Below are 115,343 nucleotides of genomic sequence, written 5' to 3' on the forward strand. Positions count from 1 at the left end.
GCCGATACGGCCAAATTCGATCGACGGCACCGGTTCTTCGATGTACTCGTCGAGTTGGATCTCGGGCTTCTGCTCACGTGCTTCGAACAGCAGAATTTCCTGATCCGGTTCCTGCAAACCGGCTTCGTCCGGCACCACTTTCCAGCGGCGAAACGTTTCGTGCTCGCCGCTTTCACGGTCGATATGGACGCGGATATCCGCATCTTCTTCGAAGAGTTTCTTGGAGGCCGAAGCGAGAGCCGCTTCGAGCGCGGCAAATACCACGTCTTTGTCGACATTCTTCTCGCGTGCCAGCGCATCCACCAGCATCAACACTTCGCGACTCATTGTTTGCGGCTCCTAAAGTCAACTTTCGGAACGAGGCGTGCTTTGTCCATGTCCGCGAGCGTGAAATCGAGCATCGCGGCGCCTTCCTTCCCTTCAAATTCCAGACCGATCGTTTCGCCTTGCGGAGCATGCAGGATGCCCCGGTACGATTTCCGTCCGTCCAATGGCTTTTTCAATGTGATAACCACTTCGCTGCCTGCGAAGCGTTCGAAATCCGCCAGTTTTTTCAGCGGGCGGTCGAGACCCGGCGACGATACTTCAAGCCGCTCGTAATCGATATTTTCGACCGTCAGAACGTGCTGGAGCTGACGCGTGACTTTCTCGCAGTCTTCGATCGCGATGCCGGCCGGCTGGTCGATATAGATGCACATCATGCCGCGCCCGGTGCGCTCGAGATCGACGAGCTCGTACCCGAGTCCCACGACCGTGGTTTCAATCAGTTCCGTCAGTTGCACAGTGCCCTCTTAGATGTTCGCGCAGCGAGCCTGCCGCTTGTTTTGCAAACAATCAATGCGGGCCGTGCGCCAAGCCGGCGCACGTTCGTGCGAACCCGAGATGCCGAACCACGATGAACTGAGCGGCAAAAAAAAATGGGCTAAACGCCCATCATCTTATTACCGGTGGTCGCACCTGAGCCGCACATGAAAAGCCGCACGCCCAGCGACTTCGCGATTGTAGCCATTTTTCGGGACAAACGCAAACCGCAGAACGCCGTACGAAGCGCATTTCCGCTTGATTTCATGGGAATCTTTCGACCTCGCGGCGGCCTCGCGGGCCTTTTGCAAAGCGGCTGCTGCCGCCTTGCCCCAGGCCGGGCAAGCGGGGCGGTCAAACCCCGCCCCATTTTCCGCCGCATCGCGGTTTCATGCGTGGCATGAAACCGTGGCATTCATCGATCGATTCCGACGGCGGCCGCGAAAATCGTTAAGGAACGATACGCCGCCGGTCGTCATACGCGGCCAATCCGGCCGCTCAACGACCGCGCGAACGGCCGCGCGGCGCGCCGCCGCCACGATTGGCGCCGCCCGCGTTGGCATTGCCGCCGCCCGCGCGGTTGGCGTTGCCGCCACGGTTGCCGGCCGGGCCGCGATTGCCGCCGCCCGGATTGGCAGTGTTGCCGCCGGCACGCTTGCCGCCGCCAGCACGATTACCGCTGCCCGACGGCGCGCGATTGCCGTCGACCTCACGACCGCCACGCGGGCCGGCCGCACCGCCGCCCAGCGCGCTGCCGAAACCACCGGCACCACGGCCGGCGCCACGGTTGCCGTACCCGGTGCTCGCGCCGCCGCCGAAGCCGCCGCCCGCCGCACCGCGACGGCCCTGACCCGGACCACGCGGCTGCTGTTCGAAACGGCTATGCGACATCAGCACGGGTTCGCGATTGATGAAGCCCATCGAGGTTTGCATCGGATCCGGCTGCTTGCGCTCCGGCGCCGAGCTACGGCCGCCGCGCTCTTCCGTCGGCGCCTTCAGTCCGACCGAGGCCATCAGCGCGCGCACCTGGTTGTCTTCGAGTTCTTCCCAACGGCCGCGCTTCAGACCCTTCGGCAGCGAGATCGGGCCGTGACGCGTACGGATCAGGCGGCTCACCATCAGGCCGGCCGCCTCGAACATACGGCGCACTTCGCGGTTACGCCCTTCGGCAAGCGCGACGTGATACCAGTGATTGGTGCCCTCGCCGCCGCCGTCGCGAATGCGCAGGAAGTTGGCCGGACCGTCATCCAGTTCGACGCCGTGCAGCAGCTTTTGACGCATGCCTTCGGCCAGCTCGCCGACCACCCGCACCGCATATTCACGCTCGACGCTGTAACGCGGGTGCATGAAGCGGTTCGCCAGATCGCCCGACGTGGTCAGCATCAGCAGACCTTCGGTGTTGAAGTCGAGGCGGCCGACCGCGAGCCACTTGGCGGTCTTCATCGGCGGCAGTTTATCGAACACCGACGGACGTCCTTCCGGGTCGGCATGGCTGACGATTTCGCCGGTCGGTTTGTGATACAGCAGCACGCGCGGCGGCTTGTTGGCCAGCTTGCGCTTGACCGGCTTGCCGTTGATGCGAACCTGATCGGTCGGCATGATGCGCTGGCCGATGTGAGCCGGCTCGCCGTTCACCGACACGCGGCCGGCCACGATCAGCTCTTCCATGTCGCGGCGCGACCCCATTCCGGCTTCGGCCAGCACCTTGTGCAGCTTCGGCGCGTCGTCGTCCGCGGCGAGCACGCGCTTGGGCGCAGCCGGTTTGCCATGACGCAGCATCGGGGCGCGCACGCTGCCGGTCGCGCTGTTATCCGCGTCGAACGCGGGGGATGTCACGTACGAGAACAGATCGTCCTGACCGGCTTCCGTGGCCGCCGCTGCCGGCGCCTCACCGCCGCGGCGGTTCTGACGCTGCCCGCCTTCACGCGGCTGACGCTCGCGCTGACCTTCACGAGGTGCGCCTTCGCGCTGACCACCCTCGCGCTTCGCGCCGCCCGCCTGGGCGTTGCGCCGCGAGCCCTGACCCTTGGCGCCTGCATCCTTGCGGGGCATGCGCACTTGCGCGACCACTTCGCCGTCCGGCGGCGCCTCGGTGACGACCGGCGCCCCTTGCGCGGGCGCGCCTTCGGCGCCCTTCGTCTTCGCCCCGGCGCGGCGCCGCGCGATCAGGCTGCGCGGTCCGCGACGCAGGCCGCGGCGCGGACGGTCTTCACCGTCTGCTTCCGCGCTCTGCGCCGGGCGCTCGCCCTCGCCTGCCGACGCTTGCGTGGTGCGCGTTTCGTCGGCCCGTGCCGACGGCACGGCGCGCTCGGATTCGGACGAATCGGTGTCGTGGGTATGTGTCAAAACAACCTCAAAATGTCAGGTCGCGCACGCCCGTTGCGGGTGTGGCAAAAAAGTTCGGTTACGTCAGGCGCTGCGCGACTCGGGTTCGTCGTCGGTCAGAATGCCTGCGTCCTGTGCGGCATCGCGACGATCTTCAGGATCGTCGTGCGCCGCCGTGGTCGGGTTCGGCTCGGCGGCGCGCTCCGTATTGCGGAGTACGCCCGAGTCGTGCGCGGGTGTTGCCGGATCGGCCTGGGAGACCGGATCGTCATGCTGTGCTGACCCGGCGATGCCGGTCTGCGGTGCTGCGTCTGCCGTTTCGGCATGTTCTTGTGCGCCCGGCGCGTCGATCGTGTCCGGATGCGCCTCAGGCGCCGGCGTGACGTCTGCGACAGTCCCGGCCGCTTCGGCTTCGTACGCTACGGTTTCGGCACCCTCTGCCCCCGTCGCCTCGGCCGGCCGCGACAACTCAGGGTGCTCCGCGGCTTCGCCTTCCGCGTCCGCCGCCAGATTCTGCGCGGTCTCGAGGTCGGCGAACTCGATCGCATGCTGCCCGAGCAGATCCGCGTTCAATTGCGCCGACGGATCCGCGAGCGGCGGCAATTCGTCGAGCGCGGTCAGCCCGAGGTCGTCGAGGAACTGCCGCGTGGTTGCGTACAGCGCCGGACGGCCCGGCACGTCACGATGGCCGATCACCTCGATCCAGCCGCGATCCTCGAGCTGCTTGACGACTTGCGTATTCACGGTGACACCGCGAATTTCTTCGATATCGCCCCGCGTGACCGGCTGCCGGTAGGCAATGATCGCGAGCGTCTCGAGCACCGCGCGTGAATATTTCGGCGGTTTTTCCGGATGCAAACGATCCAGGTACGAGCGCATCGCGGGCTTGCTTTGAAACCGCCAGCCCGATGCCAGCCCGACCAGCTCCACACCGCGCCCAGACCAGTCCTGCTTGAGGTCTTCGAGCAAGTTCCGAACGGTGTCTGCCGACACGCCGTCGGCAAAGAGCTTGCGCAATTCGCCGAGCTTTAACGGCTCCTGCGCGCAGATCAAGGCAGTCTCGAGGACGATCTTCGCCTCTTGGGTATTCATGCAGCTAGGTCAGACCCTGTGGTCAAAGAACCGGATCAAACAGACGATGTGGAACTGAAGACGCGCTCGCCCGATTCTGATCGGTCATATTGATGGGAGCACGCACCGGGGGGAGGCGAAACAGACTATCGAGCCAAACCCAGCCGGACGGAGCAGCGATATTCCTGGAAGGAATCGCGTGACTGAGCGCCATATTACGCAAAAACAATCGGTGCGTAAAGACGAAACCCGCCGCGCATTTTCCGGCTGCGCTCCCGCGGGTGTGCCTAAACGGAAAAGCGCAGGTAACCCGACAGAAACTCCGCCTTTTTCATTAGGCTTTTTCAGCCGGGCGGTCGGGCTTATTCTCCAAACGCCCACTAAACTGCGTCAGACCGCGCCAGAAACTGCTTCAGACGCTCGACGCCCGCGTCCAGGCGCGCCGTATCGCACGCATAGCACCAGCGCACGAAACCCTCACCCTGCGGCCCGAACGCGCTGCCGGGTGCCACACCAAGCCCGACTTCGCGCACGAGCGCCTTACATAGTTCGAGGCTGTGCGCCGCGCCCGGCATCGAGAAAAACAGATACATCGCGCCAGGCGGCACCTTGACATTGACGCCCGGCACTGCCGACAGCGCGCGCACAAGATGATCGCGCGAAGCTTTCAGGTCGAGCACCAATTCCCGCGTGAACCGCTCGCCCTGCTGGACGGCTGCGATGCCAGCCTGCTGGACGAACGACGGCGCGCATGACGTGTTGTACTCGACCAGCTTGGCCAGATCGTCCATCAATGCGGTCGGCGCGACGATCCAGCCGAGCCGCCAGCCGGTCATCAGCCACGCCTTCGAGAACGAGTTCACGCAGATCACGCGTTCGTCGCGGCCGGCCAGATCGAGGAACGACGGCGCGGTGCGCGCAGGCGCGCCGCTCGCGGCAGCGTCGGCGTCGGCGTCGGCGTAGTAGAGACGCTCGTAGACTTCGTCCGCGACAATCCAGATGCCGTGCCGCCGGCAATGGTCGAGCACGGTGCGCTGATCGTCGCGGCTCATCACCCAGCCGGTCGGATTGTTCGGCGAGTTGATCATCAGCATTCTGGTGTCGGGCGTCAGCGCCGCCAGCAATTGCTCGACGTCGAGCTGCCAGCCGCGTTCGCCGTAGCCCAGCGCAACCGTTTCGACGTGCGCACCCAGAATTTTCGGAATTTCGACCAGATTCGGCCACAGCGGGGTCACCGCAACGACGCGATCACCGGCGCCCACAACCAGTTGCGCGGCGAGCATCAGCGCGTTGACACCGGCGCTCGTCACCGCGATATGGTCCGGCGAGGTCGCGCCGTGCAGTTCGCTGACGTAGCTCGCGAGCGCCGCGCGCAACGGCGCGATGCCCAAATTATGCGTATAGAACGTAGCGCCGGCAGCCAGCGCGCTGCTGGCGGCGTCGCGGATGAAAGCGGGCGTGACCCGGTCGGACTCGCCGAACCAGAACGGCAGAACGTCTTCAACGCCAAAGCCGGCATTGGCGACTTCACGGATCTGCGAAGAACGCAGCGCGCGCACGGCATCGCGCGCATTCGGGATGGAGGGCACAGGCAGGTCCAAATCGCTCATCGAGACTTCCAGACAGGGTGAAAGGTAAAGGCTGACGGGCAGGGAAGGCGCCAGTTTAGCGCGGCGCCTGCTTTGGCAGCGGCGAACTCGGCCGCTGGCGCAGTGTGGGCGGGGGACGGTCGCGGCAGGCGTCGGTGCTCATGCCGCTGCGCGGAACCGCTGCCGTTCGGTTTCGGCCGCGCGGGGCGACCGTCGTGAATCCGCCGACCAGGCTCATCGCGCCGCCCGGACTAACTCAAATCCTCCGCCCGCCCCGGCAATTGGCGGATCAAATCCCACACCGCCTCCGCTGCCGGCGACAACGAGCGGTCGCGCCGGCGCACCAGTTCGACCCGGCGCTCCGCGCGCGGCACGAGCGGCCGTGCGACCAGCGACGCGCCCGCCGGCAACGGCAAAGCCAGCCACGGCAGCACGCTGACGCCGACGCCCGCTTCGACCAGCCCGAACACGGTCGCGGAATGCCCCAACTCCTGCACCACCGTAGCGCTCACGCCGTGCTCCTGCATCACGGCGTCGATGATCGGCCGGCTGCCCGACGCGTAATCGAGCATCACGAGTTGCTGACCGTCGAGGTCGGTCCACGCAACCTGCTCGTGGGCGGCCAGCGGGTGGTCGTCGCGGGTGACCACGCAGAACGAATCGGTCATCAGCGCTTCGCTGAGCAGATCGTCGGCGGTGAACGGGCCGATGATCACGCCGAAATCGACTTCGCCTGACTTGACCTTGCGCATCACGTCGCTCTGCACGTCGTCGCGCAAGCCCAGCGTGATATAGGGAAACTGCCGCCCGCACGACGCTACCACGCCCGGCATCAGCCGGCAGGCCACGGTCGGGCTGGCGGCCACCACCACGCGTCCGCGCCGCTGCTCGCCGATTTCACGGATCTCGCGCAGCGCGTCGTCGAGATCCGTCAGCAAACGTGACACGCTCGATACCAGATTGCCGCCGACGTCGGTGAGCTGAACCTCGCGCGTCGTGCGATCGATCAGCTTGAGGCCGATCTCGCCTTCGAGTTCGCGCACGCAGCGACTCACCGCCGACTGCGTCAGGCCGATTTCATCACCGGCCCGGCTGAAACTCTGCAGGCGCGCGACCTCGATGAAAACCCTTAGCTGACGCAGCGTTACATTCATTTACCAACCTCATCAATAACTTCATTTAATGCGCATTGTAAGGGCCAAAAGCATGCCCCACCGTGGAATGAGCCCTCTCGCTGCAATGCAGCAATACGGCGCGAACGCACGCTGGCCGGGCCTGATTGCACAAGATTGGTGATTGTCCCGATTTGCGAGATGGGTTTTTTGGATTCTTATACGCCCCTAGCTGGCGCCTGCGCTGGCCCGCCGTCACTGGGCTTTGAGGCGATCGGAATCAACTTGGCACACTTCCTGCATTTGCACGGACACAGGATCGGTGCCACGACTTCTGACTGCATGGCAGCCGTGGCAGCCCGACCCCCTTGGCACTCGCCTATCGAGTGCATGGAGAGTGCGCGGCGCGGGGCAGCGCACCGGAGTTAGCTTCGCTGAGGTGAAACATGATGCTGTTCGACGATTTGAGAGACAACGAGTGGGCGCTGGTCGAGGCTTTGTTCTGCGCGGAACCGGCACGGAGCGAGCGCCGTGGTCGGCCGCGCGTGGAAGCGCGAGCGGTGGTCAACGCCGTGCTTTGGGTGCTGTCGACGGGCGAAGGCTGGTCCAAACTGCCGGGCCGCTATCCGTCGCCGCCGACTTGCCGCCGTCGCTTCGACGAATGGCAAGCCGATGGTACGCTCGCCGAAATAGTTAAGCGACTCGGCACGAGCGGCCGTGAAATTTCGCTGCGCGGCCGCATCGGCGCGACTGCAGCGAAACCGCCGGCACCGCCGAGCCGCGACCGCCTGCGTGGCGCGTTCTGGACCAACCCGGAATCGTGGCGCGCGCCGGTCAAGATGGCCTGACGCGCACTGTTTCACCTCCGGGCGCCCGTGGGCGCCCGGCGTCTATCCGGTTCGCCGCGCGTGTCTCCAACGACGCCGGCGCCATCGCGGGCACCGCCGTCTGGCGCGCCCCGTTCAGTCGTCCCTTTCCGCTATGCCACCGCTTGCGCGACTGTCGCGCGCTGTAAGCGCACGTTCAAAGCGGCCCCAACGGCTGCAGGTGAAACATCCATTTACTATTAATTACAACGTGCTTTCGCCTCCCGGCATACCTTATATGTATGCAAACAGGCCTTGAGTCGATCGGCTTGACGGGAGCTCAGCATGAAACCAATGTCACTGCTTCTGTGCGGCATTGTGATTTCATCAATGACCGCACCGGCGCTCACTCAGGAGCGCCCACAGGCATGGAACTGGCGGCCGGATCGTTCGGCTACGCTTGAAGCGTGGCAGCAAAGCCAGACGCGCAGCCGGGACTTCACGCCGCCGGCGCCACGCGGTGATTTGCGTGGCGACATCGCCAGCAACGTGCGTGCGCGTCCGGATACGCCGCGTGAAGAGCCGACGCGGCATCGGTAGTCCCTGAGTCGTCAGCGGCTCTTTGCGAGCCTACCGGCTCGTCGTGATGGGGAGGGATTGCTTGCAGTGTCGCCAACGCGAATGATTGGCGCCTCAGGCGCAACGAAAATAATCGGGGAACCACCGTCCGCTGTGCCAGTCTGATTCAACGCCATTAGCACAGCGTGGCAGTAGTAATTCCGGTACGCCCGTATCCTCGCGATACGGGCTTTTTTTCGCGTGAACGACGATCCGCGACGCTCGAGGCGCCGCGCCATTCCTGAATGACGGAAGCAAAAACCCGCCGCCAGCCGCGCGATGCGACCGGGATGATGGTGTCGTTACCCGCTCGACCCAAAACAGATTTGCGCTCAGAGAGCAGCGGTGGACCGCGCTTCCGCTGTGGAGACGGCGTATTCATTCATTCGCTGTGCGCTCCAGCTGAGCAGCCGCTCGTCATGCGCGAGCCGCGCGAACTCGGCTCTGCCGCGTTCCGTGAGCACGGCGATGTCGACAGGTGCATGAAAGCCCGGAGCCGGTGCGACCGTGCGCTGCCGAACCGTGTCCATCAGACCCAGTGCGCGAAGATATTGAAAAACGCCCGGCCTTCTGGCCCAGGGAACCTGACGATATTGCGCTCGCCGCAGCGCTTCAAGTACTGCTTCGTTGGAATACGTGGTCATCTCACTTCTTTCTTAAAGTGCAGCTATGACACATCTATGCCCAACACGTCACCGCGCCACCAGTGACGCGCATAGCACCCGCCCTTGGCTGGAAGCCGGCCGCCTTTCGGACAGTGGCCAATCCGCCAGGTGCTGCCTGGTCTCGTTTTCGGAACCCCCGTCTGAACGGCGTGTTAGCGTTCTGTCTACGAACCGACGATGCGACCGCTGCGGCGCGATAGCAAGCTCGTAGATTTGTCCCGAAAGACATACGTTACCCCATTTAAATTGATTCTATTCACTTTATTAGCGCTTTTTTTTGCAGCAATCGTGCTATGGAAGCGCGCCCGGCGTCCTCTGGCGCTATGTCTGGTCGTCCTGTTCTGGCTGCTCGCCGCTGGCTGGCTGACCGAGCCGTTGCTCGCGCTCGCGCAGCGGCCTCCGCCGAACGCCACGACCGCCAACTTTGCGCCGCGCACGGCGATCATCCTGCTGGGCGGCGGCACGATTTACAACGACGAAGACGTACTCGTGCCGCCGCGCGACGTGCTCCGCCGCATCGCGGTCAGCGCGGAGAACTATGCGGCGTGCAAACGGACGGCAGTCACCTGCCAGGTGATCGTCAGCGGCGGCAATCCGCAGGGGCATGACGCGACCGAAGCCGATACCTATCTGCCCTACCTGTTGCGCGAGCGGGTTCCGCGCGCGGACATCGTGCTCGAAAACAGCAGCCTCACCACGTATGAAAACGCACGCAACGTCTCGGCCATACTCGGGCAATCGCGTTACGACGCGGTGATACTCGTCACTTCCGCGTATCAGATGCCGCGCGCCCTGCTCGACTTTCATCGCTTCGGGCTCACGCCGCAGCCGCTGATCTCGAGTGCAAGGCACGCCCATCTGGGTGTACTGCCTCGCTATGACAACCTCGTGAATGCGGAGATCGCGTTGCATGAACTGATCGGGATAGCGCAATTTCACGTCTATCGCGCAATCGGGTGGTTCTGAACGCGCTGCATGCGTAGCATGCCGCGCTCAACTGCTTCGGGCGCTTATGCGTTTTAGTTAGCGACGCGAATTCTTTCAGATTGAGCAGAACGCATCCTTCTCCGATCGCGCTTAGCGCTCAAATGGCCCATCCGCCAATTCGCCCGCGCGCCGCCAATGACGAGATGTAACAAATAGTTAGTCCGGTTACAAGCGGGCCGCTGGAGCGAAGATTGCTGACTAGAATGCATTGTCTCTCCAACCGGACAGGCAATACTTGGGTCCACATCCATCTGCGGAGGTAACGATGAAAAAAATGTCCCTGGCGATCCTGGTTTCCCTCGGTGCGGTAACGGGCGCAGCGTATGCGCAGGACAACGGCATCATGACGAGCACCGATCCCGCCAAGGCCGCCGACATCGAGCAGCGCGCGCAAGATTTGCAAAACCGTCAGCAGGCGATGCAAAGTGCCCCCGCCACGCCCGAAAAGCATCACAAGATGTCGCCGCATCATCACAAGAAGGCCGACGCTTCCAGTTCGTAAGCGCAGTCGCACGGCGCACCCCGCGGCGTCACCGCGAAGGGGAAAAGCCGAAGCCGGCACCGCCGGTTTCGGCTTTTTTGTTGTCTAATGGATCGGCAAAGGACTCGCGAGCAGGGCTGGCGACACGCGGCAAAGGTCTCGCGGCCACTCGCGCGGTTGTGCCAGCACGCCCCCCCGGCGGGCCGCGCCGAGCCGTCGGCGCCCGGCTTTCGGTATGCTAAAGTCGCGCACCGACCGGCACCCAGCCGGAATCCCCTAACCCGTGCGCACCTTGGTGCGGAGGACAGCATGAGCAACATCCAGCTAGATATCGAATGGACCGAAGCAGCATCACGCAAAATTGAAAAACTGATGCCGCGCGGCGGTCAGGAAGCGTTTCTCGCGCTGCCGCCCGTCGAATGCCTGCCGATGGAAGGCGACGTGCTGTTTCTCGGCCCGGACGGCAAGCAGCAACCGTTCATCGTCGCGGAACGCCAGTATCACCACGACGGCGACGCCGACTGGACCATCATCCTGATCCTCGACGTCCCGCAAGCCACGCACTAAAAGACAAACGGCGAGCGCCGCGTGGGCCCGATCCGGCCTCATGGCTCGCTCGCCGTCATCCCATTGCTTCGCCCGAGCGCCCGGGCAAAGCCTGCGCAACGCTTACGCGATCTTCGACACCACGCGAATTTCCGCGTGTTCGACCCAATCCGCCACGGCCTTTCTGTACGCGTCGATGTGTGCCGATTTCGCATGCACCGCGAGCGCCTCCGCGCTTTCCCAACGCTCGACGAACACAAATCGGCGCGGCTCCTGCACGTCGCGGTGCAAATCGTACTGAAGCACGCCCGCTTCCTTGCGCGTCGGCCCGACAATACCTTCGAGCGCCTGACGCAGCTGTTCTTCATAGCCCGGCTTCGCCACCGAGATTGCGACCACCGCGATTTCCGACATGCCTGTCCCCTTTTCACGAAAAGCAGCAGCATACCCGCCACGCGCCAAACCTGCTGGCGAGGGCGGCAAGACGCTCACGCCAGGTGACGACACCCGTGCGGGCCGATAAACAGCGCGAAAGCGCATAAAACGTCTGAGCACCGCCCTCGCCTGGAGTTTGGCGGGCGGCCGCTTGCCGCCCTGCTACGCTCGCTCCATGCAGGCTGTCCATTGCGATTGAGAATCGGTCTCGCGCGAGGCAAGCGCGTGCGAAACCCTCGCGCACGATACCTGCAACGCCGTGCCGGCTGCCCCTGAGGAGCCGGTCCGCGTAGCAATTTCCGGGGTCCGGCGTCTGTGATTACCCGCACATTCATGCGAATTGCAAACTGCTAGACTCGATTTGACTAATTCCGCCGGAGTCCTGCATGGCTGGCATCGCTCTACGCGTTCCTGAGCTCGACCGGTCCCGCCCTGCCTACGCCGGAGCCGTGCATCCGTTGCGCGCCGCCTGGATTTGCGCGCTCTGTCACCCGCATGCCGCGACGTCTCCATGTCCACTCCCCTGCCCGCCTTTATGCCAACTGTCAGCGAAGTGACCCTGAGCGGCCTGCTCCCGCACCTGGTGCGCGGCGAGTCCGGCTGGACCGCGACGTGGCGCGCGCTGACTTTGCACAGCGTGTTCCAGCCGGTGGTATCCGTCACGCATCAATGCGTGGTCGGCTACGAGGGGTTGCTGCGCGCTTTCGACCCGGTCGGCCTGCCCGTCTCGCCCGAAGTGCTCTTTTCCGGCACCCGCTCGGCCGCGGACGCGCGCGAACTCGATCGCATCGCGCGTTGTTTGCATGTCGCGAATTTCATGGAGCAAGGCATCACCACCGGCTGGCTGTTTCTGAACACACGCCCACAGGTGTTCGAGACCGGCTGGCCGCAGCGCGCCTTCATCGACGAGTTATCCGCGCATTTCGGGCTGCCGCAGGAGCGCATCGTGATCGAAGTGCTCGAGCAACCCGCCGACGACGAATCAGCCGTCGCAAGCATGCTCGCCGCCTCGCAGCCGCGCGACTTCCTGATTGCCATCGACGACTTCGGCACCGGTTTTTCGAACTTCGACCGCGTGTGGCGCTTCCGCCCCGACATCGTCAAGCTCGATCGTTCGCTGGTGGCGCGGGCAGGCAAAGGTGAAGGCGACGATTCGATGATCAGCCATCTGATCGCGATGCTTCATCAGTCCGGCACCCTGGTGCTGGCCGAAGGCGTGGAGACCGACAAGGAACTGATGATCCTGATGCAGGCCGACGTCGATTTCGTACAGGGTTTCTGGTTCGGCCAGCCCAAGAGTTCGGTGCAGGCGGCCTGCGCGAAGGTGCCGACGCTGGTCGAGTCGATCTGGAGGAAGTTCGCCGATTACGAACGCGAGCACGCCGGCCATCCGCGGCTCGGCTTCGAGGGGTTCGCGGAAGCGGTGCTGGCCGCCGCCGAAACGTTCAAGGCAACCGGTGATCTTCGTCAGGCGGCACAAAAAGTGTGGCATCTGCGCGAGGCACGCCGGGTGTTCATCACCGATGGACAGGGCGAGCAGACGCAGTCGTCGGTCACGGCCACGTCGGTGCCGCCGCCTCCGTTGCGGCTCGCTCCGCTCTACTCGGAGACGCGTAGCAACTGGTCGCGGCGCGCCTATTTCAAACATGCGCTCGCCGCACCGGGACGCGTCGCGATGATGGGGCCGCACTATTCGCTGGCGGATGGTCAGGACTGCTACACCGCTGCGATTGCGTTCGAGCACGATGGCACGCATGTGCTGTGCGTCGACTTCGTGCCGAGCGCGTTGAATGCGGACGGGCATTCAACGGGGCGTGGGGGCAAGCGGTAATCGCTAGTCGTCGACCCGGCTGCGGCCGGCTTTGGTCTCGCCGCGTTTTGCCTTGCTGTCGAGACGGCGCCGATTCGACGCGCGCGTCGGCCGGGTGGCGACACGCGGCTTGCGCGTCACACTGACGCTTTCGATCAGTTCGTCGAGCCGTGCCAGCGCCGCCGCGCGATTCATCTCCTGAGTCCGATGCTCCTGCGCCTTGATGATCACCACGCCGTCACGCGTGAGCCGATGATCGGACAGTGCAAGCAAACGCATCTTCAATACCTCCGGCAGCGACGACGCCTGCACGTCGAAACGCAGATGAATCGCGCTCGACACCTTGTTGACGTTCTGCCCGCCCGCTCCTTGCGCACGCACTGCGGTCAATTCGATTTCGTTCGGCGGGATCGGATAGCGGGATGTCATGAGCATGGTTTGAGGTGGGAAACGTAAGTGTACACAGCGTGTGCGGGGACCGCGCGCAGTCGCTCGAACGCCATGCGCTCCCGCCTATCGGACGCATCGGCCGATGGGAAAATCTATTTGCACCGCCTTCGCGTGTTCATCGATACTGCGCTCTCCATTTACAGCGCAAATTCACATGAAGCTCCGACCTGGTTTCGTGGTCGAACTGGCCGTCAATTTTCTGCTGCCGTGGCTCGCCTACCGCTTTTCGCTGCCGCACCTCGGCGAGACCGGCGCACTGATCGCGTCCGCCGTGCCGCCGATCGTTTGGAGCCTGGTTGAATTGGCGCGCTTTCGGCGCGTCGACGCGCTCAGCGTGATGGTCCTTGCAGGCATCGTGCTGTCGATCGCGGCCATGGCGTTCGGCGGCAGTCCCCGTGTGCTGCTGTTGCGCGAGTCACTGGTGTCGGGCGCGGTCGGCGTGGTGTTCCTGCTGTCGCTGCCGTTGCGCCGTCCGCTGATCTTCTATCTCGCGCGCGCCACCGTCGCCCGCGAAATGGAGGGCGGCGCCGCGCACTTCGAAGCGCTATGGCGTGAGCGGCCGGGCCTCGCTTCGTCGATGCGGCTGATGACGCTCGTCTGGGGCGTCGGCCTCACATGCGAAACCGCGCTACGTGCGTGGATGGCGCTCACGTGGCCGATCGAGCGCTTTCTGGTCGTGTCGCCGTTCATCGGCTACGGCATCTATGGCGGGCTCGCGCTGTGGACGTTGTGGTATCGCAAGACGATGCGCAGCCGCGTCGATGGGCGTGTGCAGCCGGATGGGATGGCGGGGTGAGCCGGCCGCCCTGGCGTGGTCCAATGCCGCGTGAACAACGCGCGACGACGACATCACGCCCACCTCACTTACCCTTCCACACCTCCGCAATCCGCGTCGCCAAACCCGAATCACGCTGCGTCGGCGTCGCGATCGCCTGCGCCAGCACCGCGCGCGAGCCGACCACCTCAACACGCTCGCGCGCGCGCGTAATCGCCGTGTACACCAGCTCACGCGACAACACCCTGCTGAACACCGACGGCAACATCAGCACCGCGTGCTCGAACTCCGAGCCTTGCGACTTGTGAACCGTCAGTGCGAAAGCGGTATCGTGCGGCGGCAGCGCCGCGGGCGACACCGCACGCAGACCACCGTCGCCGGTACGGAAATACACCCGCAGCGCACCACCCGCGCCCGGTAACGCAATGCCGATGTCGCCGTTGAAAAGACCCAGCGCGTAGTCGTTGCGCGTGACCATCACCGGACGCCCCGCGAACCACTGCGCACCCACCGCCAGCGTCACACCCGCGGCGCGCCGCACCTGGGCGGCCATCGCGGCATTCACCTGATCGACGCCCCGCGGCCCTGAACGGGTCGCGCACAGAATGCGGAAGCGATTCAACGCGTCGAACAGCGGCACCGGGTCCGGCGTGCCGGCGGCGAGTGCTGAAGCGAGCGCATCGGCATACGGGGCGAAGCCGGCGGCAAGCCGTGCGAAGGTGCGCTCGGCCAGCGCCGGGTGCGTGTCTTCGTGCAGCGCAGCGGGGCAGGTTTCAGCGGGGTCGATCAGTAGAACGTCGAGCGCCGCACTCGCCGAGCCGCTGCGAATCGCGAGCGACAAACGGCCGATCGGCGACTCGAGCCCGAATCGATAGTTGCGCTCGAGCCAGACGACGCAATCGGCCAACGGACTGCGAGCGATGGCTGCTGACGCCGTCGGGAAAGACCGCGGCGAAGACGCTGGCAACGCGCGCGGGTCTTCGACCGGAGCGTCCCTATCGCTGTCGAACAGATCGCCCGTGGGCTGCCGATCGAACGTGGCCGGCTCCACGCTGTATGCGAACAGATCATCAGGGGGCGCGTCGAGATCGTCCGGCGCGTCGAACGAGGCGAAGAAATCGTCGGGCGCTGTATCGACGTCCCGCGACACTTCCGGCAACGCCCGTTCGAGCCGCGCCGCCTCGATGCCGAGCGCCGCCGCGATCCGCTGCAGCCCGCCTGCCGTGAAGGCCGGCCGTGCGCTGAGTTCGGCGAACACCGCGCCGGCTTCGACGGCCGCCAGCTGGTCCTTGTCACCGAGCATCACGAGGCGCGTTTGCGGGGCAATCGCGTCGAGCAGATGCGCGGCCATCGCGACGTCGATCATCGACGCCTCATCGATTACGACGACGTCGTATGGCAGCGGATTGTCGCGATGATGGCGGAAGCGTCCTCCCGGCCCGGAGCCGAGCAAGCGATGCAAGGTGTAAGACGTCTGCGGCAACCGCGCGGCGAGTTCGGGCGGCAAATCACCGGCGCGGGCGAGCAGGGCTTCCTGCATCCGCTGCGCCGCTTTACCGGTGGGCGCGGCGAGCGCGATCCGTAAGTCGGCGCGGGCATCGAGCAGGCACGCCAGCACGCCGACCACCGTCGTGGTCTTGCCGGTGCCCGGTCCGCCGCTGACGATCGTGAGCCGCCCCGACAGCGCCATGACCGCCGCGACGCGTTGCCAGTCGACTTCGTCGTCTCTCGGCGGACCGAAGTAGCGCAGCAGACGCGCGTGCAGAGTCCGGGCGTCTGCTGCTGCGGCATCAGGATCGGCACCGGCGTCGAGACCGGTTCCCGCCACCACCGCATCACGCTCACGCCCGTCGCCCCCACCCGCATGCATCACCAGCGACCGCGCAAGACGCCGCTCATAGTCGTAGTACCGAGCCAGATACAAGCGCCCTTGCCCGTCGATCACCAGCGGCCGCAACGCCGCGGCGCTTTGCGACCCATCGCTCACCATGCCGCTCGCGAACAACGCCGCGCGCACTTCGGCGCGCGACGCCTCGAAGCGTCGCGCGAGCATCGCAAGCGGCACGCATACATGGCCTTCGGCGGTCGCACGGCTCGCGGCGAACGCGCCCCGAGCCGCCCACTTCACTGCATCGGCCGATGCACCGCCGCGCCGCGCCAGCGTACCGATGCGGCGCGCGAAACCCTCGGCGAGCGCGATGCTGAAATCGGCCGGCGCGGGCAAATTCACGCCGATGTCGTCGAGCTCCAGCGGTGTCGACGCGCGCTGTTCGAACGTGCTCATGCGACACCTCCGATCATCGCCGCATCGAGCAGCGCCACCAGTTCGAACGCGGGCCGCCGCGTATGCACGCCGGCGGCACCGTCGGCGTCGCGCCATGGCGGACGCACGCCGCGCACGAACAGATACAGATACCCGCCGATGTGTGTGTCGTACGAATAATCACGCACCCGCGTTTTCAGATAGCGATGCAGCGCAACCGTATAAAGCAGCGCCTGCAAGTGATACGCATGGCTCGCCATCGCCGCTTCGAGCGGCGCGGCGGCGTAGTCTGCGGCGGTATCGCCCAGATGATTCGACTTCCAGTCGACGATCCAGAAGCGTCCATCGTACTCGACGATCATGTCGATAAATCCTTTCACGAAGCCGCGCAACACCCCCGGCTCCAGCGCGACATCGGGATAGCCGTGTTCGATCAGCAGTTCGCGCAGCGCGGGAAAATCGAGCGACGGCGCGGCAAACAGAAACTCGAGCTCATTCAGACGCCGACGCGGATCGAGCTTCGCCAGCGCCATACCGGGCACGAGTTCAGTGGCGACCACGTCGGCCAGCAGGTTGTGCATCATCGCGGGCAGCCGCACGGCGAGTTCGGGCACGGCGGGCGCGGGCCGCTCGCGCAGCGCGCCGCGAATGGCATCCGGCCAGGTGGAAGGATCGGTGAAATCCGCGAGCTCGAACATCCGATGCAGACAGTCGCCCGCCGCCGCTCCGCGCGGGAACCCGAGGATGTCGTCCTCCGCGTACGACGGTGCTTGCGCAACAGGCGCGGACACGGGCATGGCCACGAGTGCATCGGCGATCTCATCATGATCGGGCCGCACCTCTTCCACCGGCGTATGCGCCGCCTCGGCCTTACCGCCCGCCGCGATCAGCCCGCTGAAGCTCGCCATGCGCCACTGATCGCGCAACGGCCGGCGATTGGCGCGCGCCTGCATCTGCGCGCCGTGATCCTGAAGACTTTCCAACGGCGTGCGGCGCGCCACTTGCGGCAGCGGCTGCAGCGTAATCGGCCCGCCCGCCAGCGTCTGCCAGCATGCGGATAACGTGGCTTCGTCGGGTGGCTCAGAGAGCCAGTCGTCGAAGCTATGACCACTGCCGCCCACCAGCCAGTTCAGTACGCTGCGACGCGACTCTTTGGTCGAACGCGACGACAGATACGTACCCGCAACCAGATAACAGCGATACACCGCGCGAGTCAGCGCCACATAGACGAGCCGCGCCCGCTCCGCCGCCTGCTCGCGCATCGCGTAACGCGACGCGCGCTCGGCCTCCTCGTCGTCGCAGCCGTAGTGAAGCACCGCCTCGCCCGCTTCGTCGTGGTACTCGCGCGCGTCGGGCAAGCCGGAGGACGGCGGCTCGCGCAACGCACCATCGTTCAGAAACGGGCAGAACACCACCGCATACTCGAGCCCTTTCGACTTGTGCACGGTGACGATCTGCACGAGATTGCGGTCCGACTCGAGCCGCAACTGCGCGTCCTCGCCGCCGCCCTGCGCGCGCTGCGCGGCGAGCCAGCGCAAGGTCGGCGCGATGCCGGGCTGCGTCGCGGCCCGCGCCTGCACGAGTTCGGCGAGATGGTTCACGTTCGTCAAGCGGCGCTCGCCATCCGCTCCCGCAACCAGCCGTTGCGCGACTCGCAGCTCGCGCATCAGCGTACGCCACATCACCGCGAAGCCGCGCTCGTGCCACAGCGTGCGATAGCGCGAAAAACGTTCGACCCAGCCCATCGCGTCGGCGGCATGCGCGGGGTCGTCGGCGACCGCTGGCGCGTCGGCGACCTGTTCGAGACGCCAGAGCGCGGCGGCGTCGAGGCCCAGCCAGTCGGTGGCGAGCGCGGCGCGCAACCGGCGCAGATCGCCGGGCGTGTCGACGGCGGCCAGCACGCGCTCGATCTGTTCGGCGTCGAGCGTCGCAAACACCGACGCCTGCGCGAGTTCCACGCTGCCGACGCCCCAGGCCGCCAGCACGCGCTTGATCAAACTGCCCTGCTTGTGCGTTTGCACCAGCACCGCGATGTTGCCCGGCGCGAGCGGCGCATCGCCGATCGTCACCGTGCCTTCGCGCGCGCCGCGCAACAGCCGCACGATTTCGGCGGCGCACGCTTCGCTCGCTTCGCGCTGCGCATCGCGTTTGGTCAACGCGGCATCGCCTTGCGGCAAGGTCCAGATGCGGAAGTCGCCGGCGCTCGCGTCAGGATCAGCGAACGGCGGCCTGCGCCGCTCGCCCGCGCGCACCGGTTGATAGTCGAGGCCGTCGAGCACGAACGCCTGCGGATTCGCTTCGAAGAGCCGATTGCAAGCGTCGACGATCGGCGCGGTCGAGCGCTGATTGACGGCCAGCGTGTAGCACGCGGAGGCCGCCTCGCGCGCCGCCAGATAGGTGTGCAGATCCGCCGCGCGGAAACTGTAGATCGCCTGCTTCGGATCGCCGACCAGAAACAGCGGCCCGGCCGGCGCGAAGATGCGGCTGAAAATCGCGAACTGCAGCGGATCGGTATCCTGGAACTCGTCGATCAGCGCAGCGGGATAACGCGTGCGCAGCGCATCGGCAAGCCATGGATGAGCGGCCAGCGCGCGATACAGGTTCGACAACAGATCGTCGAACGACACCACCCGGCGTGTACGCTTGCGCGCGACGAGTTCGGCGGGCGCGTAGTCGAGCCACGTCTGCACGAGTTCGAGCCAGCGTGCGCGCTGCGCGGCTTCGGCCGCGACCACGGCGGCCGCGAGCGCCTCGGCGTGTTCGAAGAACGGATGCCCGGGCGGCTCGAACTTGACCTTGGTGGCCTTCTTCAACGCCGACACGGTCAGCTTCAACGCGGCCTTCGGCGGCGGCGCATGGCAATCGCCCTGCGCGAAGTAGTCGTTCCACGCGGCCACCGCGGCGCTCACGTGATCGGGCTTGTGCGTGGTCTTGCTGAGCCGTTCCTGCGCCTGCGCAAGCAGACCGACAATCGCGTCGCGCTCCGCCTGCCAGAGCGCGCAGGCGGCATCGAAACCCGCTTGCGGATCGGCGCTGCCGCCGCTTGCGTCGACGCTGCCCCAACGCAATTGCGCCAACGGCTTTTTCAGACGCCGCGCGAGTTGCTCGTCGAGTGAAGCGGGACCGGCGCGTTTAGCCACCAGCCACGCGGCGAAGGCGGGATGCGCATGGGCCGTCGGCTCGACCTGCTCGCGCCAGAAATCGGCGGCCATTTCGAAGCGCAAGGCGGCGTCGTCGGCCTCCATCTCGAACGCGAACGGCATGGCAGCGGCGAACGGCGCTTCCTGCAACGCACGCTGACAGAACGCGTGAATCGTGTGAATCGCCGCTTGATCGAAGGTGCGCAAGGCGCGGCGCACCACCTTCAACGCGACGTCGCGTTCGATGCCGCGCTCCGGCGCGAGCGTCGTTTCAAAGAGACGCCGGATGAACGGATCACCGCCGTCGTCGTCCATCTCGATCGCGCGATGCAGTTCCGCGAGACGCCCCCGAATGCGCTCGTGCAGTTCCGCGGTCGCCGCCTTCGTGAACGTGACGACGAGGATCTGATCCGCGTTCAGGTTCTTTTCGAGCAACAGCCGCACGTACAGCGCGCAAATGTTCCATGTCTTGCCGGTGCCCGCCGACGCCTCGATCTGGTTGACGCCGTCGAGCGAACAGGCGAAGACGTCGAGTTCTTCGGCGACCAGCACATAACTCTGCACGGCGCCGCTCATGATGCGCTCCGCAGATGCTGGATCAGCGGCTTGAAAACGATCGACGCGAGGCTGCCGAACGGTTCGTCGAGCGTGAGCGGCGTGCCGCGCAACGCGATGCGCAACGCGGGGTCGTCGGATTCGCCGCGCACGCGGTCGTTGATCCACACGCCCTGCGCCGCCGACTCGCTTTCGCTGACCCGCGTCCATGCGCTCTTCGGGAAAAAGCGCAGCGGCAGCATGCGCCCCGCTCTGAACAACGCGGCGAGCGGCGCGAGCTGGTCGAGCGGCGCGGCCACCGGCGTGAGCTCGAAGCTCTCGCCGCTGCCATGCCATACGGTGCGGCGCGGGCCGTCCGGGCGCGCCGCGCAATAGACCAGATGCGCGAGCCACGCGGACAGGTAGTCGCGCGCGGTGGCCTTGGCATAACGAAAAATCACTTGTCCCGTTCCGGTCAGCAGGTTCAATGTGCCGTGCAGTTGCAGCGGCGCTTTGGCGGCCTCACGAAGCGCCGCGTCGTGCGGGCCGAACAACGCGCCGGCAAGCTCAGCGCTGTCGGGCCAGCGCGGCGCAACGTCGAGTACGAACGGCAAACGTTCGACACCCTCCGCCAGCTCGCGACGCACGCTGGCGGCAAGCTGGTGCAACGCGCCGAGTTCGCGCGCGCGCCACACCGCGCCGGTTGCGCCGCCCGGCAATTCGGGACTGGCCGCGGCGACGCGGCGCACGCGCTCGAACATCACGGCGTCGTCTTCGGTGTCCGCATCGAGCAGCACGGGCAACAGACGATCGGCCAATGCATCACGCCCCGCGTAGTCCAGATCGAACGGCTCGGTGTCGAGCAATTCGCCCTGCGCATCCGACAGCACGATACCGAGGCGATCGCGCAACAACGCCCGCGCCGGATGGCGCCAGAAACGCACGAATTCGTCGAACGCAACGGGCGCCGCGTCTTCCGACGGCAGTGGGCGGTCGAAGAACGGCGCGGCGGCGGGATGCTGTGGCGCGGCCAGCAGTGTCGCCAGTTCGGCGCGATCCGCGTTATAGGTGAACAGCTCGGGCTGCGCCGCGAAATAGTCCGACGCGAACGCCTGCAACGGATGATCGACGATGAACGCATGGCGCGCGCGCTCCACGTCGGCGGGACTCGCATCCTCGCCCGCCGACGTCTGCGCGAGATAGTCGAGCAGTTCGTCGACCAGCGCGGCCGGCGGCAACGGCGCGTTATCGCGAATGCTGCGGCCCGTGTACGCGATGAAGAGCCGCTCGCGCGCAGCCAGCAGCAGATCGAGGAACAGATTGCGCTCGTCGTCGCGGCGCTGGCGGTCGCCGGCTTTGCCGAACGCGGCCATCAGGTCGAACTCGTCGGCGCGCGCGAGGCTCGGCAGCACGCCGTCGTCCATGCCGAGCAGGCAGACGACCCGGAACGGTAAGCCGCGCAAGCTCGTTAGCGACGAAAACGTCACGCTGCCCCAGGGCACGCCGCCGCGCGCGGGGTCGTCGAGCGCTTCGGTGAGCGCGCCGCGCACCACGGCGGCGGGCAGCGTCACGTGCTCGGCGCCCGCTTGCATCGCATCGCTCATCCTGTCGAGCGCGTCGCGCACGGCGGCAAGCGCGTCGGCAAACTCGATGCCGCCGTCGAAACACTGGGCCAGCGTGTCGAGCAGCAGTTGCGACCACTCGCTGGGCGTGCGTTCGATCGCGCAGTGCGCCGCGAAGCTGTCGATGTCGTCGACGAAACGCGACAGGCGGCCGAGCAATTCGGCGCCCGAGCCGTCGGCGCCTTCGACCGGCAGCCATGCGTCGACCGGTTCGCCGCCGTCGGGCATTGCATAGCCAAGATAGAGACGCGTGAGCGCGTCCGCGAACGTATGACGGGCGATCGGCACGTGTTCGCCGGTCGGTTCGAGCGGCGCGAGCCCGCGCCGCGCACCGGCTGCGGCGAGCCATTCCTGCGCGGCTTCGAGCGAGTTCGCATCGATGCCATAGCGCACCGCGACCGCATCGACCCGCAGCCATTCGATCAGGTCCGGCGCCCCCACGCTGCGCTCGGGCAACGCGAGCCAGTCGAGCAACAGGCGCGCGACAGGATTGGCTTGTGACGGCGGCAAACCGGTGATCCGATACGGGATGCGGCGCGTGTCGCCGAGCGGCGTGGTGCCGAACACCGCGTCGATCAAGGGCCCGGCCGCAGCGAGATCGGAGACCGCAACCAGCACATCGGACGGCTGCAGATCGTCGAACTCGTCGAACCAGCCGAGCAGGCGATCGTGCAGCACTTCGAGCTGCCGCGACAGGCTATGGCAAACGTGGACCTCGATGCCACGCTCGATCGGCAACTCGTGCGCGTCGGTTTCCACGCGCAGATCGAGCATGCCGTTCTGCACGGCGGCGAGCCAGCTCGGCTCCAGGTTCTCGGTGAAATCGCCGGTCTCGCTGGACGCGGCGCTCTCGGTCAACTCATGCAGCATGTGCAACTGCGCCTGAGTCTGGCGGCCCCACTCGGCAAGCAGCGGATGGCCGACTTCCTGATAGTCGAGCTGGCCGGCGGCGTCGAGCGCCTGCACGCGTCCTTCGCTGACGACATCGAACCAGAACTCGCGGCACGGGTTCATCACATACAGACGCACGTCGACCCAGCGCGACAGCGCGCGCAGCAAGGCAACATGCAACGGCGGCATGGTGGGCAGCGCGAACACGCTGACCGCTTCGGGCCATCCAGCCTGGGAGATCGCCTCGAGATCGAGCCGGTCGATTTCTTCCAGGAAACGATAGGCGGGCGGCAACGCGGCGGCAGGCGTCTGCGCATTTCCCGCGAGTTCGGCCACTTCCGCGAGCACCGCGCGCCACAGTGCCGCCTGCCAGCGCTCGTCCTCACGCGCCGCTTCGCTCGCGCCGGTAAGGCGCGGACCACTGTCGTCCGCCGCGCCGCTCGCGAAAATCGAACCGCCCTTCTGCCATTGCAGCAGCCATTCGGGGCGATAGGTCAGATAGTGGTCGAGCACGGTCGCCACGCGCCGCGCGAGTTCATAGCGCATCGACGCGTCCGCGGCGTCGAGATAGGTACGCAGACGCGGCGACGCATTCCACGGCAATGCTTCGTCGGCTTCACCGAGCAGACGGTAGCAGCGCCACACGAGCCGGTCCGGCGCGAACGGCGAATGCCTCGGCACTTCGATCACGCCGCCGATCTGCGCCCACAGCCATTGCGCGAGATAACCAAAATTGACGTTTGCGCAGATGCCCTGGCGGTTCGCGATATCGAGCTCGAGCCGCCGCCGCACGGCGGCGCTCGGGACGATCACGGGCTGCGCGGTCCAGGGGTCGGACGGCGCTTGCGCGAGGTCGTCGAGCAGCGCGCCGACAAGCGTTTCGTAGCGGTTCGAGTAGAAGAGCTGGAGCATGGATTCCGGGTGAGACGGGCGGCGAAAGCGCGACACGCGGGCCGCGTCGGGCATTGAAGCGACAGCATAACAAACGCGCTCCCAGGGCAGAACCTGGCCAGTCGGATGAGGTCGAATCCCGCGCAAAATAAGTTAGACTCGACGGCAGTTCAGGTCCGCCCCTTCAACCGTGTTTGCTCCGTGAATGGAATCCAGGTAGTCGATGCGCTATTCGGTTGAGTTAAGAAAATTCCTTTATAGCCAGTACTTTTATGGCGGCCTGCGCATCGCAATCGGTGTGTCGTTACCGGCCATCCTGTGCCTGATCGTGTTTCACGATCGCGAACTGGGCTTCACGATCGCCACCGGTGCGCTCGGCGCGTGCGTCGTCGATATGCCGGGCCCGCTCAAATACAAGCACAACGAGATGCTGGCGTGCACGGTGATCGGCTTTCTATCCGCGCTCGCCACCGGCCTCGCCACGGTCAATCCGGTCGCGCTGTGGTGCACGGTCGTGCCGCTTACGTTCCTGTTGTCACTGATCGTCGTGTACGGCAACCGCTGGCCGCAGATCAGCTTCGCCACGCTGTTCATGATGATCATGACGCTGGAGGAACACTTCACGCCGATGCAGGCGCTCGTCAACGCGTCGTGGATTCTGTTGGGCGGCCTCTGGTACACGTACTGGTCGACCTTCGTGAGCCGCTGGATGCTGCATCGTATCGAGCAGCAGGCGCTCGCCGAAAGCGTGTTCGCCTGCGCCGACTATCTGCTTGCGCGCGCCGCGTTCTACGACATCGACAACGATCTGGACGAGTGCTACCGGATTCTCGTCGACAAGCAGATCGCCGCGGTGGAACGTCAGGACGCCGCGCGCGACATCGTGCTGCGCAATCTGCCCAGGCTCAAACGCGGCAAGCTCGATCCGCGCCGCGCGATGCTGTTCAATCTGTTCATCAACACCGTCGACCTTCACGAACTGTTCGTTGGTGCGCACACCGATTATTCGCTGGTTCGCAGCACGTTCGGCGGCTCCGATCTGCTGGTGTTCTACCGCGACCTGATTCGCAAGGCCGCCGAAGATCTCGAGGAAATCGGCCTCGCGGTATTGCAGAACCAGGCGCCGCGCGCGCGGGTGAACGTCAAGGCGGAATTGCGCGCGATCGAGTTCGAAATCGAACTGTTGCGCAAGCAGGACCTGCCGGCCAAAAACCCCGAAGGCTATTCGGCGGTGTCGTCCAGCTTCCGGCGCATCTGGAGCGCCACGCGGCTGATCGACAAGATGCGCAAGAGCCTGTCCAGCGAGCCGAGCGCGACCGAAACCGAGTTGCGCATCGACCAGGCGTTGAGCCGTTTCGTGTCGAGCCGCCGCGTGCCGTTCGGACAGATTTTTTCGAACCTGACGATGGCCTCGCCGAGCTTCCGTCACGCGCTGCGCGTGACGATCGCGGTGGCCGTGGGCTTCTGGCTCGGCCGTCTGCTGCCGCTCACCAATGCGTACTGGATCGTGATGACCACCGTCATCATTCTGAAGCCCGGCTATTCGCTCACCAAGCAGCGCAATGGGCAGCGGATCGTCGGCACGCTGATCGGCTGCGCGGCGAGCATCGCGCTGATCATCTTCGTGAAGGAACCGCACATCGTCATGGTGGCGATGTTCGCGTCGATGGTGATGAGCTACAGCCTGCTGCTGTTCAATTACACGGCGAGCGTGGTGTTCACGTCGTCGTATGTGCTGCTCCTGTTCCATCTGCTTGCGCCGGGCAGCATGCGCATCATCGGCGAACGCGCAATCGACACGGTGGTCGGCTGCGCGATCGCGATCGCGGCGAGCCATCTGTTCCCGTACTGGGAATACCGGCTGATGGGCAAGCTCGTCAACACCATGATCAGTGCGACGCGCCACTACCTGGAAGCGAGCTGGTGGTGGAGCGGCAAGCCGGCCGCCGCGGTGGCGGCCGTCGTGACCGAAGCCGGCGCGCGCGCGCCCGCTGCGGCGATGGCCGATCCGGCGATCGGCTTCGCTGGACCCGCGCTGGCAACGGCGGGCGCCGACGCGGCGAGAGGCGCCGGCACCGCCACGCAACCGGTCGCGGACGCCAGCGCCAACGCAGGCACGGCCACCGTCAGCAACGCAACCGCCCGGCCGGCGGCCGGCGCCTCCGCTGCCGCTGCGGCGGCGGCCACCGCGCTCGATCGCGACTACAACTACCGGCTCGCGCGCAAGAACGTCCACGTGGCCTTCGCCAATCTCGGCCAGGCGTTTCAGCGGATGATGCTCGAGCCGAAGTCCGCGCAGATGTTCGTGCCGGAGTTGAATGGGCTGCTGGTGCGCAGCCACGTGCTCGCGTCGCAGATCACGGCGGCCGCGCCGCTGTTGCGCACTTCCGCGCAGCAACAGCAGCAAGTCGAAAACGTCTCGCTACAACCGCTGCAGCGCGCGCTGAGCGTCGTGCGCGACAATCTCACCGAAGCGGAAGCCGGCAACCCATTGCCTGCCGAACAGGCCGAGCAGATCAAACTGCTGAGCCGCGATCTCGATGCGATGGTGGTCGAAACGGAGAAGTCGCCGGACTATTCGACGGAGGCCGTGCATGACATGAAGTTGCTCGCTCATCAGTGCAAGCAGATGCTGGCGGCGGCGGCGCTGATCCGCAAGGACGCCAGCGTGATTCGCCTGCCGGAAGAGTGAAACGGCAAGCAGGCCGGAACGCGCGCGGCGCGCGTCGTCGTGTTTACTGCGCTGCGCCGCTGGCCGGCTTGAGGGCGGTCGCCGCGGCCGCCGCTTCCGAGGAAATCGATGGCACCGCCGCGTTCTGGCTGTCGAACTCGTGCTTTTCGCGGATGGCGTTATAGAAGATCGTGGCGATCACCACCAGTATCGCAATCACGATGAAGACGGCTACGCCAAAGGTCGGGTTCTTCTTGCGCGGCGGTTTGTTCATGAGGCAGGCTCGGTTCGCGAAGCGGTTGAGGATGGTTTTGACGAACGCGGCATTCTACGCGCACTGAGCTTGCACATGGCTTGCAACGGGGCGGCAAGTGACGCTTTGGCCGAGGGGCTTGCCGATGGTTGACTCGTGAGTTGGCGAATCATTGCAACACCGGCTTGCCATTCGACCCAGCAAGTGCCGCACCCGACGGAAGGCTAACGAGGCGCTGACCTACGTCACGGCCGAAGCGCGCACCGGCAACGCCGTCGAATACTTGATCTGCTCCATCGCAAAGCTCGAACTCACGTCGTACAGCGGCACGGCGGCAATCAACAGTTTGTAGATGCGGTCGTAATCGTCGATATCGGACACCACCACGCGCAGCAGATAATCGGTTTCCCCGCTCATCCGGTACACCTCGACCACTTCCGGAATCTCCTCCACGGCGCGCGTGAAGGTTTGCGCCCACTCCTCGGTATGCTGGTTGGTGCGCACGGCGACGAACACCGTCGTCCCCACGCCAAGCTTGCGCGCATCGCAGAGCGCCACCTGCGCGCGAATCACGCCCGCTTCTTTCAAACGCTGCAGCCGCTTCCAGCAAGGCGTTTGCGACAGGTTCACGCGCTGCGCCAGTTCGGCGATCGGCATGGTCGCATCTTCCTGCAGCAGTTCAAGCAGCTTCCGATCGATGATATCCATTCCCATTTCAACACCCCCATAGGAAATTATTCTACTTTTAAGACCACATGGGGAATTATATGGAAACTCTTTCTCCGGTCAAACAGGTATAAATATCGCTATCCCAAAGAACCGGCAAGCAGCCCTGCCGCTGCGTCACGACCATGAGCCACAACGCCCGCGCAACCTCGTTCGATCGCTTTCACGACTCCCGCTCGCTCCTCGCGCAAGCGGCTCGAACGACGCCCTCCGACCTGCCAACGGATACGTCATCGCACGCTCTTCAGCGGGCGCCGCTCACGCGCCTGTGCGATGCGCTCGACGCGATGTTCGAGGCCTGCGCGAAATTCCCCGAGCCTTCGGACTCGACGTTCTTCGCGCGCAGCATGCGTCTCGCGCTTGCCGAAGCGGCCGCGGACCCGGCGTTGCTCACACCGGCGCAACGTGAGGGCTCGGCGGAGAGTTACCGGCGTCACCTGCTAGCCGCCGGTCCGCGTGGCCGTTATGCGATCGCCGCGCTGGTGTGGCAGCCGCGCCAGATGAGCCCCGTGCATGCGCATCACACGTGGTGCGGTTACGCGGTGCTGGAAGGCACATTGAGCGAGACGATCTTCGATTGGGACGGCGCGCAGCATTGCGCAAGCGCCACCCGCGTGCAGGCGCGCAAACCGGGCGCGGTGTCGTTCGTGCGTGGCGGCCGCGGCGAGATTCATCGGCTGGGCAATGACGGCGAGGCGCCCGCCGTCTCGTTGCATATTTACGGCGTGTCGGGCGCCCAGATCGCGACCCATGTGAACGACGTCGTGCGCGCGGACGACTCACCGATGCTGGTCTGACAGACATTCGTCGCCGCTCCGCCCGCACTTCCGATCAACTCTTCCCGCCCCCTTCTCCCGCAGTGGGAATCTGCGGTGGAATCGGCGCCGTGCCGGTCGGCGGCGGCGCCGGACGCGGCTCGTGGGACACATCACGCGCCACGGCCAGTGGCGCATGCATGGCATGCGTCGACACGCCGCCGCCCGCCTCGACAGGCTGATGCGCATGGCCGGCAAACCCGGCCATCTCGTCATCCTGCAAAGGCTGCCCCTCGCTATCCTTCGACGACGTATAGACCCGCATCTGCGGCACCGGAATCTCGATCCCCGCTTCGTCCATCTTGCGCTTGAGCCGCAGGTTGAACGCGCGCGCCACGCTCCATTGTTGCAGCGGCCGCGTCTTGATCTGCCCTTTCACGACCATCCAGTTCGGATCGAAACGGTCGAGACCCCACACTTCGATCGGCCCGAGCATCTCGCGACGGTAACGGAAGTCGGCCATCAGATCCGCGCCGACCTCACGAATCAGTTGCGTGATCAGATCGACATCGGTGGAAAACGCCATTCGCACTTCGAACACCGCATAAGCAAAGTCGCGCGACAGGTTCTTGACGATCTTGATCTGCGAAAACGGAATCGCGTGAATCGCGCCCTGGCCGTCGCGCAGACGCACCGTGCGGATCGACAGATGCTCGACCGTGCCCGCATGGCCGCCGTCCACGTCGATCCAGTCGCCCACCGAAATCGTATCTTCGATGATGATGAACAGGCCCGTGATCAGGTCGGTCACGAGCGACTGCGCGCCAAAACCGATCGCGAGACCGATCACACCGGCGCCCGCCAGCAGCGGCGTCACATTGATGCCGAGGTTCGCCGCCGTGACGATGCCCGCAATCGTCATGATCGTCACGAGCAGGACGTTGCGCACGAGCGGCAGCATCGTGCGCGCGCGCATGCTCGGACTGCGCGACTTGGTGCGCGGGCCGGCCGGATTGAGCGCTTCGGTGATCGCGGTGTCGACCAGAATCCACAGCAGCCATGCAATGAACACGGTCGCGACGATCGCCGTCACCGCATGCGCGATACCGCGCGCCGCGACGTTCTGCTCGACCATCGCGGCAAGCGACACGCCCCACAGGCGCGCCGCGAGTTCGAAGAAGAACAGCCAGATGAAAAGCGTGAGCAGCGTACCGAAAAAGCGCAACAGCCGCGTCAGATACGGCGAGCGGCGACGGGCGCGCGCGCTGCGCGGGCGTGTCATGCGCAGGACGATGGCCGACAGGAAAAACGCCAGCACCAGCAACAGCGCGGTCACCACCGAAATCTGCAGCACGTTTTCGCTGGAACCCGAACCACCGAGCGTCGCGACCACCGACGCCGTCGCCAGTACCAGCACGGGCACGTGCCAGAGCGCGGCGAGCACGTCGAACGCGTCGGTCGCGGCCTTGTGATGGTTACGCTGCTCGTAGGGTCGGTTGCGGATCAGATGCGCGACCGGACGGCGAAATGCGACCGCGAAATAGCCGGTCAGCACGGCGGCCGTCATGTTGGCCGCGGTCGAAATCAAGGCGGCGAGATTCGAGCCGAGCTGGTGCGCGACGTCGTAATTGACGGCCGCATCGCCGAGCGCGCCACACACGCCGACCGCGAACAGCAGACGCCGCGCATGATCGATCAGCAGACGCACCGCGATGCGCCGATGCCCCGAACCGGACAGCGAGAACATGATCAGGCAGATCGCCGAAAACACCGCGCCCGCGACGATCGCATAGGCGACCACCATGCCGAGCGTGCGGCCGAGCGCATCGGGCATCGCGCGCACGAACAGCAGCGCCGCCACGAAGGCGATGATCCACGGACCGACGCGGCGCAACGCGAAGATCAGCAGCTCGCGCGTGGTCGGATTCGGATTCAGCTGCATGACGATGCCAAAGCGCCGGTACAGCCGGTGTTGCAGATAGATCAGCGCGCCGGCGCAGGCGCCCCAGCCGGCCAGCATCGCCAGCATCGAGAACAGCACGCGGCCGAAGCTCTCGCGCCCCTGGCTGGTGATGATCGTGAAGAGCTCGTTGCCGGCCGCATTGAAGCGTCCGCCCCAGTAGCGCACGGGCGTGCGGCCCTGATGCACGTCGGCTTCGAACGACGCGATGCCCGACGCGATCGCGCCGAGCAGGCCGGGGCTCGGTTGCGCGGGTGCGGGCGCGGCTGGCGCGACATTCTGCGAGACGTCGCGCAGCTTCTTGAGCTGGGTGACGAGCGCGGTGCGCTGGCGGTCGTTATCGAGCGTGGCGATCACGCTGTCGAGCGAGCGGGTCAATTCCGCCTGGCTCGCGGGCGACGGTGCGGACGCCGCGTCGGCAGCCGACGCGGCCGACGCGACTGGCGTGGGCGTCGCCGTCGCGCTGTTGATCAGGCTCTGCAAGGCCGGGATGAGGGGCGTGCTGCTGGGCGCACTGGCCGGTGCGCTGGTGGGTGCACTGGTGGGTGCACTGGTGGGTGCGCCGGCAGCCAGCGCCGACACGGGCACCGCGCCGGCGCACAGGATCAACGCGGCGCCGAGTACGGCCATCCATGCGCCGAACCATGCCGCGACGCGCGCGCGTCCAGTCGGGCGCGTGCCGGAGCCGGGCTGGTCTGAGAAAAGATGAGGGACGGCGCGGGTCGCCGGCTGCCCGCCGTTGGACGGCGTAGCCTCGGACTCACGCCGCGACGGGCATGACTGCATGGCAATCCGTAGGAAAAACGGGAGTCGCCAGTGTAGCCGCAGTTTTGCCCGGCGCGCCCGAACATGCGTAACCGAATGTTAGGGCGCTTGCGCGGGCTTCGAAAGCACAGCAGGGCGAGCTCGCCCGTCCTCGCGGGGCGCTTTACGCTATCGGCGCCGCTGCGGCGCACCGGGTGTGACGCGGCGGTGTGGCGGCGCCGCTTTCCCGACTTGCCGCTGCCATCGCGAACCTGATCGACTGCGCTCCCCCACGGTTGCAGTGAAACACCGCATGCTCGCGCCGCCTGACTTCGTCAGAGTCAGTAAGCGACCGTCGCGATCTGACGAACGAAGCGCCCCTGCTCCAGTTCATCGACGAACGCAATTGCGTAGTCTTCCGCGGAAATGCGGCTGTTGCCTTCGGCGTCGGCCAACAGCGTGTTCGCGCCCGTGCGGAACTGGCCGGTGCGCTCGCCGGGCGCGATCAGCGCGGCCGGCGCGAAGAAAGTCCAGTCGAGGTCAGTGATGCCCCGGTAGTAGTCGAATGCGTCGCGATGGGCGAGTGCGATCGCCTTGTACGCGTCGGGAAAACCGTCCGTATCGACCAGTTGCTTGCCCGGCGCGACTTCCAGCGAACCCGCTCCGCCCACCACCACGACGCGCTTCAAGCCCGCCGCGCGCACGCCTTCGACGAGCGCATGGGTCGCCTTCGTGAGCGTCGCGAGATCGTCCTGCGGCGGTGCGTAAGCGCTGGCCACGACATCGTGGCCGCGCACTGCGGCGCCGACGCTCGCAGCGTCGAGCAGATCGGCTTGCGCCGCCTTCAGATTCGCCACGTCGGTCGGCACACGCGCCGGATTGCGCGCCAGCGCCGTCACCTGATGCCCACGACGGGCCGCTTCAGCGGCGATCCGCGAACCGATCATGCCGGTCGCACCGAACAACGCGATCTTCAGTTGCTTGCTCATTTTCCAACTCCTGATTGATTTATATGTAACTACATTGATTACATATATCGTGGGAAAAAGAGGGGCTCGAGCCCCCGTCCGTTTTTCAGACGCATGTGCCGCATACGCCGCACATGCGCCCTTCGATACTGCTTCGTTACCGCCTCATCCGTGCACACGCCGCTTGCGCTCGCGCTGCTTCTCAGCGCGCACGACGTCGGCTGTGGCGTCGGCCAGCGTGCGTGCGCCAAGCGACGCCTCCAGCGCCTCCTGCGCTTCGTCGATGATGCCGCGCAGCACACCCTGAATATTGCGCCCCACCATGCACGCCGGATTCGGCTCCTCGCGATGCAGGGCGAACAATTGCGCGTCGTCTACCGCACGGTACACGTCGAGCAACGTGATCTGCCCGGGCGCACGGGCGAGCAGCGCGCCGCCGCCCGAGCCGAGCTGGGACGTGGTGAGACCCGCCTCGGCCAGCATGGTCAACAGCCGCCGGATCAGCGCGGGATTCGTGTTCACGCTGCCCGCGATCATCTCCGACGAAAGCGGCACGCCCTCCTGCAGCGACAACAGCGCAAGCACGTGCACCGCAAATGCAAACCGGCTACTCGTATTCACAACAAACCCGCCCAGCGACCACAATGTGTAACCATAGTAATTACATTTAACCCAGCCGTCAAATGACTGATCGGTCCGGCCGGCATGTCACTTGTCCATCTGCTTTTGCGCATCGGCCGAATCGCCCGTTGACGAAGCCGCCGCGTGCGCCGACGAGGCCGTATTCTGCGCCGACCACTCCTGCAGCTTGCGCCCCGCCGTTTCGAGGCTCTGGCCGGTGAGCGATGCGGCCTTGCCGAGCTGCGCGTGAGTTGCGCTCGCCGCGCTTTGCAGATTGGCCTGCGCGCTCGAAGCAAGGGCGTTCGGGTCGATGTTGATCGACGGCGCGGACGCGGATTCGAGGTTCTGCTGCGCGGCGGATCTGGTCGCATCGACCTGCTGGCCGACGTAGCTCGCCGCCTGGTCGAGCTTCTGGCCCGCGAGCTGGGCGGCGTCGTTGAGCTTGCCGGCAACCTGTCCGGCCGACGCATCGTTCTTCTGGCATGCGGCCAATGCACCGAATACGACGACCACGACCGCCGCGCGGCGCAACAACGGGTAATAGAGAGATGAAGTCATGTTTGAATTGAGCCGCATCGAGCGGCTTCCGCGTGCGAAAACGCGCTCATGATACGCCGTTGCGCCGCACTGACTCACTGGGGAGCGCGAGCCGCCATGTTGGGCGCGGCACGGTGCGCCGTGCAAGGACGCTCGCTCACGCAATCCGTCGCGGTTCTGTCAAACGCGATGGAGTAGACTGCGTGAGCATCGATGAATGTCGAAATGGTTTCGCTGTTTTCATTGATCAACTGGAGGCATACGATGGCGGCAAAGAAGATTCTGTTTCTGACCGGCGACTTCGCCGAGGATTACGAAACAATGGTGCCGTTTCAGGCGCTGCAGGCGGTCGGCCATATCGTCGACGCGGTCTGTCCGAACAAGAAAGCGGGCGAGCGCATCAAGACCGCGATCCACGATTTCGAAGGCGACCAGACCTACACCGAAAAGCCCGGGCATCAGTTCACGCTCAACGCGTCGTTCGACGACGCCGATCCGCGCCAGTACGACGCGTTGGCGATCGCCGGCGGCCGCGCGCCGGAATATCTGCGGCTCAATCCCAAAGTGATCGAGGTAGTGCGGCAATTCGCCGAAGCGGGCAAGCCGATCGCCGCCGTCTGTCACGGCGCGCAACTGCTGGCTGCCGCCGACGTGATTCGCGGCAAGCGCATTTCCGCATACCCGGCCTGCGCGCCCGAAGTGAAACTCGCGGGCGGCGAATACGCCGACATTCCGGTCGACGCCGCGATCACCGACGCCAACTTCGTCACCGCGCCCGCATGGCCCGCGCATCCCGAATGGCTGCGCCAGTTCCTCGTGCTGCTCGGCACGCGCATCGAACTCTAAGCTGGCGCGAAATTCGACAGCGAGCGCCCTGCCCGCGCGGCACCAGGCGTTCGCCGGAATACGGCACACCATTTTGCATTTGAGATTCGTCCGATAGTTCGCACCGCAAAACCTTTCTAAAGTCTAGGGCTGACTTGGGAGTGTTTTTTCGATGGAACTTGTCGACTGGATCGTCATCCTCGCCATCACGTTGATGGCCATTGCTTTCTTCTGCGCGCACACACCGGCCAACTGGTCGCGCGACAACCGCGCGCGGCGCGTAACCGGTACGCGCATGCTGGCACAAGCCGCGTGTTCGATCTGGGCGGCACTGCTGATCGTCGCGCGCGGCCTCTTCACGATCGGCGGCCTGCCCGGTCTGCGTCCCGCACCGGTCGAGGCATTGACAGGCGTCGCCGTTCTGCTCGCTTGCGGCTTTTACTGGTCGATTCGCGGCAGCAAGCTGCTCAAACCACGGCGCATTTTCGCCGCGCACTGAACCGCACAGCCGGCATGCTCATCGGCACGCGCCGATCAGCGCGTGCCGATACCGGGCGCGGTGTCGACGGAATGCACAGTCCGGTTGTCACCTGCTCTCGCGCCTTCACGACCTTCGAGGTCCGCGCGCCAACCGTGCCCATCCCGTTTCTGCGGAAAACCGGCCGCCTCAGCAGCCGCTTCCTCGGAACGCATCCCGGCTTCGGGCAGCGACAGATAAAACGTCGTGCCCTGCCCCTCCTGCGATTCCGCCCACACGCGTCCGCCGTGCCGCTCCACCATTCGGCGCACGAGCGCGAGGCCGATGCCCTCGCCGGCGCTCGCATTGCCGTGGAGTCGCTGAAACGCGTTGAAAAGCCGCGGCAAAGCGACCGCCGGTATCCCCTGGCCGTTGTCGCGCACATAGAAAATGCGTAACGAATGCACGCCCAGCGGCGCCGGCGTCGTTCCGATTTCGATCTTGCCCTCGCGCGCCGGGTCCAGGTAATTCACCGCATTGCCGACCAGGTTCGCGAACACCTGCTCGAGCGCGGTTGGATCGCCCCACACCGCAGGCAACTCGCCGACGCTCACACGAGCGCGCCGCGTCCGGATCGAGCCCTGCATCGCATCGATCACGCGCTGCACGATGTCCTGCACGTCCACCTTCTGCCGGCGATACTCGACGCGACCGACCCGTGACAACCGCAATAGCGCGTCGATGATGTGCGACGCGCGCAACACGGCCGTCTGCAAATAGTGCAGCGCTTCGCCGATATCCTCGTCGACTACCCGCTCGATCCGCTGCCGCGACTGCTCGGCGAGCGACGACTCGCGCACCGTCGCACGCAGCTCGTCACAGGCGCGGATCAGTTCTTTCGAGAAGCCCTGCAGATTCACCAGCGGCGCACGCAGGTCGTGCGACACGCCGTAGATGAACATCTCGTTTTCCTGGGTCTGCTGCCGCAATGTTTCGTTGATCTGCGCCAGTTCGCCGGTGCGGCGCGTGAGGTCCGCCTGGAAGCGCGCCTGGATGCGCTCGGCTTCGAGCAGACGCCGGCTCGTGTCATGCAAGGTCAGATCGAGGCGGGCGATTTCATCGCGACCGGTGTCGAGCGGCGCCAGCGGCTCGTTGCCCGCGAGGCGCCCGGCGTTGTCGGACAGGAGAGCGAGCCGCCCGCGCACACCGCGCGTGAACCACCAGATCGCCAGCGCCACGAACAGCAGCGAGCCGAACGCCGCCGTGGCGATCAAAGTCTGCTGCTGTTCGCGCGCGACGCCGGCGGCGCTCGAGCGCAACGCGTCGATGCGCCGCTCCTCCGCCTGGAACGCGACCATCTGCTGGCGCAAGCGATCGAGCGCATCGCTTTTCGCCGGATCGCGCAAGCGTTCGAGAACGTCATGCCGCAACCCTGAGCGCAGCAGATCCTGAATCCGGTCCGACCATTGGCGATACGCCTGCACGGCCTGCCGCACCTGCACCACACGCTCGACCTGAGCCGGGTTGTCGGCGACCAGTTCAGCCAGTTGGTCGATGCGGCGGTCGACATCCACCCATACCGCGACCGGCGTGGCGAAGTGCGTGTCGTTGGCAAGCACCGCGCCGCGCAGCGCCACGGATTCGCTCAGCACCGGATCGAGAATCGCGGCGCTCTGACGCAGCACGTCTTCACTATGAATGGCCCAACGCTCCGCCAGCGCCGCGTCGGACTGGGCCTTGACCAGTCCGGACAGCAGCGCCAGTTCGAAGACAGCCGGAATGGCGATCAGCAACAGGCCTTTAGTCGTCAGTCTCATGCGTGCGCATTGAAGGTCGTTGGCCGTAGATCATTGGGGGGGTCGGCACATTATGTCGACGTTTGCCCAGGAAGACAAAGACGGTCGGTCACCGTGGACCGCGCGTTTCGCCGGGCCGCCCGAACATCTCGCAAAGGGACGCCAACGCGTCAGGATCTTGAATGCAATGTAATTAAAATCGAATATTTCGCCCTCATCTGGATCATTCCGGGTGTACGCGAATTTTCATGCACTACCATTGTGCTTTTGATGTCTTTCCCGGTGCAATTGGAGGAACGCCTCAAGGGCGTCATGCATGTGACCAATCCCATGCCGGTGCTGAATTGCACCGCATCGACGCTTCCCGGCACAAGTTTGGCCCACTTCTTGCATTCATTGCCCGCTTTTTTGGAATACGCGGGACACATCGATGGAAAGTTTGAAAACCGGCACCGACACCCTGTTTCTTCTGCTCGGCGCGGCGATGGTGCTGGCCATGCATGCGGGATTTGCGTTTCTCGAACTCGGCACGGTCCGAAAAAAGAATCAGGTCAATGCGCTGGTCAAGATTCTCGTGGACTTCTCCGTCTCGACGATTGCGTATTTCTTCATCGGCTACACGATCGCCTACGGTGTGCAGTTTTTCGGCAGCGCGGAGTCGCTGGCCGCGCACAACGGCTATGCGCTGGTGCGCTTCTTCTTCCTGCTGACCTTCGCCGCCGCCATTCCGGCGATCGTGTCGGGCGGCATCGCGGAGCGCTCGAAATTCAATCCGCAACTGTTCGCGACCTTCGTGCTGGTGGGCTTCGTCTATCCGTTCTTCGAGGGAATCGCATGGAACGGCCGCCTTGGCATCCAGGACTGGCTCGCCCATGTGTTCGGCGCGCCGTTTCACGATTTCGCCGGCTCGGTGGTGGTGCACGCGTTCGGAGGTTGGGTCGCGCTGCCGGCGGTGCTGCTGCTGGGCGCGCGGCACGGGCGCTACCATCGGGACGGCGGCATCGCCGCGCATCCGCCGTCGAACATTCCGTTTCTTGCGCTCGGCGCATGGGTGCTGACGGTCGGCTGGTTCGGCTTCAACGTGATGAGCGCACAGACAGTCGACAAGATCAGCGGCCTCGTCGCCGTCAATTCGCTGATGGCGATGGTCGGCGGCACGCTGAGCGCGTGGTTCGCCGGCCGCAACGATCCGGGCTTCACCTACAACGGTCCGCTCGCAGGTCTGGTGGCGGTCTGCGCGGGCTCCGACGTGATGCATCCGCTCGGCGCGCTCGTGACGGGCGGCATCGCGGGCGCGCTGTTCGTCTATATGTTCACCTGCGTGCAGAACCGCTGGCGCATCGACGACGTTCTCGGCGTGTGGCCGTTGCACGGGCTGTGCGGCGCGTGGGGCGGCATCGCGGCGGGGATTTTCGGTCTGCACGCGCTCGGCGGCATGGGCGGGGTGTCATTCGGCTCGCAGCTGATCGGCACGCTGGGCGGAATCGCGGTGGCGTCGCTCGGCGGCTCGCTCGTGTACGGCGCGATCCGTTTGACGGTGGGTCTGCGGCTCGACCAGGAAGACGAATACAACGGTGCGGATCTGTCGATTCACAAGATTTCGGCGACGCCGGAGTAACAGGGACAAGGTAAGGCCTGGTCCGTGCGGGCGCAGCGGGCGGCGCTTTGCGCGCGCGAGCGCGGCGTTGACGCGCTCCCCCTGCGAGCGCACGGGCTACGCCGGGGGCCCCAGCGCTCACCTCGCACCGCTGCGCCGCGAGGCGCGACGATCCGAGCGCCGGCGCGGACGGAAAACCGGCGCGCCACACTCTCGACGTGGCCTGGACCTGTCCCCACATGCCCCGCCGATGTTAGACTTCGGCCTTGGAGATGGCATTCTCCATTAACCGCCCTCGTGGCTGATGATGCCTGCTTCGCCCGGATGACTGCGGACGTGGGCATCGCCTCGCCCACGCTCAGCCCGGTTTGTCGACACTTCGGTCTGGTCAGGTCTTCCTCCATGTATTGGTCCTTTCTCGCTGTCGCCATTGGCGGCGCGCTCGGCTCGCTGTTTCGCTGGTTTCTCGGCATCCGCCTGAACGGTATTTTTAGCGGCATGCCGCTTGGCACGTTCGCCGCCAACGTGATTGCGGGCTACATCATCGGCGTCGCGGTCGCGGGATTTGCGCGGGTGCCGCAGATCGCGCCCGAATGGCGGCTCTTCGTCATTACCGGCCTGATGGGCGGCCTTTCCACCTTCTCGACGTTCTCCGCGGAAGTCGTGCAACGTTTGCAGGACGGTCGGCTCGGCTGGGCCGCGGGCGAGATCGTCATTCACGTGAGCGCGTCGCTGGCAATGACCGTCCTCGGTATTGCAACCGTTTCGCTGTTATCGCGCTGAAAATGCAGCGCTTGCCGGTTTTCGGGAATCGCCAATGCGCCGTCTGTTGTTTTTCAAAAACATGAATGAATAACAAGGCGAGGAAATGCGGCCGTATGGATCGCCAGCGGCGCGATGCGTTTGCCGCGCTGGGTGCGCGTCTGGAGCGGGAAGTCGACGGTGCGATCGGGCTCGTCGCTCCGCACAGCGTCGTTGCGAAGCTCGCCGATGCGCGGACCATGATGCCGACCACCGCGTCCACCAACTGGTTACAGTCGAGAGAGTCGGAGTCGGCGTTGCGGTGATATCCAAACCGTAGTCCCCGCCCGCATGGGCCAACTGACCCCGTCGAGCCCGTTGGCCACTGAAGCCCGTCGCACCAGAAGAAACCCATTTCGGCGGCAAGCATCGCCTCACCGTCGAAAGCACGCGTGCCTCGTCCAGCGAGGGGCGCGATGGCAACCGGCGAGATCAGTCCGTGCCGGATTTCGGCGATCTCGGACCGTACAGCAGCCCATTCGGTGGGCCCGCGTGCAGCAGCCGGTAACTCGTCACACCAGCAATATCGTGACCTTTGTCCGTCAGCGAATTTGCAATCTGTTTGACCGCCGCCGTCACGAGCATGCCGATCAGGCCGCCTCCGCCGTAGTTGCTCCCCTCGTTGCTGTTGGCACTTGCGCTTCCCTGCCAAAGCACATCACCGGTCTTCAGGTCCACCAGCTTTGCCGACGTGGTGACGACAGTCGCGCTATCGACGATGTGGTACACGGTGCCGTATTGGGTGATCTTCGAATACAGCGCCGCGTCCGCACCAAAAATCTCGCGAAGCTTCGCGGGGGACGTTGCCTGAATATCGGCCGGGACGGTCAGGCCGTTCTGGCGAAAGGTTTCATCCATCACCGCCACTGGCACAACGTAATAACCCGATTCGGCGAGTGGCATCGTCATCTGCGAAAGCATGCTGTTCGTCGCCTGCACATCGGTCGTCTCGTTTTCGGGCGGCAAAACGAGAATTGAATGCGGCCGGCTGTTCCTGAAAGCGGTGTAGTCGGCATGCTTGACGGGCTGCGCGCACGCAGCCAGCAACGTGAACGTCGAGAGGGCAAACCAAAGTCTGAAAGAAAGGAATCTGCGCATGACGGCTCGCTTAGGGCTGTTTCGATTTATGTTTCATCAGGAAATCCATGTAGGTCGAGGATTCCGGAAACAGGTCTTTCTCGACCCCGAACTGTTCCATGGCCGGCCCGTCCTTGCCAACGCTCGCGTACAGCAGCCCGAGTTGCGCATGAAAACCCGGCGGGGGCGTGGCGCCCTTCGCGCGGATTTCCTGCAGCGCTTTTTCAAGTGCGTCGATCTGCTGCTGCGGGTTCTTGTCCCTCTTGAGGTAGTCATAGACCGCTGGCTGATAGCCGCTCCACTGGTAAAGCGGCGGCGGGCTGTTTGCCGCACATCCCGTGAGGAGCGCCGCAACTGTCATTGCCGGCAGCCTCATTCCCCATATCGTGCCCGTATGTTTCATCTTGAATTCCGTCAGGTGATGGTGTGTCGCACGAAAAGCTGTGCGACGTCGCTGGGTCGTGCGCCTATCGTGATAGCTTGAGCACGCCCTCATCGACCTGCGCAGCCAGATGGTTGACGGCTTCCTGGATCGCGAGGTCAAGCACCTTGCCATTCAGGGTCGAGTCGTAGCTGGCGGTGCCCCCAAAGCCGATGATTTCGCGATTCGAGAGGCTGTATTCCCCCGCCCCCTGACTCGACGCCACCACTTCCGAGGTCGTGGTATTCACCACGTTCAGACTTACCTTTGCATAAGCCACCTGGTTCTTGCCACTGCCGAGAATGCCAAAGAGCTGGCGATCACCCACTTCCTTGCGGCCAAACTCGGTGACGTCGCCAGTGATGACAAAGTTAGCGCCCTTGATCGCCTGCCCCTTCTTCATGAAGCCAGCTTCCTGACGGATTTCGTCGAGGTTGTCCCGATCCAGCACATTAAAGCGCCCGCTCTGCTGCAGCGCGGTGATCAGAATGGTCTTGGCCTGCCCGCCAAGGCGATCGGCTCCGTCGGAGAAAATTCCTCGCATATAGCTGGACCGGTTGTCGAACTTGCCGACGGCCATCTCGACGCGCTCGCCTGCGTACGGAGTCTGGGAAACGCTCACGGGCTGGACCGGGAGCGAATGTGAGGACTCCGTTGCACATCCGCCCAACGTAAGGGCGGCGGCGAGCACTGAAACTCCATAGATCTTTGACATATTCATCCTTCTCCTTTTGATAAAAACTTGATGATCAACGCGATCGTCAGAATTGCGCCGTTACCTGAAAGCCGAGCGCTACCCTTGCCGTCGGAAAACCCGAGGGCTTATAGAGAGGGGTGCCGGCAAACAGGTCATAGGCGAGCGCACCGGCCTTCGCCAATGCGCTGCCCCTGATACCGACCACGGCGCCCGCCAGTTGCGTACCGACGAGGTAGACGGCACTCGGACCGAATACATGGCCGTAGTCAATGCCTGCATAGAGTGACTGCCCTGTCGAGCCGATCGGCAACTGCAATTCGTTGCGCCAGAAAAAACCGCGCTCGGCCGCGAGCATCGTTTCGCCGTCGAAGCCGCGCACCGTGTAGCGGCTGCCGATCGTCAGGTCGTCGATGTAGTTCAGCGTGTTGTTGGTCAACTGGCCGCGAACGCTTGTCACGTAGCGAAGTGGCTGCGTTGCGATCGGGAACGGCACGGACAGGTTCGCGTCGAGTACGGCCATGTGGAAGCGGTACGTGGGGCCATTCACGTAGTAGTCCGGGGTTGCGCCGAGTGCACCCACACCCTGACGGTATGCGAGACTGCCGTCGAATTGCGACGCGCCGAAGTAATGACGGTTCGTCAGACCGGCTTCGATGAAAGTGTTGTTGCGGTGCTGCTGCCGGATATCGGTATCTTCGATGAAGCTCTCGCCAAAACGCTTCGTCAGCCGGAACTGCGCGCCAAGTACGTTGTTCTGGCTGCGCATGAGAACGCGCTGGAGTTTGAAGTCCACCGTCTGCGAGTTGCCGCTCGACACGAACGTCGCGTTGGCGCCCGCGATCTGCTGATAGTACGAGTTCGTATAGGCCGACAGCGTACCGGTCCAGTAGCCCCACGGAATCGGGTAGGAACCGTTCCATCCGTGTGAGCCAAGGCCTTTGTCGTCGAATTCGAGGTCCTGGCTTACGCCCACGTTGAAGATGTCGTTCAGGCCGAGCGGGTTGTCGACGCCGAGACTCAGGTTGCCTTGCAGCCTTCCCGTTGCGCGCTGGCCCGAATTGTCCACCGACGCGACCACGGTCCACGGCTTGGTACGCTTCACATCGAGTACCACGTCGCTTTTGCCGGGAATGTCGGTCGGCACGATCCGCATGGACACGTCCTGACTGCTGACGCGCTTCATCTGTTCAAGTCCCTGTTCGAGGTCACGTAGATTCAGCACGTTGCCGTCGCGGGTCGGGAATGCGGACTTCCATGTGCCGCGCGTTGCAGGATCGGTAAAGCGAACCTTGCCGATGACGCCCGGCACCAGTGCGAATTTGAGCGTCCCGGTTGAGGGGTCCTGTTCGGGCAGCAGTACTCGGGTGGTGATATAGCCGCGGCTCAGGATCGTCTATTGCATTCCTTTGGTGAGCGTGTCGAGCGGTGTACAGCATCGGGAACAATGAAATGCGTCCCGCTGAGCGGCGACCGCTGGTCTTATCCGAATCTGCTTCGCCCGTTCCGTTCGCTGTTTCTGCAACAGCTATGAGCATGCCCCGAATTCGGCTGAGCACCAGCCTGAGAATATTCCTGTTCATTTCTTGAACGCACAGCTTTCTTGAATGCGCAGCTTATTTCGTCGCGGAGAAAATTAACTCACTCGCGACAAGGCGTTGGTCAACAATTGTTAGATTCGACGCGATTCGCTACGCTTCAGTGAAATCGAACTCGTCTGATTGTGCGAATCCGAGTGTCTTGCGCCATATTGGCTATGGGTCATGCGTCATCGCGTCGAACAAGTTGCTTTTCCGACAGCCTTTCGCCATGCATGACGTTAGTCATGCTTGGCAAACAGATAAGAATAAAAAGAAAGATCAATCGTTCAAGGAGATCACCTCAACCCCTCGGGAAGAGTGTTCTGGCTGTGAAGCGTGAAAACTGGAATGTATCGAGCTACGTGTACGTTTTGGGAACGCGTGTCGAGCCGACAGAGCGCATGCGAATTGAGCGGGTTCAGCCCGCCGAAGCCTGCCCGGCAAACCGGGGAAACACTCCCCGGTAGCACCACGAAACGCAGGCGAATCCGCACTCGAATGCTGCGCCAGAAGCACGCCCTTTCCCCGCGCAGAGCCAAGGCAAGCTCGCATGGCACGGGGCGAATTGCGGTCTCTGCCTTTCCACTGCCGGCACATACGATCACGCAAGCGGTTTCAGCGGAGCGCCGACGATCTGGTTCTGTTCATTTGAAAGAACTGCCATCGCTCGGCACCCTTACCGCAAGCGTGTCCGACTGCCCCGAGAATGTAACCCGGCACTTTGAATGGCTCACCACTCGCGATCCTTAAGGCCAGCGGCTGACTGAAACGCGCTTCTGGATGTTGCTTTGGCCGCGTTCGAACATGCCGCAAATAAAATCTTCGCACTCTTAGTGTTATCTGGCTCGGCAGCAACTTATTTGCGGAATGCTTGAGCAATCCGCAGAGCGAGATCCGATAATGCCCATAACATGGCCTCTCGATTTTCTGCATAAAGCGCGAGATCGTATTCCGGAGTCTTAACACCGTGAAAGACTTGGACGTACGCGTCGCTGCGTTTTTGATGTGGACGCGTCGTCGGCCGGGAAAGGTTCTCCGAGGACTGCTGGCACGAGGGCTGTTGCCATGCCTGGTCGACCCTGCCGTTGATGCATGGCTACTAGGAATTGCTGCACCGTGCAATAAAGTTATCAAATGCCGCAGACTTTGTTGTATGCCGATAGACGAAAAAAAAGGCGTCACGTTGCCGTGACGCCTTAAAAAGTTCTAGCCATTCCGAGGGCCGTGCTAGAACCTGAGAGACGGTATTCGAAAGATGAGGCGCTGCTGCGAAACCCAAAGCGGACTGATGACCATGGACTGCGAGAATCGACCGCTAAGGTGTCGACAGCTACTGCGCGAACCTGGGTGAATTCAGAATGTGGGAATACAGAGTCTGAAATCGTCTTTCGAAATGAGGTTCCATTTTTTATGGTTATGCTGACTAAGTCAAGCAAAATCTAAAGAGGCTTCGTTCGCATCGGAAAAATATTCCGATACAATGAATCTTCTAATTAAAGATCCATTGAATGCCCTATTTCGGGGCTTCCCAAGGTTCAGTGCGGCACGGTCGCTAGCAAGCTGCCAACGCAGAAATTGAAATTTAGTTCCAAAAATTTACATGACCCGACCCACGTCCTCCAGTGCGACAGCCGACCCGGTCAAAGACAAAGACGGTCCGGGCGATGAGGTCACCGCGCTCGCACGCGGCCTGACCGTGCTGCGCTCGATCGCCGCCGCCGACGCGCCGCTCAGCAATCGCGAACTCACCGAGCTGACCGGCATTCCCAAGCCGACCGTCTCACGCATCACCGCCACGCTGGTCGGCACCGGCTTCCTGTTCCGGCTGCCCGACAGCGAGCGCTTCGTGCTGACCTCGTCGGTGCTGGAACTGAGCAACGGCTTTCTGCGCAACTTCGACATCCGGGCGCGCGCGCGGCCGTTCCTGATCGAACTTGCCGAACGCACCGCGCTGTCCGTGCATCTGGCCGTGCGCGACCGGCTCGAGATGGTGGTGATCGACGCGATCCGGCCGCGCTCGGCGGTGCTGGTGTCGCGTCTCGAGATCGGCTCGCGGATGAATCTGAGCCGCACCGCGGTGGGCCGCGCCTACCTCGCGGCGCTCGCCCAGCCGGAGCGCGACACGCTGCTCGCCGGCCTGCAGGTGGCCGAGGGCGATGACTGGGGCTACATCGGCAGCCGGCTCGAAAGCGCATTGCAAGACACCGTCGAGCGTGGCTTCGCGATCGCCACCGGCGAGTGGTACAACGGCCTGAACGCGATCGCGCTCGGTTTCGTCGGACCATCGGGCGAGCGCTATGCGGTCAATTGCGGCGGCTCGGCGGACCAGTGTCCGCGCGATTGGCTGATCTCGCGCGCCGCGCCGGCGCTGCTCGAATGCATCGGCAAGATCGTGCTCGAGATCGGCGGCACGCCGGGGCGTCGGCTCGACACCTGAGCCGGAACGCGAGGATTCGCCGGCTCGCGCTCGCGGCGGCCGCCCGTCCTCCTGTAACCTTCGTAATCAAAAGAAAAATAGTCGGGTGGACTGTTACAGACCGCGCAACGTAGGATCATGCATTCCTGTCGCGGGGCGCTCGCCCGGCGAGCCCTTCCCGGCATCGAGAACGGCTCGGCAAACCTGTGATGATGCCGCATTGCGTTAACATCTCTGTCCCGCGCCTCGGGTAGCATCGCGCAGAACCAGCGCCGCGCACCCGCTGTCGAAACTGCCTGTCATGCCGCCCCGCGTGCCAATTCGCCGAACTCCCGTAGCGGCGCAAGCGCGCGAACGGCTCACATCAAAGCCAGCCACCTGACCGAACCGATGGACGAACAACAAAAGCATCCGGAATCCCAACGCCCTGCCGCTCCGGCTTCCCAACCGTCGTCCGGCGGCGCCCCGACTGACGCGCCCGGCGTGGTGAAACGTCATCGCGGCCGCAACATCGCACTGACCGTTGCGGCGCTGGTCATTCTCGGCGTCGTGCTGTGGCGCTGGCATCCGTGGGGCGGGCCTGGTGGCGCGAGCGGCGCCGGCGCAGCCAGCGGCGCGTCGGGCGCCCGCGCGCCGGGTGGCCGGGGCGGGCGCGGCGCGGTGGCCAACATGCCGCAGCCGGTCCACGTGGCGACCGCGAGCCAGGGCGAGATGCCGGTGGTGCTGACCGCGCTCGGCACGGTCACGCCGCTCGCCACCGTCACCGTGCTGCCGCAGTTGAGCGGCGTGCTGCAGGACGTGTATTTCAAGGAAGGCCAGATGGTCAAGAAGGGCGATCTGCTCGCCCAGATCGACCCGCGCCCCTATCAGATCTCGCTGGAAAACGCGCAAGGCGTCCTGGTGCGCGACGAGGCGCTGCTGCAAACCGCCCGACTCGACCTGAAACGTTATCAGACACTGCTCGCGCAGGACTCGATCGCGAGCCAGCAGGTCGACACGCAGGCGTCGCTCGTGCGGCAATACGAAGGCACGGTGAAATCCGACAAGGCGAACATCGACAGCTTCAAGCTCGACCTCATCTATACGCGCATCACCGCGCCGGTGTCGGGGCGCGTCGGCTTGCGCCAGGTCGATCCGGGCAATTACGTGACGTCGAGCCTCTCCACGGGCATCGTCGTGATTACGCAATTGCAGCCGATCAGCGTGATCTTCACCACCTCCGAAGACAATCTGCAGCAAATCATCCAGCACACGCTCAACGGCGAGCAGCTGTCGGCCACCGCGTATGACCGCAGCAACACGGTGCCGCTCGAAACCGGCTCGCTGAAGACCATGGACAACCAGATCGACACGACCACCGGCACGGTCCGGCTGCGTGCGATCTTCCAGAACGAGAACACGCGCCTGTTCCCGAATCAGTTCGTCAACACGCGCCTTCTCGTCGATACGATCAAGGACGCGGTGATCGTGCCGACCACCGCCGTGCTCAACGGCTCGATGGGCCAGTTCGTGTATGTCGTGAAGGCGGACAACACGGTGACGGTGCGCCCAGTCAAGATCGGCCCCGTCGACGGCGAACGCACCAGCATCAAATCCGGCCTGCAGGTCGGCGAGCGCGTCGTGATCGACGGTTCGGACCGGCTGCGCGAAGGCTCGAAGATCACGATTCCGGCGGAGCGGCCGCGCGCCGCCTCCGGCGCGCATGGTGCGAGCGGCGCGGCTGCGGCATCGGGCGCATCGGGCGCTCACGCGCGTCACGGCCGACACGCATCGCAAGCTTCGTCATAAAGGCACGGCACTTACCGCATGAATCCATCCCGCGCTTTTATTCTGCGTCCCGTCGGCACCGCGCTGCTGATGGCGGCGATCATGCTGGTCGGCCTCGTCGCGCTGCGCTTTTTGCCGCTGTCCGCGCTGCCCGAGGTCGACTATCCGACGATCCAGGTGCAGACTTTCTATCCGGGCGCGAGCCCGGAGGTGATGACGTCGTCGGTGACCGCGCCGCTTGAGCGGCAGTTCGGGCAGATGCCGTCGTTGAACCAGATGTCGTCGCAAAGCTCGGCCGGCTCGTCGATCATCACGCTGCAATTCAGCCTCGATCTGCCGCTCGACATCGCCGAGCAGGAAGTCCAGGCCGCCATCAACGCGGCGGGCAACCTGCTGCCGTCGGACCTGCCCGCGCCGCCGATCTACGCGAAGGTCAACCCGGCCGACGCGCCGATCCTCACGCTCGCAATCACGTCGAAGACGCTGCCGATGACCCAGGTGCAGGACATGGCCGACACGCGTCTCGCGCAGAAAATTTCGCAGGTCGCGGGCGTGGGTCTCGTGAGCCTGTCGGGCGGCCAGCGCCCAGCCGTGCGGATTCAGGCGAACCCGCGCGCGCTCGCCGCGTACGGTCTGAATCTCGACGACCTGCGCACCACCATCTCGAACCTGAACGTCAACACGCCGAAGGGCAACTTCGACGGTCCGACGCGCAACTACACGATCAACTCGAACGACCAGCTGACCGACGCCGAGCAGTACAAGAGCGCCGTGATCGCGTACAAGGACGGCCGCCCGGTGATGCTGACCGACGTCGCGAACATCGTGCAGGGCGCGGAGAATACCAAGCTCGGCGCGTGGGTGGACAACACGCCCGCGATCATTCTGAACGTGCAGCGCCAGCCGGGCGCGAACGTGATTCAGGTGGTGGACAGCATCAAGAAGCTGCTGCCGCAATTGCAGCAGTCGCTGCCCGCCGCGCTCGACGTGCAGATCGTCACCGACCGTACCACCACGATCCGCGCCTCGGTGCGCGACGTGCAGTTCGAACTGGCGATGTCGGTCGTGCTGGTCGTGCTGGTGATGTACCTGTTCCTCGCCAACGTCTACGCGACCATCATCCCGAGTCTGTCGGTGCCGCTGTCGCTGATCGGCACGCTCGCGGTGATGTACCTGTGCGGTTTTTCACTCGATAACCTCTCGCTGATGGCGCTGACCATCGCAACCGGTTTCGTGGTCGACGACGCGATCGTGATGATCGAGAACATCGCGCGCTACGTCGAGGACGGCGAAGCGCCGCTCGAAGCCGCGCTGAAGGGCTCCAAACAGATCGGCTTCACGATCATTTCGCTGACGGTGTCGCTGATCGCCGTGCTGATCCCGCTGCTCTTCATGGGCGACGTGGTGGGCCGGCTGTTCCACGAATTCGCGATCACGCTCGCCGTGACCATCGTGATCTCGGCCATCGTGTCGCTCACGCTGGTGCCGATGATGTGCGCGAAGCTGCTGCGCCACACGCCGCCGCATGAGAGCCAGCGCTTCGAGGCGAAGGCGCACCGTTTCATCGACTGGGTGATCGCCCGCTACGCGGTCGCGCTCACGTGGGTGTTGAACCGCCAGCGCTCCACGCTGGTCGTCGCGGTGCTCACGCTGGTGCTGACCGCCCTGCTGTACGTGTACATTCCGAAGGGCTTCTTCCCGGTGCAGGACACCGGCGTGATCCAGGCGATCACGCAGGCGCCGCAGTCGGTCTCGTTTGCGTCGATGGCCGAGCGTCAGCAGGAGCTCGCCGCGCAGATCCTGAAGAATCCAGACGTGGACAGCCTCACGTCGTTCATCGGCGTGGACGGCAGCAACATCACGCTGAACAGCGGCCGCATGCTGATCAACCTGAAACCGCGCGACGACCGCAGCCACACCGCGAGCGAAGTGATCCGCCAGTTGCAGAAGGACGTCGCGCATATCGCCGGCGCGACGCTGTTCATGCAGCCGGTGCAGGACCTGACGATCGACTCGACCGTGAGCCCGACGCAGTACCAGTTCATGCTGACCGATCCGAACATCAGCGAATTCACGACCTGGGTGCCGAAGCTCGTCGACCGCCTGAAGCAGGCGCCCGAACTCGCGGACGTGGCGACCGATCTGCAGGACAACGGCCGCTCGGTGTTCATCGAAATCGACCGCGCCACCGCGTCGCGTTTCGGCATCACGCCCGCCACGATCGACAGCGCGCTGTACGACGCGTTCGGCCAGCGCATCATTTCCACCATCTTCACGCAGTCGAATCAGTACCGCGTGATTCTCGAAGCGCAGCCGGAGATGCAGCACTACGTCGAGTCCCTGAACTCGATCTACCTGCCCTCCTCCACTTCCTCGGGCGGCCAGGTGCCGCTCTCCTCCATCGCGAAGTTCATCGAGAAGCCCGCGCCGCTGCTGGTCACGCATCTGAGCCAGTTCCCGGCCACCACGGTGTCGTTCAACCTCGCGCCGGGCTCGTCGCTCGGCGCGGCGGTGAAGGCTATCACCCAGGCCGAGCAGGACGTCGGCCTGCCGGCATCGTTCCAGACGCGCTATCAGGGCGCGGCGCTCGCATTCCAGGCGTCGCTCACGAACGAGCTGTTCCTGATTCTCGCGGCCATCGTCACGATGTACATCGTGCTCGGCGTGCTGTACGAGAGCTTCATCCATCCGATCACGATTCTCTCCACGCTGCCCTCGGCCGGGGTCGGCGCGCTGCTCGCGTTGCTGATCACCGGGCACGATCTGGACATCATCGGCATCATCGGCATCGTGCTGCTGATCGGTATCGTGAAGAAGAACGCGATCATGATGATCGACTTCGCGCTGTATGCGGAGCGCGAGGAAGGCAAGCCGCCGCGCGAAGCGATCTACCAGGCGTGTCTGCTGCGCTTCCGGCCGATCCTGATGACCACGCTCGCCGCGCTGCTCGGCGCGCTGCCGCTGATGCTCGGCACCGGCGCCGGTTCGGAGCTGCGCCGCCCGCTCGGTATCGCGATTGCGGGCGGGTTGATCGTGAGTCAGTTGCTGACGCTGTTCACCACGCCGGTGATCTACCTCGCGTTCGATTCGCTCGCCCGCCGCGCGCGTGAGCGCTTCAATCGCGGTGGGCCGTCCAGCGGCACGACGCCGCCCGCCACCGATGCAGGGAACTGAGCGATGAATCTGTCGCGTCCGTTTATCTCCCGCCCGGTCGCCACCACGCTGCTGGCGATCGGCATCGCGCTGGCCGGTGTGTTCGCGTTCACGAAGCTGCCGGTCGCGCCCCTGCCGCAGGTCGATTTCCCGACCATTTCGATTCAGGCGTCGTTGCCAGGCGCGAGCCCGGAGACCGTGGCCACCAGCGTCGCGAGTCCGCTCGAACGGCATCTCGGCTCGATCGCCGACGTCACCGAAATGACCTCGATGAGTTCGGTGGGCTCGACGCGCATCACGATGCAGTTCGGCCTGAACCGCGACATCGACGGCGCCGCGCGCGACGTGCAGGCCGCCATCAACGCCGCGCGCGCCGATCTGCCGACCAGCCTGCGCAGCAATCCGACGTATCACAAGGTCAACCCCGCCGACGCGCCGATCCTGATTCTGGCGCTCACCTCGAATACGCTGACCGCCGGCCAGTTGTACGACTCGGCGGCCACCGTGCTGCAACAGTCGCTGTCGCAGGTGGAAGGCATCGGCGAAGTGGACGTGAGCGGCTCGGCCAATCCGGCGGTGCGGGTCGAACTGGAGCCGCACGCGCTCGCACATTACGGCATCGGCCTCGAAGACGTGCGCGCGGCGCTCGCCGCGGCCAACGCGAACAGCCCGAAAGGCTCGATCGAGTTCGGCCAGAACCGCGTGCAGATCTACACCAACGACCAGGCCACCAAGGCGGCGCAATACAAGGACCTCGTCATCGCTTATCGCAATGGCGCGGCGGTGAAACTCTCGGACATGGGCGAGGTGGTCGACTCGGTCGAAGACCTGCGCAATCTCGGACTCTTCAACGGCAAGCGCGCGGTGCTGGTGATCCTGTACCGTCAGCCGGGCGCGAACATCATCGAGACCATCGACCGCGTGAAGGCGATGCTGCCGCAACTGCACGCGTCGCTGCCCGCCGACGTCGACATCTCGCCCACCGCCGACCGCTCTCCCACGATCCGCGCGTCGCTGCGCGACACCGAGCGCACGCTGGTGATCGCGGTCGCGCTGGTGGTGATGGTGGTGTTCCTGTTCCTGCGCAACTGGCGCGCCACGCTGATTCCGAGCGTGGCCGTGCCGATCTCGATCATCGGCACGTTCGGCGCGATGTACCTGCTGGGCTTTTCGATCGACAACCTGTCGCTGATGGCGTTGACGATCGCGACCGGCTTCGTGGTCGACGACGCGATCGTGGTGCTGGAGAACATCTCACGGCATATCGAGAACGGCGTGCCGCGCATGAAGGCCGCGTTTCTCGGCGCGCGCGAAGTCGGCTTCACGGTGCTGTCGATCAGCATCTCGCTGGTCGCCGTGTTTCTGCCGATCCTGCTGATGGGCGGCATCGTCGGCCGGCTGTTCCGCGAATTCGCGTTGACGTTGTCGCTCGCGATTGCGATGTCGCTGATCGTCTCGCTCACGCTCACGCCGATGATGTGCTCGCGCCTGCTGCGCGAGAAGCACGAGCAGAAGGAAGAAGGACGCGTCGGGCGCTGGCTCGAACGCGGCTTCATGTCGATGCAGCGCGGCTACGAGCGCACGCTCGGCTGGGCGCTGCTGCATCCGCGCCTGATCGTGACGATCCTGCTGCTGACCATCGGCCTGAACATCTGGCTCTACATCATCGTGCCGAAGGGTTTCTTCCCGCAACAGGACACCGGGCGCATGATCGGCGGCATCCAGGCCGATCAGAGCACGTCGTTCCAGGCGATGAAAGGCAAGTTCTCGCAGATGATGGACATCGTCAGCAAGAACCCGGCGGTGGAAAGCGTGGTCGGTTTCACCGGCGGCCGGCAAACCAACGCGGGCTTCATGTTCGTCTCGCTGAAATCGAAAAGCGAACGCAGCCTGTCCGCCGATCAGGTGATCCAGCAACTGCGCGGCCCGCTCGGCGACGTGGCCGGCGCACGCACCTTCCTGCAGCCGGTGCAGGACATTCGCGTCGGCGGGCGGCAGTCGAACGCGCAGTACCAGTTCACGCTGCTGGCGGACTCCACGCCGGACCTGTACCTGTGGGGGCCGAAGCTCACCGAGGCATTGCAGGCGCGCAAGGAACTCGCCGACGTGAACTCCGATCAGCAGCAGGGTGGCCTCGAAGCGATGGTGACGATCGACCGCGCGACGGCGGCGCGTGTCGGCATCAAGCCGGCGCAGATCGACAACACCTTGTATGACGCGTTCGGCCAGCGCCAGGTGTCGACCATCTACAACCCGCTGAACCAGTATCACGTCGTGATGGAAGTCGCGCCGAGGTACTGGCAGAGCCCGGAGATGCTCAAGCAGATCTACATCAGCACGTCGGGCGGCAGTGCGAGCGGTGCGCAGACCACCAATGCGCCGGCGGGCACGGTCACCTCGGCGGCGGCGGCGGCCGCGGCCACGAGCACGACCACCAGCGCGACGACCGGCGGCACGGCGGGCACGACCGCATCGAGCACCGCGAGCATCGCCGCCGACTCGGCACGCAATCAGGCGATCAACTCGATCGCGGCAAGCGGCAAGTCGAGCGCGTCGTCGGGCGCGGCGGTGTCGACGTCGAAGGAAACCATGGTGCCGTTGTCAGCGATCGCGAGCTTCGGGCCGGGCACCACGCCGCTGTCGGTGAATCACCAGAGCCAGTTCGTGGCTTCGACGATTTCGTTCAATCTGCCGCCGGGCGTGTCGCTCTCGACGGCGACTCAGGTGATCTACGACACGATGGCGGAGATCGGCATGCCGGCGACGATCCACGGCAGCTTCCAGGGCACCGCACAGGCGTTCCAGCAGTCGATGTCCGACCAGCCGATCCTGATTCTGGCCGCGCTCGCGGCGGTGTATATCGTGCTCGGGATGCTGTACGAGAGCTACATCCACCCGCTGACGATTCTATCGACGCTGCCGTCCGCAGGCGTCGGCGCATTGCTCGCGTTGCTGCTGTTCGGTACGGAGTTCAGCATCATCGCGCTGATCGGCGTGATTCTGCTGATCGGCATCGTGAAGAAGAACGCGATCATGATGGTGGACTTCGCGATCGAAGCGTCGCGGCAAGGCATGTCGTCGCGCGACGCGATTTTCCAGGCGTGTCTCCTGCGCTTCCGGCCGATCATGATGACCACCTTCGCGGCGCTGCTCGGCGCGTTGCCGCTCGCGTTCGGCCATGGCGAAGGGGCCGAGCTGCGTGCGCCGCTGGGGATCGCGATCGTCGGCGGCCTGATCGTCAGTCAGATGCTCACGCTCTACACCACGCCGGTCGTGTATCTGTATATGGACCGGTTGCGCGTGCGGTGGGAAGCGAGAAAGGCGCGCAGAACGGGCGTGGCGCCGTCGTCGTCATAATTGAATTGAGCTGCTGCGCCGTGGGTCGTGCCTTCATGCGCACGACCCACGGTGGGCTGCACGATAAAACTCAGAGCTTCTGCTCCACTGCCAGCGAAAAAATCCGCTGCCATTGCCTTGCCTGCTTCTCACCCGACATCGGCACGAGCCATTCGCCGCGCTTCGGGTCCTTGACCTTCACAGCCACCTGCGCTTGCCCTTCGCGGCCCCGCACTTCGGCTCCCAGCAGATCGGCGAAGATGTACGCCCCCCGCTCGTCGCCGACCTGAATCTCGCAGAACCGCTTGGCCGCAGCAAGCCGCACCGAACCCCAGCTTCCTCTGAGCTCGTGCGTCCAGTCGCCATCGCGAACATTCGCAGCGACTTCCTGGCGGCGGCGCCACCAATACACGGCGGCGGCAATCAGCAGCAGCGCGACCAGCACGGCCACACCGACCGCCACGGCGAGCCCGAAGGCCGCCTGCAACGCATAAAACGCCCGCACTGCCCCGTACACCAGCGCGATCAGCGCTATCAACGCAACCACAATCGGCATCGCAAACTCACCCGGCAAAAAAATCCAGCCTAGCACAAGCGATGCGGGTTTCTCAGCGCAAAGCACCGTTGCGAATAACGCGCCTCCCGCGAGCAAACCGGCGCAGAGGGCGGCTGACCGGCTGGCGGATCGACTGCCGGATTGCCCACCGACTGGCGCCGATCGCCCCTTATTGCTTATGCGCCTGCGCCCAGTCCTTCACCGCCTTCAGCGTATTCTCGACGTGCTTCTCCGGCGACAGGCTCGTGTACTCATAGATGATCTTGCCGTCGGGCGCGATCACATACGACACGCGATTGGCCATCGAGCTATGCATCGGCATGCCGGCGTCATAGGCGCCGATCACTTTCGAATCGGCGTCCGCCGCAACCGGGAATTTGCTGCGGCATTCGCTCACCGAAAACTTCGTCAACGTGTCGATGTTGTCGTGCGACACGCCGATCACCGTCGCGCCGTATTTCTTGTACTCGTCGACGGCGTCGGCGAACTCGTGCGCCTCGATGGTGCAGCCCTTGGTAAAGGCAGCCGGGTAGAAGTACAGCACCACCGGCCCTTTCTTCAACTCGTCGGCAAGCGAATAAGTGTAGGTCTTGCCGCCCAGCGACGCCTCCGTGGTGAACGGCGGCGCCGTGTCGCCAGGCTTGAGCGTCGCCGAGGCGCTCAACGAATACATGGCGAACCCGGCCGACATGACGGCGGCCAGCGCCATCGATACGAATGTCCTCTTCATCTGCTCCTCCAGGCGTGACTGCACGCGTCGTTCAATGAGTCGAAATGAGTCTGATGAGCCGGGGCCGCGTTTTCGACGCAACCCCACCCCCTTCGCACTCCATTGGAACACGTACGCATGGAGTCCGTCATGCCGCGCGACAGACACACGCGCGGCGCACCGCGCCCGGCCGTCTCAGGTGGACCCTTCCGCGACGTGCGCGCCGAACCACGCCGCCGCCGACAGATTCAACTCCGACAGCACGTCGGGCGTCAGCGTCGCGAAACCGGCCGGCGCATCGGGCGCGGCCGCAATCGACGCGGCATCGCCGCCCTCGCCCGCCACTTCGGCGATCCGCAGCAACACGCCGAGCTCGCCGGCGCCCGACACGATCGCTTCGCGAATTTGCGGCGCGAGACCGAGTTTCTCCAGCACCGTGCGCGGCGAGCTGCCGACCACCACGTGGACCAGAGAAAAAATACCGGTCATGAACGCGGCATCGGCAAAATCGTCGTCGGATGGACGCAGCCAGTTCGCGGCCAGCTCCATGAAACGCGAGCGGGTACCGGCCAGTTGCACCAGCGGATCGGCGCGCCAGGACAGATCGCCGCTGTCCGCGTACAGCAGCAGTTGGGCCCAGCGCGCAATCTGCCGCGTACCGGTGGCGATGATCGCCTCGCGCAGCGACGCAATGTTGCGCCCCAGCCCGAACGCGCTCGAATTGACGAGCCGCAGCAGTTGCATCACCACGCTCGGATTCAGCTTGAGTTCGGCCTCGAGTTCGAAGATGCCGGCATCGCACGAGAGCAGCGCGAGCAGCCGCAACAGGCCGGGGCGCAGCGAGCGGCTGCGCGGCGCGGCCAGCACCTGCGGCCGCGCGAAGAAGTAGCCCTGGAACAGATCGAAGCCGAGCTCGCGCGCAAGCGCGAAGTCCTCGCGCGTCTCGACCTTCTCCGCGAGCAGCGTCTTGCCGTGGCCGCGCACGGCGGCGGCCAGCTCGGGGAGCACGGCGCGCCGGGTCTCGAGAAAGTCGATCTTGACGATGTCGGTGTACGGCAACACGCCGATCAGCTCGTCCGACAGCTCGCTGACGTCGTCGAGCGCCACCTGAAAGCCGGCGCGGCGCAACTCGCTGAGCCGGCGCGTCAGCGGCGCGTCGAACGTGACGGTTTCGAGGATCTCGAGCACGAAGCGCTCGGGCGGCATCAGATGGACGATGTCGTTGAACAGCAGCGTACGGTCGATGTTGACGAAGCCGCGGTGCGGCCCGAGCACCGCCGGCACGCCGATCCCGCCGAGCGTGTGCGCGACCACCTGGGCGGTGGCCTGCGCGTCGTCGCCGACTTCGGCGTAGTTGTGTGCGCCGCTGCGAAACAGCAGCTCGTACGCGTTGAGCGCACCGGCGCGATCGAGGATCGGCTGGCGGCCCAGGTAGACAAACTGCACGGCGCGGCCTGGCTGCGTCGCGTCGGCGAATGCGTCACGCACCTCGATGCGCCGGACAGGCGTCGCAGCAGTATGACGTTCGGACATGGATCATCGGTGCAAGTATTCGGAAAGGCTAGGCAGCAGCGACGTCACGGCCGGTACTGCACAACGGGGGTTTGTTCTGTTAACGGACGGCAAGCGGCGCCACTTTAACCGAATCGGGGCAAGACCGTCGCCAGTGCGTCCGCGCGCACTCTTACCAGATGTTTTTTGCGTCAGCCGCTAAAGATTCTCCGGAGCGGGTCGTTATCTCGTTCTGATGGGGCGGCCTGATACCTCTCGACCGCCCGAAACCGCGGAACAACGCGCCGCCCCGCCTGCCAGACGAACACAGGTTGCCAGCGACAAACATGGAAGCGAACAGGATCATCGCGCCCCGCCGGGGCTCCTTGCGCACGGTCATCGACCGGCTTCGCGCGTTCGGCCGCCGCGCGGACGGCGCGCCGAAGCGCGGCGCGAGCCGCGCCGCGCAACTGGAACAGGTGGTCGGCGCCGTCGATCTGCTCGCGCACGTCGACGATGCGCAGCGCTTCCTCTACGTATCCGACGCCAGCCTGCGCTTCATCGGCTATCACCGCGAATATCTGGAAACCATCACGCTGCACGAACTCGTCGCACCGGCGGACGTGCCGCGCCTCGACGCGCTGCTGACGCGCGCCGCGACCTCCGGCAACGTCGAGAAAGCGACCCTGAGCCTGATCAAATCGCTGACCTATCCGATCACCGTCGAACTGCGCGTGGTGCGCAGCAGCCACGACGGCATCGACGGCTACGCAATCGCCGGCTTCGACGTGTCGGCCTGGCGCGCCACCGAGGAACGTCTGACCCAGGCGCTGCATCTGGACCGCCTGACCAATCTGGCCAACCAGTCGGCGCTGCTGCCCGCGCTGCTCGACGCGCAACATGAGGCCGACGCGCACGGCACGCCGGTCGCGCTGCTGCTGCTCGACATCGACGACTATCAGCGCGTGAACCGCGCGCTCGGCTACGACGCCGGCGACGAGATGCTGCGCGACACGTCGCGGCGTCTCATGAACATGACGAGCCCGAGCGAGACCGTGGCGCGCGTCGCGAGCGACGAGTTCGCGATTCTCGTGAAGCCCGCCGCCAGCCGCACCGACGCGGCCGCCGCCGCCGAGGCGCTGGCGCGGCGCCTGTTGACCGCGATCCAGCAGCCCTATGTGTTCAAGGGCCAGCAGGTGCATCTGTCGGCGAGCATCGGCATTGCACTCTATCCCGACGTGCGCCACGCCAACGACACCGCCGCCCACGACACCCACCTGCTGCGCTGGGCCGACCACGCGCTGCTGCAAGCCAAGGCGGCCGGCGGCAACACGCTCGCGTTCTACGTGCCCGACGACAACCCCGCCGACGCCGAACGCCTGAAACTCGAAGCCGATCTCTACGACGGCGTGCGCAACGGCGAGTTCTCGCTGCACTTCCAGCCGATCACGAGCAGCCGCACGCACGGTGTGGTTGGCGTCGAGGCGCTGATCCGCTGGTCGCATCCGGTGCATGGCCTCGTGCCGCCGTCGATGTTCATTCCGCTCGCGGAGTCGATCGGGCTCATCAACTTCCTCGGCAACTGGGTGCTGAAGGTCGCGTGCATGCAACTGATCCAGTGGGACGCCCAAGGCATCTCGCTGCAATACGTGGCCGTGAACGTGTCGCCGACGCAGTTCCGCGACCCGCGCTTCAAGGATTCCGTGCGCGAGGCGATCGAGCTGACCGGCATCGATCCGCGCCGCGTCGTGTTCGAGATTACCGAGAGCCTGCTGATGCACGACCCGGCCCACGCGACGGGTCTGCTCGAAGAACTGACGGCGATGGGCATCCGCTTCGCCGTCGACGATTTCGGCACCGGCTATTCGAGTCTCGCGTATCTGCAACGGTTTCCGCTCGCCAAACTCAAGATCGACCGGAGTTTTGTCGAGAATCTGCTAACCTCGCGAAACGATCAGGCAATCGTTAGCGCGGTCGTCGGGCTGGCCCAGACGCTCGATCTCGAACTGGTTGCCGAAGGCGTCGAAACGGAAGCGCAACGCACGCTGCTCACGGAGATGGGCTGCGATCACATTCAGGGCTGGCTCGTCTGCAAGGCGTTGCCCTCCGACGAACTCGCGCAGCGTTTCGAAATGCGCACGCTTCACCTGCACACCGCCTAGCCATGCAGGCGCGGCGCATACGCGGTGGAACAAGCCGGCCCGAGGCCGGCGTGGCACTCATTGGAACATGTATGGTTTTTGCGGGACTCACATGGTAAAGGCGACGGTGCTCGACCGGCTCTGGACGCGAATGAGCGAGCGCGGCGATTTCCCCATGCTGTCGCAGTCGCTGCGTACCACCATGGCGGCAATGAACAACGACGACCTCGATTTCACGGGTCTCGTGCAGGTGGTGCTGTCGGATTTCGCGTTGACGCAAAAGGTGCTGCGCCTGGCCAACTCGGCGATGTACATGGCGTTCGGCGGCAACATCACGACCGTGTCGCGCGCGCTGATGGTGCTCGGCATGGACGCGGTCGGCCATCTCGTCGTGGGCTTGAAGATCGTCGATCACTTTCATCACAGCGCGCCGCGCCGCATCGACGCGAAGCTCGAATTGAACCGCACGCTGCTGTCGGGCTGCGTCGCGCGCAAGCTGACCGAGCGCGGCGACCTGCGCGCCGGCGAGGAAGCCGTGGTCTGCACGCTGATGCGGCAAATCGGCAAGCTGCTGGTGGTGTTCTATCTGGACGCCGAGTGGGATCAGATTCGCCGTCATATCGACGACGGCACGCTCGAAGCCGATGCGTGCGTGCTGGTGCTCGGCGTGACCTTCGACGAGATCGGCGCGGAAGCCGCGGTGCGCTGGCGCCTGCCCGACATGATCCGCTCGGGCATGGGCGAGTTCGATCCGCAGGACGTCGAGCAGCCGCGCCAGGTGCAGTGGCTGCGCGCCATCACCAACTATTCGACCGCGGTCGCCGACGTGCTCACCCAGCAGAACATGCCGGACTGGGAGCGCGAGGCGCGCATCGCCGAACTGGCGCAGGAATATAGCGGCGCGCTGAATACGGACCCCGACGTGCTGCTCCAGATGAGCGTCGCGCTCGCCCGCGAAGAAGGCGGCGACGGCGTGATGGCCGAGATCGTCGAGCTGCGCGCCAACGCGGATGCGATCGCGCGCGAGGCGCTCAGCCCCGAGGCGCGCATCGCGGTGGGCGTCAAGGATCTGCGCGAGCTGCCCGCCGGCAGCCCGCTCGGGCCGGCCCTCGCGATGGCGTCGGAAACCGTGCTGGCCGGCCTCGGTTTCGCGCGCACGGTGGTGTTCGTCAAGCACAGCAACGGCACCTTCAAGGCGCGCCTCGGCCTCGGTCCGAAGATCGACGCGGCGCTGCCGAAGCTGACCTTCAACACCGCGTTCGAGCCCGACGTGTTTCATCTCGCGATTGCGAACTCGGTCGGTATCTTCATCGAGAATGCGCGCGATCCGAAAATGGTCGCGCGATTACCGGAATGGTTCCGCCGATCGTTCGACGACACCCGCGCCTTCGTGCTGCTGCCGGTCGTCGACGAAAGCGATCAGACGGTGGCGCTGTTGTACGGCGACTGGTCGCATACGCAGGAGCCGCGCCGCATCTCGCAGAAGGAGATGAGCGTGTTGAACGAGCTGGCAAAGGAGTTAGGCCGTTTTTTCGGCCTGGGGCAGATGCGGGAAATGGAGATGATGTGAAGACGTGGCGCGATCGTTGATCGCGGCGTTTCACTCTCGACGGTTCTGTATTTGCCCTGCCTCAATGTTGTTCGTGCGAAACCGATTCGCGGCTTGCCAAGGCCTGCGCGGGCGCCAGTTACGCGTAACGTGCACTGCACGCGGCGGCTTCGATCCTGGTCTCGACCCGAGACTTACCGCTGCACCGGCTTCGCCCTCAATCCTCGATCCTTTCCAACCCTTGCGCGCTGCGATCCGCGACGCCGGCCCACGCGCCGGCCGCGAGTCCCATCTGCGCGGCCTCCTCCACCGTCAGCGGCGGCAAGTGTTCGCACAGCGCGGCCGCCCGCTCCCACTCGCCGCGCTCCAGCGCCTCGACGGTGCTTAGCAAGCCACCCAGCACGCCCTCGCGACGCAGTATCGCCGCCTGGATCGGACGCGACAGCGTCAGCACGTTCAACGTGCTTTCGAGCGAGCCGCCGAATACCGCGTCGACGAATGAGAACACGCCGGTCAGAAACGCCGCGTCGGCTTCGTCGCGCCCGGCTTCGGGCAGGCGCTCGATCGCCAGTTCCATGAAGCGCGCGCGGGTCGCCGCGAGTTGCAGCAGCGGATCGTCCTCGAGCGCGACCTTGCGGCCGTCGGCATAGAGCAGCAACTGCGTCCAGCGAGCGATGCGGTCGGTGCCGGTCGCGTTGATCGCATCGCGCAGCGTCGTCACCTTGTGACCGACGGCGAGCCCGCTCGAATTCGCCAGCTTCATCAGGTGCATCACCAGCACAGGATTGAGCTTCAGTTCGGCTTCGAGTTGCGCGACGGTCGGGTCGCCCGCCAGCAATTGCAGCAGATTCAGCAGCGCATGGCGCGGCGCACTGACGCGCCGCGTCGCCGAGCTTTGCCCACGTGCGAAGAAATAGCCCTGAAAGCGGTCGAAGCCAAGCCCATGCATCGCTTCGAAGTCGGCCTGGGCGTCGATCCCGCAAGCGAGCAGCAGCTTGCCCGCCGACTTCAGCACGCTCGCGAGCTTGGGCAGCAGCGCACGCGGCGCGCGCGCGACGTCGATCTTGACCACGTCGACGTAAGGCAGCAGTTTGGCGAAGGTCTCGTTGGGCTGCATCACCTCGTCGAGCACGAAGCGATAGCGCCGCGTATGCAATTGCACGAGCCTTGCGATCAGCGCGTCGTCCACCGCGAGCGCGGGCGACAGTTCGAGCATGAAGCGCTCGGCGGGCAGCCGCAGAATGGAATCGTCGAGCAGCATCTCGCGGCTGACGTCGACATAGGCCGGATGTCCAGTGAGCGCACCGCGCACGTCGCTCTGCAGCAGACCGTGGACGACGGCGCGCGCCACGCGTTGCGCCGGCGTCGGCGGGCGGCCCGGCAACGCATCGGGGTTGGCTTCGTGGCTGGCTTGCGCCTCAGGCGCTTCGTCCACCGGCAACGTCGGCGCCCGCACCTTGATCTCGTAGCCGCACAGCATGCCGTCCCGCGTGAGAATCGGCTGGCGGGCGAAGCTGGCAAGCAGAGGCGCTTCGTCGGTCGCGCCGGTCTGGCTCAGAGTCTCGATGGCGATGGTGGTCATGGCGGTCCCCGCACAGCGCCTTCGGCGCTTCCCGTTGTATTTTGGTTTTAGCCGCGCCGTAGCGCGTGTTCGTCGAGCCGCTCGAAAGCCGTGGCGCCGACGATGTCCGGCCGATTTTAGCGCAGGCCGTCAGCCCCCGACATGTCAACGACGCAATATCTCGAAATAATTGACGAACGGTCGGCGGGGATGCCGGTCAAGGAATCGACGATACTCCGGTGCAGTGCAAAAGCGTTCCAACCGCCTTTAACCAGCAAGGAAAAACATGGACGTCAAAAGCGTGCTGTCAAATGCCTTCGCGATGCCGATTACGAGCCCGGCATTCCCGATGGGTCCGTACCGGTTCATCGACCGCGAATTCCTTATCATCACTTACCGCACCGACCCCGACAAACTGCGCGCCGTGGTGCCGGAGCCGCTCGAGATCGGCGAACCGCTGGTGCATTACGAGTTCATCCGCATGCCGGACTCGACCGGTTTCGGCGATTACACGGAAAGCGGCCAGGTGATTCCGGTGTCGCTCAACGGCGTCGCGGGCGGCTACACGCTGGCGATGTATCTGGACGATCACCCGCCCATCGCCGGCGGCCGCGAATTGTGGGGCTTTCCGAAGAAGCTCGCGAACCCGGTGCTGGCGGTCCACACCGACACCCTGGTCGGAACGCTCGATTACGGTCCGGTGCGCATCGCCACCGGCACGATGGGCTACAAGCACCGGCAGCTCGATCTCGCGCAGCAGAAGAAACGCCTCGAAGCGCCGAACTTCCTGCTCAAGGTGATTCCGCACGTGGACGGCACGCCGCGCATCTGCGAGCTGGTGCGCTACTACCTGCAGGATATCGATCTGAAAGGCGCCTGGACCGGGCCGGCCGCGCTCGAACTGGCGCCGCATGCGCTCGCGCCGGTCGCCGAGTTGCCGGTGCTCGAAATCGTCGAGGCACGCCATCTGGTCGCCGATCTGACGCTCGGGCTCGGCGAAGTGGTGTTCGACTATCTCGATCAGCCTGAGGCGAACGTGCGCTGAACGGCGGTGGCGGCAGGCATGGGCTGATACGGGTGCCTTCGTTTGCCGCAGGCCAAATGCAAACGGCCGCGATAGCGGCCGTTTGCATCGACGGTTTCGTCGCGCCAGGCGCCAGGTGCGAGGCACGAGGCGCGACGCATCACTCGCCGCGTGTTACCGCAGCACAACCTTGACGTCGAAGTACTTCGCGGCGAGGCGGTCGATCGTACCGTCCGCTTTCAGGTCCTTCAGCGCCTGGTTCAGTGCATCCTTGAGCGCGGTGTCACCCTTGCGGATGCCGTAGCCCACACCCGCGCCGAGCAGCTTCTCGTCGGTGACGGCCGGACCCGCGAATTCGAAGCCCGCGCCTTGCGGCTTCTTCAGAAAGCCCTTCGAGGCCGCTTCCGCGTCCTGGAACGACGCATCGAGACGGCCCGATGCGAGGTCGGCGTAGATCTGGTCCTGCGTCTGATACGGTACGACGTCGACGCCCGCCGGCGCCCAGCGTGCCTTCGCGTAGGTTTCCTGGATCGTGCCCTGCAGCACGCCGACGTGCTTGCCCTTCAGCGATGCCGGCGTCGGCAGCAGGCCGCTGCCTTTCTTCGCGATCATCTGGTTCGGGATCGTGTAGATCGGGTCGGTGAACTCGACCGCCTGACGGCGCTGCTCGGTGATCGTCATGTCCGAGTTGATCGCGTTGAACTTGCGCGCCTGCAGGGCCGGGATCAGGCCGTCGAACGAATTCTCGACCCACACGCATTTAGCTTTCAGCTTCGCGCACACGGCATTGCCGACGTCGATGTCGAACCCTTGCAACTCGCCCGACGGCGACTTCGATTCGAACGGCGCATACGACGCCTCGACGCCGAAACGCACTTCCTTGATCTCCGCGGCCGAGGCGGCGCCTGCCGTTACCGTCGCCGTCGCGAACAGCGCGAGCGCAGCCATGTTTCGCCAATTCATCTTCATTACGGGGTGTTCCTCTACGGTATTGAATAAAACGGAGTCAGATCAGGACGGCGAGGCTTGCTGCGCCGAAATGGCGATCCAGACTCGTGCGGCCGGCGTGGTGCAGTGCACCAGCCGCGACGCCGGGATTGTACAGGGTTCCGGGACGACCTACCCCGCCTGTCTAGACAAGTTGCGCCAGCGTCTGCTCCGTTGTCTCGACCACGAGCAGACCCGCGCGCAAGCCGGGCTTGACCGTCGCGTTCGGAAACACGATGCGCTCTTCGTCGTGGCGCACGGTATAGCGATAGTCGCCGTCGCGCGCGAGCAAGGTGTCTTTCGCGAACGGCGTGAAATTCGCGACGTCCGCCGCGAACAGCAATTCGAACGCTTCGCTTTGCTTGGTGAGCTGATCGATTACGGTGAACACGCGCGGCAGCGCGGCGTCGGCCCCGCCCTCGCCCTCGCCCTCGCCCTGCGTGCCGGCCAGCAGACGACGCAACGCGAGATCGGCGCCCGCGAAGCGCGTCAGATCGTTCTCGCCGAACGGGCGCACCTTGCCCAGTTCCAGCGTGCAGGCATCGGCGGCGCAAGCGTGCGCCGTGAAGTGCGAATACGTGGTGCCCCTGGTCGTGTGCAACAGCACCGCGCTGATGCGCGCCTGCCCGAGCCACTCGAACATCGCGCGCGAAAACGGCTTGCCGGTATGCGGCAACAGCGCGAACTGTTCGAACGCGGACGCGCGGATCGCCGTGTGCATGTCGATATGCCAGCGTGCGCCGGGCGCATCCGGCGCCGCCGCGAAGAACTGCACCGCCGCCTGTTCCAGCGCCGCGGCGCGCGGCGCTTCGTGGCTTTCCGGCACCTGCAGATGACGGCCGCTGAAGAGGCGGTTCAGATCGTCGTCGCGATAGCGAACGGCGTCGCGCATCGCGTCGACGTTGCCGAGAATCACCATCAGGCGGCACGTCAGCGCGGCGCTGCCGTGCGCGATATCGCGCACGAGAAACGCCAGCAATTCGATCGGCGCGGTTTCGTCGCCGTGTACGCCGGCCGAGACCAGCACGCTGCGCATGCCGGGACGAAGCGCGGCGGGCTCCAGCACGAGCACGCCGTCGTCGAGCCACGACCAGCGCACGCCGTTTGCGCACACGCCCTGCGTTTCGTTTGCGGCAGGACGTGTGTTCGCCAGCGTATAGGCGAGGAAATCGTCGAGCATCAACGGACCCGGCATGGCGTGCTCAGCGCTGGAAGTCATACAGCGAACCGAGGCCGAGAATCTGCGTCAGTTCGTCGAGCGCGGTGCGCGACTCGCGCAGCAGTTGCGGATCGCTCAGATCGGCCGGCGCGAGACGGTCGCGATAATGCTTTTCGATCCACGTATCCAGACGGCCGAACAGCTTGTCGTCGATCCACACGCCCGGCGCGACCGCGGCGCGTTCGGCGTCGTCGAGCACCACGCGCAGACGCAGACACGCGGGGCCGCCGCCGTTCTTCATGCTCTCGCGCAGATCGAACACCAGCACGTCGTCGATCGGACCCGCATGCGAACCCAGTTCGTCGAGGTAGGCCGCGACGCGCGGATTTTCGCGGCATTCCTGCGGCACCACCAGCACCTGCCTGCCGTCCGGGCGCGTCAGCAACTGGCTGTTGAACAGATACGACGTGACGGCGTCGGCCACGCTCACCTGCGCATCCGGCACTTCGATCACGTCAAAGCCCGCGTTCATCCCCGCGAGTTTGGTGCGCAGTTCGTCGTACACGGCGTTCTGTTCGACGAACGCGAGTTGATGGCAGAACAGCGTGTTGCGATTGCCGACTGCGATCACGTCGTTGTGGAACACGCCCGCGTCGATCACGTCGGGGTTCTGCTGCGCGAACACCGTGGCCGCATCCGCCAGCCCATGACGATGCGCGACCGCGCGGCTCGCCTCGAAGGTCTGACGCGCGGGAAAGCGTTTCGGCTCCGGCCCGCGACGATATTCGCTGCGGCCATACACGAAGAACTCGACGCCGCGTGCCGCATAGTCCGCGCAAAAACGCGTGTGATTCGCCGCGCCTTCGTCGCCGAGCGCGGGCGTGCCGGGCAGCGCCTCGTGCACCACGAAGCGATCGTTATCGGCGAATATCGCGCTCAAGGTGCGGCGCGTCGAGGCATGCTCGATCGCGCGATGCAGTTTGCTGCACAGATTGGCCGGCGTGAAATGCACGCGGCCGTCGTGGGTGTCGGCGGACGGGCTCACGGTGGCCGCGTTGGCCGTCCACATCGCCGAGGCCGAACTCGCGGCGGCGAGCAACTCTGGCGCGTCTTTCGCGACGCGCGCGATCACCGTCGCTTCGTCGCCGGAGAAGCCGAGTTCGCGCAACAGACGCATCGACGGACGTTCCTGCGGCGGCAGCACGCCCTGGTGAAAGCCGAGGTCGGCCAGCTGCTTCATCTTGCGCAGACCCTGGCGCGCGGCCGCCTTCGGATTCGCGATCGACTTCTCGTTGTTCTGCGACGCGACGTTGCCGAACGAGAGCCCCGCGTAGTTGTGGGTCGGGCCGACCAGGCCGTCGAAATTGGCTTCAGTGGCTTGCATCGTCGATCCTTAGAATTGAAGGCCCGGCGAGACGCTCGCGGGCATTTGCAGTTGCGCGCTTTCGACGGACGCCATCGGGTACGCGCAGTAGTCGGCGGCATAGAACGCACTCGGCCGGTGATTGCCCGAGCGGCCCGGGCCGCCGAACGGTGCACCCGACGACGCGCCATTGGTCGGCCGGTTCCAGTTGACGATGCCCGCGCGGATGGTGCGCTGGAAATGCGTCCACAGCGCTTCGTCGTCGGCGAGCAGGCCCGCGGAGAGGCCGAACTCGGTGTCGTTGGCTTTGTCCAGCGCTTCGTCGAAACCGCTGTAGCGGACGATCTGCGCGAGCGGGCCGAAGTGCTCCTCGTCGGGCAGATCCTTCACGTTCGTCACGTCGAGAATCGCCGGCGTGACGAAGCCGAGTTGCGGATCGCGCTGCGCCATTTTCAGCAGCGCTTGAGCGCCATCGGCGAGCAGTCGCTCCTGCGCCGCCACGAGCCGCGACGCCGCGCGCGCCGAGATCACCGCGCCCATGAACGGCTGCGGATCGGCGTTATATTCACCGACGCTGATGCGCGAGGTGACATCCACGAGGCGTTCGACGAAGCGCTCGCCGAACGCGTCGTCCGGCACGAAGATACGGCGCGCGCACGTGCAGCGCTGCCCCGCCGACAGAAACGCCGATTGAATCGTGTGATGCACGGCGGCGTCGAGATCGGCCACCGGGCCGATCACGAGCGGATTGTTGCCGCCCATCTCCAGCGCCAGCACGATCTCCGGCCGGCCGCCGAACTGTTTGTGCAGCAATGTTCCGGTGTCCGAACTACCGGTGAAGAAGAGCCCGTCGATCTGCCGGTGATTCGCGAGCGCAATGCCGGTGTCCTTCTCGCCCTGCACGAGATTCAGCACGCCGGCGGGCAAGCCCGCGTCGCGCCAGGTCTGCACGGTGAGCGCGGCCACGCCGGGCGCGAGTTCGGACGGCTTGAACACGACCGCGTTGCCCGCGATCAGCGCCGGCACGATATGCCCGTTCGGCAGGTGGCCCGGAAAGTTATACGGCCCGAACACGGCCACCACGCCATGCGGGCGATGCCGCAACACGGCCGTGCCGTCGGCCATCGCCGAGCGCTTCTCGCCGGTACGCTCGCTGTACGACTGAATCGAGATCTCGACCTTCGCGGCCATCGACGCCGCTTCGGTGCGCGCTTCCCACAGCGGCTTGCCGGTTTCGCGGCCGATCGCTTCGGCAAGCGCTTCCTTGCGTTCGGTCACGAGCGCGGCGAAGCGGCGCACCACGCCGCAACGTTCGTCGAGGCTCAACGCCGACCACGCCGCGAAGCCGCGGCGCGCGCTGCGCACGCCCCGATCGACGTCGTCCGCCGATGCGCTGTTGCCTTCCCACACCGTCGCGCCCGTACCCGGGTTGCGCGACGCGAATGCGGGTCCAGTGCCGGCGGCCCATTCGCCGTCGATGAAAAGCTCGCTCATGATCATCCTTGTTTGTGTTTCTGCGGCAGCACCCGCACCAGGTCGCCGGCCTTGACGTCGAGCGCGGCGGCCTCTGTCGCGCTCAGTCGGAACACGCCGTCCTGCGGCACGCCCGCCACCACGCCGACACGAAAATCGCCCAGCGAGGTATTCGACACCATCGATTTCGGCCCATCCTGCGGCGCGTGCGCGGGCGCATCGGCGATCTCGGCCGGCACCAGCACGCTCTCGCGCACCGTGCGCAAGTCGGCGATGTGGCATTCGAGCACCGGACCCGCGTCGAAGATATCGACGTGATTCTCGTAACGCAGGCCTTCCGCTTCGAGCATGCGTCGCGCGGGAATCGTGTCGCTATGCGTGAGGCCGACGCATTGCTGCGCCTCCTGCGGCAACAGTTCGACATACACCGGATAGCGCGGCATCAGCTCGGCGAGAAACGCCTTGCGGCCATGCGAGCTCAGATAATCCGCCGCGTTGAAATCGATCTGATAGAAATGCGAGCCGACCGCGCGCCAGAACGGCGAGGTGCCTTCCGCGTCGAAGTGGCCGCGCAGTTCCGCGCACAGACGCTGCGGAAAACGCTCGCGAAACTGCGCGAGAAACATGAAGCGCGAGCGCGACAGCAGGCCGCCCACCCCGCTCGTGCGATAGCGCGGACTCAGGAACAGCGAACATACCTCCGCATAACCGGTCAGGTCGTGCGAGATGTTCAGCGCGCTCATGCGCGTCCAGATGCCGAGGTCCTGGCTCGCGTGCACCACCGTGCTCACGCGATAGTTGTAGAACGGCTGCTGCAGGCCGACCGCCGTTTCGATACCGCAGACACCCGCCACGTCGCCGGTGTCCGTATCTTCCATCACGAAGAAGTAGCCGGCCTCGTGCGGCTCGGCCTTGTCTTCCATCGTGCGGCGTGCACGTTCGACACGCGCCGCCAGCGCATCGCGGTCGGGCTTGAACGTGGTGAGGCCGGGGCCGGTTTCCTGCGCGAGCCGCATCAGCGCGTCCACATCGCCTCGTTGCACAACGCGAACGACGATCATTGCGCCTCTCCCGAATGTTCATCCTGATGCGGCGCATGCAGTGGCACGCAACGCACCGCATCGCCCTCCTGCACGCCGAGCGCCGCGCGCGCCGCATGCGACAACGGCGCACCCGCGTCCTTGCCCGCGGCCAGTTCGCCGAGCACGCAGCGGAATTCGCCGTCGGCGCCGTTATGCGCGATCAAATACGTCGCAGCGTTCGGCGCGGCGGCAGCCGACTCGTGGACCACCCGCGTCTCATTGCGCGTCACGCTGACGCTGCGATCCACCTGCGCCGTCAACACCGGCCCCGCGTCGAAAATGTCGATGAAGCGGTCCGTCTCGAAGCCCTCTTCCTGGTGAATCTCATACGCGAGCAAGGCCTTCGAATCCGGCTCGCCGAGCACGCGCTGCGCCGCTGCCGGCAGCAGGGGCACGTACACGGGATAAGTCGGCATCACTTCGGCGATAAAAGTGCGGCTGCGGCCACCCGATTCAATTTCGATGTCGGCGAAATCGCGGCCGAAGAACTTGCGCCCCACCGCTTCCCAGAACGGCGACACGCCGTTCTCGTCGGTGACGCCGAGCAGCAGCGAGAACACCTCGGGCGTGAAGCGCCGGCGATTGGCCGCGATGTACATCATCCGCGCGCGCGACATCAGATGCGCGGCGGGCTCGCCGCGCAGCGACGGGTCGATGTAATAGCCCGCGAGCCGGCTCTTGCCGGTCAGTTCATGCGACATGGTCAGCGCGTGAATCTTGCGGTTCACGTGCAGCTCGCGCGACGCATGAATCAGCGCGTCGTTGCGAAACGCGTAGAACGGGTCCGAATAACCGGCCGCGGCCACGATGCTCGCAGTGCCCATCAGCTTGCCGCTTTCGCTGTCTTCGAGCACGAACAGATAGAACTCCTCGCCCGGAAAATCGACATCCGCGCGAAACGAGTCTTCCGACAAGGCGACGCGCGCTTCGAGCGCGCGCCGGTCGTGCGGCAACGAATGCAGCACCGGTTGCGCGGTGCGCGCCATATGTTCGAGCGCGTCGAGATCGGCCAGGCGGCCTGGACGTACGAAGAGCATCATCGATCCTGTTGAATGTGACGCATGGTGCGGTGCTTGAGCCGGATCATCAGCGCGCTGGCGTGAATCAACGCGCCGCCGCTTGCGCGTTCGCGCCGACGATTTCGCCGAAGGCCTTCGTCAGGCGTTCGAAGCCTTCGCTCATGTCCTCGAGCGGCATGATCAGCGACGGCACGAAACGCAGCACGTCGGGACCGGCCATCAGCATGATCACGCCGTGCTGGCCGGCTGCGGTGACGAAGTCTTTCGCGCGGCCCTTGAACGCGTCGGTCAGTTCCGCGCCGATCAGCAGGCCCTTGCCGCGCACTTCCGTGAAGAGGCCAAAGCGCTCGTGCATTTTCGCGAGGTGGCCCTTCAGCGCTTCGCCGCGCGCACGCACGCCTTCGAGCAGCTTCGGATCGCTGACCAGCTCGACCACTTTCTCGGCGATCGCCGAGCCGAGCGGATTGCCGCCGTAGGTCGTGCCGTGCACGCCGACCTTGAAATGCGCGGCCAGTTCGGCGGTGGTCAGCATCGCGCCGATCGGGAAACCGTTGCCGAGCGCCTTGGCGGTGGTCAGGATGTCCGGCGTGACGCCGGTGTCCTGATACGCGTAGAAGTAGCCGCTGCGGCCCACGCCCGTTTGCACCTCGTCGAAAATCAGCAGCGCGCCGTGCTGATCGCAGGCTTCGCGCAGCGCCTTGAGGAAGGCCGGATCGGCGGGAATCACGCCGCCCTCGCCCTGGATCGGCTCGACGATCACCGCGCAGGTCTGCGCGCCGATCGCTTTCTTCGCGGCTTCGATGTCGTTGTAAGGCAAGTGGGTGATGCCGGCCGGCACCGGGCCGAAGCCTTCCGAGTACTTCGGCTGCCCGCCCACGCTCACCGTGAAGAACGTGCGGCCATGAAACGACTGCGTGAACGAAATGATCTCGGCCTTCTTTGCGCCGTAACGGTCGAACGCGACGCGGCGCGCGAGCTTCAGCGCCGCCTCGTTCGCTTCCGCGCCCGAATTGGCGAAGAACGCGCGGTCCGCGAAGGTCAGGTCTTCGAGACGTTTGGCCAGACGCAGCACGGGCTCGTTGGTATAGCCATTGCCGATATGCCACAGCTTGCCGCCCTGCTCGTGCAATACCTTGAGCAACTCCGGATGCGCATGACCGAGCGCGGTGACGGCGATCCCGCCGGCGAAGTCGATATAGTCGCGGCCTTGCGTATCCCAAACGCGTGAGCCGAGACCACGATCCGGCACGAAGGCGGCGGGCGAAAACACCGGCACCATGACTTCGTCGAAGGTCTTGCGTGTCACTGTCAGGTCGTTCATGGCAAATCCTCGTTACAGGTGAGAGGTAATACAGGTAGTGTAGGAAACCGCACGCGATACGTCTTGCGCATACGCGACGTTTTCTATGACGTTCCGCGCGCCCGGCGAGCTTCGATGCGCTCCGCCGTCCGGCCCGCTGCGCTTCAATCCGCCAGATCCGGCCGCTCGATCAGCGCGGCCGGCCGCGGTTCGCTGGCCGCGGCGCCGCTCGCGCCGGTCTGTTTGTCGATCCAGTTGCGACGATCCTCCCGCGGTGTGACACCAAAGCGTTCGCGATACGCATTGGAAAAATGCGCCGCCGACGAAAACCCGCACGCGAGACTGATCTGCACCACCGACTTGCTGGTGCGCTGCAATTGCGTGCGCGCTTTGGACAGGCGCAGCCCCAGGTAGTATTTGGACGGCATCGAGCCGAGATACTGGCGAAACAGCCGCTCCAGCTGCCGCCGCGAGACGCCCACGAGAGCGGCGATTTCATCGGTGGTGAGCGGGTCTTCGATATTCGCTTCCATCAGCAGCAGTGCATCGTTCAGACGTGGATGACGCTCGCCCGGCGCGGTCACGAACGGAATGCGCTGACGCTCTTCGCCCGCGCGCAACACGCCCACGCCAAGCGCGTCGGCGATCCGGTCGGCGAGTTCGGGGCCGTGCTCACGGCCGATCATCGCCAGCATGAAATCGACGGTCGCCTGACCGCCCGCGCAGGTGGCGCGATCGCGGTCGATTTCGAAGATCTGCTGGGTGACGATCGAGCGTTCAAACTGCTCGGAGAACTGCTGATAGGTTTCCCAATTCACGCTCACGCGATAGCCGGACAACTGCCCGGCCATCGCGAGCCACCACACGCCGTGGTGAATGCCGGTGACGAGCGGCGTGCGCTGGCCGACGCGCGAGAGGCTCGCGAGAAAGAGCCGATAGTCGGCGAATTGCTGAAACCGTTCGCTGACGATGATCAGCCAGTCGCACGCGATCGCGTCGCCGAACGCGGCATCGGCCGGCCATTGCGCACCGCCCGCGAGCGACACCGCGCGGCCGTCCCACGAACACACCTGCACGCGGTACAGCGCACGGCCGTCGATTTCATTGGCAAGGTTGAGCGCGTCGACGATCGGCCCGACACCCGACATCGACACGGGCGGTAAGGCGACGATCGCGACCTGCGTGGTGCGAGCCGGGCTGGACGATCGAGCCATCGCTAATCAGTAAAACGCGAGCGCGGGCCGCGCGTTACTTCAGGCTGCCGGACAGGAACTGCTTGAGCCGTTCGCTGCGCGGCGCGGTGAGCACCTCGGCGGGCAGCCCCTCTTCTTCGGTGCGGCCCTGGTGCAGGAACATCACGTGATTCGACACATTGCGCGCGAAACCCATCTCATGCGTGACGACAATCATCGTGCGGCCTTCCTCGGCGAGCTTCTGCATGACCTTCAACACTTCGCCGACCAGTTCGGGGTCGAGTGCGGAGGTGGGCTCGTCGAACAGCATCACGTCGGGGTTCATCGCCAGTGCGCGCGCAATCGCCACGCGCTGCTGCTGGCCGCCCGACAGATGCGACGGATACTGTTTTTCCAGACGCGGCGCGAGACCGACCTTCTCGAGATATTCGCGCGCGCGCTCTTCCGCTTCGCGACGCGACATGCCGAGCACGTGAATCGGCGCTTCGACGATGTTCTCGATCACGTTCATGTGCGCCCACAAATTGAAGTGCTGGAACACCATCGCGAGCTTCGTGCGGATACGCTGCAGCTGCTTGTGATCGGCGACTTCGAGATTGCCGGCGCGGTCGGTTCTGGTCTTGACCGCTTCGCCGTCGACGACGATCTGCCCTGCGTTGGGCCGTTCGAGAAAATTGATGCAGCGCAGAAAGGTGCTCTTGCCCGACCCGCTCGCGCCGATGATGCTGATCACGTCACCCTTGTTCGCGTTGAGCGACACGCCCTTGAGCACTTCGTTGTCGCCGTAGCGCTTGTGGATGTCCTGTACGGCGAGCTTGCAAGCTTCGGTCTGCGTGGTGTGGAGCAAGATGCTCTCCCTGTGAATATACGGATCGATCTGTGACGGCGCCAATGATCGGCGCCGCCGGTGCCAACTGCGCGCGCTCAGTGCGTGCGCACCGCCAGGTAAGCCAGCCAGTGACGCTCGGCGCGGCGAAACAGCGCCACCAGCGCAAACGACACGATCAGGTACAGCAGCGCCGCGAGGCCGAATGCGTTGAACGACTGGTAGGTGGCCGAGTTCGCATCGCGCGCCACCTTCAGGATGTCCGGCACGGTGGCCGTGAACGCGACCGTGGTGGCGTGCAGCATCAGGATCACTTCGTTACTGTACAACGGTAGCGCCCGGCGCAGCGCGGACGGTATCACAATGCGCCGGTACATCGTGAACCAGCTCATGCCGTACGCGCGAGCCGCTTCCACTTCGCCATGCGAGGTCGAACGGATCGCACCGGCGAAAATCTCCGTCGTGTACGCGCAGGTGTTCAACGCGAACGCGAGAATCGCGCAGTGAAAACCGCTGCGGAAGAACGCGTCGAGCAGGCTGTGCGAGCGCACGAACGCGAGGCTATAGATGCCGGTGTAGATCAGCAGCAACTGCACGTAGAGCGGCGTGCCGCGAAACACGTAGGTGTAGAGGCGAACCGGCGTCGAGAGCCAGCGCTTTTTCGACACGCGCGCGACCGCGAGCGGAATCGACACGACGAAGCCGATGCCGATCGACGCCACCAGCAGCCACAGCGTGACCGCGAGACCCGAGATGCGCTGGCCGTCCCAGAACAGGAACGCGCGCCAGAATTGATTGATGATGTCGATCATGTCGCTCAGAGCTCCGCGTGGCGCACGCCGATCGAATAGCGCCGGCCCAGCCAGATCAGCACGAGATTCGATACGGTGGTGATCGCCAGATAGATCAGCGCGGCGATCAGGATGAAGAAGAACATGTTGAAGGTGCTCTTGCCCGCGTCCTGCGCGGCCTTGACCACGTCGGCGAGACCGATGATCGACACCAGCGCCGTCGCCTTGACCAGCACCTGCCAGTTGTTGCCGATGCCGGGCAGCGCGAAGCGCATCATCTGCGGGAACAGGATGCGCGTGAACACCCGTACGCCGCTCATGCCGTACGCGCTGCCGGCTTCGAGCTGGCCGCGCGGCACCGCCAGAAACGCGCCGCGGAAGGTCTCGGTGAAATACGCGCCGTAGATGAAGCCGAGCGTCAGCACGCCGGCCACGAACGGGTCGATGTCGAACTGCTGCAGATTGAGCGCATCCGTGAGATCGTTGACCGCGATCTGGATGCTGTAGAACAGCAGCAGCATCAGCACGAGATCGGGCACCGAGCGGATCAGCGTCGTATAGCCGGTCGCCAGCGCCCGCAGCGGGCGATTGAACGAGAGTTTCGCCGCCGCACCCGCGAGGCCGAGCAGCACGGCGGCCGCCAGCGACAGGACGGACAGCTCGATCGTCTGGACCGTGCCGGCCAGCAACACCGGACCAAAGCCGTATAGGAACACGCGTGTCTCCATCCAGGTTTATTGAGGTTGTCGCGGACGGCGTCGGCCTCGCGGCCTGCCCGACTCATCCGGCATGGCGCGGAGTCTCGCAAGCGAAAATCAATTTCTCAAATAGAGGGTGCGCATCTTGCTGCAACGCAACAAAACGCGTCTGGGCGCGGCGAAATGCCGGTAGCGCTTGGTTTTGCAGGAGATATGCGTTTGTAATGTGCGGCGCGGGCGGCGGGCGCCGCCGCGATTTAGCAAGTTTCGGGTCGCTTTTTCGATAGACCGCGCGCGGGCGTGGCAATCGGTGAAATTCTGGCGGCTGACAGATGAATGACTCATATATGAATCATAAGAGCACTTCGTGATTCATATATGAGTTATCGATTGATTTTTCGAAGCCGCGTGCCATAATGACTCACAAACGAGTCACGAAGGCCCTTCGTGATTCATATACGAGTCAATTAGCCCATTCATGCCCCTCCGCGCCACTCGTCCCGCCTCGCGCTACAGCCTCGAGGCCGCACGCCTGCTAGGCCAACTAATCCGTCGCACGCGGCTTGAACGAAAGATCACCGTGGCGCAGTTGGCCGAGCGCGCCGGTCTGTCCCGCAGTCTCGTACAGCGAATCGAAAAAGGCGATCTATCGTGTTCGATCGGCGCGGTGTTCGAAGCCGCGGCAGTCGTCGGCGTACGCCTGTTCGACGCAGATTCGTCGACGCTGGCAGCCGCCCTCCAGGCCAACGCGGAGATACTGACGCTGCTGCCGCGGGCCGTGCGCGCACCTCGCATCGAAACGAAAGATGACTTCTGACTCCGCCTATAAAGAAGCCTTTGTCTGGGTCTGGTTGCCCGGTGCGACCGAGCCCGTAGTCGCTGGCCGGCTCGCTGCCGCGGGCGATCAGATTCTGTTCAACTACGGCCAGAGCTACCTGGCGCGCGAAACCGCGATCCCGCTCTATGCGCCCGAGCTACCGCTGCAGCGCGGCGCGCTGCCGCTGGCCAACGGCCTGTCGATGCCGGGCAGCATCCGCGACGCGGCGCCGGACGCGTGGGGCCGGCGCGTAATCATCAATCGCAAGCTCGGCGCACGTGGGACCGAGATCGACACTGGCGAGCTCGACGAAATGACCTATCTGCTGGAGTCCGGCTCGGATCGCATCGGCGCGCTCGACTTCCAGTTGTCGCCGACGGAATACGTGCCACGCGAGACGGCCACCGCGTCCTTCAGCGATCTGTTGAATGCCGTCGCGAGCGTCGAGCGCGGGGTGCCGCTGAGTCCCGATCTGGAGCGCGCGCTATTTCACGGCAGCTCGATTGGCGGTGCGCGCCCCAAAGCGATGATCACCACGCACAACCGCAAATTCATCGCGAAGTTTTCTTCCCAGAGCGACGTCTACAGCGTCGTAAAGGCCGAATACATTGCGATGCGCCTCGCGTCCGGAGTCGGCATCCACGCCGCGCCGGTGACGCTCAAGCAGGTCGGCGGCAAGGACGTGCTGCTCATAGAACGGTTCGACCGCGTGCGCGCCACGCAAGGCTGGCAGCGCCGCGCGATGGTCTCGGCGCTGACGCTGTTCGCACTCGACGAAATGATGGCGCGCTATGCGAGCTACGAAGACTTCGCCACGCTGATCCGCCATCGTTTCAGCGATCCACGAGCCACGCTCAAGGAGCTTTTCGCCCGCATGCTGTTCAACGTGCTGTGCGGCAACACCGACGACCATGCACGCAATCATGCGGCCTACTGGAACGGTCACGAGCTGGCGCTGACACCGGCCTACGACATCTGTCCGCAAGCGCGGGCGGGTAACGAGGCCACCCAGGCCATGCTTATCGTCGGCAATGAGCGGCTCAGCCGGATCGATACATGTTTGAAAGCGGCGCCGCTATTCCTGCTGTCCAACGACGATGCGATGGCGCTGGCCCAGCATCAGATCGAAATAATCCGCGATAACTGGCACCCTATCTGCGCCGAGGCGCAACTCGGTGACGTCGACCGGAATCTGATGTGGCGGCGCCAGTTTCTTAATCCGTTTGCCTTCGAAGGCGCGCCGCCGGAACTGGCAGCGCTGGTTCAGTAGCATCGAGGCGAACCCGCGCCGGCCCGCAAGCCGCCCCCCCTTAATCCATCCCCAGCCGTGCCCGAATCGCCGGCAGCATGTATTCGACCGCCGCGCGCCCTTCCTCGATCGCCGGCGCCGCGCGGTGAAAATCGAAAATGCCCATTCCGCCCAGCCGCGGCTGAATCAGGATGTCCGCCGGTTCGCCGGCAAGGCGGCTGCGCGAAATCCGCACCTGCATGATGTCGATGCTTTGCGCAATCGAACTCAGCATCGACGGCACGCGCGCGCTCGGCGCGGGCGCCACGCGCACGTCGTCGGTGGCGCTGGCGTCGGCGGGCGCCAGCCAGCGCGGCCAGGGCTTGCCGTTGCGGCGCAGCGCGCCGGGCGCCGGCGCGTCCGGATCGAGCGAAGGCGTTTCGACCACCGCGCCGCCGAAGTCGCGGCCGTTCAGAATGTCGTTGTTCAGGTCGACCGCAATCACACAGTCCGCGCGCATGCCGCGCGCCACCGAGACCGGCACCGGATTGCTCAGGCCGCCGTCCACCAGCCACACGCCGTTGTGCCGCACCGGCGTGAAGATGCCGGGAATCGCAATCGACGCGCGCACCGAATCGATCGTGCTGCCCTCCTGCAGCCAGATTTCCCGCCCCGTATCGAGCTCCGTGGCAACCGCGGCGAACGGCAGGTTCAACTCCCCGATCGAACGGCCGTTGAATTTGTCCGCGAATAGCTGGATCACCTTGCGCCCGCCGAGCAGACCGCCCGAGATGCGCAAATCGAGCAGACGCACCACGGTCTGCCACGTGAGCCGCGCGACCCACTCTTCGAGCCAGTCGAGGTCGCCGTTCGCGTACACGGCGCCCACCAGCGCGCCGATCGACGTGCCGCACACCACGTCGGGCTTGATGCCCGCGTCATGCAACGCGCGGATCGCCCCGATATGCGCCCAGCCGCGCGCGGCACCACCTCCCAACACCAGCCCGATCCGGCTGTATCGACGTCGACGTATCATTGTTCTCACCCCGCTTCATTTCTTCTATCGCCCTCGTATCACGTCCGAGCGCGAGGTCGTGTACACCTTCAGATTCCGGTCGAAGTGCACGTTGAAAATCCCTTCCTGGGTCACGCCGCCCTCGCGCCACTTCCAGCTCCACACGGTCTCCGGCTTCAGCGGAAATACCGCGACCTCGCCGGGCTTGCCGAGCAATCGGCGTACTTCGTCCTCGCTCATGCCCATGCGGATCTTCGCGAAGCTGGCCGCCGTCAGCACCTGCGTAATGGCCTGCAGCTTGCCGTCACGGTCGATGTCGACCATGTACGTGTTCAGTCCTTGCGGGCCGCGCGGATATTCGAAGCGCTTCGAGCCATCGGTAAAGGTGCGCTCGGTTTCCGGCTTGCCCATCTGGTCGCGGATCTGCGCTTCGGTCGTGACACCCGGCGTCATGTTCCTGAGCAGCAACGCATCGGGTTTGACGGCATTGAAGAAATCTTTGAGTTTTTGCACGGCGTAGTCGCTCTGTCGATCGTCGCAGCCGGTGAGTGCGACGCACGTGGCCAACATCGCGACGGTAAGCAGTTTCAGGCTCACGGCGAATTCCCTGTACGGATGCGCTGTCAAGACGCGCGTTCCGGTATGTAGTGCCTCCCAAGGGGACTTCCTTCGGAGCGAGCTACAGGATAACCGCACCCGGCGCAAACCGCGAGCGAGGTCGACACGGCGGCACGTGGCCGTCGTGCATGCAAAGTCGATTGAATACCGGGAATTCGCGCGAGTCTGCGCGGCGCATCGCAAAAGCGCGACGAAAGCGCGGCACGGGGGTGGCACGGAAGCGGCGGCTGCCGTGGCGAACTGAAAGCAGTAGTGCGCGTCTCATCGCGGACAAGCACGACACCGCGTCGCCACAAGCAAAAAGGCGACGCCAGAAAAGCGTCGCCAGGTCGGTCGAGACAGTCAACCGGAAGTGAAAGCGGCCACTGGCCGCCAGATACGAGGCACCGCGGACGACGCGCAGCGGTCCGGTTCCGTCGAAGCGGTGGGCAACCTTGGCTGCACACCTTGCGCCATCGCCGGAATGGCAAACCGCTGCTTGTTTGGCCGCCCTGGTCCCTCGATAAGCCTTCCAAGTGCAGATAATCTAATCGCATTGGACGGTTTAGACGAGAGCGCGTTTACACCGAATCGGCAGATGATTTACGCGCCGCCGGCGAGTGGCGCAGGACACGGCGTCATCGCCCGCCCGACGTTCATGCTCACACTCCCGCCGGCCGCATCAAGGCAAGGGGAAGCTGCGGTCGAAACTCGTGCGCACGTCCAGATGCGCACGAATCACGTTGGCGGCTTCGTAGGTATCGGCGGTGCGTTGCTGCGCGCTGACGACGCTGTCGTCGATCGTCACGGGATGCACCTGGCCGCGCTGATAGACCGTCTTCAGCACGTCGACCGGCAGGCCGGTCACGCGCGACTGCATCGCCGCGACTTCGTCGGGATGCGACAGCGCCCAGCGCTGGCCGAGCGCCACGCGCCGCAGGAAGTCGGCGAGTTGCGCGCGCTTGTCGGCGATCGCGCGATCCGTCGCGACCTGGTAGCTGAGCCCTTCCGACAGACCGACGCCATTCGCGATGATGCGGTCGTGATCGCGCGCTTCGCCCAATGCCGTGTACGGATCCCACACCGACCACGCGTCGACGCTGCCCGACGCGAGCGCTGCCTTGGCGTCGGCGGGTGCGAGAAATACGAAGGTGACCTCGCTCACGGGCACGTTGGCCTTCTTCAACGCGGCAAGCGCGAGATAGTGGCCGATCGAGCCGCGTGTCGTCGCGATACGCTTGCCCTTCAAACTCGCCGCGTCGTTGAGCGGCGAATTCGCACCGACGACGATCGCGAGATCCAGCGGCGTCGAGCGCGTCGCAGCCACGGCCCGCACCCGGGCTCCCGCTGCCAGCGCGAACACGAGCGGCGCATCGCCGAGCCCGCCGACATCGACCGCGCCCGCGTTCAACGCTTCACCGAGCGGTTGCGCAGCCGGAAAGTTGAACCATTCGATCCTGTACGGCAGGTCTTTCAACTGGCCCGACGCTTCGAGAATGCCGCGCGTTTGCAAGGACTGGTCGCCGACTTTCAGCACCGGCAGATCGGCCGCGTGAGCGGGCGTGGCGCACAGCAGCGCTGCCATCGTCAGCGTGACGGCGCCAAGCGGTGCGGACCACGCACGCTTCGAAACAGAGAGGATGTCGAACGAAAAACGCAGAGTCGTCATGGCGATGCTTGCCCGATGGCATGAAGTGATTTTCCATCGACGATAAGGGACGCTTCTGTATAAGACAAACGCATTATTCTTCTAAGCAAATATGCGAATTTTCTTCGGCACCGATGCGTGCGAACGCGGTGCGGCGGGTATCATCGATCGCATTCTTTTTGCGCTCTCGTCCCGGCACCGTTCATCATGAAGATCGACGAAATCGACGCCTACGTCACCGTCATTCGCTGCCAGTCGCTGCAACAGGCGGCGCTCGCGCTCGGCCTCACTCAACCGGCGATCACGCGACGTCTGCAGAATTTCGAAGAGGCGCTCGGCGTCGAACTGCTCGATCGCAATACGCGGCCGCTCAAGGCGACGGCCACCGGCCGTATCGTCTATGAGCAGTGCCGCGTGATCCAGCGCGAGCTCGACGTGCTGCGCGGCCTCGTCGCCACCGGCACGCCGCCCGCCGGCACCTTGCGCGTGGGCGTCGCGCAAACCATCGCCGATGTCGCGCTGAGCGACGCGATCCGCGATCTGAAGGCGGCCTACCCCGATCTGCAGGCGCGCGCATCCACCGGCTGGGGCAGCCGGTTGCTGCAACGGCTCGAACAGGGCGAGCTCGACGCCGCCGCGATCCTGCTGCCCGCCAACAAGACCTTCGACGACACCGTATCCGCACGCTCGCTCGGCCGCATCAAACTCGCCGTGGTCGCACAGAAAGGCATGCTGAAAAAGTGCCCGCATACGCTCGCCGGCTGTCAATCGATCGGCTGGGTGTTGAATCCCGATGGCTGCGGCTTTCGCGACGGACTGCAACGCGCGCTGACAGGCCTGGGCCTCACGCTCAGGCTCAATCTGGAAACGCCCGGCACCGAGTTGCAACTGCAACTGGTGGCGGGCGGCATCGGGCTCGGCCTCGTACCGCTACCGCTGCTGCACGCGAGCGCGCACGCCGACGCACTCGACATCGTCTCGCTCAGCGACTTCAAGCCGCTGATCGACATCTGGCTCGTGCAGCCGCGCGTACTCGGCAAGCTGCAACAGCCGGTCGAGCAATTCGGCGCGCTCATCGAGCGAGCGTTCAAGGAGACGCGCAAGCAGCGCGCGGCGTGAACCGTACGCTGCCCCGCCCCGCATCCGTCGGACTCAAATCAGATCCGAGTCAAAGCACGCGAAACCCATGCGTGCCATCGCGTCCCAACTGCGCGACGAGTCCATACTCCCACTCCAGATACGCGTTCATCGCTTCGTGGGCGTTATCGGTGCCTTCATACGGGCGCCGGTAACGATCGATGCGCGGCGACGCCATGCGCGTCTCGCCGCTTTCGAGTGGAAAGCCCGCTTCGATCCACGCCGCCGTGCCGCCGCTGAGCACCTGCACCGGACGGCCCGTCAGCGCCGCCAGTTCGGGCGCGGCAAAGCGTGCAAGCTGGCTGCTGCCGCAGGTCACAACATAGCGTTGCGCATCCGGCAATTTGCGCACCGCCGTATCGAGCATGCCGCGAATCGCGAAGCACGCGCCTGGAATGTGGCGCTTCACATAGTTCGCGCTGGTCGTGAAATCGAGTACGACCGTGCCCGGCGACTGCAGCAGCGCGCGCAGCTCGGCTGGCGTGATTTCATCCGCCTCGGGCGGTGTGGGAGCGAGACGCGCGGGCGGCGCCGCGCCCTTCTCGGCAAAGTCGGCAGCGCTCAGACCGTCGACCACGTATACCTCGACGTTCATCTGCGCGAGCCACGACGCGCTCATATTCGCGCGCACGCCGTCGTTATCCGCGAGAATCACGCGCGCGCCGCGCACCGGCGCGAACATGTCGGTTTCCTGCACCAGCTGGCCGCCCGGCGCGCTGCGAAAGCCGGGCACGTGGCCCGCTTCGTATTCCTCCGGCGTGCGCACGTCGAAGCGATACACGCTGCGCACCGCCTCGTCGGCCCAGCGGCGCGCTTCGTCGCGCGAGGTGCGGCCCACCTTCGCGCGATCCGCGACCGCGCGCGCGGCATCAGCGGCGGCCAGACGCACCGCGTCTTCGACGATCGGCTCGAAGCGGCGCGAACTGCCGTGCGCGAGCGCCTGCCCCGCCAGCGTCCAGCCGATCGTGCCATTGCGCAGCGCCGCGACCGGATTCGGCACGCCCGCATTGATCAACGACTGCGCGCCGATGATGCTGCGTGTGCGCCCCGCGCAATTGACGATGATCCGCGTGGCCGGGTTCGGTGCGAGTTGCCGTGCGCGCAGCACCAGTTCGGCACCCGGCACGCTGATGCTGCCGGGGATGTTCATGGTCTGATATTCGTCGAAGCGGCGTGCGTCGAGCACCACCACGTCGGCTTCATGATCGAGCAGTGCCTGCACCTGCGGCGCGGGCAGCGACGGCGTGTGGCGCACGCTTTCCACCAGTTCGCCGAACGCCTTGCTCGGCGCGTTGACGTCCTGGAACAATTCGCCGCCGGCTTCGCGCCAGCCTTGCAGACCGCCTTCGAGCAAGGCGACGTCGGTATAGCCGAGTTCGGTCAGGCGCCGCGCGGCGCGTTCGGCGAGGCCTTCGCCCGCATCGAACACGACGATCGGCACCGCCACGCGCGGCAGCCGCGCCGGCGCGTCCAGTTCGAGCCGCGACAGCGGCAGGTTGGCGGCAAACAACGGATGACTGCGTGCGTGCGGATCTTCCTCACGCACGTCGACAAGTGCAATTTCTTCACGGGCGATGAGCGCGCCGCGCACGTCTTCAAATGATCGGGTACGGAATTCGTTGATGACACTCATGGGGTAAGAAACTCCTTCGAGACATTCCAGATATTCGGCAACACGTCGTTCGAGTAACCTGAGATGAAAGTCTTACGGCCCGCGTCGCCGGTGTAGACCGAGCGCGTCACCGCGCCAATGTTTCCACCGTACACGTGAATGCTGATCGACGCACGGTCGCCAAAAGCATTGCTCACGCGATGAATGTCGCCGATACGCGGCGACACCGCGTCCACGGCACCCTGTTCGAGGCGCTGCGGCGCACCGTGTTCGGTCAGCGCGCCGTCCTCGCGGACACGATAAGCCTGAGCAATTTCCGCGCCCCGTAGCACGCCGATCAAACCCCAGACGGTGTGATCGTGCACGGGCGTCGCCTGCCCGGGTCCCCACACAAAACTGACGATTGAGAAACGCTGTTGCGAGTCCGCGTGCAACAGGAATTGCTGGTATCGCTCGGCATGGGGCTGCGCGAATGCATCCGGCAGCCAGTCGTCGTGCGCGATCAGTTCGCGCAATGCGGCGGCGCCGGCTTCGAGCAGATGCGCTTCCTTACGGGCGTCGTTTTGTAACGCGTCGCGAGCTTCGTGGTTCGCGTCGTCATGCGCGGCTTCGTCGACAAGCGACGCGATCCGGCCGACGAACGCGCGCAGCCGGTCCGGCCTCAACATCTGGGTCATGGATGGGTTGGAAAAAAGATAGGTACGAATCAGGCGCTCATGCAATCCGCGCGAGCGCCGCGACGCAGACGCCGGTTCATCGCTGCACGCCGTTCGCGCAGCGCGGCGTGCGCGAAGCGAGCGGCGCCCGCCGATCCGCGTGCGATCCGCGTGCGATCCGCGTGCGATCGGCGCCGCGAGCCGCAAGCGTGCGCCGTCGTTGAAAAAGCGCTCAGGTGAGGACGTCAGGCTCCGCTTCCACGAGCCCTTCCAGCAGGCTCTGGAATGCAAACAGCGCACCGCCCGGGCGGCCCACCTGCTCGTGCGTGAGCGCGGCGACGTCGTGCGCAATCGCTTGCGGGGCGCCCGCGGCTTCGGCGAGCAGTTGCGCATGGCACGCGTTGTCGAGCGCGATATACCACCAGGCCGCCGCTTCGACGCTCGGGCCCGCCGTGAGGATGCCGTGGTTCTTCAGGATCACCGCCTTGCGCTCGCCGAGCGCTGCCGCGATCCGCGCACCCTCCTGCGTGTCGAGCACGACGCCGCGAAAATCGTCGAACAGCGCATGGTCCTGATAGAACGCGCACGAATCCTGAGTCAGCGGATCGAGCGTGCGGCCGAGCGTCGACCACGCCTTGCCGTACAGCGAATGCGTGTGCGCCGCCGCCACCACGTCGGGACGCGCCTCGTGGATCGCCGCGTGAATCGCGAAGGCCGCCTGATTCAACGGGCCTTCTCCGACCACGATCTCGCCCTCGGCATTCACCAGCAGCAGGTCGGATACGCGGATACGGCTGAAATGCTTGCCGAACGGATTGACCCAGAAGTGGTCGGGCCACTCCGGGTCGCGCGCGGTGATATGGCCGGCGAGCCCCTGATCGAAGCCATAGCGCGCAAACAGGCGAAACGCGACGGCCAGCCGTTCCTGCCGATGACGGCGTTCGGCCGCGACGCTCTCGCGCGGCGGCACGTCGTCGAACCAGAACTTGCGCAGCGGCGCGTGACGCACGAGCGTCGGCGGCTCGGCTGCGCGCGGGGAGTCGAATGCGGCGGGAGAGAGATCGGTCACGCGCGCCTCCGTTCAGGCCGCCGCGCGCTCGACGCGCGCGATGCGTTCACGGGTCGCGGGAATCAGCGCGCGGCCGTACTCGACCGCGTCTTCCAACGGATCGAAGCCGCGCACGAGGAACGTCGACACACCGAGCGCGTGATACTCGGCGAGCGTATCGGCGACCTGTTCCGCCGTGCCGACCAGCGCGGTCGAATTCGAGCGTCCGCCGATTTCGCGCGCGATGCCGGTCCACAAGCGCTCGTCGGCACGATCCGACTCGCCCGATGCCGCGAGCAGACGCCGCGCGCCTTCGCTTTGCGCCGGACCGCCGACGCCGAGCCCCTGCGCCGCGCGCAGCCGCCGCGTTTCGGCGAGGATGTGCTCCGCGCGCTCCCACGCGGCGGCTTCCGTGGCCGCGAGAATCGGCCGGAACGATACCGAGAAGCGCACGCTGCGCCCGTGCTTCGCGGCCTGCTCGCGCACGCGGGCCACCTGCTCGCGCACCTGGGCTTTCGACTCGCCCCACAGCGCGTAGACATCCGCGTGACGGCCGGCGATTTCGAGCGCGGGCGCCGACGCCCCGCCGAAGTACACCGGAATATGCGGCTGCTGCACGGGCTTCACCTCGGAGAAGCCCTGTTCGAAGCGATAGTACTTGCCCGCGTGATCGAAGGGCTTCGTCTCGGTCCAGATGCGGCGCAGGATATGCAGGTATTCGTCGGTGCGCGCGTAGCGTTCGTCGTGCGACAGGTAATCGCCGTCGCGGCGCTGTTCGGCATCGTCGCCGCCGGAGATGATGTGCACCGCGAGGCGTCCGCCCGAGTAGTGATCGAGCGTCGCCAGCTGGCGCGCGGCGAGCGTCGGCGCGACAAAGCCCGGCCGGTGCGCGAGCATGAAGTGCACACGGCTCGTCACGCTCGCCGCATGAGCAACGGTCAGCAGCGCGTCGGGGCTGGTCGAATGATGCGGCACGAGAATGCGGTCGAAGCCCGCCGCTTCATGCGCGCGGGCGAATTGCTCCACGTAGCCGGTGTCGACTGCAGGACCTTGCGGCGCGTGAGTTTCAGACACCTTGCGGGTCTGGATCATACCGATGAATTCGATGGACACGTCGGTGTCTCCGTGAATGGTTGCCCGGCGGGGCGGCGGCGTGTTGCGCCGGCTGCGTGACGCTGTTCGAGGGGCCTAAGGTAGCAGCGCGACATGCGCTTGTTAAATATTGATCGGCCATATCTATATCGGCTTTGCATGTAACGTTCGAGCGGGCCGGCTGCCGCCCAAACCCCCTTCGATGAACGTGGACATCCGCGCACCGTCTGCAGAAAAACTCAACCTTTGCCACAATGCCCCATCGCGCGCGAGCGCCGGAAACAGCAAACGAACAGACAATGATCCCATTCTCGGTCCTCGACCTTTCACCAGTCACCGCGGGCGCCACGCCGGCGGACGCGTTCAGAAATACGCTCGATCTCGCGCAGCATGCGGAAAAATGGAACTACCGCCGCTTCTGGCTCGCGGAACATCACAACATGACAGGCATTGCCAGTGCGGCGACGTCGGTGGTGATCGGTTATGTGGCGGGCGGCACGAAGACGATTCGCGTCGGCTCCGGCGGCGTCATGCTGCCGAACCATGCGCCGCTCGTCATCGCCGAACAGTTCGGCACGCTCGCGTCGCTCTACCCGGATCGGATCGATCTCGGTCTCGGCCGCGCGCCGGGCACCGATCAGAGCACCGCCCGCGCGCTGCGCCGCGATCTGCAGAACAGCGCCGATTCTTTCCCCGACGACGTCGTCGAGTTGCAGCGCTATTTCGCCGATCCGGTGCCCGGCCAACGCATTCGCGCGGTGCCGGGCGCGGGGCTGCATGTGCCGCTGTGGCTGCTCGGCTCGTCGCTGTTCAGTGCGCAACTCGCCGCGGCGCTCGGCCTGCCGTTCGCGTTCGCGTCGCACTTCGCACCCGATTACATGCTCACCGCGCTGCAGGTCTATCGCTCGCAGTTCCGGCCTTCGGCGACGCTCGACAAACCGCATGCGATGGTCGGCGTGAACCTGTTCGCCGCCGATACCAACGAGGAAGCGCAGCGTCTGTTCACCTCGCTGCAGCAGCAGTTCATCAATCTGCGGCGCGGCACGCCCGGCCAGTTGCAGCCGCCGGTCGAGCGGATCGATGCGTCGGAGATGGAATTGAACGGCGTCGCGCACTCGCTCGCGTGCACCGTGCTCGGCGATCGCGATGCGGTACGCGCAGGCCTGTTGTCGATCATCGATCAGACGGGTGCGGACGAGTTGATGCTCACCGCGCAGATCTACGATCACGCGGCGCGGCTGCGGTCGTTCGAGATCGGCGCGCAAGTGCGTGACGAGTTGAGTGCCGGGAAGTAGTCGCACCGGCGGATGAAAAAGGGCGGCCGCATTGGCCGCCCTTTTTTTGCTGAAGTCAGCCGGTCAGTCAGGTGCCGACCGGGTTGCCCACTGAGGTCCGCATTCAGCGATTCGCCGGCACCGCCGCCATCCCGTCCAGCAGCGCCTTATGAAACGCCCGCGGGTCCTGCATCTGCGGCGCGTGCCCCAACTCCGCGAACTCGACCAGCGTCGCGTGCGGGATCGCCTTCGCGGCCGCCTTGCCCAGTTCCGGATAATGGCCGATCTGCGCACGCACCGCGGGCGGCGCCGCGTCCTTGCCGATCGCGGTCGTATCTTTCTGGCCGATCATCAGGAGCGTGGGCATGCTCAGTTGGCCGAGCTCATAAAAAACGGGCTGCGTGTAAATCATGTCGTACAGCAGCGCGGAATTCCACGCGACGATCTGCTTGCCGGGCCCGCGATACATCCCCGCCAGCATCTGCACCCAGGGTTCGTAGTCCGCGCGCCACTGCCCCGCGTAATAGGTGGCCTGCTCGTAGCGGCGGATGCCGTCGGCGCTCGTCTTCAGTTCGCGCTCATACCACTGGTCCACCGACAGCGACGGCACGCCCTTCGCCTTCCAGTCTTCGAGACCGATCGGGTTCACCAGCACCAGTTGCTGCGTTTCGCTCGGATACATCAGCGCATAGCGGATCGCCAGCATGCCGCCGGTCGAATGACCGATCATCGTCACGTCGCTCACGCCCAGCGATTCCAGCAGCGCATGCGTGTTGCGCGCGAGCTGCTGAAAGCTGTACTGATAGTGCTCGGGCTTGCTCGATTTGCAAAAGCCGATCTGGTCCGGCGCGATCACGCGATAGCCGGCATCGCTCAGCCGATGAATGGTCGCGTCCCACGTCGCTGCGCAGAAGTTCTTGCCATGCAGCAACACCGCCGTGCGGCCGTTCGGCCTGGCGGGTTTGACGTCCATGTAGGCCATCTGCAGCGGCACGCCTTGCGACGTGAACTCGAAGCGCCCGACCGGCGCGGGATACGTGAAGCCCTGCAACTCGGGCCCGTACGCCGGAGCGCTGTTATCGGCAACAGGCGCGGCGGCAGACACGGCGGCGCTCGCGGCGACCGGACTCGCCTCGCTCACCGCCGCAGAAGCGGCATTCGCCGGCGTGGCGGCTGAAGCAGAGGAAACGGCGGATGCAGCAGCCCATGCGCAGACGCTCAACAGGGCAAGCAGTGAATGGCGGCGAACACTCATCGGATTTTTTTGCAAAAAAGACTCGGCAGGGAGCCTGCAAGGACCGAACGGCGAAGCGCCGCCCTTCGACCTCCGGCGTGAAAGCGCACGATTCTACGACGCGCCGCCGGACTCTGCCGCCATTCGCGCAGGCCGCTCGCCGCGTCGACCGGTTTGGCATGCATATTGCGGCAGCTCACTTCACGCTCTATGTGCAGTGCCGCACGGATGGGCGCCGTGCAAGAGTCGATTGTGCGCAAGATGGACGCGCTCGCGGTCTGCGAGCAAATCGCACTCTCGCTCAGGGCTAATCGGTGCTAGAACTAGCTGACAGGCACCGCGTAGACGGAGCGCCTGGCAGCCCGAATCATCGGCGCGGAGCAAGTGACTACATCATCCGGGCATATAACTCAGCAACTAACATGCAGGCGACCGGCGTCAGTGCTTTGCACTCACCGCGGTCGACAAAGGAGACAGACATGGACACTCCGGCGCGGCTCAACGACATCCAGCGCACCACCCTCGCCATCGTCCTCGCGGGCGGACGGGGCACGCGGCTCGGGCCGCTCACCAACAAGCGCGTCAAGCCGGCGGTGCACTTCGGCGGCAAATACCGGATCATCGACTTCGCGCTGTCCAACTGTCTGAACTCCGGCATCCGCCGCATCGCGGTGGTCACGCAGTACAAGGCGCATTCGCTCTTGCGCCACATGCAGCGCGGCTGGAGTTTTCTGCGCGGCGAATTCGGCGAGTTCATCGACCTATGGCCCGCGCAGCAGCGCGTGGAAGGCGCGCACTGGTATCGCGGCACCGCCGACGCGGTGTTCCAGAACCTCGACATCATCCGCTCGATCCGGCCGAAATACGTGGTGGTGCTCGCGGGCGACCACATCTACAAGATGGACTACACGCGCATGATCGCCGACCACGCGGAAAGCGGCGCGGACTGCACGGTGGGGTGCATCGAGGTGCCGCGCATGGACGCGGTCGCGTTCGGCGTGATGGCGGTGGATGAACACCGCCGCGTGACCGGCTTCGTCGAAAAACCCGCCGACCCGCCCGCGATCCCCGGCCGTCCCGATACGGCGCTCGCCAGCATGGGCATCTACGTGTTCAGCGTCGACTACCTGTACACGCTGCTCGAAGAGAACATCTCCAGCATCGATACCGATCACGACTTCGGCAAGGACATCCTGCCGCGCGTCGTCACGCAAGGCACGGCGATCGCGCATCCGTTCAGCATGTCGTGCGTGTCGTCGGACCCGAACGTGGAGCCGTACTGGCGCGACGTCGGCACGATCGACGCCTACTGGGCCGCGAATCTCGATCTCGCATCGACGATCCCGACACTCGACCTGTACGACCGCAACTGGCCGATCTGGACGTATCAGGAGCAGTTGCCGCCCGCGAAGTTCGTGCGCGACCTGAAGGGGCTGCAAGGCTCGGGCAACAATCTGATCGTGTGCGGCGGCTGCGTGATCTCGGGCTCGCAGATTTCGCGCTCGGTGCTGTCGTCGAACGTGAAGGTGAGTTCGTTCTGTAATATCAATGAGGCAGTCTTGTTGCCGCAGGTCACGGTCGGCGCGAGCTGCCGGCTGCAGAAGGTGGTGATCGACCGCGGCTGCGCGATACCGGATGGCACGGTGATCGGCGAAGATCCGGAGGCCGACGCCGAGCGCTTCTATCGCACCGACGACGGCGTGGTGCTGGTCACGCCCGAAGCACTGCGCCAGAAACAGACGGTGAAGTGACGCGCACGGCGGGCGGCCGTTCGCCGAACGCAGCCTGCGTGGCCTTGCACCCGGCACCATGACCTGGCGGCACAACCCTCACTCAGGAACGAGACCCGGCCTATGACGATTCGCGCCCTGCACGTCGCAAGCGAGCTGTATCCCCTCCTCAAAACGGGCGGTCTCGCCGACGTCGCGGGCGCGTTGCCGCCCGCGCTGATCGAGCGCGGCGCCGACGTGCGGGTGCTGCTGCCCGGTTTTCCGGCGGTGCTCAAAGGTCTCGCCGACCTGCATCCGGTCGCACAACTGGGGCGCCGGTTCGACTCGCCGGGCGTGACGCTCGAACGGGGCACGCTGCCGTCGAACGGTCTGGTCGTCTACGTGATTCGCTCCGATACGTTGTACGACCGGCCCGGCAACCCGTACCTGAACGACGAACACGTGCCCTACGGCGACAACGCGCAACGCTTCGCGCTGCTCGGCTGGGTCGCCGCGCAACTGGCGCAGCAACTGGACCCGGCCTGGTCGCCGCAGATCGTCCATGCGCACGACTGGCACGCCGGGCTCGCGCCCGCCTATCTGAAAGCCGCAGAGCGCCAGCATGGCCGCGCGCTCGCGCGCAGCGTGTTCACGGTGCACAACCTTGCCTATCAGGGGGTTTTTCCGGCGCATCAGTTCGGCCAGCTCGCGCTGCCGGACGATTTTTTCAGCATGTACGGCATCGAGTTCTACGGGCAGCTGTCGTTTCTGAAGGCTGGGCTTTACTACAGCGACCGCATCACGACCGTCAGCCCGACCTATGCGCGCGAAATCCAGACGCTCGCCCAGGGCGGCGGGCTCGACGCGCTGCTGCGCCATCGCTCGCACGATCTGAGCGGCATTCTCAACGGCGTCGACTACGCAGTCTGGAACCCCGCCGACGACGCGCTGCTCGACACCCACTACAACGCCACACGCCTCGCCGGCAAACTCGCGTGCAAGGAGGCGCTGCAAAAGCGCTTCGGCCTCGCGCAGAAAAGCGATGCGCTGCTGTTCGGCGTGGTGAGCCGCCTGACCGAACAGAAGGGCCTCGATCTGCTGCTCGGCGCGGTGCCCGAAATCGTCAGGCGCGGCGGGCAACTGGTCGTGTTCGGTACCGGCGACCCGGCGTTGGAGAATGGCCTGAAGCGTGTCGCGCAGGCGCATCCGGAGTCGGTCGCGGTGGAACTCGGTTTCGACGAAACGCTCGCGCATACGATCGTCGCGGGCAGCGACGTGATCGCCGTACCGTCGCGTTTCGAGCCGTGCGGGCTCACGCAGCTCTATGCGCTCGCGTATGGCTCGCTGCCGCTCGTGCATTGCGTCGGCGGCCTCGCCGATACGGTGGCGGACGCGTCGCTCGAAAATCTCGCCGACGATCTCGCCACCGGCTTCGTGTTCGAACGCTTCGAGCCGAAGGGCCTCGCCGCCGCGATTCGCCGCGCGTTCGCGCTGTATGGCCGGCGCACCGAATGGAAGGCGGCGCAGCGGCGCGCGATGCGGCAGGATTTCGGCTGGGGGGCCTCGGCGGAGCGGTATCTGGCGTTGTATCGGGAACTGGTTTGATCTGGAAAGGTGTCGGGGCGACGGCTGAGGTGTCGAGCGTTTGTCCCGTTTGTCCCGTTTGTCCCGTTTGTCCCGTTTGTCCCGCTTGCCTCGCTTGCCTCGCTTGCCTCGCTCGTTCAATCTCCCCCGCATCGCCGCATCCCCACCCACCCGCTCCCCACGCCGCCCCCGGCCTTCTCCCGCCATTCTGATGGTTCGACGCAACAACACAGGGACGGATCGACTCGCGCGCCGCAAACTCATGTATTGTTTCCTGACAATGCAGACTGCGCATTTTTCTTGCACCATCTGAAGCAGTCCTGCCGCACGCGGCGACCGGCCAACTTCGGTCACGCCGGCGCGGCACATCCTTCCAGCGACCCTTGAAACGCGCAACCCCGCTTGCGCGCGGCGATACCATGACGAAAAACGTTCTGAGCATCCAGTCACATGTGGTCTTCGGGCACGCCGGCAACAGCGCGGCCGTGTTTCCGATGCGCCGGCTCGGCGTCAACGTCTGGCCGCTCAACACCGTGCAGTTCTCGAACCACACGCAATACGGCCATTGGACCGGCAGTGCGATCGGTGCGCCGCAGATGGAAGATCTGGTCGAAGGCATCGGCGCGATCGGCATGCTGCCGCGCTGCGACGCCGTGCTCTCCGGCTATCTCGGCACGCCCGAGCAGGCGCAGTCGGTGCTCGAGATCGTCAAGGCCGTGAAGGCCGCCAATCGGCGCGCATGGTTCTTCTGCGACCCGGTGATGGGCGCCGCGAGCGGCTGCAAGGTCGAGCCGGGCATCCAGGAATTTCTGGTGCGCACCATGCCGGAAGCGGCCGACGCGATGGCGCCGAACCACACCGAACTACAGCGGCTGGTGGGCCGCGAGATCGAGACGCTCGAAGAAGCGGTGGCCGCGTGCCGCGAAGTCATCGCCCGCGGGCCGAAGCTCATGCTGGTGAAGCACCTGCTCGACCGCAACAGTCCCGCCGACAGCTTCAACATGCTGGTCGTCACCGAGCGCGAGGCGTGGATGGGGCAACGCCCGCTCTATCCATTCGCGCGGCAGCCGGTGGGGGTCGGCGATCTGACGAGCGCGGTGTTCGTCGCGCGCACGCTGCTCGGCGATTCGATTCGCGCGGCCTTCGAGCACACGCTGGCGGCAGTGAACGCGGTGGTCAAGGCGACCTGGCAGGCCGGCCGTTACGAGCTGGAACTGGTCGCCGCGCAGAACGACATCGCGCAGCCGCGCGAGTGGTTCGATGCGTGGGTGGCGGAGACGGCTTAGGGTGTGGCCATGGGGCGTGCTCAGGGCCGCAGCTGGAGGCGCGCGGCACGCCGCCAGCCGCGTCTGTGAGCCGGCCGTCCTATAATGCGTGCCGCGTGGACGAGGCATCCGCCTGTCCGCATGGCATTTCACACGCATCCGGCATTCAGCAGACGAGGCATCGATGGACGGTTATATCCGCAGCGAGCGGGAAGAATTTTTTGAGCAGTTGTGCATGAGCGTCGACGCCGACGAAGCGCACGAGCAGGAAGCGATCGAGTACTTCGAGAACCAGTTCGATCAGGCCGATTTCGATCCGGCGCAGTGGCTCGACATCGCGCTCTACTACTCGCCGGCCGTCGCGCGCGGCATCGTCGACATGGTCACGCCCGACGACAAGGCGCGCAGCAACATCGCCGACATCATCGCCGACAACCTCGACATCTCGTACGGCGAGGACGAGTGCGAGCAGTTCGCGCAAACCATCGAGTTCGCGCTGAACAACGGCGTGCCGGTGGACCTCGACCTCGTGCTCGACGGCTGCCAGCGCGCGATCGACGACCTCGACACCTGGGCCGACGACGAAACCAAGGCGCCGCTGCTGCGTCTGCGTGAAGAATTGCTGCGCCAGCAAGGCGAGCGTTGAGTATTGATCCGGCCTGGCGCTGAGACCGGCGGGTTGGCACATCGCTCAGCGCCACGCGCCATCGTCACCCGTCACCACGAAGCAACCGTCAAGCAACCATCAAGCAACACCGCCGGCGCGCTCGCGCCGGTCTCTTAAGCATGTGCCGCAATCGGCACCTCACATGCCGGCACGCACGGCTTGCCGCCGACACGCCGCGCGGCCTGTGCCGAAATGCTCATCCAAAACGCCTCGAACTGCCAAGACGGCGGCAAATTGGCTTTCTATATTCGCGCCAGATTGACCACGCATAAACACGGCTGCGTGCCACTGCGCGTATTCCAGCATTGTTTATGGCGTTCGATCATTCGTAGTCTGTCGATACGCGCGAAGCCAGGCTTCAACTCGCGTGTCGAGCCAGCGTTACTTGCCTTGCCGCTTTCATCACTTGAACCGTCGACGGAAGGAGAGACCATGAGTCTTCGCAACACGCTGAAACCGCTTGCCCTGTTCGCGGGCGCCCTCTTCGCAGTCGCGCCGCTGAGCAGCTTTGCCGACGACCTGCAGGTGAAGATCGGCTTCGCCGCGCCGCTGACCGGCGCCAATGCCGGCTACGGCAAGGATCTGGAAAACGGAGTCCGGCTCGCGATCGAGGAAGCCAATGCGCAGAAGCTCAAGATCGGCGACAAGGTGGCGCAATTCCAGCTCATCTCGCAGGACGACCAGGCCGACCCGCGCATCGGCGTGCAGGCCGCGCAGAAGCTCGTCGATTCGGGCGTGTCGGTGGTGGTGGGGCACTTCAATTCGGGCACGACGATCCCCGCCTCGCAGGTGTACGAACAGGCCGGCATTCCCGTGATCGACCCCGCCGCCACCAATCCGATCATCACCGGGCGCGGTTTTGCGAACACCTTCATGGTGATTTCCACCGACGGTCAGAACGCCGGCAACGCGGGCGCGTACGCGGTGGATGTGACCAAGGCCAAACGCATCGCGATCATCGACGACCGGACCGCGTTCGGCCAGGGCGAAGCCGACGAGTTCGAGAAGGCGGTGAAGGCGCACGGCGGCACGATCGTCGCGCGCGAGTACACCGACAATCACGCGGTGGACTTCAGCACGCAGATCACCAAGATCAAGGGGACCAATGCGGACCTGGTGTTCTTCGGCGGACTGGATAACCAGGCGGCCGGTTTCGCGCGGCGCATGAAGCAACTGGGCCTGAGCGCGCAACTGGTGGGCGGCGGCGGCGTGATGGACCCGGACTTCATCAAGCTCGCGGGCGACTCGGCCGACGGCGTGATGGCCTGGGAATACGGCCGCCCGCTTGCGCAGCTGCCTGGCGGCAAGGACTTCTCCGCGAAGTTCAAGAAGCGTTTCGGCGAAGACATCCTGTCCTATGCGCCGTTCGGCTATGACGGCGCGTGGGCCGCGATCAAGGCGATGCAGCAGGCCAAATCGACCTCGCCGGCGGATTACCGGCCGGTGCTGAAGGCGATCGATTTCGAAGGCGTGACCGGCAAGATTTCGTTCGATAGCACCGGCGCGTTGAAGAGCGGTGCGTCCACGCTGTATCAGGTCAAGAACGGCGGGTGGGTGCCGATCGTCACGAAGAGCGGAACCTGAGCTGGCTAGTGCGCAACGTAGAGCGAAAACCTTAAGCGTGTGCGGCCTTGGGCTCCGAATGACCAGGGCCGTTACTTCGGATTCGTCACCTTCACCACCAGCTCGGCATCGAGATCGCGCTCGATCCGCACGAGGTCGTCTTTCATCGCGGCGAATTCGTCGGCGGAACACATCTGATGGCCGAACGCCGCGCGCAGATGGCGGGTGACCTGCAACATCCGCGTCGCGGGATCGAATACGTAGCGCGATGAAAACGTCAGAAAGCGGTCCTGCACTGCCGTATCGGCGGGTAGATCCGTGACGCGCACGAAGCGCGGCAGCGTCATCTCCAGCGTCTCGTCGAACTCTCCACCGATGCACGCCCACGGCTGGGTCCGCGTCGGCTCCGCGAGCCAGCTCTGTACCTGCGAGCCCATCCCGCCGGACAGACTCGTCAGCGCCGGCACCGCCGTCGTGCCGTCCTGCCACACGAAATGCGCGACCGTGCCCTGCATCGCCGTGGCGAACGGGCCGTTGGTCGCGCTTACGTCGTCCGTGCGCAACTGTGCCGTGCCATGCAAGCCCGTCTGCAACAGACGGTTCGCCGCGATCTGCTGCGTGCGCTGCCGCGTCGCGCGCCGGAACGTATTGCGCTCGACCTCCGCGGTGAAGCCGGCGTCCTCGACACGGTACGCGTAATTCGCCGCGCCGCTTTCGTCGACGTCGATCTGCAGGCGCGCACTGCGCCCGCGCACCTGCGTGGCCGGCGTGCGTGACAACACGCCTTCACCGACCAGCAGCACGGGCCGGTCCATCACGCCCGGCGGCAGATAGCCGAACGCCGTGCCGCCCGCCGTCGTATCGGCGAACAGCGACAGCTCAGGAATCCAGATGATCGCGTGATTGATCGCGCTCGCGCCGTAGCCGGGCACGTCCGGCAAGCTGTAGTACGGCCCGAGGTTGAGCAGCACCGCCTCGCTGCGGATGCCCACCGCGGCCAGCAGCGCGCCGTACAGCGCGACGTGATCCTTGCAGTCGCCGTAACGGTTGCGCAGGATGTCGCTCGCCTTGTGCGGGATCGCCGCCGTCTCGCCGAGAAACAACGCGACGTAGCGGATGTTCATACGCATCCAGTCGTACAGTGCCTGCGCCTTCGCGCGCGGATCGGCGGCGTTGGCGCTCAGGCTCTGCGCGAGCCGCACGATGGCGGGATCGTCGATGGTCGCATCAGTGGCGAGCCCGCGGTAACGCGCGGCGAAGCTCGCGAAGTCCGGCACCGTCGACACCATCAGCCGGTCGCCCCAGTTCGCGTAGCCGACGGCGCCCGCTTCGAGCGGCGCATACGGGCCGTGCCGGTAGTCGAATTCATAGCGAGTGCGGCCGTTGGCCGTCACCGGCGGCACCGCCGTGTAGCCGCGCGCGTCGGCATGGAGCGGCACGTCGGCAGGCAGATCGAAGATCAGCCGTTGCAGTTCGACCGGCTCGCGCGTCGGCTCGACCAGGTAGGCGAAGGTGCCCGCCTGCAGCGGCTTCGCGCGCGTCTTGCGAAACGCCAGATGCACGCGCGCGCCGGGTTCGACGCCGGGGAAGATCACCGTGCGCAGTACGCCGTCCTCGAAACTCGGTGCGCCGGCCGAGCGCGGCTCCTGCACGTCGCGGATCGCCTCGGGGCCGACCGGATGCGCGACGCCGTTGCGGTCGATGGTTTCCGCCACCAGCAGTTGCACCTGTTCGATGTCCTTGTTGAACCACACATAGCGTTGCGCGATGTCGTCGACACCGCTCGTCGTGTTGGCGCGCAGGATGGTGTCGTCGTGCTCTTCGATCGAACCGTCTTTCTGGATCGTGAACACGTGGACGTCGCTTTCCATCGTGGATGGCGCGCGGTCGTCGACGGTGGTGGCCGATGCGTCGCCGTCGGCGTGAGCGGGCGCGCAGAACGTGAAGGCGGCAAAGCCAACAAGGACGGTGAAGACGGCATACGCACCCGGCGTCGAAGCAGCGGCCCGCCCCGGCAACGCGACGCGCCCCGTCATGAACGGCGCACCCTGCCCCGCGCGCGCCACGCACGCGGACTCGCGGCGAACTCCGCGCGAAACGCGTGATTGAAATTCGACAGGTCGTTGAAGCCGCAATCGAGCGCGATGTCGACGATCTTCGCGCCGCCGTCCTGAAGACGCAGCGCCGCCGCTCGCAAACGCGCCCGCAACAGGTATTGATGCGGCGTCACGCCGCTCACGCGCCTGAACGTGCGCAGGAAGTGGAACTCGCTCAAGCCCGCGGCGTCGGCGAGGCTCGTGAGCGTATGCGGCGCACTTGGCGTCTCGTCGATCAGGCGTGCGATCTGCGCGACACGCGACTTCGCCATGCTGCTGGCCGCGCCCTTCGCGCACGCCTCGGCGCGCGTCACGGCGCCGGCGGCTTGCAGCGTCGCGGCCGCCAGCTCGACGGCCAGCTCGTCCCAGACGCCTTCGTTGGTGTCGTCCGAATCCGCGCGAGCGCCGCCACAAGCCCGCGCTAGCAGCGGCGAGAACGCACGCTGCGACGCAATGCGCGCACACCTGAAATTCAACTGGCCGCTCGCGACGCCCGCATCCGCGGCAAGCCGCTCGAAGTACGCGGGCGCATAGTGGAACGCGATACAGCGGTCGCCGGCCCCATGCCAGTGCCCGCACTCGAAGCATTCGCCGGTGTTGCCTAGCAGCAGCGCGCCGGGCGTGAGCAATTCGCGGCCGGGCGCCGCACGGTAGTCGAACGAACCGGCCACCACCATCGCGATGCACACGCCGGCGTGCCGCTCCTCGAAGGGCCGGTCACGCGGGCCGAACGTGCACAGCATGTCCGCGACCTCCCAGCCCGCGCCCTGGGCGAGCGCACGCGCGGCCATGGCGCCGCGCGCGCCGTCCCGCTCCCGCTGAGCCAGCGCCTGCTGCAACGTGACGGCAATTTTCCCCAAGATGCACCTCGGCCGAGTCCGTATCGTGGTTTTAGCACATCGGCGGGCGGCGCGGTTCGGCCCGCCCGGCGATGTCGATCCGACTCTCGGCCCATGGAGCACACAGCATGAAGCGACTGGAGAACATCTTCGAGGGCGGCTTCGTCGCCGCATTGAACGCACCGGCGCGTGCCGCCGATATCGACGCCGCTGACGACCTCTACGGCTGGCTGATCGGCAGCTGGGAGATGGACGTGGTGCACTATCGCGTCGACCTGCGCGACGCGCCGCGGCGCGGCGAGATTCATTTCGGCTGGGTGCTCGAAGGCCGCGCCGTGCAGGACGTGTGGATCATGCCGCCGCGCGGCGCACGCGAACTCGCGACCGGCGCGAGGAGCAATACCGATGCGACGAATCCGGCAGCCGACGCGATGTACGGCACCACCCTGCGCATCTGGGACCCGGCGCTGCGCGCGTGGCGCGTCACCTACTTCAACCCGCGGACCGGCCAGCGCGACGAGTTGACCGGCCGGCGCATCGGCGACGATCTCGTGCAGATCGGCACGCACGCCAATGGCACGCCGATTCGCTGGAATTTCACCGACATCACGCGCGATGCCTTCCGTTGGACGGGCGTGGCCCTCGCTGCAGACGGCGTGACGTGGACGCTCGAAGCCGAGTTTCACGCACGGCGCAAGGGCTAGTCCACGACCGGATCGGTGTAATCGACGGGCTGCGACTCGCGTCTCACTCCCCTTCGCCCAGATGCGCGAGCAGCGCCTGCAACCTCTCCACATGCCTGAGCAGCAAATGGCGATGTTTCTCGATCTGCTCGAGCCGGCCCGCAAGGTCGGCCTGGATCGGGTCGTCGAGCTCGGAGGCGGCGATCACCTCCTCCACCTTCGCACGCATCACCGACAGCTCCACCGGCGCGTGAATCAGATGCCGCTCGAAACGCCGCACGTCCTGAATCGCCGACTCGCGGACCTTACGAAAATGCGCGTGACGCCGATGCGCTTCGACGTCGAGCGTTTCTTCCTCGACGCGTTTCGCGGGCCCCGGCTGGCCGAAGATCGGCTCGGGCGGCCGCAACACGGTTTTCTTTCGCACCGGATGCGCCGTGCCGCGAAAACGCGCGAGTGGCTGTTCGTTGTCGATCGCCTCGCGCGCGTTCGGCGGTATCTCGTGCTCGGTGTGCGGCACGTTCATCCAGCCGCCCGGCAAACCGGTCACCGCTTCAATGCCGCGCACGAATTCCTCGCTGAATTCGCGCTGCCCGGACAGCATCAATTTCAGGTAGCTCGCGGAAAAGGTCATCATGCGCGCGAGCCGGGTCGCCGCGCCGACCTCGCGGGTCAGCAGCACCAGGTTCGCTCGCCAGACCGGGAGCAGCAATTCGTCGGAATCTTCCATCGCTGGGTCTTCCATCTTGTTGCCCGATGTAGTGACGACACGCTCGCGCGCGTCATCGTTTTGAAAGGGTAGCCGCTTCACTACGTGGGGCGCAATCCCGGCGTGCGCACCCGTGTATTCATTGCCCCACACCTGCGCCGTTGTGTCGAAAATACACGGTACCGCGCGCCCCGCCTTGCTGCACGCGCCTCACGCCGGACCGCGTGTTGCATTGACACACGCATTCGCACGGTGTTCCTACGCGCGCCGCCACGCAATGTGGCATCCTTGCGTGCCGATGCGGTACGTCCGGTGCTGCATCGGTAGCTCCACAACATTGACTTAAGGGTTTTGTAATGAAGAAAATCGTTCTCGCCATGGCTGCAGCCGTCGTCACCCTGAGCGCGATCGCTCCCGCACAAGCGTATGAGCATCATCGCGAATGCCACAAGGTGCGTGTTCACCATCACTGGGAAAAGCGCTGCCACTAATGGTGGCGATGCCGTGCCCGACAGGCACGGCACGCGTCGCAAAGCCCCGCAAAAGCGGGGCTTTTTTTATAGCAGACGGGTTTGATGCGGCACAGCGCCAACGGACGTGTTCGACGCGATATACATTCCGCGCGAAAGCGCCGTCACGCAATCACGGACACATGCTGTTACACCTTTGCGGTGCGAGCCGACACGGACCCGACCTCGCGCGATAGCGCGGCGGCATAACCCGCGTGGTGAAGTGTTGAGTTGAAGGCGGAGGCGATCTCGCCTTCAGATGATCTCCGATTCGTCTTTCAAGCCGCTGCGACGCGCTGCAACGCCGTCGTCACCAGCGCTTCGAGCAAGGGCTCGACCTTCGCCGCCAGCGTGTCGTCATACGCGTAGGGCAGCTGTTCTTCCATATACGTGATCTGCGACAACTCGAGCTGCACCGCATGCACGCCTTGCGCCGGTTGCCCGTATTGCCGCGTGATATAGCCGCCCTTGAAGCGGCCGTTGGCGACCGCCGTATAGCCGCCATGCCGTTCGACGACAGCAGCCAGGGCCTCGCCCATGCCCGCCACCGCACTCGCGCCGTTCGACGTGCCGAAATTGAAATCCGGCAGACGTCCCGGGAAGAAGCGGGGCACCCGCGAGCGGATCGAATGCGCTTCCCACAGCAGCACCTTGCCGTGCTTCGCGTTGAGCGCTGCGAGCTCGCCGCTCAACGCGTCGTGATACGGCTTCCAGTACGCGTCGCGGCGGCGCGCGACTTCGGCGTCGTCCGGCAGATGCCCGTCGAGGTACAAGGGCTCCTTCTCGAACGTGTCGACCGGCAAAAGCCCCGTCGTGTCCTGCCCCGGATAGAGGTTCGCGCCGTCGGGCGGCCGGTTCAGATCGATCACATAGCGCGCGTACGTGGGCGCGAGAATCGAGGCGCCCATGCGTTTGGCGAAAGCATAGAGGCGGTCCAGATGCCAGTCGCAATCGTCGGTGCGTTGCGCGACCGGGGTCATCGTCGCGGCGATGTCGGCGGGAATCTGCGTGCCCAGATGCGGGATCGAGATCAGTAGCGGCAGGCTTCCCTGATGCAGCGAGAAAACCGGCGGTGTGTTCAATGCAGTCATGTCAGTCCGGAAGAATCGGTGGGATCGAAGCATCGGTTCGGCAAGTCATCGACTTGCGCTCTTCACTTCAGCAGCTCGGCGAGCGCCGCGCGATAGCGCGCGTAAGCGCCCTCTTCGTCGCGATGCCTGCGGTTCTCGACGACCTTGTCGCCGCCCGCGTAGACGTCGCGAATCGGCGTCTCGCCATGTTCGCAGAATACAACGCCCGAGAGCCACGCAGCGGGCGCATGCTCGGCGATGCTCGCGTGATCGGCGTCGAGCACCAGCCAGTCCGCCCGGCGGCCCGCCTGCAACGCGCCGACCGCGCGGCCGGTCGCCTGCGCGCCACCATCGAGCGCGGCGTTGAACAGGCGGTCGGCGACATACGGGGCCTGCGCGGACGCCAGCACGTTGCGCTGGCGGCGCGTCAGACGCTGGCCGTATTCGAGCAGCCGCAATTCGGCGCGCCAATCGACACCGATATGGCTATCCGAGCCCACGCCGATACGCCCTTGCGCGTCGAGATAGTCCTGCGCCGGGAAAATGCCGTCGCCGAGATTGGCTTCGGTGGTCAGGCACAAACCGGCCACCGCGCCGCTTCTCGCGAGGGCCAGCGTTTCGTTGGCATCGACGTGGGTTGCGTGCACGAGACACCAGCGGCTATCGACCTCGAAACGATCCAGCAGCCATTGCACCGGCCGCGCGCCTTCGGTCTCGACGCATGCATCGACTTCGGCGGTCTGTTCGGCGATATGGATGTGCACCGGCGCATCGGCGTCGATGCCGCCGAGCAGCACCCGCAACGAATCCGCCGACACCGCGCGCAGCGAATGCGGCGCCACGCCGTAACGCAACGCGGCGCTCTCGGGACGCGCCGAGCGCAGCGTGCCGAGCAGATCGAGCAGGCTTTCAGGCGTGTTGATGAAACGCCGCTGATCGTCGCGCGGCGCCCGCGAACCAAAGCCGCTGTACTGATACAGCACCGGCAGCATCGTCATGCCGATGCCGCTCGCCGACGCCGCCTCCACCACGCGTTGGGCCAGCTCCGCCTGATTCGCGTAACGGTTGCCGTCCTGGGCGTGATGCACGTAGTGAAACTCGCACACCGACGTATAGCCCGCCTTCAGCATTTCGATGTACAGCCATTGCGCGACGCTCGCGAGGCCCTCGGGCGTAATGCGCGCGGCGAAGCGATACATCAGGTCGCGCCAGCTCCAGAAGTTGTCGGTGGCGCCGGTGCCGGTCGCGGCGCGATATTCGGTGAGGCCGGCCATCGCGCGCTGGAAGGCGTGCGAATGAAGATTCGGCATGCCAGGCAATACCGGGCCGGCGGCTTGGCTCACTTCAGCCGGCGCGGCGCTATCCGGCGTGACCGCCGTCAGCGTGCCGTGCGCGTCCCACTCCAGCAGCACGTTGCGGCGCCAGCCATCCGGCAGATAGGCGTACTCGGCGAACAGCGCTCGATTCGATTGTGTCATCGCTTAAGTCGTCTCTCAGGTCCTGGCTCGGGGTCTCAGCTCAGGTCACGTCGTGTATAAACGGTCTCGCCCGCGCGCACGACCCTCGCGCACAACGGACGTCCGATCCAGTACGCCAGCTCCGCGAGCGAATCGACCGACCAGACCGCGAAGTCGGCCGCACGTCCGGCTTCAAGCACGCCGTGCGTGTCCGCTTTGCCGAGCGCGCGCGCCGCATGCGAGCTCACGCCTTGCAGCACTTCGGGCACGGTCATGCGAAACAGCGTGCTCGCCATGTTCATCATCAGCAGCAGCGACGTGGCGGGCGACGTGCCGGGGTTGCTGTCGGTCGAAATCGCGATCGGCACCTCGTAGCGGCGCAACAATTCGAGCGGCGGCAATTGCGTTTCGCGGATGAAGTAGTACGCGCCCGGCAACAGCACGGCCACCGTGCCCGCCGCTTTCATCGCGGCGACGCCGGCTTCGTCGAGGAATTCGAGGTGGTCGGCGGACAGCGCGCGATGGCGCGCGGCAAGTGCGGTGCCGCCACCGTTCGACAACTGCTCGGCGTGCATCTTCACCGGCAGCTTGTAGCGCTCTGCCGCGTTGAACACGCGCTCGCTTTGCGCGAGCGAAAAGCCGATGCGCTCGCAGAACACATCGACCGCATCGACGAGGCCTTCATCGACGAGCGCGGGCAGCATTGTCTCGCAGACTTCGTCGATATACGCGTCCGCGCGGCCGGCGAATTCGGGCGGCAATGCGTGCGCGCCGAGAAACGTCGTGTAGACCGTCACCGGATAGCGCTCGCCCAACTGCCGTGCGACGCGCAGCATCTTGCGCTCGCTGGCGAGATCGAGGCCGTAGCCGGATTTGATTTCGATGGCCGTCACGCCTTCGGCCAGCAGCGGTTCGAGCCGCGCGGCCGCTTGCCGCAACAGCGAGGCTTCGTCCGCGGCGCGCGTGGCGCGCACCGTCGAGACGATGCCGCCGCCCTGCCGCGCGATCTCCTCATAGCTGACGCCCGCGAGGCGCTGCGCGAATTCGTCCGCGCGCTGCCCGCCGTACACCAGATGCGTATGGCAATCGACGAGGCCCGGCGTCACCCATGCGCCGTGCAAATCTTCGCGCGGCCACGCGGCGTAGTGAGCGGGTAATTCGGAGGCTGCGCCGAGCCATGCAATGCGGCCGTCTTCGACGGCGATCGCGGCATCGGCGAGCGTGTGTTGGGGGTCGCCCTGCGGGCAGAGTTTCAGGTGATGCCAGACGGTTTGCTTCATCGCGTGCCCGTTGCAGCTCGTTGGGTTCCCTGGTGGTTCGCATGCGCGCGCTTTTCTGCGGCGTCGAGGCGCGCACGCGAAGCGTCGTCATCGTACGGTGTAGCGGATGCTGATTGCGAGCACCGCGCCCGCGCCTTCGAGTGTGCACGACAGCGCGTTCGACGGGTCCTGCATGTCGATGCGCAGCGTGTCGCCGGTGTCGAGCGGCAGCGCTTCGGCGTCGCCGGCGGCGAGCGAAACCGAGCCGCTTGCGCAGTACAGCAGCACGACATCCGCCGACACGCTGTGTTGCTTGCGTTGCTGCGATTGTCCACGCCACACGTCGAGTTCGCCCTGCGCCGCGTCACGCCGCACCATCAGGTTGAAGTCGCGCGTCGCACCGTCGACGAGACGCGCGTCGATCCGCGCTTCGCCGTCGAAACGTGCGATGTCGAGTGCCCGCGTCAGCGGGTGCGACTTCACCGCGTGCGCGCCGGTTTCGTCGAGCACCATCCCCGCGCCGGACAGCAACACCAGCGTACGGTCGATGCCCTCGAAACGCGAGAACGGCCCGGCCTGCGCGACGTCGGCGATGCTCACGCGCCACACGAAATCGTTCATGCCGGCGCGCTCGGGAAACACCGCCACTTCGCGCGTGACGCCGCCGCCGTTCTTCCACGGCGCCGCCACGAGCTCGGCGCCGCGAATCAGCGTGAGCGTCGCCATGCTGCCCACGTCCGCCACGATCAGCGGCCCAGCATCGGCAGATTGAGGCCCGCCTCGCGCGCGGTGTCCTGCGCGAGTTCGTAGCCTGCATCCGCGTGACGCATCACGCCGGTGGCCGGGTCGTTGAACAGCACGCGGCCGAGGCGTTCGCGCGCGGCATCCGTGCCGTCCGCGACGATCACGACGCCGGAGTGCTGGCTAAAGCCCATGCCGACCCCGCCGCCATGGTGCAGCGACACCCACGACGCGCCGCCCGCCGTATTCAGCAGCGCGTTGAGCAGCGGCCAGTCGCTGACCGCGTCCGAGCCGTCCTTCATCGATTCGGTTTCGCGATTCGGGCTTGCCACCGAACCGGTGTCGAGGTGATCGCGGCCAATCACGATCGGCGCCTTCAGCTCACCGTTCTTCACCATCTCGTTGAACGCCTGGCCCAGACGATAGCGATCCTTGACGCCGACCCAGCAGATCCGCGCCGGCAGCCCCTGGAACGCGATGCGTTCGCGCGCCATGTCGAGCCAGTTGTGCAGATGCGGATCGTCGGGGATCAGTTCCTTGACCTTCGCGTCGGTCTTGTAGATATCCTCAGGATCGCCCGACAGCGCGACCCAGCGGAACGGGCCCTTGCCTTCGCAGAACAGCGGGCGGATATACGCGGGCACGAAGCCCGGGAAATCGAAGGCATTCTCGACGCCCATTTCCAGCGCCATCTGACGGATGTTGTTGCCGTAGTCGAGCGTGGCCGCGCCGCGCTCCTGCAGCGTGAGCATCGCCTGCACCTGTTTGGCCATCGATTGCTTGGCCGGCATGATGATGCTGTCCGGCGCGGTCTTCATGCGCTCGCGCCAGTCTTCCACGCTCCAGCCTTGCGGCAGGTATCCGTGAATCGGATCGTGCGCGCTGGTCTGGTCGGTCACGCAGTCCGGCGTGATGCCGCGCGCCACGCACTCGGCGAACACGTCGGCGGCATTGCCGAGCAGACCGATCGACACCGGCTTGCCGGCCTGCTTCGCTGCGTCGAGCATCGCGAGCGCTTCGTCGAGCGTCTTTGCTTTCTTGTCGACGTAGCGCGTCTTCAGACGGAAATCGATGCGCGTCTCGTCGCATTCGACCGCGATCATCGAAAAGCCCGCCATGGTCGCGGCGAGCGGCTGCGCGCCGCCCATGCCGCCGAGACCGCCGGTCAAAATCCAGCGGCCCTTCGGATCGCCGTTGAAGTGCTGGTTCGCCACCGAGAAGAACGTCTCGTAGGTGCCCTGCACGATGCCCTGGCTGCCGATGTAGATCCAGCTGCCCGCGGTCATCTGACCGTACATCATCAGGCCCTTGCGATCGAGTTCGTGAAAGTGTTCCCACGTCGCCCAATGCGGCACCAGGTTCGAATTGGCGAGCAGCACGCGCGGCGCATCCGCATGCGTGCGGAACACGCCGACCGGCTTGCCCGATTGAATCAGCAGCGTCTCGTCTTCATCCAGGTCCTTCAGCGACGCGAGAATCTGATCGAAGCAATCCCAGTTGCGCGCGGCGCGGCCAATGCCGCCGTACACCACGAGCGCGTGCGGATGCTCGGCGACTTCGGGGTCCAGATTGTTCTGGATCATCCGGTACGCGGCTTCCGCGATCCACGTCTTGCAGGTCTTTTCCGCACCGCGCGGCGCACGGATCGTACGGGTCGGGTCGAGTCGCGGATCGATGTGTTTCGGGTTGTTCATGGTGGCCCTCGGAAGGCTGGAAAATGTTCGGGAGAGATTCTGGGAATGCGTCGGCAAAAAGTCGGGAACAGCGAAATCAGAAATGTCCGGTGAAGCGGTAACGGCTGCCGGGGTGCCACAGATTGGCAATCGAGGCGACCTGGCTTTGCGACCACGTGCGCCGATGCAGCACGAGACACGGCTCCAGTTCGTCCATCGTCAACAGTTCGCGCGTGTCGGCATCCGCCGCCAGCGCCTCGATCCGGTACTCGACCCGCTGCAACGGCGCGACGCGCACGAGATACTGGTTCGGCGTGGTGTTCGTGAAGTCCTGCAATGCGTAGTCGGGCGCGACGGCCGGGTTGACCCAGCGCTCTTCGAGTTGCACCGGCTCGTCGTTTTCGAAATGCAGCACGCGCGAGTGAAACACCGGGCTGCCCGCGCTCACCTGCATCTCCTCGGCAAGCGCCGCGTCGGCGATGCTCGCGCCGATGTGCAACACCTTCGCCTGATAGCGATGGCCACGCGCGACGATTTCATCGGAAATGCTGCGGATGGCCACCAGTGTCGATTCGTACTTCGGACGCGCCACGAACGTGCCCGAGCCCTGCACGCGGGTGAGCACCTGCTCCGAGGTCAGCTCGCGCAACGCGCGGTTGACCGTCATGCGCGCGACGTTGAATTCGCGTGCGAGCTCGTTTTCGGAGGGCACCTGGTCGCCTTCACCCCACTCGCCCGCATGGATGCGCGCGAGGATGAAGTCCTTGATGCCCTGATAAGCCGGTGCGTTCATTGGCCTCGTCCGCGTATTCACAACTTACTGCTCGGACACGAACGAGAACGGGCTCAGCTTCGCCACCGTGCCGTCCTGCACGAGCTTCGTGACCGCCGCGATGTCCGGCGCGAAGTAGTGATCGAGTTCGTAGTGCGCGACGTCCTTGCGCACCGCGTCCATCACCTTCTGCAAGCTCGGGCTGGTCTTGTGCGGCGCGCGCAGATCGACGCCTTGCGCGGCGGCGAGTAGTTCGATCGACAGGATGTTCGCGGTGTTCTCCGCGATGTCGCCGAGCTTGCGCGCGGCGAAGGTCGCCATCGACACGTGGTCTTCCTGATTCGCGGAGGTCGGCAGCGAATCGACCGAGGCCGGATGCGCGAGCGTCTTGTTTTCCGAGGCGAGCGCGGCGGCCGTCACGTGAGCGATCATGAAGCCGGAGTTCACTCCGCCGTCGCGCACGAGGAACGGCGGCAGACCCGACAGCGTCGCGTCGATCAGCAATGCGATGCGGCGCTCGGCCAGTGCGCCGATTTCGGCGGCGGCCAATGCGAGGTTGTCCGCGGCGAACGCGACCGGCTCGGCGTGGAAGTTGCCGCCCGAGAGTACTTCGCCGGTGTCCGGGAAAATCAGCGGATTGTCGGAGACCGCGTTGGCTTCCAGCAGCAGCACGTCGGCCGCGTGGCGCATCTGGTCGAGACACGCACCCATGACTTGCGGCTGGCAGCGCAGGCTGTACGGGTCCTGCACCTTGTCGCAATCGGCGTGCGAGACGTTGATGCCCGAGCCTTGCAGCAGCGAGCGGTAAGCCGCCGCCGCGTCGATCTGGCCTTGATGGCCGCGCAGTTCATGAATGCGTGCGTCGAACGGCTTGACCGAACCCATGGCCGCATCCACCGACAACGCCCCCGCCACCAGCGCGGTGCGGTACAGGTCTTCGATCGCGAACATGTTGTAGAGCGCGAGCGCGGTCGACGCCTGCGTGCCGTTGAGCAGCGCGAGACCTTCCTTCGCTTGCAGCGTGAGCGGCTTCAGGCCGACGAGCGCGAGACCTTCGGTGGCCGGCATGCGCTCGCCCTTCGCGAACACTTCGCCGACGCCGAGCAGCGTCGCCGACATATGCGCGAGCGGCGCGAGGTCGCCCGATGCTCCGACCGAACCCTTGACCGGGATCACCGGCAGCACGTCGGCGTTATACAGCGTGATCAGCGCTTCCATCACTTCGCGGCGGATGCCCGAGTGGCCGCGGCCGAGACTCGACAGCTTCAGCGCGATCAACAGACGCACGACCGGACGCGACATCGGCTCACCCACCCCGACCGCGTGCGACAGCACGAGATTGCGTTGCAGCAGTTCGAGCTGGTCGCGGGGGATATGCGTGCTCGCGAGGCGCCCAAAGCCCGTGTTGATACCGTAGGCCGGCTCGCCCTTCGCGGCGATGTCGGCGACGGCTTGCGCACAGGCGTCGATGGCGGCGTGGCTGGCGGGGTCGAGTTGCAGCGTGATGTGCTCACGTGCAATCTGGCGCAGTTGCGGGAGGGTCAGGTAGCCGGGTGTCAGAATCATGGTGTCGTTGTCCTGTCTATACAATTTCAGAGAAGTCTAGCGGCGAGGTCTTGTATATACAACTTCTTTTTTATAAATCCGGCCTGGGGATTTCCATTAAGGGTCGATTGGGTGGGCCTACTTGCCTTTAGAAGTGGTATCCCTGCGCGGGTTCGTTCGGCTTGGGTTGCCGCGTGAGGGCAATGAACTTGTATATACACCTTCATCATGCGCGAAGCCAGCCGGACAAAAAACACTCAGCCGCGGCCCTCGTCCCACGCAGCCCGGCTGCACCTCAGGAAAGTTATAGGAGAGCCGGCTCGCGAACCCCAGTCCCTCGTCCGCGCGTGTTCCCATTGTTGATTTCAAATCAAGATTGATTTGAGACCAACACACTTTTTGCGAGAATCAGGACGGCGGATACTGCATGCCTGTCATCGTGTTTCCACCAGGGAGAACGTCTTGAAAATTTTCATCACGGGCGCAAGCGGGTTTATCGGCGGTTCGATCGCGGCGCATCTCGTGCGCGCCGGCCACCAGGTACGCGGCCTGATCCGCAAACCCGAACACAGCGCCGAGTTGCAGCGTCACGGCATCGAGCCGGTCATCGGTACGCTCGACGACCGCGCGTTGCTGATCGCCGAAGCGCAAGCCGCCGATGCCGTCATCAATGCCGCGAGCAGCGACCATGAAGGCGCGGTGAAGGCGCTGATCGAAGGGCTGGCCGGTTCCGGCAAGCCGTTCCTGCATACGAGCGGTTCGAGCATCGTCGGCGATGCGTCGGGTGGCGAAGCGGGTGAGGCGCGCATCTATCACGAAGACGCGCTGCCCACGCCGGGCGCTGACAAAGCGGCGCGCGTCGCAATCGATCGACGGGTGCTCGACGCCGCGCAGCAGAACATCCGCTCGGCCGTGCTGTGCAACACGCTGATCTACGGTCACGGCGCGGTAGCCGGCAGCGCGAGCGTGCAGTTGCCGCGCCTCCAGCGTCAGGCGCAAAAGAGCGGCGTGGTGCGTCACGTCGGCAGCGGCGGCAACATCTGGTCGAACGTGCATATCGACGACGTCGCCGAACTCTATCGCCTCGCGTTGGAGAAGACGCCGGCGGGCACGTTCTATTTCGTCGAAAGCGGCGAAGCGTCGTTCCGCGACATGAGCGCCGCGATCGCTCGCGTGATGAAGCTCGGCGAACCGCAAGACTGGCCGCTCGATGAAGCGCAGAAGGAATGGGGCTATGAAATGGCTTCGTACGGTCTGGGCTCGAACAGCCGCGTGCGCGGCGAGCGCGCGCGCAAGCTGCTCGGCTGGCAGCCGAAGCGCACTTCGGTGATCGACTGGATCGAGCACGACATGCTGGCCGCCAGCAAGACGTCGTAAGCCGTGTAAGCACGGCCGTTGCGAATCCGTAAGCTCGTGCCGATAAAATCGCGCTCACCTGACCGTGCGATTCGACCATCAGGGTCGCACACGAGCCCGGATTTTATCGATGAACCTTGCGTTGAACTTCGACTGGCTGACGAACCTGCTGGCGATTCTATTTATCGTAGCGTGCCTGTACGACGCGCGCTACGACGAATACGGCGTCTTGACGCTGAGCGCGGCCGCGATGGGTCTCGCCGTGATGGCGATCGAGTTTTTCCTCAAGCCCGCCTTCGACATGGCACTTTGATGGGCGAGCAATACGGCATGACGCGCATGCCGTATTGCCTACGCCTTCACTTCAAACGGTATTGCACCGTTCAGGCACCGCACGCGTCACCACCGCCGCGCGTTTCATCTTCATAACGATCGTGATGTTTGACCCAGTCGGTCAGATTGCTGGCTTCGTTGCGTCCTTTCGGCGTGACGTCAAGATGCGCGTACGTGTTGATGAAGCGTTCGTCGCCGCGTCCATAGCACGAATACGTGTGATACACGACGCCGTCGCCGTCCTTGTAGAACACGCTATGGCCGTGATGTTCGTCGATGCCGACGTCCTGCTCGGTAAAGTTGTAGCAGGCCTTCCTGCTGGCTAGCTGCTCGGGTGTGAACGACACGTGGTAGTCGAAATTGAAATCGCTGCCACTCGACGACACCCACGGAAAGGTCCATCCCATCCGCTTTCTGAACACCTCGATCTTCGCGAGCGGCGCGCGCGATACCGTCACGTACGACACGTCGTGGTGCTCCAGGTGCGTCACGATTCCCGTCATGTGATCCGACAGGAACGAGCAGCCGACACAGCCCTCTTCCCAATCCGGGCCCATCATGAAGTGATAAACGATCAACTGGCTGCGGCCGCCGAACAGCTCGGCCAGCGTCTTGCGGCCCTGCGGCGTATCGAACCAATAGGTCTCGTCGACTTTGACCCATGGCAACGCGCGGCGCTTGCGGGCGAGTTCGTCGCCGGCGCGCATGTGTGCTTTCTCTTCGGCCAGCAGCGCTCTGCTCGCGGCGAACCATTCCTCTCTCGTGGCCATGCTGTGTTGCGGTTCCATTTATGCCTCCTTGCCTGCTGGATGCAGGTTGGTCAGGTGCGCTCACACGCTTCCCGAGCGTTTCCCTGGCAGTTGCATCATCCTGCGCGCCGCGTCGAAAACGGACACCGGGATGGCAATCACAGAGTACGCGTATTCGCCGCGCGCGCAAGCGGCGACGCATCCCAGCCGCTCAGGCATGCGGCCCAAAAAAACGCGGTGCGCCGCAGATCGATCACTGCGACGCACCGCGTCAAGGTGGAGAACAACCGACTACCTGCTCAATGTGAAGCGGCCCCGCCTCACACTGTCTTTCTCCTGCATTCCAGTCACGCAAAGAGGTAGCCAACTTCGCGCACGACCGTGCCCGCCTCCCCGCTCAGATCGCCCAGCCGCCAAGATAAAACCCGACCAGCACGACCGCGATCACCACCGTCCCCACGTTCAGCTTGCGATACTCGCCGCTCACCACGCGGCCGATGACGAGCGTCGCGAAGCCGAGCATGATGCCGGTCACGATGTTCGCCGTCAGCACGATGAACACCGCGCACATCAGCCCCGACATCGCATCGACCATATCGTCCATATGCAGCTTGCTGACGTTCGACAGCATCAGCAGCCCCACGTACATCAGCGCCGGCGCCGTCGCATACGAAGGCACCAGGCCGGCCAGCGGCGAGAAGAACATCACGCCGAGAAACAGCAGGCCGACCACCGCCGCCGCCATCCCGGTCTTCGCGCCGGCCGCGACGCCGACCGTCGATTCGATATACGCCGCCGCCGGCGCGCCGCCCAGCAGGCCCGAGAAAACGGAGCTCAGCGAATCGGCGGTCAATGCGCGGCCGCCGTTGATGATGCGGCCGTTCGCATCGAGCTGGCCCGCCTGCCCCGCGACCGCGCGGATCGTGCCGGTCGCGTCGAACACGGCGGTCATCACGAGCGCGAGCACGCTCGGCAGCACGGCCATCGACAGTGCGCCCTTGATGTCCATCGCGCCGATCAGCGACGCATGGCCCGGCGCGCTCAACGACGGCACCGCGAACACACCATGGAATGCGACGGCCGGATCGAGCGCGAGCCCGATCGCCGAAATCGCGACGATCACGATCAGGATCGAGCCCGGCACGCGGCGGCGCACCAGCCCGAAAATTGCCGCGAGCCCCGCCACCGACATCAGCGCCGGCAACGCGGTGATCTGCCCGAGCGCGACCGGCAAGCCGGCGCCCGGATTCTTCACGACCAGCCCGACGTCGTTGGCGGCGATCAGCAGCAGGAAGAGACCAATGCCGATACCCGTGCCGTGCGCGATGCCGGTCGGCAGATTGCGCAGAATCCACGAGCGCACGCCGGTCACCGAGATCGCGGTGAACACCACGCCCATCAGGAACACCGCGCCGAGCGCTACATTCGGCTGCAGCCCCTTGCCGAGCACGAGGCCGAACGCGGTGAACGCAGTCAGCGAAATCGCGCAGCCGATCGCGATCGGCAGGCGCGCCCACACGCCCATCAGCAGCGAGCCGAACGCGGTGGTCAGGCACACCGCGACGAACACCGCGCTGGTGTCGAAACCCGCCTTGCCGAACATGCCCGGCACGACGAACACGGAATAGACCATCGCGAGAAAGGTCGTGATGCCCGCGACGATCTCCTGACGCTGCGAGCTGCCGCGTGACGAGATTTCGAAATAGCGGTCGAGTAAGCCCTTTCCGTCGAACGACTCGGTCGCGACTTCGGAAATCGCCTGGGCGTGGGGTTCCATCATGATGAGTGCCTCCTTTATCAGCATGCTGAAACGGCCGTCGATGCGGCCGTCGTCAGGGTTCGTCTCGTTGAATTGATTGATGTGTGGGTGCTTCGCTCTGCGTGCTTCGCTTCTGTGGCCTTGTTTTGTTGCATCGAAATGTAGGCCAACACAAATATGTCTCCAATCGCATGGATGGCATGCCGGACATGTCACGACGCTTATATCGTTCAGGAGACGCCACAGCCGCGAGCGCGCCGCGCGTTTACACCTACGGCTCGTCATGAAGAGGTAAAGGCTTCTGACGGCTTTCCGACGCTTTCACAGCCCGCCGGCCCGAGACGAACGCGCGCCGCACGGCACGAAGCATGCTTGCGAACACGCGCGCGGATGCCTGCAAAATCGGGGCCGCCCCGGCTCGCGGGTTACACTCTGGCCCGTACCTGTGATAACCGCGGCGGCCTCTCGCGCCCGTCCGCACCGGCCCATGGAGTTTGTCCCGATGACTGGCGGTTTTTCGCGTCCTGCCTGGCGCGTGCTGATCCTCGCTGTCGCGCTTTTCGCGCTGTCCGGCTGCAGCCTGTTGTGGGGCCCGCAGCAGGCGCCGATCGTCGATGCGACGATCATGCCCGTCGAACCCGCCAGCGCGCCGGTGGCGGCCTCGGAGCCCGAGCCCGTCGAAACCGAGGCGAACGAACCCGAGCAGCCGAAAAAGCCGAAGAAGCCGGTCGTCAAGCCGCACAAGGTCGAACCTCCGCCGCCGGTCGCCACGCCCGCGCCGCCGCCTCCTCCTCCCGCGCCGCTGATCGTGCTGCGCACGATCGAGCGCAACGAGGCGCACGCGCTGCTCGACAGCGAAGTGCAGAAGCCCGACGGCAAGGTGGTCGGCCGCGCCGTCGACATGACGGCCGACGCCCTCGGCAAGCCGCGCGAGATGGTCGTCAATCTGCAAGGTTTCCTCGGTGTCGGCGACCGCAAGGTGAACTTCCCGTGGGGCGCGTTCCGCTTCACGCCCACCGCCAAATCCGCGCCGATCACGCTCAACGCCGCGGCGGTGCCCACCGGCCCGGCCAAATCCAATGTCGTGCAGATGCCGCTGATCGACGCCACCGTCGAGCGTTCGAACGGCGCCAAGGTCGGCCGCGTGATCGACGTGCTGATCGACGGCAACGCGCAACCGCAGGCCGTCGTGCTCGACGTCAACGGCATGGTCAGCACCGAGCGGCGCACGATTGCCGCGAACTGGTCGGCATTGCGCTTCGTCACGCGCGATAAGGAACTGCGTCCGCTCATCGATCTGAGCGACGCGCAGATCAACGCGACGCCGCCCTACGCCAACGACAAGCCGATTCGCGCGGTGTCTCCAGCGCCGCCGCCCGCGCCCGCACCGACGCCTGCGCCAGCCGCCGCGTCGGCGCCTGCCGCGTCGACGGCCATCGCGGTATCCAACGCACGGGCGGCCCGATGATCGGCCGCACGATGGTCACGGCGCGCAGTCTGCGCGCGCTCGATTGGCTTAATTTTTTCGTCGCCAACGTGCAGACGGGCTTCGGGCCGTTCATCGCGTCGTATCTCGCGTCGCATAAGTGGACCCAGGGTGAGATCGGCATGGCGCTCTCGGTCGGCACCATCAGCGCGATGGTGAGCCAGGTGCCGGGCGGCGCCGCGGTCGACGCGCTGCGCAACAAGAAAGGCGCGGCCGCGTGGGCGATCATCGCGATCATCCTGAGCGCGGTGCTGCTGGCCGCCAGTCCGACGGTGCTGCCGGTGATCGCCGCCGAGGTCTTCCACGGCTTCGCGAGCTGCATGCTGACGCCGGCGCTCGCCGCGATTTCGTTCGCGCTGGTGGGGCGCGCGAATCTCGGCGACCGGCTCGGGCGCAATGCGCGCTGGGCGTCGATCGGCAGTGCGGTCGCGGCCGGCTTGATGGGCGTATTCGGCGAATACTATTCGCCGCGCGCGGTGTTCTGGCTGACCGCCGGGCTCGCGGTGCCCGCGTTGATCGCGCTGTCGATGATCCAGCGCACCGATACGGTCGAGTTGCCGAAGGCCGCGCCCACGCCGCAGCAGCTCGAACGGCGCGAGAGCCTGCGCGAACTGCTGCGCGATAAGCGCATGCTGCTGTTCGCGGCGTGCATCGTGCTGTTCCATCTGTCGAACGCGGCGATGCTGAATCTGGCCGCGGGCGAAGTGACGGCCGGCATGGGCGACAACGTGCAGCTCGTGATCGCGGCGTGCATCATCGTGCCGCAGGCGATCGTCGCGATGATGTCGCCGTGGGTCGGGCGCTCCGCCGAACGCTGGGGACGCAGGCCGATCCTGCTGCTCGGCTTTTCGGCGCTGCCGATCCGCGCGTTGCTGTTCGCCGGAATCAGCAGCCCGTATCTGCTGGTGCCGGTGCAGATGCTGGACGGTCTGAGCGCCGCGGTGTTCGGCGTGATGCTGCCGCTGATTGCCGCCGACGTCGCCGGCGACAAGGGCCGCTACAACCTGTGTATCGGGCTCTTCGGGCTGGCGGCGGGGATCGGGGCGACGTTGAGCACGACGGCCGCGGGTTTCGTCGCGGATCATTTCGGCAATGCGGTCAGCTTCTTCGGTCTCGCCGCAGCGGGTGCGCTGGCCGTGCTGCTCGTGTGGGCGGCCATGCCCGAGACGCGTGATGCGTCGGCAGCCGGTGATGCGCCGCTGGCCGATGGAGAAAAATCAGCGGCGAGGTGATGGCGGACGGGTGGCAGGCGAACGCGCATGCGCGGCCGGGCCACTTAGGTCGCTCGTCAGGTATGGCACTGGGAGTGCGTTGAGGTGCATCGAACCGCAACGAAACCGCTCGCCGCATGTGAAAAAGAGCCGCGATGAATTTTCATCGCGGCTCTTTTTCAATCTGGCCGTGCCCTCTTCAGGTACGACACGACCCACACCGCAAGCATTGCGCCGCGCGTCCCACCCGGCGCCTCAATCAATCGCCCGGCCAGCCGTCTCACGCATCCACGGCAACGGCAGCAGCGACACCAGCCCACAGCCGATCAGATACCACGCCGGCGCGAGATTGTTGCCGGAAATCTGAATCAGCCACGTCGCGAAGAACTGCGCGAAGCCGCCGAAGATCGACACCCCGAGGCAATAAACGATCGACATGCCGGTTGCGCGAATCGCACGCGGAAACATCTCAGGCAGCATCACGATATTGGGCACGGCCGTGAACGCGACCAGCACCGCGAGCCCCGCCACCACCGACAGCAACACCGGCACCGTCGGCACGGCATTGATGATCATGAAAGCCGGATACACCGCGGCGATCAGCAACACCCGCGACACCCACAGCACGCGCTTGCGTCCGACGCGATCGGACAGCGCGCCGGCGAACGGCGAACAGATCACCGTGACCACCGCCGCGGCCCACGCGGCCCACAGCGCCGACGACATCGGCAGATGCAGGATCCGGATCGCGTAAGTGGACAGATAGAACAGCACCATGTAATTCGCCGCGGTGCCGCCGATCGTCGTCAGCACACCCATCGTGATGACGCGCGAATGGTCGCGAAACAGCTTGCGCACCGGCTGCGAAGCCGGCACTTGAGCGACGGCCGCGGCCTGCGGCGCCGTGCCGTCCTCGATGCCGGGCAGCGTCTCATCCAGATGACGCCGGATATAAATGCCGATCGGCCCCATCGCCATGCCGATCACGAACGGCACGCGCCAGCCCCAGCTTTCGAGCGCGTCGGTGGACAGCCACGCCGCCAGCGCGACGCCGAGCAGCG

Annotated in this window: 94 protein-coding genes, 3 pseudogenes and 1 riboswitch (2 of these 98 running past the window's edge); of the genes and pseudogenes, 36 read left to right on the forward strand and 61 right to left on the reverse strand. The window is 65.2% G+C overall.

Features of this window, described 5'->3' with window-relative positions:
- The 6 genes from nusA to ACZ9H4_RS10130 form a co-directional block, all read right to left on the reverse strand.
- Positions 1–327: the beginning of a transcription termination factor NusA gene (nusA, locus tag ACZ9H4_RS10105; RefSeq protein WP_408142920.1), read on the reverse strand. 1,149 nt of this gene lie to the left of the window's left edge; 327 of the gene's 1,476 nt are visible here — the first part of the coding sequence; it begins with the start codon at positions 325–327; the stop codon falls past the left edge of the window.
- Positions 324–782 (reverse strand): ribosome maturation factor RimP, encoded by a 459-nt coding sequence (gene rimP / locus ACZ9H4_RS10110; RefSeq protein WP_121318629.1) that lies wholly within the window; start codon positions 780–782, stop codon positions 324–326. Before rimP ends, nusA begins: the two co-directional genes overlap by 4 nt.
- Positions 783–1,299: 517 nt before the next feature.
- Positions 1,300–3,147 carry a 23S rRNA pseudouridine(2605) synthase RluB gene (gene rluB / locus ACZ9H4_RS10115; RefSeq protein WP_476118939.1) on the reverse strand — a complete coding sequence of 616 codons (1,848 nt, stop codon included), beginning with the start codon at positions 3,145–3,147 and terminating at the stop codon, positions 1,300–1,302.
- A gap of 63 nt (positions 3,148–3,210) precedes the next feature.
- The gene (gene scpB, locus ACZ9H4_RS10120) at positions 3,211–4,218 is read right to left on the reverse strand and encodes an SMC-Scp complex subunit ScpB (RefSeq protein WP_408326108.1); all 1,008 of its coding nucleotides are present in this window, start codon (positions 4,216–4,218) and stop codon (positions 3,211–3,213) included.
- 359 nt (positions 4,219–4,577) lie between these two features.
- A complete protein-coding gene (locus ACZ9H4_RS10125; RefSeq protein ID WP_408326110.1) occupies positions 4,578–5,807 on the reverse strand; it encodes a pyridoxal phosphate-dependent aminotransferase in 1,230 nt (409 codons plus the stop codon).
- A 230-nt stretch (positions 5,808–6,037) separates the two neighbouring features.
- On the reverse strand, positions 6,038–6,940 hold the full coding sequence (locus tag ACZ9H4_RS10130) for a LysR family transcriptional regulator (protein ID WP_408142913.1): 903 nt from the start codon (positions 6,938–6,940) through the stop codon (positions 6,038–6,040).
- 407 nt (positions 6,941–7,347) lie between these two features.
- On the opposite strand from ACZ9H4_RS10130, the pseudogene ACZ9H4_RS10135 reads away from it, so the two are divergent.
- Both ACZ9H4_RS10135 and ACZ9H4_RS10140 read left to right on the forward strand, forming a co-directional pair.
- Positions 7,348–7,743: pseudogene (locus tag ACZ9H4_RS10135) on the forward strand (transposase); the annotation flags it as partial.
- Positions 7,744–8,049: 306 nt separating this feature from the next.
- Positions 8,050–8,304 (forward strand): hypothetical protein, encoded by a 255-nt coding sequence (locus tag ACZ9H4_RS10140; RefSeq protein WP_408142911.1) that lies wholly within the window; start codon positions 8,050–8,052, stop codon positions 8,302–8,304.
- A gap of 350 nt (positions 8,305–8,654) precedes the next feature.
- On the opposite strand, the gene ACZ9H4_RS10145 is transcribed toward ACZ9H4_RS10140, so the two are convergent.
- A complete protein-coding gene (locus ACZ9H4_RS10145) occupies positions 8,655–8,966 on the reverse strand; it encodes a hypothetical protein (RefSeq protein WP_408142909.1) in 312 nt (103 codons plus the stop codon).
- Positions 8,967–9,233: 267 nt separating this feature from the next.
- Between ACZ9H4_RS10145 and ACZ9H4_RS10150 the strand changes: the two genes are divergently transcribed.
- The 3 genes from ACZ9H4_RS10150 to ACZ9H4_RS10160 all read left to right on the forward strand — a co-directional run bounded on the left by ACZ9H4_RS10150 (position 9,234) and on the right by ACZ9H4_RS10160 (position 11,022).
- Positions 9,234–9,953, forward strand: coding sequence for a YdcF family protein (locus ACZ9H4_RS10150; protein WP_408142907.1), 720 nt, complete (start codon positions 9,234–9,236; stop codon positions 9,951–9,953).
- A 286-nt stretch (positions 9,954–10,239) separates the two neighbouring features.
- Positions 10,240–10,476 (forward strand): hypothetical protein, encoded by a 237-nt coding sequence (locus ACZ9H4_RS10155; protein WP_408142905.1) that lies wholly within the window; start codon positions 10,240–10,242, stop codon positions 10,474–10,476.
- 288 nt (positions 10,477–10,764) lie between these two features.
- Positions 10,765–11,022, forward strand: coding sequence for a hypothetical protein (locus tag ACZ9H4_RS10160; RefSeq protein WP_007182306.1), 258 nt, complete (start codon positions 10,765–10,767; stop codon positions 11,020–11,022).
- A 102-nt stretch (positions 11,023–11,124) separates the two neighbouring features.
- On the opposite strand, the gene ACZ9H4_RS10165 is transcribed toward ACZ9H4_RS10160, so the two are convergent.
- Positions 11,125–11,415 (reverse strand): putative quinol monooxygenase, encoded by a 291-nt coding sequence (locus ACZ9H4_RS10165; RefSeq protein ID WP_476118941.1) that lies wholly within the window; start codon positions 11,413–11,415, stop codon positions 11,125–11,127.
- Between the two features lie 532 nt (positions 11,416–11,947).
- Here ACZ9H4_RS10165 and ACZ9H4_RS10170 point away from each other — a divergent pair.
- Positions 11,948–13,267 (forward strand): EAL domain-containing protein, encoded by a 1,320-nt coding sequence (locus ACZ9H4_RS10170; RefSeq protein ID WP_408142901.1) that lies wholly within the window; start codon positions 11,948–11,950, stop codon positions 13,265–13,267.
- A 3-nt stretch (positions 13,268–13,270) separates the two neighbouring features.
- Here ACZ9H4_RS10170 and arfB read toward each other — a convergent pair whose 3' ends face one another.
- The gene (gene arfB / locus ACZ9H4_RS10175) at positions 13,271–13,675 is read right to left on the reverse strand and encodes an alternative ribosome rescue aminoacyl-tRNA hydrolase ArfB (RefSeq protein ID WP_408143230.1); all 405 of its coding nucleotides are present in this window, start codon (positions 13,673–13,675) and stop codon (positions 13,271–13,273) included.
- Between the two features lie 175 nt (positions 13,676–13,850).
- Here arfB and ACZ9H4_RS10180 point away from each other — a divergent pair, with 175 nt between their 5' ends.
- Positions 13,851–14,492, forward strand: coding sequence for a VC0807 family protein (locus ACZ9H4_RS10180; RefSeq protein WP_408142899.1), 642 nt, complete (start codon positions 13,851–13,853; stop codon positions 14,490–14,492).
- A 64-nt stretch (positions 14,493–14,556) separates the two neighbouring features.
- On the opposite strand, the gene ACZ9H4_RS10185 is transcribed toward ACZ9H4_RS10180, so the two are convergent.
- The 3 genes from ACZ9H4_RS10185 to recC are packed head-to-tail and all read right to left on the reverse strand — an operon-like array spanning position 14,557 to position 23,833.
- Entirely contained in the window at positions 14,557–16,755 is a 2,199-nt protein-coding gene (locus ACZ9H4_RS10185) for an AAA family ATPase (RefSeq protein ID WP_476118943.1), read from the reverse strand.
- On the reverse strand, positions 16,752–20,450 hold the full coding sequence (gene recB, locus ACZ9H4_RS10190) for an exodeoxyribonuclease V subunit beta (RefSeq protein WP_476118945.1): 3,699 nt from the start codon (positions 20,448–20,450) through the stop codon (positions 16,752–16,754). The genes ACZ9H4_RS10185 and recB overlap by 4 nt, the downstream gene beginning before the upstream one ends.
- Positions 20,447–23,833, reverse strand: a complete 3,387-nt coding sequence (recC, locus tag ACZ9H4_RS10195) for an exodeoxyribonuclease V subunit gamma (protein WP_476118946.1) — start codon at positions 23,831–23,833, stop codon at positions 20,447–20,449. The genes recB and recC overlap by 4 nt, the downstream gene beginning before the upstream one ends.
- A 202-nt stretch (positions 23,834–24,035) precedes the next feature.
- Here recC and ACZ9H4_RS10200 point away from each other — a divergent pair, with 202 nt between their 5' ends.
- Positions 24,036–26,504: an FUSC family protein gene (locus tag ACZ9H4_RS10200; protein ID WP_476118948.1), complete on the forward strand. Its 2,469-nt coding sequence runs from the start codon at positions 24,036–24,038 to the stop codon at positions 26,502–26,504.
- Between the two features lie 43 nt (positions 26,505–26,547).
- Here ACZ9H4_RS10200 and ACZ9H4_RS10205 read toward each other — a convergent pair whose 3' ends face one another.
- Together ACZ9H4_RS10205 and ACZ9H4_RS10210 are read right to left on the reverse strand one after the other, a co-directional pair.
- On the reverse strand, positions 26,548–26,757 hold the full coding sequence (locus ACZ9H4_RS10205) for a hypothetical protein (protein ID WP_408150745.1): 210 nt from the start codon (positions 26,755–26,757) through the stop codon (positions 26,548–26,550).
- A gap of 219 nt (positions 26,758–26,976) precedes the next feature.
- Complete coding sequence (locus ACZ9H4_RS10210) at positions 26,977–27,450, reverse strand: Lrp/AsnC family transcriptional regulator (protein WP_476118949.1); 474 nt, start codon at positions 27,448–27,450, stop codon at positions 26,977–26,979.
- 137 nt (positions 27,451–27,587) lie between these two features.
- Here ACZ9H4_RS10210 and ACZ9H4_RS10215 point away from each other — a divergent pair, with 137 nt between their 5' ends.
- Positions 27,588–28,259 (forward strand): cysteine dioxygenase family protein, encoded by a 672-nt coding sequence (locus ACZ9H4_RS10215; protein ID WP_476118950.1) that lies wholly within the window; start codon positions 27,588–27,590, stop codon positions 28,257–28,259.
- Positions 28,260–28,293: 34 nt separating this feature from the next.
- Here the strand turns inward: ACZ9H4_RS10215 and ACZ9H4_RS10220 are convergent, their stop codons facing one another.
- From ACZ9H4_RS10220 to ACZ9H4_RS10235, 4 genes are all read right to left on the reverse strand, one after another.
- Positions 28,294–30,963 (reverse strand): mechanosensitive ion channel family protein, encoded by a 2,670-nt coding sequence (locus tag ACZ9H4_RS10220; RefSeq protein ID WP_476118951.1) that lies wholly within the window; start codon positions 30,961–30,963, stop codon positions 28,294–28,296.
- A gap of 299 nt (positions 30,964–31,262) precedes the next feature.
- A complete protein-coding gene (locus ACZ9H4_RS10225) occupies positions 31,263–31,910 on the reverse strand; it encodes an NAD(P)-dependent oxidoreductase (protein WP_408150441.1) in 648 nt (215 codons plus the stop codon).
- 144 nt (positions 31,911–32,054) lie between these two features.
- Positions 32,055–32,510, reverse strand: coding sequence for an Rrf2 family transcriptional regulator (locus ACZ9H4_RS10230; protein ID WP_408150443.1), 456 nt, complete (start codon positions 32,508–32,510; stop codon positions 32,055–32,057).
- Between the two features lie 87 nt (positions 32,511–32,597).
- The gene (locus tag ACZ9H4_RS10235; RefSeq protein WP_408154384.1) at positions 32,598–33,068 is read right to left on the reverse strand and encodes a BCAL1086 family glycoprotein; all 471 of its coding nucleotides are present in this window, start codon (positions 33,066–33,068) and stop codon (positions 32,598–32,600) included.
- A gap of 243 nt (positions 33,069–33,311) precedes the next feature.
- Between ACZ9H4_RS10235 and ACZ9H4_RS10240 the strand changes: the two genes are divergently transcribed.
- Positions 33,312–33,893, forward strand: coding sequence for a DJ-1/PfpI family protein (locus ACZ9H4_RS10240; protein WP_408150447.1), 582 nt, complete (start codon positions 33,312–33,314; stop codon positions 33,891–33,893).
- Between the two features lie 151 nt (positions 33,894–34,044).
- On the forward strand, positions 34,045–34,371 hold the full coding sequence (locus ACZ9H4_RS10245) for a hypothetical protein (RefSeq protein ID WP_476118952.1): 327 nt from the start codon (positions 34,045–34,047) through the stop codon (positions 34,369–34,371).
- A 35-nt stretch (positions 34,372–34,406) separates the two neighbouring features.
- Here the strand turns inward: ACZ9H4_RS10245 and ACZ9H4_RS10250 are convergent, their stop codons facing one another.
- Complete coding sequence (locus ACZ9H4_RS10250) at positions 34,407–36,146, reverse strand: sensor histidine kinase (RefSeq protein ID WP_476118953.1); 1,740 nt, start codon at positions 36,144–36,146, stop codon at positions 34,407–34,409.
- A 409-nt stretch (positions 36,147–36,555) separates the two neighbouring features.
- Here ACZ9H4_RS10250 and ACZ9H4_RS10255 point away from each other — a divergent pair, with 409 nt between their 5' ends.
- From ACZ9H4_RS10255 to ACZ9H4_RS10265, 3 genes are all read left to right on the forward strand, one after another.
- Complete coding sequence (locus ACZ9H4_RS10255; RefSeq protein ID WP_408150453.1) at positions 36,556–37,743, forward strand: ammonium transporter; 1,188 nt, start codon at positions 36,556–36,558, stop codon at positions 37,741–37,743.
- Between the two features lie 238 nt (positions 37,744–37,981).
- Positions 37,982–38,043: riboswitch (Fluoride riboswitch) on the forward strand.
- Between the two features lie 81 nt (positions 38,044–38,124).
- Positions 38,125–38,505, forward strand: coding sequence for a fluoride efflux transporter CrcB (gene crcB / locus ACZ9H4_RS10260; RefSeq protein WP_408150455.1), 381 nt, complete (start codon positions 38,125–38,127; stop codon positions 38,503–38,505).
- A gap of 95 nt (positions 38,506–38,600) precedes the next feature.
- A complete protein-coding gene (locus ACZ9H4_RS10265) occupies positions 38,601–38,789 on the forward strand; it encodes a hypothetical protein (RefSeq protein ID WP_476118954.1) in 189 nt (62 codons plus the stop codon).
- Between the two features lie 166 nt (positions 38,790–38,955).
- Here the strand turns inward: ACZ9H4_RS10265 and ACZ9H4_RS10270 are convergent, their stop codons facing one another.
- The 5 genes and pseudogenes from ACZ9H4_RS10270 to ACZ9H4_RS10290 all read right to left on the reverse strand — a co-directional run.
- Positions 38,956–39,621: a DUF799 domain-containing protein gene (locus ACZ9H4_RS10270; protein WP_476118956.1), complete on the reverse strand. Its 666-nt coding sequence runs from the start codon at positions 39,619–39,621 to the stop codon at positions 38,956–38,958.
- A gap of 10 nt (positions 39,622–39,631) precedes the next feature.
- Complete coding sequence (locus ACZ9H4_RS10275) at positions 39,632–40,003, reverse strand: DUF4810 domain-containing protein (RefSeq protein WP_476118957.1); 372 nt, start codon at positions 40,001–40,003, stop codon at positions 39,632–39,634.
- Between the two features lie 64 nt (positions 40,004–40,067).
- A complete protein-coding gene (locus ACZ9H4_RS10280; protein WP_408150461.1) occupies positions 40,068–40,742 on the reverse strand; it encodes a CsgG/HfaB family protein in 675 nt (224 codons plus the stop codon).
- A 40-nt stretch (positions 40,743–40,782) separates the two neighbouring features.
- Positions 40,783–42,141: pseudogene (locus ACZ9H4_RS10285) on the reverse strand (ShlB/FhaC/HecB family hemolysin secretion/activation protein); the annotation flags it as partial.
- 28 nt (positions 42,142–42,169) lie between these two features.
- Positions 42,170–42,298, reverse strand: a pseudogene (locus ACZ9H4_RS10290) (ESPR-type extended signal peptide-containing protein); the annotation flags it as partial.
- A 1,597-nt stretch (positions 42,299–43,895) separates the two neighbouring features.
- Between ACZ9H4_RS10290 and ACZ9H4_RS10295 the strand changes: the two are divergent.
- The 4 genes from ACZ9H4_RS10295 (at position 43,896) to ACZ9H4_RS10310 (ending at position 52,988) form a co-directional block, all read left to right on the forward strand.
- Entirely contained in the window at positions 43,896–44,732 is an 837-nt protein-coding gene (locus ACZ9H4_RS10295) for an IclR family transcriptional regulator (RefSeq protein WP_408150463.1), read from the forward strand.
- A 369-nt stretch (positions 44,733–45,101) separates the two neighbouring features.
- On the forward strand, positions 45,102–46,499 hold the full coding sequence (locus ACZ9H4_RS10300) for an MdtA/MuxA family multidrug efflux RND transporter periplasmic adaptor subunit (RefSeq protein WP_476118958.1): 1,398 nt from the start codon (positions 45,102–45,104) through the stop codon (positions 46,497–46,499).
- An 18-nt stretch (positions 46,500–46,517) separates the two neighbouring features.
- Complete coding sequence (locus ACZ9H4_RS10305) at positions 46,518–49,652, forward strand: MdtB/MuxB family multidrug efflux RND transporter permease subunit (RefSeq protein WP_476118959.1); 3,135 nt, start codon at positions 46,518–46,520, stop codon at positions 49,650–49,652.
- Between the two features lie 3 nt (positions 49,653–49,655).
- Complete coding sequence (locus ACZ9H4_RS10310; RefSeq protein ID WP_476118961.1) at positions 49,656–52,988, forward strand: efflux RND transporter permease subunit; 3,333 nt, start codon at positions 49,656–49,658, stop codon at positions 52,986–52,988.
- Positions 52,989–53,058: 70 nt separating this feature from the next.
- Here the strand turns inward: ACZ9H4_RS10310 and ACZ9H4_RS10315 are convergent, their stop codons facing one another.
- From ACZ9H4_RS10315 to ACZ9H4_RS10325, 3 genes are all read right to left on the reverse strand, one after another.
- Positions 53,059–53,523, reverse strand: a complete 465-nt coding sequence (locus tag ACZ9H4_RS10315) for a hypothetical protein (protein ID WP_408154402.1) — start codon at positions 53,521–53,523, stop codon at positions 53,059–53,061.
- A gap of 169 nt (positions 53,524–53,692) precedes the next feature.
- Positions 53,693–54,253, reverse strand: a complete 561-nt coding sequence (locus tag ACZ9H4_RS10320) for a peroxiredoxin (RefSeq protein WP_408148740.1) — start codon at positions 54,251–54,253, stop codon at positions 53,693–53,695.
- Positions 54,254–54,427: 174 nt separating this feature from the next.
- On the reverse strand, positions 54,428–55,765 hold the full coding sequence (locus ACZ9H4_RS10325) for an EAL and HDOD domain-containing protein (RefSeq protein WP_408148742.1): 1,338 nt from the start codon (positions 55,763–55,765) through the stop codon (positions 54,428–54,430).
- 305 nt (positions 55,766–56,070) lie between these two features.
- On the opposite strand from ACZ9H4_RS10325, the gene ACZ9H4_RS10330 reads away from it, so the two are divergent.
- Together ACZ9H4_RS10330 and ACZ9H4_RS10335 are read left to right on the forward strand one after the other, a co-directional pair.
- Positions 56,071–57,885: a putative bifunctional diguanylate cyclase/phosphodiesterase gene (locus tag ACZ9H4_RS10330; protein ID WP_408148744.1), complete on the forward strand. Its 1,815-nt coding sequence runs from the start codon at positions 56,071–56,073 to the stop codon at positions 57,883–57,885.
- Positions 57,886–57,976: 91 nt separating this feature from the next.
- Positions 57,977–59,434 (forward strand): HDOD domain-containing protein, encoded by a 1,458-nt coding sequence (locus ACZ9H4_RS10335; RefSeq protein WP_408148746.1) that lies wholly within the window; start codon positions 57,977–57,979, stop codon positions 59,432–59,434.
- 196 nt (positions 59,435–59,630) lie between these two features.
- On the opposite strand, the gene ACZ9H4_RS10340 is transcribed toward ACZ9H4_RS10335, so the two are convergent.
- Positions 59,631–60,995 (reverse strand): EAL and HDOD domain-containing protein, encoded by a 1,365-nt coding sequence (locus tag ACZ9H4_RS10340; RefSeq protein ID WP_476118964.1) that lies wholly within the window; start codon positions 60,993–60,995, stop codon positions 59,631–59,633.
- Positions 60,996–61,260: 265 nt separating this feature from the next.
- Here ACZ9H4_RS10340 and ACZ9H4_RS10345 point away from each other — a divergent pair, with 265 nt between their 5' ends.
- Positions 61,261–62,019 (forward strand): acetoacetate decarboxylase, encoded by a 759-nt coding sequence (locus ACZ9H4_RS10345; protein WP_408148750.1) that lies wholly within the window; start codon positions 61,261–61,263, stop codon positions 62,017–62,019.
- 153 nt (positions 62,020–62,172) lie between these two features.
- On the opposite strand, the gene ACZ9H4_RS10350 is transcribed toward ACZ9H4_RS10345, so the two are convergent.
- The 12 genes from ACZ9H4_RS10350 to ACZ9H4_RS10405 form a co-directional block, all read right to left on the reverse strand.
- A complete protein-coding gene (locus tag ACZ9H4_RS10350; RefSeq protein WP_408148752.1) occupies positions 62,173–62,967 on the reverse strand; it encodes an ABC transporter substrate-binding protein in 795 nt (264 codons plus the stop codon).
- 163 nt (positions 62,968–63,130) lie between these two features.
- Complete coding sequence (astE, locus tag ACZ9H4_RS10355; protein WP_408154408.1) at positions 63,131–64,204, reverse strand: succinylglutamate desuccinylase; 1,074 nt, start codon at positions 64,202–64,204, stop codon at positions 63,131–63,133.
- Positions 64,188–65,528 carry an N-succinylarginine dihydrolase gene (gene astB, locus ACZ9H4_RS10360; protein ID WP_408154410.1) on the reverse strand — a complete coding sequence of 447 codons (1,341 nt, stop codon included), beginning with the start codon at positions 65,526–65,528 and terminating at the stop codon, positions 64,188–64,190. The genes astE and astB overlap by 17 nt, the downstream gene beginning before the upstream one ends.
- Before the next feature lie 9 nt (positions 65,529–65,537).
- Complete coding sequence (astD, locus tag ACZ9H4_RS10365) at positions 65,538–67,001, reverse strand: succinylglutamate-semialdehyde dehydrogenase (RefSeq protein WP_476118965.1); 1,464 nt, start codon at positions 66,999–67,001, stop codon at positions 65,538–65,540.
- A gap of 2 nt (positions 67,002–67,003) precedes the next feature.
- A complete protein-coding gene (gene astA / locus ACZ9H4_RS10370) occupies positions 67,004–68,041 on the reverse strand; it encodes an arginine N-succinyltransferase (RefSeq protein WP_408148761.1) in 1,038 nt (345 codons plus the stop codon).
- Positions 68,038–69,099, reverse strand: a complete 1,062-nt coding sequence (gene aruF / locus ACZ9H4_RS10375) for an arginine/ornithine succinyltransferase subunit alpha (RefSeq protein ID WP_408154456.1) — start codon at positions 69,097–69,099, stop codon at positions 68,038–68,040. The genes astA and aruF overlap by 4 nt, the downstream gene beginning before the upstream one ends.
- Before the next feature lie 67 nt (positions 69,100–69,166).
- Complete coding sequence (locus ACZ9H4_RS10380; RefSeq protein WP_408148764.1) at positions 69,167–70,402, reverse strand: aspartate aminotransferase family protein; 1,236 nt, start codon at positions 70,400–70,402, stop codon at positions 69,167–69,169.
- Between the two features lie 143 nt (positions 70,403–70,545).
- Entirely contained in the window at positions 70,546–71,595 is a 1,050-nt protein-coding gene (locus tag ACZ9H4_RS10385) for a GlxA family transcriptional regulator (RefSeq protein WP_408148766.1), read from the reverse strand.
- A 34-nt stretch (positions 71,596–71,629) separates the two neighbouring features.
- Positions 71,630–72,421 carry an ABC transporter ATP-binding protein gene (locus tag ACZ9H4_RS10390; RefSeq protein WP_121318837.1) on the reverse strand — a complete coding sequence of 264 codons (792 nt, stop codon included), beginning with the start codon at positions 72,419–72,421 and terminating at the stop codon, positions 71,630–71,632.
- Between the two features lie 77 nt (positions 72,422–72,498).
- Entirely contained in the window at positions 72,499–73,212 is a 714-nt protein-coding gene (locus ACZ9H4_RS10395) for an ABC transporter permease (RefSeq protein WP_408148769.1), read from the reverse strand.
- A gap of 5 nt (positions 73,213–73,217) precedes the next feature.
- Positions 73,218–73,907, reverse strand: a complete 690-nt coding sequence (locus ACZ9H4_RS10400) for an ABC transporter permease (RefSeq protein ID WP_476118968.1) — start codon at positions 73,905–73,907, stop codon at positions 73,218–73,220.
- 99 nt (positions 73,908–74,006) lie between these two features.
- Complete coding sequence (locus ACZ9H4_RS10405) at positions 74,007–74,234, reverse strand: hypothetical protein (RefSeq protein ID WP_408154414.1); 228 nt, start codon at positions 74,232–74,234, stop codon at positions 74,007–74,009.
- 133 nt (positions 74,235–74,367) lie between these two features.
- On the opposite strand from ACZ9H4_RS10405, the gene ACZ9H4_RS10410 reads away from it, so the two are divergent.
- Together ACZ9H4_RS10410 and ACZ9H4_RS10415 are read left to right on the forward strand one after the other, a co-directional pair.
- The gene (locus tag ACZ9H4_RS10410) at positions 74,368–74,706 is read left to right on the forward strand and encodes a helix-turn-helix transcriptional regulator (RefSeq protein WP_408148774.1); all 339 of its coding nucleotides are present in this window, start codon (positions 74,368–74,370) and stop codon (positions 74,704–74,706) included.
- Positions 74,696–75,976, forward strand: coding sequence for a type II toxin-antitoxin system HipA family toxin (locus ACZ9H4_RS10415; RefSeq protein ID WP_408148775.1), 1,281 nt, complete (start codon positions 74,696–74,698; stop codon positions 75,974–75,976). Before ACZ9H4_RS10410 ends, ACZ9H4_RS10415 begins: the two co-directional genes overlap by 11 nt.
- Positions 75,977–76,016: 40 nt before the next feature.
- Here ACZ9H4_RS10415 and ACZ9H4_RS10420 read toward each other — a convergent pair whose 3' ends face one another.
- From ACZ9H4_RS10420 to ACZ9H4_RS10430, 3 genes are all read right to left on the reverse strand, one after another.
- Positions 76,017–76,970 carry a patatin-like phospholipase family protein gene (locus tag ACZ9H4_RS10420; protein ID WP_408148777.1) on the reverse strand — a complete coding sequence of 318 codons (954 nt, stop codon included), beginning with the start codon at positions 76,968–76,970 and terminating at the stop codon, positions 76,017–76,019.
- Between the two features lie 24 nt (positions 76,971–76,994).
- Positions 76,995–77,546: a hypothetical protein gene (locus tag ACZ9H4_RS10425; RefSeq protein WP_459252114.1), complete on the reverse strand. Its 552-nt coding sequence runs from the start codon at positions 77,544–77,546 to the stop codon at positions 76,995–76,997.
- Positions 77,547–78,228: 682 nt separating this feature from the next.
- Positions 78,229–79,131 carry an ABC transporter substrate-binding protein gene (locus ACZ9H4_RS10430; protein ID WP_408148854.1) on the reverse strand — a complete coding sequence of 301 codons (903 nt, stop codon included), beginning with the start codon at positions 79,129–79,131 and terminating at the stop codon, positions 78,229–78,231.
- A gap of 270 nt (positions 79,132–79,401) precedes the next feature.
- On the opposite strand from ACZ9H4_RS10430, the gene ACZ9H4_RS10435 reads away from it, so the two are divergent.
- Complete coding sequence (locus ACZ9H4_RS10435) at positions 79,402–80,313, forward strand: LysR family transcriptional regulator (protein ID WP_476118969.1); 912 nt, start codon at positions 79,402–79,404, stop codon at positions 80,311–80,313.
- Positions 80,314–80,362: 49 nt separating this feature from the next.
- Here the strand turns inward: ACZ9H4_RS10435 and ACZ9H4_RS10440 are convergent, their stop codons facing one another.
- The 4 genes from ACZ9H4_RS10440 to ACZ9H4_RS10455 form a co-directional block, all read right to left on the reverse strand.
- Complete coding sequence (locus tag ACZ9H4_RS10440) at positions 80,363–81,964, reverse strand: rhodanese-related sulfurtransferase (protein ID WP_476118970.1); 1,602 nt, start codon at positions 81,962–81,964, stop codon at positions 80,363–80,365.
- The gene (locus tag ACZ9H4_RS10445) at positions 81,961–82,620 is read right to left on the reverse strand and encodes a cysteine dioxygenase family protein (RefSeq protein WP_476118971.1); all 660 of its coding nucleotides are present in this window, start codon (positions 82,618–82,620) and stop codon (positions 81,961–81,963) included. Before ACZ9H4_RS10445 ends, ACZ9H4_RS10440 begins: the two co-directional genes overlap by 4 nt.
- A 211-nt stretch (positions 82,621–82,831) precedes the next feature.
- Complete coding sequence (locus tag ACZ9H4_RS10450; RefSeq protein WP_476118972.1) at positions 82,832–83,668, reverse strand: class II aldolase/adducin family protein; 837 nt, start codon at positions 83,666–83,668, stop codon at positions 82,832–82,834.
- Positions 83,669–83,680: 12 nt separating this feature from the next.
- A complete protein-coding gene (locus ACZ9H4_RS10455; RefSeq protein ID WP_408148787.1) occupies positions 83,681–84,760 on the reverse strand; it encodes an LLM class flavin-dependent oxidoreductase in 1,080 nt (359 codons plus the stop codon).
- A gap of 278 nt (positions 84,761–85,038) precedes the next feature.
- Between ACZ9H4_RS10455 and ACZ9H4_RS10460 the strand changes: the two genes are divergently transcribed.
- Positions 85,039–86,034, forward strand: a complete 996-nt coding sequence (locus tag ACZ9H4_RS10460) for an LLM class flavin-dependent oxidoreductase (protein ID WP_408148789.1) — start codon at positions 85,039–85,041, stop codon at positions 86,032–86,034.
- A gap of 103 nt (positions 86,035–86,137) precedes the next feature.
- On the opposite strand, the gene ACZ9H4_RS10465 is transcribed toward ACZ9H4_RS10460, so the two are convergent.
- A complete protein-coding gene (locus ACZ9H4_RS10465) occupies positions 86,138–87,268 on the reverse strand; it encodes an alpha/beta fold hydrolase (protein ID WP_476118973.1) in 1,131 nt (376 codons plus the stop codon).
- 458 nt (positions 87,269–87,726) lie between these two features.
- On the opposite strand from ACZ9H4_RS10465, the gene glgC reads away from it, so the two are divergent.
- From glgC to ACZ9H4_RS10490, 5 genes are all read left to right on the forward strand, one after another.
- Entirely contained in the window at positions 87,727–88,998 is a 1,272-nt protein-coding gene (gene glgC, locus ACZ9H4_RS10470; RefSeq protein ID WP_408148793.1) for a glucose-1-phosphate adenylyltransferase, read from the forward strand.
- A gap of 102 nt (positions 88,999–89,100) precedes the next feature.
- A complete protein-coding gene (gene glgA, locus ACZ9H4_RS10475; protein ID WP_408148795.1) occupies positions 89,101–90,561 on the forward strand; it encodes a glycogen synthase GlgA in 1,461 nt (486 codons plus the stop codon).
- 398 nt (positions 90,562–90,959) lie between these two features.
- Positions 90,960–91,826 (forward strand): pyridoxal kinase PdxY, encoded by an 867-nt coding sequence (gene pdxY / locus ACZ9H4_RS10480; RefSeq protein ID WP_476118974.1) that lies wholly within the window; start codon positions 90,960–90,962, stop codon positions 91,824–91,826.
- A 163-nt stretch (positions 91,827–91,989) separates the two neighbouring features.
- The gene (locus ACZ9H4_RS10485; RefSeq protein ID WP_408148799.1) at positions 91,990–92,451 is read left to right on the forward strand and encodes a hypothetical protein; all 462 of its coding nucleotides are present in this window, start codon (positions 91,990–91,992) and stop codon (positions 92,449–92,451) included.
- Positions 92,452–92,904: 453 nt separating this feature from the next.
- A complete protein-coding gene (locus ACZ9H4_RS10490; protein WP_408154428.1) occupies positions 92,905–94,056 on the forward strand; it encodes a branched-chain amino acid ABC transporter substrate-binding protein in 1,152 nt (383 codons plus the stop codon).
- Positions 94,057–94,127: 71 nt separating this feature from the next.
- Here the strand turns inward: ACZ9H4_RS10490 and ACZ9H4_RS10495 are convergent, their stop codons facing one another.
- Both ACZ9H4_RS10495 and ACZ9H4_RS10500 read right to left on the reverse strand, forming a co-directional pair.
- A complete protein-coding gene (locus ACZ9H4_RS10495; protein ID WP_476118975.1) occupies positions 94,128–96,071 on the reverse strand; it encodes a DUF3857 domain-containing transglutaminase family protein in 1,944 nt (647 codons plus the stop codon).
- A complete protein-coding gene (locus ACZ9H4_RS10500; RefSeq protein WP_476118976.1) occupies positions 96,068–96,991 on the reverse strand; it encodes a helix-turn-helix transcriptional regulator in 924 nt (307 codons plus the stop codon). Before ACZ9H4_RS10500 ends, ACZ9H4_RS10495 begins: the two co-directional genes overlap by 4 nt.
- Positions 96,992–97,098: 107 nt before the next feature.
- On the opposite strand from ACZ9H4_RS10500, the gene ACZ9H4_RS10505 reads away from it, so the two are divergent.
- Complete coding sequence (locus ACZ9H4_RS10505; protein WP_476118978.1) at positions 97,099–97,674, forward strand: hypothetical protein; 576 nt, start codon at positions 97,099–97,101, stop codon at positions 97,672–97,674.
- A gap of 43 nt (positions 97,675–97,717) precedes the next feature.
- On the opposite strand, the gene ACZ9H4_RS10510 is transcribed toward ACZ9H4_RS10505, so the two are convergent.
- The gene (locus ACZ9H4_RS10510) at positions 97,718–98,383 is read right to left on the reverse strand and encodes a hypothetical protein (protein ID WP_476118979.1); all 666 of its coding nucleotides are present in this window, start codon (positions 98,381–98,383) and stop codon (positions 97,718–97,720) included.
- A gap of 335 nt (positions 98,384–98,718) precedes the next feature.
- Between ACZ9H4_RS10510 and ACZ9H4_RS10515 the strand changes: the two genes are divergently transcribed.
- Positions 98,719–98,853: a hypothetical protein gene (locus ACZ9H4_RS10515; RefSeq protein WP_255219733.1), complete on the forward strand. Its 135-nt coding sequence runs from the start codon at positions 98,719–98,721 to the stop codon at positions 98,851–98,853.
- Between the two features lie 296 nt (positions 98,854–99,149).
- Here ACZ9H4_RS10515 and hutG read toward each other — a convergent pair whose 3' ends face one another.
- The 7 genes from hutG to hutH form a co-directional block, all read right to left on the reverse strand.
- Positions 99,150–99,962 carry an N-formylglutamate deformylase gene (hutG, locus tag ACZ9H4_RS10520; protein ID WP_476118980.1) on the reverse strand — a complete coding sequence of 271 codons (813 nt, stop codon included), beginning with the start codon at positions 99,960–99,962 and terminating at the stop codon, positions 99,150–99,152.
- A gap of 62 nt (positions 99,963–100,024) precedes the next feature.
- Positions 100,025–101,419, reverse strand: a complete 1,395-nt coding sequence (locus ACZ9H4_RS10525; RefSeq protein WP_408154438.1) for a formimidoylglutamate deiminase — start codon at positions 101,417–101,419, stop codon at positions 100,025–100,027.
- 35 nt (positions 101,420–101,454) lie between these two features.
- Positions 101,455–102,678 (reverse strand): imidazolonepropionase, encoded by a 1,224-nt coding sequence (gene hutI, locus ACZ9H4_RS10530; protein ID WP_476118981.1) that lies wholly within the window; start codon positions 102,676–102,678, stop codon positions 101,455–101,457.
- A gap of 87 nt (positions 102,679–102,765) precedes the next feature.
- Complete coding sequence (locus ACZ9H4_RS10535; RefSeq protein ID WP_476118983.1) at positions 102,766–103,383, reverse strand: HutD/Ves family protein; 618 nt, start codon at positions 103,381–103,383, stop codon at positions 102,766–102,768.
- A gap of 20 nt (positions 103,384–103,403) precedes the next feature.
- The gene (hutU, locus tag ACZ9H4_RS10540; protein WP_476118984.1) at positions 103,404–105,092 is read right to left on the reverse strand and encodes a urocanate hydratase; all 1,689 of its coding nucleotides are present in this window, start codon (positions 105,090–105,092) and stop codon (positions 103,404–103,406) included.
- Positions 105,093–105,168: 76 nt separating this feature from the next.
- Positions 105,169–105,864 carry a histidine utilization repressor gene (gene hutC / locus ACZ9H4_RS10545; RefSeq protein WP_408148821.1) on the reverse strand — a complete coding sequence of 232 codons (696 nt, stop codon included), beginning with the start codon at positions 105,862–105,864 and terminating at the stop codon, positions 105,169–105,171.
- Between the two features lie 24 nt (positions 105,865–105,888).
- The gene (gene hutH, locus ACZ9H4_RS10550; protein ID WP_408148822.1) at positions 105,889–107,409 is read right to left on the reverse strand and encodes a histidine ammonia-lyase; all 1,521 of its coding nucleotides are present in this window, start codon (positions 107,407–107,409) and stop codon (positions 105,889–105,891) included.
- A 441-nt stretch (positions 107,410–107,850) separates the two neighbouring features.
- Here hutH and ACZ9H4_RS10555 point away from each other — a divergent pair, with 441 nt between their 5' ends.
- Positions 107,851–108,765 carry an NAD-dependent epimerase/dehydratase family protein gene (locus ACZ9H4_RS10555; RefSeq protein ID WP_476118985.1) on the forward strand — a complete coding sequence of 305 codons (915 nt, stop codon included), beginning with the start codon at positions 107,851–107,853 and terminating at the stop codon, positions 108,763–108,765.
- A 109-nt stretch (positions 108,766–108,874) separates the two neighbouring features.
- Positions 108,875–109,057 (forward strand): hypothetical protein, encoded by a 183-nt coding sequence (locus ACZ9H4_RS10560; RefSeq protein ID WP_408148826.1) that lies wholly within the window; start codon positions 108,875–108,877, stop codon positions 109,055–109,057.
- 70 nt (positions 109,058–109,127) lie between these two features.
- Here ACZ9H4_RS10560 and ACZ9H4_RS10565 read toward each other — a convergent pair whose 3' ends face one another.
- Together ACZ9H4_RS10565 and ACZ9H4_RS10570 are read right to left on the reverse strand one after the other, a co-directional pair.
- A complete protein-coding gene (locus ACZ9H4_RS10565) occupies positions 109,128–109,865 on the reverse strand; it encodes a DUF899 domain-containing protein (RefSeq protein ID WP_408148828.1) in 738 nt (245 codons plus the stop codon).
- A gap of 358 nt (positions 109,866–110,223) precedes the next feature.
- Entirely contained in the window at positions 110,224–111,606 is a 1,383-nt protein-coding gene (locus ACZ9H4_RS10570; RefSeq protein ID WP_408148830.1) for an NCS2 family permease, read from the reverse strand.
- 481 nt (positions 111,607–112,087) lie between these two features.
- On the opposite strand from ACZ9H4_RS10570, the gene ACZ9H4_RS10575 reads away from it, so the two are divergent.
- Together ACZ9H4_RS10575 and ACZ9H4_RS10580 are read left to right on the forward strand one after the other, a co-directional pair.
- A complete protein-coding gene (locus ACZ9H4_RS10575; RefSeq protein ID WP_476118988.1) occupies positions 112,088–113,053 on the forward strand; it encodes a PRC-barrel domain containing protein in 966 nt (321 codons plus the stop codon).
- Positions 113,050–114,303: an MFS transporter gene (locus ACZ9H4_RS10580; protein WP_408148834.1), complete on the forward strand. Its 1,254-nt coding sequence runs from the start codon at positions 113,050–113,052 to the stop codon at positions 114,301–114,303. Before ACZ9H4_RS10575 ends, ACZ9H4_RS10580 begins: the two co-directional genes overlap by 4 nt.
- Before the next feature lie 234 nt (positions 114,304–114,537).
- On the opposite strand, the gene ACZ9H4_RS10585 is transcribed toward ACZ9H4_RS10580, so the two are convergent.
- A protein-coding gene (locus ACZ9H4_RS10585) for an MFS transporter (RefSeq protein WP_476118989.1) crosses the window boundary here: on the reverse strand, positions 114,538–115,343 show its 3' portion. 574 nt of this gene lie beyond the right edge of the window; the window shows 806 of its 1,380 coding nt (coding positions 575–1,380); the start codon falls outside the window, past its right edge — the gene reads right to left on this strand; the stop codon is at positions 114,538–114,540.

Source organism: Paraburkholderia sp. TE9906 (assembly GCF_056279605.1).

Excerpts from the sequence above, each read along its gene's own strand:
- scpB (WP_408326108.1), bottom strand. The coding sequence starts at position 4,218 with ATGAATACCCAAGAGGCGAAGATCGTCCTCGAGACTGCCTTGATCTGC.
- ACZ9H4_RS10125 (WP_408326110.1), bottom strand. The coding sequence starts at position 5,807 with ATGAGCGATTTGGACCTGCCTGTGCCCTCCATCCCGAATGCGCGCGAT.
- ACZ9H4_RS10130 (WP_408142913.1), bottom strand. The coding sequence starts at position 6,940 with ATGAATGTAACGCTGCGTCAGCTAAGGGTTTTCATCGAGGTCGCGCGC.
- ACZ9H4_RS10140 (WP_408142911.1), top strand. The coding sequence starts at position 8,050 with ATGAAACCAATGTCACTGCTTCTGTGCGGCATTGTGATTTCATCAATG.
- ACZ9H4_RS10145 (WP_408142909.1), bottom strand. The coding sequence starts at position 8,966 with ATGACCACGTATTCCAACGAAGCAGTACTTGAAGCGCTGCGGCGAGCG.
- ACZ9H4_RS10155 (WP_408142905.1), top strand. The coding sequence starts at position 10,240 with ATGAAAAAAATGTCCCTGGCGATCCTGGTTTCCCTCGGTGCGGTAACG.
- ACZ9H4_RS10160 (WP_007182306.1), top strand. The coding sequence starts at position 10,765 with ATGAGCAACATCCAGCTAGATATCGAATGGACCGAAGCAGCATCACGC.
- ACZ9H4_RS10165 (WP_476118941.1), bottom strand. The coding sequence starts at position 11,415 with ATGTCGGAAATCGCGGTGGTCGCAATCTCGGTGGCGAAGCCGGGCTAT.
- ACZ9H4_RS10170 (WP_408142901.1), top strand. The coding sequence starts at position 11,948 with ATGTCCACTCCCCTGCCCGCCTTTATGCCAACTGTCAGCGAAGTGACC.
- arfB (WP_408143230.1), bottom strand. The coding sequence starts at position 13,675 with ATGACATCCCGCTATCCGATCCCGCCGAACGAAATCGAATTGACCGCA.
- ACZ9H4_RS10180 (WP_408142899.1), top strand. The coding sequence starts at position 13,851 with ATGAAGCTCCGACCTGGTTTCGTGGTCGAACTGGCCGTCAATTTTCTG.
- ACZ9H4_RS10185 (WP_476118943.1), bottom strand. The coding sequence starts at position 16,755 with ATGAGCACGTTCGAACAGCGCGCGTCGACACCGCTGGAGCTCGACGAC.
- recB (WP_476118945.1), bottom strand. The coding sequence starts at position 20,450 with ATGAGCGGCGCCGTGCAGAGTTATGTGCTGGTCGCCGAAGAACTCGAC.
- recC (WP_476118946.1), bottom strand. The coding sequence starts at position 23,833 with ATGCTCCAGCTCTTCTACTCGAACCGCTACGAAACGCTTGTCGGCGCG.
- ACZ9H4_RS10200 (WP_476118948.1), top strand. The coding sequence starts at position 24,036 with ATGCGCTATTCGGTTGAGTTAAGAAAATTCCTTTATAGCCAGTACTTT.
- ACZ9H4_RS10205 (WP_408150745.1), bottom strand. The coding sequence starts at position 26,757 with ATGAACAAACCGCCGCGCAAGAAGAACCCGACCTTTGGCGTAGCCGTC.
- ACZ9H4_RS10210 (WP_476118949.1), bottom strand. The coding sequence starts at position 27,450 with ATGGGAATGGATATCATCGATCGGAAGCTGCTTGAACTGCTGCAGGAA.
- ACZ9H4_RS10215 (WP_476118950.1), top strand. The coding sequence starts at position 27,588 with ATGAGCCACAACGCCCGCGCAACCTCGTTCGATCGCTTTCACGACTCC.
- ACZ9H4_RS10220 (WP_476118951.1), bottom strand. The coding sequence starts at position 30,963 with ATGCAGTCATGCCCGTCGCGGCGTGAGTCCGAGGCTACGCCGTCCAAC.
- ACZ9H4_RS10225 (WP_408150441.1), bottom strand. The coding sequence starts at position 31,910 with ATGAGCAAGCAACTGAAGATCGCGTTGTTCGGTGCGACCGGCATGATC.
- ACZ9H4_RS10235 (WP_408154384.1), bottom strand. The coding sequence starts at position 33,068 with ATGACTTCATCTCTCTATTACCCGTTGTTGCGCCGCGCGGCGGTCGTG.
- ACZ9H4_RS10240 (WP_408150447.1), top strand. The coding sequence starts at position 33,312 with ATGGCGGCAAAGAAGATTCTGTTTCTGACCGGCGACTTCGCCGAGGAT.
- ACZ9H4_RS10245 (WP_476118952.1), top strand. The coding sequence starts at position 34,045 with ATGGAACTTGTCGACTGGATCGTCATCCTCGCCATCACGTTGATGGCC.
- ACZ9H4_RS10250 (WP_476118953.1), bottom strand. The coding sequence starts at position 36,146 with ATGAGACTGACGACTAAAGGCCTGTTGCTGATCGCCATTCCGGCTGTC.
- ACZ9H4_RS10255 (WP_408150453.1), top strand. The coding sequence starts at position 36,556 with ATGGAAAGTTTGAAAACCGGCACCGACACCCTGTTTCTTCTGCTCGGC.
- crcB (WP_408150455.1), top strand. The coding sequence starts at position 38,125 with ATGTATTGGTCCTTTCTCGCTGTCGCCATTGGCGGCGCGCTCGGCTCG.
- ACZ9H4_RS10265 (WP_476118954.1), top strand. The coding sequence starts at position 38,601 with ATGGATCGCCAGCGGCGCGATGCGTTTGCCGCGCTGGGTGCGCGTCTG.
- ACZ9H4_RS10270 (WP_476118956.1), bottom strand. The coding sequence starts at position 39,621 with ATGCGCAGATTCCTTTCTTTCAGACTTTGGTTTGCCCTCTCGACGTTC.
- ACZ9H4_RS10275 (WP_476118957.1), bottom strand. The coding sequence starts at position 40,003 with ATGAAACATACGGGCACGATATGGGGAATGAGGCTGCCGGCAATGACA.
- ACZ9H4_RS10280 (WP_408150461.1), bottom strand. The coding sequence starts at position 40,742 with ATGAATATGTCAAAGATCTATGGAGTTTCAGTGCTCGCCGCCGCCCTT.
- ACZ9H4_RS10295 (WP_408150463.1), top strand. The coding sequence starts at position 43,896 with ATGACCCGACCCACGTCCTCCAGTGCGACAGCCGACCCGGTCAAAGAC.
- ACZ9H4_RS10300 (WP_476118958.1), top strand. The coding sequence starts at position 45,102 with ATGGACGAACAACAAAAGCATCCGGAATCCCAACGCCCTGCCGCTCCG.
- ACZ9H4_RS10305 (WP_476118959.1), top strand. The coding sequence starts at position 46,518 with ATGAATCCATCCCGCGCTTTTATTCTGCGTCCCGTCGGCACCGCGCTG.
- ACZ9H4_RS10310 (WP_476118961.1), top strand. The coding sequence starts at position 49,656 with ATGAATCTGTCGCGTCCGTTTATCTCCCGCCCGGTCGCCACCACGCTG.
- ACZ9H4_RS10315 (WP_408154402.1), bottom strand. The coding sequence starts at position 53,523 with ATGCCGATTGTGGTTGCGTTGATAGCGCTGATCGCGCTGGTGTACGGG.
- ACZ9H4_RS10320 (WP_408148740.1), bottom strand. The coding sequence starts at position 54,253 with ATGAAGAGGACATTCGTATCGATGGCGCTGGCCGCCGTCATGTCGGCC.
- ACZ9H4_RS10325 (WP_408148742.1), bottom strand. The coding sequence starts at position 55,765 with ATGTCCGAACGTCATACTGCTGCGACGCCTGTCCGGCGCATCGAGGTG.
- ACZ9H4_RS10330 (WP_408148744.1), top strand. The coding sequence starts at position 56,071 with ATGGAAGCGAACAGGATCATCGCGCCCCGCCGGGGCTCCTTGCGCACG.
- ACZ9H4_RS10335 (WP_408148746.1), top strand. The coding sequence starts at position 57,977 with ATGGTAAAGGCGACGGTGCTCGACCGGCTCTGGACGCGAATGAGCGAG.
- ACZ9H4_RS10340 (WP_476118964.1), bottom strand. The coding sequence starts at position 60,995 with ATGACCACCATCGCCATCGAGACTCTGAGCCAGACCGGCGCGACCGAC.
- ACZ9H4_RS10345 (WP_408148750.1), top strand. The coding sequence starts at position 61,261 with ATGGACGTCAAAAGCGTGCTGTCAAATGCCTTCGCGATGCCGATTACG.
- ACZ9H4_RS10350 (WP_408148752.1), bottom strand. The coding sequence starts at position 62,967 with ATGAAGATGAATTGGCGAAACATGGCTGCGCTCGCGCTGTTCGCGACG.
- astE (WP_408154408.1), bottom strand. The coding sequence starts at position 64,204 with ATGACTTCCAGCGCTGAGCACGCCATGCCGGGTCCGTTGATGCTCGAC.
- astB (WP_408154410.1), bottom strand. The coding sequence starts at position 65,528 with ATGCAAGCCACTGAAGCCAATTTCGACGGCCTGGTCGGCCCGACCCAC.
- astD (WP_476118965.1), bottom strand. The coding sequence starts at position 67,001 with ATGAGCGAGCTTTTCATCGACGGCGAATGGGCCGCCGGCACTGGACCC.
- astA (WP_408148761.1), bottom strand. The coding sequence starts at position 68,041 with ATGATCGTCGTTCGCGTTGTGCAACGAGGCGATGTGGACGCGCTGATG.
- aruF (WP_408154456.1), bottom strand. The coding sequence starts at position 69,099 with ATGCTCTTCGTACGTCCAGGCCGCCTGGCCGATCTCGACGCGCTCGAA.
- ACZ9H4_RS10380 (WP_408148764.1), bottom strand. The coding sequence starts at position 70,402 with ATGAACGACCTGACAGTGACACGCAAGACCTTCGACGAAGTCATGGTG.
- ACZ9H4_RS10385 (WP_408148766.1), bottom strand. The coding sequence starts at position 71,595 with ATGGCTCGATCGTCCAGCCCGGCTCGCACCACGCAGGTCGCGATCGTC.
- ACZ9H4_RS10395 (WP_408148769.1), bottom strand. The coding sequence starts at position 73,212 with ATGATCGACATCATCAATCAATTCTGGCGCGCGTTCCTGTTCTGGGAC.
- ACZ9H4_RS10405 (WP_408154414.1), bottom strand. The coding sequence starts at position 74,234 with ATGAGTCATTCATCTGTCAGCCGCCAGAATTTCACCGATTGCCACGCC.
- ACZ9H4_RS10410 (WP_408148774.1), top strand. The coding sequence starts at position 74,368 with ATGCCCCTCCGCGCCACTCGTCCCGCCTCGCGCTACAGCCTCGAGGCC.
- ACZ9H4_RS10415 (WP_408148775.1), top strand. The coding sequence starts at position 74,696 with ATGACTTCTGACTCCGCCTATAAAGAAGCCTTTGTCTGGGTCTGGTTG.
- ACZ9H4_RS10420 (WP_408148777.1), bottom strand. The coding sequence starts at position 76,970 with ATGATACGTCGACGTCGATACAGCCGGATCGGGCTGGTGTTGGGAGGT.
- ACZ9H4_RS10430 (WP_408148854.1), bottom strand. The coding sequence starts at position 79,131 with ATGGCAGCGCTGCTGTGCGCCACGCCCGCTCACGCGGCCGATCTGCCG.
- ACZ9H4_RS10435 (WP_476118969.1), top strand. The coding sequence starts at position 79,402 with ATGAAGATCGACGAAATCGACGCCTACGTCACCGTCATTCGCTGCCAG.
- ACZ9H4_RS10440 (WP_476118970.1), bottom strand. The coding sequence starts at position 81,964 with ATGAGTGTCATCAACGAATTCCGTACCCGATCATTTGAAGACGTGCGC.
- ACZ9H4_RS10445 (WP_476118971.1), bottom strand. The coding sequence starts at position 82,620 with ATGACCCAGATGTTGAGGCCGGACCGGCTGCGCGCGTTCGTCGGCCGG.
- ACZ9H4_RS10460 (WP_408148789.1), top strand. The coding sequence starts at position 85,039 with ATGATCCCATTCTCGGTCCTCGACCTTTCACCAGTCACCGCGGGCGCC.
- ACZ9H4_RS10465 (WP_476118973.1), bottom strand. The coding sequence starts at position 87,268 with ATGAGTGTTCGCCGCCATTCACTGCTTGCCCTGTTGAGCGTCTGCGCA.
- glgC (WP_408148793.1), top strand. The coding sequence starts at position 87,727 with ATGGACACTCCGGCGCGGCTCAACGACATCCAGCGCACCACCCTCGCC.
- glgA (WP_408148795.1), top strand. The coding sequence starts at position 89,101 with ATGACGATTCGCGCCCTGCACGTCGCAAGCGAGCTGTATCCCCTCCTC.
- pdxY (WP_476118974.1), top strand. The coding sequence starts at position 90,960 with ATGACGAAAAACGTTCTGAGCATCCAGTCACATGTGGTCTTCGGGCAC.
- ACZ9H4_RS10485 (WP_408148799.1), top strand. The coding sequence starts at position 91,990 with ATGGACGGTTATATCCGCAGCGAGCGGGAAGAATTTTTTGAGCAGTTG.
- ACZ9H4_RS10490 (WP_408154428.1), top strand. The coding sequence starts at position 92,905 with ATGAGTCTTCGCAACACGCTGAAACCGCTTGCCCTGTTCGCGGGCGCC.
- ACZ9H4_RS10495 (WP_476118975.1), bottom strand. The coding sequence starts at position 96,071 with ATGACGGGGCGCGTCGCGTTGCCGGGGCGGGCCGCTGCTTCGACGCCG.
- ACZ9H4_RS10505 (WP_476118978.1), top strand. The coding sequence starts at position 97,099 with ATGAAGCGACTGGAGAACATCTTCGAGGGCGGCTTCGTCGCCGCATTG.
- ACZ9H4_RS10510 (WP_476118979.1), bottom strand. The coding sequence starts at position 98,383 with ATGGAAGATTCCGACGAATTGCTGCTCCCGGTCTGGCGAGCGAACCTG.
- ACZ9H4_RS10515 (WP_255219733.1), top strand. The coding sequence starts at position 98,719 with ATGAAGAAAATCGTTCTCGCCATGGCTGCAGCCGTCGTCACCCTGAGC.
- hutG (WP_476118980.1), bottom strand. The coding sequence starts at position 99,962 with ATGACTGCATTGAACACACCGCCGGTTTTCTCGCTGCATCAGGGAAGC.
- ACZ9H4_RS10525 (WP_408154438.1), bottom strand. The coding sequence starts at position 101,419 with ATGACACAATCGAATCGAGCGCTGTTCGCCGAGTACGCCTATCTGCCG.
- hutI (WP_476118981.1), bottom strand. The coding sequence starts at position 102,678 with ATGAAGCAAACCGTCTGGCATCACCTGAAACTCTGCCCGCAGGGCGAC.
- ACZ9H4_RS10535 (WP_476118983.1), bottom strand. The coding sequence starts at position 103,383 with ATGGCGACGCTCACGCTGATTCGCGGCGCCGAGCTCGTGGCGGCGCCG.
- hutU (WP_476118984.1), bottom strand. The coding sequence starts at position 105,092 with ATGAACAACCCGAAACACATCGATCCGCGACTCGACCCGACCCGTACG.
- hutC (WP_408148821.1), bottom strand. The coding sequence starts at position 105,864 with ATGAACGCACCGGCTTATCAGGGCATCAAGGACTTCATCCTCGCGCGC.
- hutH (WP_408148822.1), bottom strand. The coding sequence starts at position 107,409 with ATGATTCTGACACCCGGCTACCTGACCCTCCCGCAACTGCGCCAGATT.
- ACZ9H4_RS10560 (WP_408148826.1), top strand. The coding sequence starts at position 108,875 with ATGAACCTTGCGTTGAACTTCGACTGGCTGACGAACCTGCTGGCGATT.
- ACZ9H4_RS10565 (WP_408148828.1), bottom strand. The coding sequence starts at position 109,865 with ATGGAACCGCAACACAGCATGGCCACGAGAGAGGAATGGTTCGCCGCG.
- ACZ9H4_RS10570 (WP_408148830.1), bottom strand. The coding sequence starts at position 111,606 with ATGATGGAACCCCACGCCCAGGCGATTTCCGAAGTCGCGACCGAGTCG.
- ACZ9H4_RS10575 (WP_476118988.1), top strand. The coding sequence starts at position 112,088 with ATGACTGGCGGTTTTTCGCGTCCTGCCTGGCGCGTGCTGATCCTCGCT.
- ACZ9H4_RS10580 (WP_408148834.1), top strand. The coding sequence starts at position 113,050 with ATGATCGGCCGCACGATGGTCACGGCGCGCAGTCTGCGCGCGCTCGAT.